Annotated in this window: 99 protein-coding genes and 1 pseudogene (1 of these 100 running past the window's edge); 57 read left to right on the top strand and 43 right to left on the bottom strand. The window is 69.1% G+C overall.

The window, feature by feature from the left end; genetic code table 11:
• Together AB0H49_RS03855 and AB0H49_RS03850 are read left to right on the top strand one after the other, a co-directional pair.
• A protein-coding gene (locus tag AB0H49_RS03855) for a TetR/AcrR family transcriptional regulator (RefSeq protein WP_357246843.1) crosses the window boundary here: on the top strand, positions 1 to 570 show its 3' portion. It extends 72 nt beyond the left edge of the window; the window shows 570 of its 642 coding nt (coding positions 73–642); its start codon lies off the left edge, out of view; the stop codon is at positions 568 to 570.
• Between the two features lie 160 nt (positions 571 to 730).
• Entirely contained in the window at positions 731 to 1,213 is a 483-nt protein-coding gene (locus AB0H49_RS03850; RefSeq protein WP_357247919.1) for an SRPBCC family protein, read from the top strand.
• A gap of 5 nt (positions 1,214 to 1,218) precedes the next feature.
• On the opposite strand, the gene AB0H49_RS03845 is transcribed toward AB0H49_RS03850, so the two are convergent.
• From AB0H49_RS03845 to AB0H49_RS03800, 10 genes are all read right to left on the bottom strand, one after another.
• On the bottom strand, positions 1,219 to 1,695 hold the full coding sequence (locus AB0H49_RS03845; protein WP_357246840.1) for a DUF4442 domain-containing protein: 477 nt from the start codon (positions 1,693 to 1,695) through the stop codon (positions 1,219 to 1,221).
• A gap of 32 nt (positions 1,696 to 1,727) precedes the next feature.
• The gene (locus tag AB0H49_RS03840) at positions 1,728 to 3,218 is read right to left on the bottom strand and encodes a polyketide synthase (protein WP_357246837.1); all 1,491 of its coding nucleotides are present in this window, start codon (positions 3,216 to 3,218) and stop codon (positions 1,728 to 1,730) included.
• Entirely contained in the window at positions 3,215 to 9,457 is a 6,243-nt protein-coding gene (locus tag AB0H49_RS03835; RefSeq protein WP_357246835.1) for a type I polyketide synthase, read from the bottom strand. The genes AB0H49_RS03840 and AB0H49_RS03835 overlap by 4 nt, the downstream gene beginning before the upstream one ends.
• Entirely contained in the window at positions 9,454 to 10,857 is a 1,404-nt protein-coding gene (locus tag AB0H49_RS03830) for an FAD-dependent monooxygenase (protein WP_357246832.1), read from the bottom strand. The genes AB0H49_RS03835 and AB0H49_RS03830 overlap by 4 nt, the downstream gene beginning before the upstream one ends.
• 64 nt (positions 10,858 to 10,921) lie before the next feature.
• Positions 10,922 to 11,782 carry an SAM-dependent methyltransferase gene (locus tag AB0H49_RS03825; RefSeq protein ID WP_357246829.1) on the bottom strand — a complete coding sequence of 287 codons (861 nt, stop codon included), beginning with the start codon at positions 11,780 to 11,782 and terminating at the stop codon, positions 10,922 to 10,924.
• On the bottom strand, positions 11,779 to 13,308 hold the full coding sequence (locus AB0H49_RS03820; RefSeq protein ID WP_357246826.1) for an NAD(P)/FAD-dependent oxidoreductase: 1,530 nt from the start codon (positions 13,306 to 13,308) through the stop codon (positions 11,779 to 11,781). Before AB0H49_RS03820 ends, AB0H49_RS03825 begins: the two co-directional genes overlap by 4 nt.
• Positions 13,305 to 13,883, bottom strand: coding sequence for a hypothetical protein (locus AB0H49_RS03815; protein WP_357246823.1), 579 nt, complete (start codon positions 13,881 to 13,883; stop codon positions 13,305 to 13,307). Before AB0H49_RS03815 ends, AB0H49_RS03820 begins: the two co-directional genes overlap by 4 nt.
• The gene (locus AB0H49_RS03810; protein WP_355003535.1) at positions 13,880 to 14,110 is read right to left on the bottom strand and encodes a hypothetical protein; all 231 of its coding nucleotides are present in this window, start codon (positions 14,108 to 14,110) and stop codon (positions 13,880 to 13,882) included. The genes AB0H49_RS03815 and AB0H49_RS03810 overlap by 4 nt, the downstream gene beginning before the upstream one ends.
• 10 nt (positions 14,111 to 14,120) lie before the next feature.
• The gene (locus tag AB0H49_RS03805) at positions 14,121 to 15,047 is read right to left on the bottom strand and encodes a metallophosphoesterase (RefSeq protein WP_357246819.1); all 927 of its coding nucleotides are present in this window, start codon (positions 15,045 to 15,047) and stop codon (positions 14,121 to 14,123) included.
• Entirely contained in the window at positions 15,044 to 21,442 is a 6,399-nt protein-coding gene (locus AB0H49_RS03800) for an SDR family NAD(P)-dependent oxidoreductase (protein ID WP_357246816.1), read from the bottom strand. Before AB0H49_RS03800 ends, AB0H49_RS03805 begins: the two co-directional genes overlap by 4 nt.
• A 446-nt stretch (positions 21,443 to 21,888) precedes the next feature.
• Between AB0H49_RS03800 and AB0H49_RS03795 the strand changes: the two genes are divergently transcribed.
• The 23 genes from AB0H49_RS03795 (at position 21,889) to AB0H49_RS03685 (ending at position 43,461) form a co-directional block, all read left to right on the top strand.
• Complete coding sequence (locus AB0H49_RS03795; protein WP_355003538.1) at positions 21,889 to 22,332, top strand: SRPBCC family protein; 444 nt, start codon at positions 21,889 to 21,891, stop codon at positions 22,330 to 22,332.
• 34 nt (positions 22,333 to 22,366) lie between these two features.
• On the top strand, positions 22,367 to 23,056 hold the full coding sequence (locus tag AB0H49_RS03790) for an ABC transporter ATP-binding protein (RefSeq protein WP_355003539.1): 690 nt from the start codon (positions 22,367 to 22,369) through the stop codon (positions 23,054 to 23,056).
• Positions 23,053 to 25,548: an FtsX-like permease family protein gene (locus AB0H49_RS03785; RefSeq protein WP_357246811.1), complete on the top strand. Its 2,496-nt coding sequence runs from the start codon at positions 23,053 to 23,055 to the stop codon at positions 25,546 to 25,548. Before AB0H49_RS03790 ends, AB0H49_RS03785 begins: the two co-directional genes overlap by 4 nt.
• Positions 25,549 to 25,566: 18 nt before the next feature.
• Positions 25,567 to 26,064 (top strand): hypothetical protein, encoded by a 498-nt coding sequence (locus AB0H49_RS03780; protein WP_357246808.1) that lies wholly within the window; start codon positions 25,567 to 25,569, stop codon positions 26,062 to 26,064.
• 97 nt (positions 26,065 to 26,161) lie between these two features.
• Complete coding sequence (locus tag AB0H49_RS03775; protein WP_357246805.1) at positions 26,162 to 27,658, top strand: sulfatase-like hydrolase/transferase; 1,497 nt, start codon at positions 26,162 to 26,164, stop codon at positions 27,656 to 27,658.
• 133 nt (positions 27,659 to 27,791) lie between these two features.
• A complete protein-coding gene (locus AB0H49_RS03770) occupies positions 27,792 to 28,163 on the top strand; it encodes a hydrogenase maturation nickel metallochaperone HypA (RefSeq protein ID WP_355003543.1) in 372 nt (123 codons plus the stop codon).
• On the top strand, positions 28,124 to 28,993 hold the full coding sequence (gene hypB, locus AB0H49_RS03765; protein ID WP_357246802.1) for a hydrogenase nickel incorporation protein HypB: 870 nt from the start codon (positions 28,124 to 28,126) through the stop codon (positions 28,991 to 28,993). The genes AB0H49_RS03770 and hypB overlap by 40 nt, the downstream gene beginning before the upstream one ends.
• A gap of 83 nt (positions 28,994 to 29,076) precedes the next feature.
• Positions 29,077 to 30,132 carry a hydrogenase expression protein HypE gene (locus tag AB0H49_RS03760; protein ID WP_355003545.1) on the top strand — a complete coding sequence of 352 codons (1,056 nt, stop codon included), beginning with the start codon at positions 29,077 to 29,079 and terminating at the stop codon, positions 30,130 to 30,132.
• 10 nt (positions 30,133 to 30,142) lie between these two features.
• Positions 30,143 to 31,939, top strand: coding sequence for a nickel-dependent hydrogenase large subunit (locus tag AB0H49_RS03755; protein WP_357246797.1), 1,797 nt, complete (start codon positions 30,143 to 30,145; stop codon positions 31,937 to 31,939).
• 3 nt (positions 31,940 to 31,942) lie between these two features.
• Positions 31,943 to 32,866, top strand: a complete 924-nt coding sequence (locus AB0H49_RS03750; protein WP_357246794.1) for a NifU family protein — start codon at positions 31,943 to 31,945, stop codon at positions 32,864 to 32,866.
• Positions 32,863 to 33,495 carry a DUF5947 family protein gene (locus AB0H49_RS03745; protein ID WP_357246791.1) on the top strand — a complete coding sequence of 211 codons (633 nt, stop codon included), beginning with the start codon at positions 32,863 to 32,865 and terminating at the stop codon, positions 33,493 to 33,495. Before AB0H49_RS03750 ends, AB0H49_RS03745 begins: the two co-directional genes overlap by 4 nt.
• On the top strand, positions 33,492 to 34,139 hold the full coding sequence (locus tag AB0H49_RS03740; RefSeq protein ID WP_355003549.1) for a DUF6084 family protein: 648 nt from the start codon (positions 33,492 to 33,494) through the stop codon (positions 34,137 to 34,139). Before AB0H49_RS03745 ends, AB0H49_RS03740 begins: the two co-directional genes overlap by 4 nt.
• Positions 34,136 to 35,488, top strand: a complete 1,353-nt coding sequence (locus AB0H49_RS03735) for a hypothetical protein (RefSeq protein ID WP_357246787.1) — start codon at positions 34,136 to 34,138, stop codon at positions 35,486 to 35,488. Before AB0H49_RS03740 ends, AB0H49_RS03735 begins: the two co-directional genes overlap by 4 nt.
• Positions 35,485 to 35,622, top strand: a complete 138-nt coding sequence (locus tag AB0H49_RS03730) for a hypothetical protein (RefSeq protein WP_357246784.1) — start codon at positions 35,485 to 35,487, stop codon at positions 35,620 to 35,622. Before AB0H49_RS03735 ends, AB0H49_RS03730 begins: the two co-directional genes overlap by 4 nt.
• Before the next feature lie 18 nt (positions 35,623 to 35,640).
• Positions 35,641 to 35,964 carry a hypothetical protein gene (locus AB0H49_RS03725; RefSeq protein ID WP_355003551.1) on the top strand — a complete coding sequence of 108 codons (324 nt, stop codon included), beginning with the start codon at positions 35,641 to 35,643 and terminating at the stop codon, positions 35,962 to 35,964.
• On the top strand, positions 35,918 to 36,439 hold the full coding sequence (locus AB0H49_RS03720) for a hydrogenase maturation protease (protein ID WP_357246781.1): 522 nt from the start codon (positions 35,918 to 35,920) through the stop codon (positions 36,437 to 36,439). Before AB0H49_RS03725 ends, AB0H49_RS03720 begins: the two co-directional genes overlap by 47 nt.
• Before the next feature lie 3 nt (positions 36,440 to 36,442).
• On the top strand, positions 36,443 to 36,685 hold the full coding sequence (locus tag AB0H49_RS03715) for a HypC/HybG/HupF family hydrogenase formation chaperone (protein WP_355003553.1): 243 nt from the start codon (positions 36,443 to 36,445) through the stop codon (positions 36,683 to 36,685).
• The gene (gene hypF, locus AB0H49_RS03710; RefSeq protein WP_357246777.1) at positions 36,682 to 39,000 is read left to right on the top strand and encodes a carbamoyltransferase HypF; all 2,319 of its coding nucleotides are present in this window, start codon (positions 36,682 to 36,684) and stop codon (positions 38,998 to 39,000) included. The genes AB0H49_RS03715 and hypF overlap by 4 nt, the downstream gene beginning before the upstream one ends.
• An 18-nt stretch (positions 39,001 to 39,018) precedes the next feature.
• Complete coding sequence (locus AB0H49_RS03705; protein WP_141811080.1) at positions 39,019 to 39,345, top strand: HypC/HybG/HupF family hydrogenase formation chaperone; 327 nt, start codon at positions 39,019 to 39,021, stop codon at positions 39,343 to 39,345.
• On the top strand, positions 39,342 to 40,454 hold the full coding sequence (gene hypD, locus AB0H49_RS03700; protein WP_357246773.1) for a hydrogenase formation protein HypD: 1,113 nt from the start codon (positions 39,342 to 39,344) through the stop codon (positions 40,452 to 40,454). The genes AB0H49_RS03705 and hypD overlap by 4 nt, the downstream gene beginning before the upstream one ends.
• On the top strand, positions 40,447 to 41,529 hold the full coding sequence (hypE, locus tag AB0H49_RS03695; protein ID WP_357246770.1) for a hydrogenase expression/formation protein HypE: 1,083 nt from the start codon (positions 40,447 to 40,449) through the stop codon (positions 41,527 to 41,529). Before hypD ends, hypE begins: the two co-directional genes overlap by 8 nt.
• Before the next feature lie 88 nt (positions 41,530 to 41,617).
• On the top strand, positions 41,618 to 42,322 hold the full coding sequence (locus AB0H49_RS03690) for a DUF6390 family protein (RefSeq protein ID WP_357247916.1): 705 nt from the start codon (positions 41,618 to 41,620) through the stop codon (positions 42,320 to 42,322).
• Positions 42,319 to 43,461, top strand: coding sequence for a HoxN/HupN/NixA family nickel/cobalt transporter (locus AB0H49_RS03685; RefSeq protein WP_357246767.1), 1,143 nt, complete (start codon positions 42,319 to 42,321; stop codon positions 43,459 to 43,461). The genes AB0H49_RS03690 and AB0H49_RS03685 overlap by 4 nt, the downstream gene beginning before the upstream one ends.
• Before the next feature lie 154 nt (positions 43,462 to 43,615).
• On the opposite strand, the gene AB0H49_RS03680 is transcribed toward AB0H49_RS03685, so the two are convergent.
• On the bottom strand, positions 43,616 to 44,824 hold the full coding sequence (locus AB0H49_RS03680) for an alpha/beta fold hydrolase (protein ID WP_357246764.1): 1,209 nt from the start codon (positions 44,822 to 44,824) through the stop codon (positions 43,616 to 43,618).
• A gap of 414 nt (positions 44,825 to 45,238) precedes the next feature.
• Between AB0H49_RS03680 and AB0H49_RS03675 the strand changes: the two genes are divergently transcribed.
• Together AB0H49_RS03675 and AB0H49_RS03670 are read left to right on the top strand one after the other, a co-directional pair.
• Entirely contained in the window at positions 45,239 to 45,862 is a 624-nt protein-coding gene (locus AB0H49_RS03675) for a YdcF family protein (RefSeq protein WP_357246761.1), read from the top strand.
• 42 nt (positions 45,863 to 45,904) lie between these two features.
• Positions 45,905 to 46,852: a MaoC family dehydratase N-terminal domain-containing protein gene (locus AB0H49_RS03670; protein WP_357246758.1), complete on the top strand. Its 948-nt coding sequence runs from the start codon at positions 45,905 to 45,907 to the stop codon at positions 46,850 to 46,852.
• Between the two features lie 8 nt (positions 46,853 to 46,860).
• Here the strand turns inward: AB0H49_RS03670 and AB0H49_RS03665 are convergent, their stop codons facing one another.
• From AB0H49_RS03665 to AB0H49_RS03650, 4 genes are read right to left on the bottom strand one after another with little or no spacing between them, the layout of a single operon-like run.
• Complete coding sequence (locus AB0H49_RS03665) at positions 46,861 to 47,883, bottom strand: LLM class flavin-dependent oxidoreductase (protein WP_357246755.1); 1,023 nt, start codon at positions 47,881 to 47,883, stop codon at positions 46,861 to 46,863.
• 44 nt (positions 47,884 to 47,927) lie between these two features.
• A complete protein-coding gene (locus AB0H49_RS03660; RefSeq protein WP_355003562.1) occupies positions 47,928 to 48,977 on the bottom strand; it encodes an alpha/beta hydrolase family protein in 1,050 nt (349 codons plus the stop codon).
• Positions 48,974 to 49,924 carry an acyl-ACP desaturase gene (locus AB0H49_RS03655; protein WP_357246751.1) on the bottom strand — a complete coding sequence of 317 codons (951 nt, stop codon included), beginning with the start codon at positions 49,922 to 49,924 and terminating at the stop codon, positions 48,974 to 48,976. Before AB0H49_RS03655 ends, AB0H49_RS03660 begins: the two co-directional genes overlap by 4 nt.
• 59 nt (positions 49,925 to 49,983) lie before the next feature.
• Positions 49,984 to 50,955, bottom strand: a complete 972-nt coding sequence (locus AB0H49_RS03650; RefSeq protein ID WP_357246748.1) for a transcriptional regulator — start codon at positions 50,953 to 50,955, stop codon at positions 49,984 to 49,986.
• Positions 50,956 to 51,386: 431 nt separating this feature from the next.
• On the opposite strand from AB0H49_RS03650, the gene AB0H49_RS03645 reads away from it, so the two are divergent.
• Complete coding sequence (locus AB0H49_RS03645) at positions 51,387 to 52,937, top strand: acyl-CoA carboxylase subunit beta (protein ID WP_355003565.1); 1,551 nt, start codon at positions 51,387 to 51,389, stop codon at positions 52,935 to 52,937.
• Positions 52,938 to 53,162: 225 nt separating this feature from the next.
• Here the strand turns inward: AB0H49_RS03645 and AB0H49_RS03640 are convergent, their stop codons facing one another.
• Positions 53,163 to 53,765: a hypothetical protein gene (locus tag AB0H49_RS03640; RefSeq protein WP_355003566.1), complete on the bottom strand. Its 603-nt coding sequence runs from the start codon at positions 53,763 to 53,765 to the stop codon at positions 53,163 to 53,165.
• Complete coding sequence (locus AB0H49_RS03635) at positions 53,762 to 54,421, bottom strand: TetR family transcriptional regulator (RefSeq protein ID WP_355003567.1); 660 nt, start codon at positions 54,419 to 54,421, stop codon at positions 53,762 to 53,764. The genes AB0H49_RS03640 and AB0H49_RS03635 overlap by 4 nt, the downstream gene beginning before the upstream one ends.
• A gap of 448 nt (positions 54,422 to 54,869) precedes the next feature.
• Here AB0H49_RS03635 and AB0H49_RS03630 point away from each other — a divergent pair, with 448 nt between their 5' ends.
• Positions 54,870 to 56,975, top strand: coding sequence for an AMP-binding protein (locus AB0H49_RS03630; RefSeq protein ID WP_357246743.1), 2,106 nt, complete (start codon positions 54,870 to 54,872; stop codon positions 56,973 to 56,975).
• A 325-nt stretch (positions 56,976 to 57,300) separates the two neighbouring features.
• On the opposite strand, the gene AB0H49_RS03625 is transcribed toward AB0H49_RS03630, so the two are convergent.
• Positions 57,301 to 58,245, bottom strand: a complete 945-nt coding sequence (locus AB0H49_RS03625; protein ID WP_357246739.1) for a helix-turn-helix transcriptional regulator — start codon at positions 58,243 to 58,245, stop codon at positions 57,301 to 57,303.
• Positions 58,246 to 58,549: 304 nt separating this feature from the next.
• Here AB0H49_RS03625 and AB0H49_RS03620 point away from each other — a divergent pair, with 304 nt between their 5' ends.
• Complete coding sequence (locus tag AB0H49_RS03620) at positions 58,550 to 59,824, top strand: hypothetical protein (RefSeq protein WP_357246737.1); 1,275 nt, start codon at positions 58,550 to 58,552, stop codon at positions 59,822 to 59,824.
• A 5-nt stretch (positions 59,825 to 59,829) separates the two neighbouring features.
• On the opposite strand, the gene AB0H49_RS03615 is transcribed toward AB0H49_RS03620, so the two are convergent.
• The 3 genes from AB0H49_RS03615 to AB0H49_RS03605 form a co-directional block, all read right to left on the bottom strand.
• Positions 59,830 to 60,882, bottom strand: a complete 1,053-nt coding sequence (locus AB0H49_RS03615; RefSeq protein WP_355003570.1) for a fused (3R)-hydroxyacyl-ACP dehydratase subunits HadA/HadB — start codon at positions 60,880 to 60,882, stop codon at positions 59,830 to 59,832.
• A gap of 47 nt (positions 60,883 to 60,929) precedes the next feature.
• Positions 60,930 to 62,366 (bottom strand): lipase family protein, encoded by a 1,437-nt coding sequence (locus AB0H49_RS03610; RefSeq protein ID WP_355003571.1) that lies wholly within the window; start codon positions 62,364 to 62,366, stop codon positions 60,930 to 60,932.
• Between the two features lie 214 nt (positions 62,367 to 62,580).
• Positions 62,581 to 63,738 carry a lipase family protein gene (locus AB0H49_RS03605; RefSeq protein ID WP_357247913.1) on the bottom strand — a complete coding sequence of 386 codons (1,158 nt, stop codon included), beginning with the start codon at positions 63,736 to 63,738 and terminating at the stop codon, positions 62,581 to 62,583.
• Between the two features lie 333 nt (positions 63,739 to 64,071).
• On the opposite strand from AB0H49_RS03605, the gene AB0H49_RS03600 reads away from it, so the two are divergent.
• Complete coding sequence (locus AB0H49_RS03600) at positions 64,072 to 64,314, top strand: hypothetical protein (protein ID WP_355003572.1); 243 nt, start codon at positions 64,072 to 64,074, stop codon at positions 64,312 to 64,314.
• A gap of 4 nt (positions 64,315 to 64,318) precedes the next feature.
• Here AB0H49_RS03600 and AB0H49_RS03595 read toward each other — a convergent pair whose 3' ends face one another.
• Positions 64,319 to 65,443, bottom strand: coding sequence for a lipase family protein (locus AB0H49_RS03595; RefSeq protein WP_357246731.1), 1,125 nt, complete (start codon positions 65,441 to 65,443; stop codon positions 64,319 to 64,321).
• A 236-nt stretch (positions 65,444 to 65,679) separates the two neighbouring features.
• Here AB0H49_RS03595 and AB0H49_RS03590 point away from each other — a divergent pair, with 236 nt between their 5' ends.
• The 3 genes from AB0H49_RS03590 (at position 65,680) to AB0H49_RS03580 (ending at position 67,799) form a co-directional block, all read left to right on the top strand.
• On the top strand, positions 65,680 to 66,231 hold the full coding sequence (locus AB0H49_RS03590) for a DUF2599 domain-containing protein (RefSeq protein ID WP_357246728.1): 552 nt from the start codon (positions 65,680 to 65,682) through the stop codon (positions 66,229 to 66,231).
• A 29-nt stretch (positions 66,232 to 66,260) separates the two neighbouring features.
• A complete protein-coding gene (locus AB0H49_RS03585) occupies positions 66,261 to 66,920 on the top strand; it encodes an NAD(P)H-binding protein (protein WP_357246726.1) in 660 nt (219 codons plus the stop codon).
• A 651-nt stretch (positions 66,921 to 67,571) separates the two neighbouring features.
• Positions 67,572 to 67,799, top strand: coding sequence for a hypothetical protein (locus AB0H49_RS03580; protein WP_067778370.1), 228 nt, complete (start codon positions 67,572 to 67,574; stop codon positions 67,797 to 67,799).
• A gap of 363 nt (positions 67,800 to 68,162) precedes the next feature.
• Here the strand turns inward: AB0H49_RS03580 and AB0H49_RS03575 are convergent, their stop codons facing one another.
• Both AB0H49_RS03575 and AB0H49_RS03570 read right to left on the bottom strand, forming a co-directional pair.
• Positions 68,163 to 69,050 (bottom strand): helix-turn-helix transcriptional regulator, encoded by an 888-nt coding sequence (locus AB0H49_RS03575; protein ID WP_355003576.1) that lies wholly within the window; start codon positions 69,048 to 69,050, stop codon positions 68,163 to 68,165.
• A gap of 89 nt (positions 69,051 to 69,139) precedes the next feature.
• Complete coding sequence (locus AB0H49_RS03570) at positions 69,140 to 69,364, bottom strand: DUF397 domain-containing protein (RefSeq protein ID WP_141811104.1); 225 nt, start codon at positions 69,362 to 69,364, stop codon at positions 69,140 to 69,142.
• Between the two features lie 366 nt (positions 69,365 to 69,730).
• On the opposite strand from AB0H49_RS03570, the gene AB0H49_RS03565 reads away from it, so the two are divergent.
• Positions 69,731 to 70,528 carry an SAM-dependent methyltransferase gene (locus AB0H49_RS03565; protein WP_355003577.1) on the top strand — a complete coding sequence of 266 codons (798 nt, stop codon included), beginning with the start codon at positions 69,731 to 69,733 and terminating at the stop codon, positions 70,526 to 70,528.
• A gap of 426 nt (positions 70,529 to 70,954) precedes the next feature.
• Positions 70,955 to 71,104, top strand: coding sequence for a hypothetical protein (locus tag AB0H49_RS03560; protein WP_245909838.1), 150 nt, complete (start codon positions 70,955 to 70,957; stop codon positions 71,102 to 71,104).
• A gap of 42 nt (positions 71,105 to 71,146) precedes the next feature.
• Here the strand turns inward: AB0H49_RS03560 and AB0H49_RS03555 are convergent, their stop codons facing one another.
• Positions 71,147 to 71,791, bottom strand: coding sequence for a TetR/AcrR family transcriptional regulator (locus AB0H49_RS03555; RefSeq protein ID WP_357246720.1), 645 nt, complete (start codon positions 71,789 to 71,791; stop codon positions 71,147 to 71,149).
• A gap of 162 nt (positions 71,792 to 71,953) precedes the next feature.
• Here AB0H49_RS03555 and AB0H49_RS03550 point away from each other — a divergent pair, with 162 nt between their 5' ends.
• Positions 71,954 to 73,327, top strand: a complete 1,374-nt coding sequence (locus tag AB0H49_RS03550; RefSeq protein WP_357246717.1) for an FAD-dependent monooxygenase — start codon at positions 71,954 to 71,956, stop codon at positions 73,325 to 73,327.
• A complete protein-coding gene (locus AB0H49_RS03545; RefSeq protein WP_357246714.1) occupies positions 73,320 to 75,104 on the top strand; it encodes an FAD-dependent oxidoreductase in 1,785 nt (594 codons plus the stop codon). Before AB0H49_RS03550 ends, AB0H49_RS03545 begins: the two co-directional genes overlap by 8 nt.
• 6 nt (positions 75,105 to 75,110) lie before the next feature.
• Here AB0H49_RS03545 and AB0H49_RS03540 read toward each other — a convergent pair whose 3' ends face one another.
• Positions 75,111 to 76,340, bottom strand: coding sequence for an MCE family protein (locus AB0H49_RS03540; RefSeq protein WP_357246711.1), 1,230 nt, complete (start codon positions 76,338 to 76,340; stop codon positions 75,111 to 75,113).
• Between the two features lie 133 nt (positions 76,341 to 76,473).
• On the opposite strand from AB0H49_RS03540, the gene AB0H49_RS03535 reads away from it, so the two are divergent.
• Positions 76,474 to 77,835 carry a cytochrome P450 gene (locus AB0H49_RS03535; RefSeq protein ID WP_357246708.1) on the top strand — a complete coding sequence of 454 codons (1,362 nt, stop codon included), beginning with the start codon at positions 76,474 to 76,476 and terminating at the stop codon, positions 77,833 to 77,835.
• 85 nt (positions 77,836 to 77,920) lie between these two features.
• Here AB0H49_RS03535 and AB0H49_RS03530 read toward each other — a convergent pair whose 3' ends face one another.
• The 5 genes from AB0H49_RS03530 to AB0H49_RS03510 are packed head-to-tail and all read right to left on the bottom strand — an operon-like array spanning position 77,921 to position 82,894.
• Complete coding sequence (locus AB0H49_RS03530) at positions 77,921 to 79,147, bottom strand: cytochrome P450 (RefSeq protein WP_357246705.1); 1,227 nt, start codon at positions 79,145 to 79,147, stop codon at positions 77,921 to 77,923.
• Between the two features lie 46 nt (positions 79,148 to 79,193).
• Positions 79,194 to 80,837, bottom strand: coding sequence for an acyl-CoA synthetase (locus tag AB0H49_RS03525; protein ID WP_357246702.1), 1,644 nt, complete (start codon positions 80,835 to 80,837; stop codon positions 79,194 to 79,196).
• A 22-nt stretch (positions 80,838 to 80,859) separates the two neighbouring features.
• Positions 80,860 to 82,110 carry a hypothetical protein gene (locus tag AB0H49_RS03520; protein WP_357246700.1) on the bottom strand — a complete coding sequence of 417 codons (1,251 nt, stop codon included), beginning with the start codon at positions 82,108 to 82,110 and terminating at the stop codon, positions 80,860 to 80,862.
• A 5-nt stretch (positions 82,111 to 82,115) separates the two neighbouring features.
• A complete protein-coding gene (locus AB0H49_RS03515) occupies positions 82,116 to 82,667 on the bottom strand; it encodes a nuclear transport factor 2 family protein (RefSeq protein WP_357246697.1) in 552 nt (183 codons plus the stop codon).
• The gene (locus AB0H49_RS03510) at positions 82,667 to 82,894 is read right to left on the bottom strand and encodes a ferredoxin (protein WP_355003588.1); all 228 of its coding nucleotides are present in this window, start codon (positions 82,892 to 82,894) and stop codon (positions 82,667 to 82,669) included. Before AB0H49_RS03510 ends, AB0H49_RS03515 begins: the two co-directional genes overlap by 1 nt.
• A gap of 449 nt (positions 82,895 to 83,343) precedes the next feature.
• Between AB0H49_RS03510 and AB0H49_RS03505 the strand changes: the two genes are divergently transcribed.
• The 3 genes from AB0H49_RS03505 to AB0H49_RS03495 all read left to right on the top strand — a co-directional run bounded on the left by AB0H49_RS03505 (position 83,344) and on the right by AB0H49_RS03495 (position 85,722).
• Positions 83,344 to 83,520, top strand: coding sequence for a hypothetical protein (locus AB0H49_RS03505; protein WP_355003589.1), 177 nt, complete (start codon positions 83,344 to 83,346; stop codon positions 83,518 to 83,520).
• A gap of 417 nt (positions 83,521 to 83,937) precedes the next feature.
• Positions 83,938 to 85,197: a helix-turn-helix domain-containing protein gene (locus AB0H49_RS03500; RefSeq protein ID WP_355003590.1), complete on the top strand. Its 1,260-nt coding sequence runs from the start codon at positions 83,938 to 83,940 to the stop codon at positions 85,195 to 85,197.
• A gap of 90 nt (positions 85,198 to 85,287) precedes the next feature.
• A complete protein-coding gene (locus tag AB0H49_RS03495; protein WP_355003591.1) occupies positions 85,288 to 85,722 on the top strand; it encodes a CBS domain-containing protein in 435 nt (144 codons plus the stop codon).
• A 21-nt stretch (positions 85,723 to 85,743) separates the two neighbouring features.
• Here the strand turns inward: AB0H49_RS03495 and AB0H49_RS03490 are convergent, their stop codons facing one another.
• Positions 85,744 to 86,175: a pyridoxamine 5'-phosphate oxidase family protein gene (locus AB0H49_RS03490; protein ID WP_355003592.1), complete on the bottom strand. Its 432-nt coding sequence runs from the start codon at positions 86,173 to 86,175 to the stop codon at positions 85,744 to 85,746.
• 113 nt (positions 86,176 to 86,288) lie between these two features.
• Here AB0H49_RS03490 and AB0H49_RS03485 point away from each other — a divergent pair, with 113 nt between their 5' ends.
• The 6 genes from AB0H49_RS03485 to AB0H49_RS03460 all read left to right on the top strand — a co-directional run bounded on the left by AB0H49_RS03485 (position 86,289) and on the right by AB0H49_RS03460 (position 94,309).
• Positions 86,289 to 87,620, top strand: a complete 1,332-nt coding sequence (locus AB0H49_RS03485) for an aminotransferase class V-fold PLP-dependent enzyme (RefSeq protein ID WP_357246691.1) — start codon at positions 86,289 to 86,291, stop codon at positions 87,618 to 87,620.
• Entirely contained in the window at positions 87,617 to 88,903 is a 1,287-nt protein-coding gene (locus AB0H49_RS03480; RefSeq protein ID WP_357246688.1) for a heavy-metal-associated domain-containing protein, read from the top strand. The genes AB0H49_RS03485 and AB0H49_RS03480 overlap by 4 nt, the downstream gene beginning before the upstream one ends.
• On the top strand, positions 88,900 to 90,465 hold the full coding sequence (locus AB0H49_RS03475; protein ID WP_357246685.1) for an alanine racemase: 1,566 nt from the start codon (positions 88,900 to 88,902) through the stop codon (positions 90,463 to 90,465). Before AB0H49_RS03480 ends, AB0H49_RS03475 begins: the two co-directional genes overlap by 4 nt.
• Positions 90,465 to 91,793, top strand: a complete 1,329-nt coding sequence (locus AB0H49_RS03470) for a pyridoxal-phosphate dependent enzyme (protein WP_357246682.1) — start codon at positions 90,465 to 90,467, stop codon at positions 91,791 to 91,793. Before AB0H49_RS03475 ends, AB0H49_RS03470 begins: the two co-directional genes overlap by 1 nt.
• Positions 91,794 to 91,827: 34 nt before the next feature.
• Positions 91,828 to 92,454, top strand: coding sequence for a TetR/AcrR family transcriptional regulator (locus AB0H49_RS03465; RefSeq protein ID WP_355003597.1), 627 nt, complete (start codon positions 91,828 to 91,830; stop codon positions 92,452 to 92,454).
• Positions 92,455 to 92,578: 124 nt separating this feature from the next.
• A complete protein-coding gene (locus AB0H49_RS03460; RefSeq protein ID WP_357246679.1) occupies positions 92,579 to 94,309 on the top strand; it encodes an acyl-CoA dehydrogenase family protein in 1,731 nt (576 codons plus the stop codon).
• Between the two features lie 4 nt (positions 94,310 to 94,313).
• Here AB0H49_RS03460 and AB0H49_RS03455 read toward each other — a convergent pair whose 3' ends face one another.
• Positions 94,314 to 95,459 carry a hemerythrin domain-containing protein gene (locus AB0H49_RS03455; RefSeq protein ID WP_357246676.1) on the bottom strand — a complete coding sequence of 382 codons (1,146 nt, stop codon included), beginning with the start codon at positions 95,457 to 95,459 and terminating at the stop codon, positions 94,314 to 94,316.
• 5 nt (positions 95,460 to 95,464) lie between these two features.
• The gene (locus AB0H49_RS03450) at positions 95,465 to 96,091 is read right to left on the bottom strand and encodes a helix-turn-helix domain-containing protein (protein WP_355003600.1); all 627 of its coding nucleotides are present in this window, start codon (positions 96,089 to 96,091) and stop codon (positions 95,465 to 95,467) included.
• A gap of 200 nt (positions 96,092 to 96,291) precedes the next feature.
• On the opposite strand from AB0H49_RS03450, the gene AB0H49_RS03445 reads away from it, so the two are divergent.
• The 3 genes from AB0H49_RS03445 (at position 96,292) to ligD (ending at position 98,926) form a co-directional block, all read left to right on the top strand.
• Entirely contained in the window at positions 96,292 to 96,687 is a 396-nt protein-coding gene (locus tag AB0H49_RS03445; RefSeq protein ID WP_253811062.1) for a cold shock domain-containing protein, read from the top strand.
• A gap of 158 nt (positions 96,688 to 96,845) precedes the next feature.
• Complete coding sequence (locus tag AB0H49_RS03440; RefSeq protein WP_357246672.1) at positions 96,846 to 97,928, top strand: ATP-dependent DNA ligase; 1,083 nt, start codon at positions 96,846 to 96,848, stop codon at positions 97,926 to 97,928.
• Entirely contained in the window at positions 97,925 to 98,926 is a 1,002-nt protein-coding gene (ligD, locus tag AB0H49_RS03435) for a non-homologous end-joining DNA ligase (RefSeq protein WP_357246669.1), read from the top strand. Before AB0H49_RS03440 ends, ligD begins: the two co-directional genes overlap by 4 nt.
• A 5-nt stretch (positions 98,927 to 98,931) precedes the next feature.
• On the opposite strand, the gene AB0H49_RS03430 is transcribed toward ligD, so the two are convergent.
• The 5 genes from AB0H49_RS03430 to AB0H49_RS03410 form a co-directional block, all read right to left on the bottom strand.
• Positions 98,932 to 99,618 carry a hypothetical protein gene (locus tag AB0H49_RS03430; RefSeq protein WP_357246666.1) on the bottom strand — a complete coding sequence of 229 codons (687 nt, stop codon included), beginning with the start codon at positions 99,616 to 99,618 and terminating at the stop codon, positions 98,932 to 98,934.
• 443 nt (positions 99,619 to 100,061) lie between these two features.
• Entirely contained in the window at positions 100,062 to 100,247 is a 186-nt protein-coding gene (locus AB0H49_RS03425; RefSeq protein WP_357246662.1) for a hypothetical protein, read from the bottom strand.
• A gap of 500 nt (positions 100,248 to 100,747) precedes the next feature.
• Positions 100,748 to 101,308: a helix-turn-helix domain-containing protein gene (locus AB0H49_RS03420; protein ID WP_357247910.1), complete on the bottom strand. Its 561-nt coding sequence runs from the start codon at positions 101,306 to 101,308 to the stop codon at positions 100,748 to 100,750.
• A 97-nt stretch (positions 101,309 to 101,405) separates the two neighbouring features.
• Complete coding sequence (locus AB0H49_RS03415; RefSeq protein ID WP_357246659.1) at positions 101,406 to 102,551, bottom strand: acyl-CoA dehydrogenase family protein; 1,146 nt, start codon at positions 102,549 to 102,551, stop codon at positions 101,406 to 101,408.
• A gap of 125 nt (positions 102,552 to 102,676) precedes the next feature.
• Complete coding sequence (locus tag AB0H49_RS03410; protein ID WP_357246656.1) at positions 102,677 to 103,363, bottom strand: TetR/AcrR family transcriptional regulator; 687 nt, start codon at positions 103,361 to 103,363, stop codon at positions 102,677 to 102,679.
• Positions 103,364 to 103,555: 192 nt separating this feature from the next.
• Here AB0H49_RS03410 and AB0H49_RS03405 point away from each other — a divergent pair, with 192 nt between their 5' ends.
• A complete protein-coding gene (locus tag AB0H49_RS03405; protein ID WP_355003607.1) occupies positions 103,556 to 104,494 on the top strand; it encodes an alpha/beta fold hydrolase in 939 nt (312 codons plus the stop codon).
• 7 nt (positions 104,495 to 104,501) lie between these two features.
• Here the strand turns inward: AB0H49_RS03405 and AB0H49_RS03400 are convergent, their stop codons facing one another.
• Both AB0H49_RS03400 and AB0H49_RS03395 read right to left on the bottom strand, forming a co-directional pair.
• A complete protein-coding gene (locus AB0H49_RS03400; protein ID WP_355003608.1) occupies positions 104,502 to 105,005 on the bottom strand; it encodes a flavin reductase family protein in 504 nt (167 codons plus the stop codon).
• Between the two features lie 86 nt (positions 105,006 to 105,091).
• A complete protein-coding gene (locus tag AB0H49_RS03395; RefSeq protein WP_357246652.1) occupies positions 105,092 to 105,883 on the bottom strand; it encodes a PRC and DUF2382 domain-containing protein in 792 nt (263 codons plus the stop codon).
• A 267-nt stretch (positions 105,884 to 106,150) separates the two neighbouring features.
• Between AB0H49_RS03395 and AB0H49_RS03390 the strand changes: the two genes are divergently transcribed.
• Entirely contained in the window at positions 106,151 to 107,581 is a 1,431-nt protein-coding gene (locus AB0H49_RS03390) for an SDR family NAD(P)-dependent oxidoreductase (RefSeq protein ID WP_357246650.1), read from the top strand.
• A 72-nt stretch (positions 107,582 to 107,653) separates the two neighbouring features.
• Positions 107,654 to 108,448 (top strand): class I SAM-dependent methyltransferase, encoded by a 795-nt coding sequence (locus tag AB0H49_RS03385; protein WP_357246647.1) that lies wholly within the window; start codon positions 107,654 to 107,656, stop codon positions 108,446 to 108,448.
• A gap of 84 nt (positions 108,449 to 108,532) precedes the next feature.
• On the opposite strand, the gene AB0H49_RS03380 is transcribed toward AB0H49_RS03385, so the two are convergent.
• Positions 108,533 to 109,306 (bottom strand): alpha/beta fold hydrolase, encoded by a 774-nt coding sequence (locus AB0H49_RS03380; RefSeq protein WP_355003612.1) that lies wholly within the window; start codon positions 109,304 to 109,306, stop codon positions 108,533 to 108,535.
• A 40-nt stretch (positions 109,307 to 109,346) separates the two neighbouring features.
• Here AB0H49_RS03380 and AB0H49_RS03375 point away from each other — a divergent pair, with 40 nt between their 5' ends.
• The 3 genes from AB0H49_RS03375 to AB0H49_RS03365 all read left to right on the top strand — a co-directional run bounded on the left by AB0H49_RS03375 (position 109,347) and on the right by AB0H49_RS03365 (position 113,585).
• Positions 109,347 to 110,693 carry a CoA transferase gene (locus AB0H49_RS03375; RefSeq protein ID WP_357246643.1) on the top strand — a complete coding sequence of 449 codons (1,347 nt, stop codon included), beginning with the start codon at positions 109,347 to 109,349 and terminating at the stop codon, positions 110,691 to 110,693.
• A gap of 412 nt (positions 110,694 to 111,105) precedes the next feature.
• Entirely contained in the window at positions 111,106 to 112,299 is a 1,194-nt protein-coding gene (locus tag AB0H49_RS03370) for a hypothetical protein (protein ID WP_357246640.1), read from the top strand.
• On the top strand, positions 112,296 to 113,585 hold the full coding sequence (locus tag AB0H49_RS03365) for a hypothetical protein (protein WP_357246637.1): 1,290 nt from the start codon (positions 112,296 to 112,298) through the stop codon (positions 113,583 to 113,585). Before AB0H49_RS03370 ends, AB0H49_RS03365 begins: the two co-directional genes overlap by 4 nt.
• Positions 113,586 to 113,659: 74 nt before the next feature.
• On the opposite strand, the pseudogene AB0H49_RS03360 reads toward AB0H49_RS03365, so the two are convergent.
• Positions 113,660 to 114,503, bottom strand: a pseudogene (locus AB0H49_RS03360) (hypothetical protein).
• Between the last annotated feature and the right edge of the window lie 252 nt (positions 114,504 to 114,755).

Genomic DNA, 114,755 nt, shown 5'->3' with positions numbered 1-114,755 from the left:
TGGGAGCAGATCGCCACGGCGGGCGTGTCCGCGCTGTCGCTCAACGCGATCGCCAAGCAGGTCGGCATGAGCGGCCCCGCCCTGTATCGGTACTTCGCCAGTCGCGACGAGTTGATCACCGAGCTGATCCGCGACGCCTACCGAAGCCTCGCCGACGCGATGCGCGCGGCGTTCGGCTCCGGCGCCGACGTCACCGAGCTGGCCTACACCGTGCGGGAATGGGCCTTGGCCGACCCGCAGCGGTACTTCCTCATCTACGGCACACCCGTCCCCGGCTACCACGCCCCCGACGACACCACTCAGATCTCCGCCGAAATCATGTCGGTACTCGTCGAGGCTTTCGCCGGGCTGCCCCAGGACAATCCGACGACGCCGTTCGACGCCCACCTCGACGAGCACCGTCGATGGGCGGAAGGCCGCTCGGCGCCCGCCACCGTCCTCCACCGCGCCGTGTCCTTCTGGACCCGGCTCCACGGCGTCCTCTCCCTCGAACTCGCGGGCCACTTCACCGGCATGGAGTTCGATCCCGCCCTCCTCTACGCCGACGAGCTGAACACCCTCCTGACCTGACCGCGACCTTCCACGAGTGACGACTGCCGCCGACGAGTTCGGCCATGCCGCTACGGCGCGCCCACGACTGTCGCCGGAGTCGGCGCGGCCCGTTCCCGCGGAAGCGAATTCGCGCCGCCTCGAGCGCAAGGGTTGTGCGCTCGAGGCATGGGATGATTCGATACCGCCCGTGACCGAGCAGATCGATGAGATTCGTGTAGTCAGCGCCAGCCGGGAGATCGCGGCGGACTCGGCCGACATCTTCGAGCTCATCGCCGACCCCGCGCAGCAGCCGCGGTGGGACGGCAACGACAATCTCGCCGAGGCGCCGACCGGACAGCGGGTGCGCGGCGTGGGCGAGGTGTTCAGCATGACGCTCACGAACGGCGCTGTGCGCGACAACCATGTCGTCGAGTTCGCCGAGGGCGGCCGCATCGCGTGGCGGCCGTCGGAGCCGGGCAAGGAGCCGCCCGGTCACCTGTGGCGCTGGGAGCTGGCACCGGCGGGCGAGGGTCGCACGCTGGTGACGCACACCTACGACTGGACGGCGCTGACCGACGAGAAGCGTCTGGTGCGCGCCCGCGCCACCACCGCGGACAAGCTGTCCGCGTCCATCGAACGCCTCGCCGAATTGGCGGAGCGGCAAGCGAATTCCGCCGAGTAGTCCTCTCAGCTCAGGCGGCGGACGTGCAGGTCCTGGGTGGCGCGGGCGATCGCAGTGCCGTCGGCGGCGCGGATCTCGGTGACGTGCGTGGTGACGGACCGGCCGGTGTCGTCGACTCGCGCGCGGATCGCCGCCGCCTCGTCGGGCGTCAGCCGCATGGTCGCGGTGACCACGTCGTAGCCCGGGGCGAGGAACTCGATGGCGCCCTTGCTGTTCCAGATGCGATAGCCGCCGCCGAGCTGGCCCGCCGCCATGACCGCGTAGAACGGGTCGGTCATCGCGAAGAGGGTGCCGCCGAAGGCGGAACGGTTGACGTTGCGGTTCCAGGCCCGCACCCGATGCGAGACCCGTACCGAACTCCAGTCTTCGGCGACGTGGCGGACCCGCACCCCCGTGAACAGCAGTGGCGGATACAAGTTCATCAGCAGGTGGAACGCCCTCGGGCTGGACAAGGCACGGGCATGGGCCGAATTTTTCGCCATGGAAACACCTTTCGCTGAAACGCCGGATTCGCTCATCGCGCCGCGGGGACCGGCGCGGGCGGCTCGCCGAGGAAGGCGGGCACGCAGACGACGCGGTGGCGCGCCCGGCGAGCAACCGTCACGCCGGATCTCCCGTTCGGGGCGCCGTCGGCGGGATGCGCGGGCGCCGGTCCCACGATGACATGCGCGTTGGTGCCGATGATGCCGAACGCGCTCACGCCCGCCAGCGGTCCCGAATCGTCCGTCGACCAGCGCGCGGACTGCCCCGACACCCGAATATCGGTGCCATCGAGGGTGATTCGCGGATTCAACGTGCCGAAATGGACCAGCGGCGGGACGACGCGTTCACGCGCGCACAGCAGTGCCTTGACCAGGCCGACGACACCGGCGGCCGCTTCCAGGTGCCCGAGATTCGTCTTCAGCGTCCCCACGTGCAACGCGCGGCCGCCGTTGCGCGCGCCGAGCGCGGCGACGATCCCGCTCATCTCGATCGGATCGCCCAGCGAGGTGCCCGTTCCGTGCGCCTCGACCATGCCGATGTCGGCCGCCGAGCATCCGGCGTCGTCCAGCGCCGACTCGATGACGCGCTGCTGCGCCCGCGCGTTCGGCGCGGTGAAACCCGACGAGCGGCCGTCCTGATTGACCGCGCTGCCGTGGATGACGCCGAGGATCCGGTCGCCGTCGCGTTCGGCGTCCGCCAGACGCTTCAACACCACCGTCGCGCACCCCTCGCCGCGCACATAGCCGTTCGCCCGCGCGTCGAAGGATTTGCACAGCCCGTCCGGCGCGAGGGTGCCGGTCTGATCGATCAGCCGGGTCGAGTTCGGGGCCAGCACCAGATTCACGCCACCCGCGACGGCCACCGCGCACTCCCCGCGGCGCAGCGACTGGACGGCATGGTGGATCGCGACCAGCGACGAGGAGCACGCGGTGTCGAAAGCGATGGCGGGTCCGGTGAATCCGAAGGTGTAGGCGATGCGGCCCGCGGCGAAACTGTGGCCGTTGCCGAGCGCGGCGTGCGCGTCGACGTGCCGCGCGGACCAGTCGGCGTAGTCGAAACGGCCGGTGATCCCGACGAACGTGCCGATCGGTTCCTCATGCGGCCCAGCCGGTTCCAGACCCGCGTGTGCCATGGCGTCCCACGTCGTTTCGAGCAGCAGCCGGTGCTGCGGATCGATCGCCTGCGCCGCGCGCGGGCTGATGCCGAAGAACTCCGGGTCGAAGTGCAGCGCGTCGTCGATGAAGCTGCCCATCGTCGGCAGCCTGCTCCATTCGTCCTCGAACGGCCAGCGGCGGTGGATGGGCATGTCCGCCACCAGGTTTCGCCCCTCCCGCAGCGCCGTCCAGAAACTTTCGAGGTCGGTGATGCCGCCCGCGAGGCGCAGGCCGACGCCGACCACCGCGATGGGTCCGGTCGCCGATCGCCGCGTCAATTCCTCGCGCAGCCTGCGGATCGTCTCGGTCGCGCGGCGCAGCGCGGCGTCGGCGGGCTGCGGCGCGGGCGCGAGATCCGTGTCGTTCATATCGCTTCCTCTCGGGTGGGAATCGCGGCCGCCAGCCGCTCGCCGATCGCGCCGGACAACGCCTGGGTCGTTCCGTAGGTCCACAGCACGGTCGCGGAAAGCTCCAGCCGGAAGGTGAATTCCAGCTTGTTGCGCATCTCCAAACTCATCAGCGAGTCCAAGCCCAGTGTCTTCAGCGGCGTCGCACCGTCCAGCCCGGCCGGTGGCATGCGCAGCACCTGCGCGGCGATCTCGGTGACCTTCGCGTGCACGAGCCGATGCCGTTCGTCGCCGGTCGCGCGCGCGAGCGTGTTCAGGAAATCGTGGGCGGCGGTGTCGCCTCCGCCGACCTCGGCGCTGTCCCGCAAGGCGTGCCAGCTCGATTGGGCCGCGCAGTCCGGGTAGGCGTCGAACCACTGCCGCCGGTTGAGCGACAGGTATCCGACCACCGGGCGGTCCTCGCACAGAAAGTGATCGAGGGCGCCCCAGGCCTCGGCGGCGGCGATGCCCGTGAGGCCGCGTGCCGCCAGGCGGGCGCCCCGGTTGTCCTGCGTCGCCGCCAATCCGATGTCGTCGAACGGACCCCACTGGACGCTCAATCCCGGCCGCCCGTCCCGTCTGCGCGCGGTGGCCAGCGCGTCGAGATAGGCGTTGGCCGCCGCGTAGGCGCTCTGCCCCGGGTTGCCGATCAACGCGGCCGCCGAGGAGAACAGCACGAACGCGTCGAGCGGGTCGTCGGCGGTGAGCGCGTCGAGATGGCGGGCGCCGTCGATCTTCGGCCGCAGCACCCGCTCGATCTGCTCCGCGGACACCGTGGCGACGGTCGCGTCGTCCAGCACGCCCGCCGCGTGGAACACGCCGCGCAACGGCGGCAGCTCCGCGCGGACGGCATCGAGGACGGCGGCGAGTGCGGCACGATCGGCGACGTCGGCCCGATATTCGCGCACCACAACGGAATCGGGATCGCGACCCGAGTCACGGATCGGATCCACCGACCACGTTCCCGGATCGGACGTGCCGCGGCTCACCAGCGCCACCGCTCCCGCGCCGTGCGCGAGCAGATGGGTGGCGAGACTGCGACCGAGCGCACCGTGCCCGCCGGTGATCAGATACGTCCCGCCGCTGCGGAACCGGCCGTCGGGCATCGGCTCGGGAACGACCCGGTCCACGGTGTCGGGACGGGTCAGCACGAGTTTGCCGAGGTGGGTACCGTCGGCCAGCTGCCGCAGCGCCCGCGGTCCTTCGGCGAAGTCGTACACCGTCACCGGCGGCGCGGCGAGCCGTTTCGACACGACCTGGCGCCAGGTCTCGCGCAACACCGTCGCGAACCGTTCGGGCCGTCGGGTCATGAGCCCGGCCAGATCTACCGCGCTCACCGTGATTCCCTTCGCGAAGGCGCCCAATCCGATCCTGCGGTCGGCGTAGATGTCCTTCTTGCCGACCTCGAGGAAGCGGCCGTCCTCGGCGAGTACGTCCAGGCCGCGATCGATGGCCGCGCCCGCGAGCGCGTTGAGCACGACGTCCACGCCGCGTCCGCCGGTCGCCGCGCGCACCTCGTCCGGCCAGTCCGACGAACGCGAGTCGAAGACGTGCTCGACACCGCAGGTATCGCGCAGGTATTCGCGGCGGCGCTCGGTGCCCGCCGTGGCGATCACGGTCGCACCGAGCGAACGGGCGACGCCGATCGCGGCCAACCCCAAACCTCCTGCGGCGGAATGGATCAGGATGACATCGTCGGCGGTCGCCGCCGCCAGCCGGACCAGCGCGTACCAGGCGGTGGCGGTGACGATCGGCAGCGCGGCGGCGGTCGCGGCGGGCATGTCGTCCGGTACTACGGCCGTGTGGTCGGCACGCACGGTCAGATGCGAAGCCAGCGAACCGAATCCGCAGGCGACGACCCGGTCCCCGACCGCGCGATCGCCGACGCCGGGGCCGACGGCGCGCACCACGCCCGCGCATTCCGCGCCGAGCAACTCGCTGCCCGCCGAGGTGTCGGGATAGGCGCCGGTGGCTTTCATGACGTCCATGAAGTTCAGGCTCGCGGCCTCGACCTCCACCAGCACCTCGCCGACACGGGGCGCACGGATGTCCAAGGGCCGGAAGGACAGTCCGTCCCAGAACCGGCCCGGCGTCGGCCAGAGCCGGAAGGGCTGCGCCACCGTTCGCAACGGCGGTGAACTGGTGTCGTCACCGGCTGGCGTCCCTTGTTCGAGCCGACCGACGTAACGGCCGCCCTGGCGCAGCACCACTTGGTCGTCGCCCGGCGCGGCGAGGAGCTCGGCCGCGCACTCCTCGACTCCCGCCCCGCCCACCGGATCGAGATCGATGAGGTCGGCGGACAATTCAGGGTGTTCCCGGCGCAGCACTCGCACGAATCCCCAGAACAGCGCGCCACCCGGGTCCGGCCGATCCGCCGGTTCCGCGGCCTGGGCGTTCGCCGTCACCACGACCAGCCGGGCCGGTGTCGCCGTGGCATCGAGGAAACGGCGCACCAGCGCCGCGAGTTCGGTCAGCCCGTGCCGCTGAGCGTCGAGTCCGTCGCGGGCGGTCGGCGCCAGGAACACGACAGTCTTGCCCGCCCAGCTGGGCACCTCGGCGTCCGGCTCGATCGAGACCGCGGGACCACCGCCGTCGCGCAGCGCCGCGGACAATTCGGCATGCGAGTGCGCGGTTCCGGCCAGCACGAAAGTGCCTGCGGACGTGCGTTGTTCGCGTGGCACGGGCCGGAATTCGAGGCTGAACTCGCGGTCGGAGCGGCGCCCGCCGGTCCGACCGCCGTCGATCGGGTGCAGGCGCAACCCGGTGATCCTGGCCAGCGGTGCGCGATCGTCGGTGAAGAGGTGGAGGTCCACGCGCGTCTCGGATCGGCGCGTCGCGTAGGCCCAAGCGGCATCGACGTATCCCGCCGGTTCGCCGTAGAGCCGCAATTCGTCGATGCCCGAGGGCAGCATCGTCCGCTCGTCGTCGAACAGGGCCAGGGCGGTCTGCAGCACCCCGTCCAGCAGGACGGTGTGCAGTTCCGCGCGGCCGGTCTGCGCGCGGCACTGTTCGCCGAGCGCGACCCGGCTCAGCGCGGCTCGACTCGCACCGTCGCCACGCACCCGCAGCTCGCGGATCACCTGGAACTGCGGACCGTAGTGCAGTCCGCGCCGGTCGCAGTCGCGATAGAAATCGGCAACCGGGACCGGGGCCGCGTCGAGCAGGTCGGCGGGGAACGCGGCGGGTGCGTCCGTCGGCTCGGCGGACCGCTCGGCGTGGCCGCGCGCGTGCACGACCCAGCCGTCGGCGTCGCCGGTCAGGGATGCGACCTCGAAGCTGGTCCGCGCCGCGAGGTCGTCGCGCAGGCCGACTTCCACGCGCACCGGCCGCACCCCGAGCACGAGGGTGTCGACGAACCGCAGACCGCGCAGCGCGACGGGCGTAGCGCCGAAGCGAGCGCGCGCGGCGGCGATCACCAGCGCTGTCATCATCGCGGCGGGCGCCAGCACCGCGTCGCCCACCCGATGGTCGGCCAGCCACCCCAACGCGCCGGACAGGTCCCCCACCCGCGCCAGCCAGGCGCCGGGTTCCAGGGAACTCGGCGCCACCTCGACTCGCAAGGAGGCTGCGGCGCGGCTTTCCGGTGCGGCCGAGGAAGGCAGCCAATGGCTTTCGTGCTGGAACGGATACCGGGGCAGCCGCGCCGCCCCGCGCGCCTCGACATCGGCGAACGGGACGAGACCGGAGACGTAGGCGCGGGCGCGGCTGCGGTTCATCTCGGCGATCGGATCGCTGTCCCGGTACAGCGACGGAAGCACCGCCGGTGGTCGCGGGCGCGTCGCGGCCAGTTGCTCCGCGGCGGGCAGCAGGACGGGATGCGGGCTTATCTCGACGACATGGGTGACGCCGTCGTCGTACAGCGCCGACATCGCCTCGGCGAAACGCACACGCAGACAAAGGTTGTCGATCCAGTAGTCCGCAGTGAGGTCCCGGGGCGTCACCTTGCGCACCGAGACGGTGGACATCATCTCGACGCGGCCGGGACTCGGCGTGACCTCGGCCAGTTCGGACAGCAATCGCGGCCGCAGCACCGACATCCGCGGACTGTGCGAGGCGTAATCCACGTTGACCATCCGACAGTAGGCGCCCTCGGCGGTCAGGATCTCCCGCAGCGCTTCGATGGCGTCGGTGTCGCCGGAGAGCACGCAGGAGCGCGGGCCGTTGTGCACCGCCAGCGCGACAAGGTCCTCGAAACCCACCACAGCCGAGGCGATTTCGTCGATCCCGAGGTCGACCGCCAGCATTCGCCCGGTGCCCGCGACGGTGCGGAGCGCGGCGCTGCGACGGGCGACGATCATCGCCGCGTCCGCCATGCCGAGCAGACCCGCGACGGACGCCGCCGCGATCTCGCCCTGGCTGTGGCCGATCACGACGTCGGGTTCGATGCCAGCTCGTCGCCACATCGCGGCGATACCGCAGGCCAGCGCCCACAGCACGGGCTGAACCTGGTCGACCCGATCGAGCCAGCCCGCACCGCCCGCGCCGGTGACGATCGCCTTGGTGTCCCAGTCGACATGGGGTTCGAGTGCGGCGCAGCACGCGTCGAGCGCGTCGGTGAAGGCCGGGTCCACGCCGTACAACGCGCCCGCCAGCCCGTGCCACTGGCCACCCTGACCGGGAAAGACGAAGGCCACCCTGCCACGATCGGCGGCGCGGCCGGACAGCAGCGAAAACTTTTGCGCCGATGGGTCGTCGGCGTGCGCGCGCAGTGCGGCGGCCAGTTCGACGGGATCGTCGCCGAGCACCGCGCTGCGCAACGGGTGCGCGGTGCTGCGTCGGGCCAGCGCGGCGATCACGGCCTTGGAACGCGCCGGGTCGGTGTCGAGCAGATCCGCGATGTCGTGGCACCGGCGGCGCAGCGCGTCGGGAGTATGCGCCGAGACCGGAAGGAAACCGAGGGCGGGCGCGGCGCAGGCATCCGCGTCCTCGGCCACCGCGTCGGCGGACCGCAGTACGACGTGGGCATTGGTGCCGCCCCAGCCGAAAGAGTTGACGCCGATGTAGCTCGACCTATCCGCCGGGAGCTCGATCGGCTCGCGGACGACACGCAGATTCAGCGCGTCGAAGGGAATCTCGGGATTCAGCGTCTCCGAATGCAGGCTGGGCGGCACGCGCCGGTGCTCGAGACACAGCACGGCCTTCACCAATCCGGCGATGCCGGCGGCCGCCTCCAGGTGGCCGATGTTGGTTTTGATCGACCCGATCGGCAGTGGCCCGCGTTCGACGGGTCGGTCGGCGCCGAGGATCTCACCGAGCGCCCCCGCCTCGATCGGATCGCCTCGGCCCGTTCCCGTCCCGTGCGCCTCGACGTAGGCCAGGTCGCCGAGGTCGAATCCGCTGCTGCGGTAGGCGCGGCGCAGCAGATCGCGCTGGCCCGCCGGATTCGGTGTGACCAGGCTGTCGCCGCCACCGTCGTTGTTCACCACGCTCTCGAAGACGACGGCCCGCACCGGATCGCCGTCGGCGCGGGCGGCGCGCAACGGCTTCAGGTACACGGCCGCCACGCCTTCCCCGCGAACGAACCCGTCGGCGCCGTCCCCGAACGCCGCGCAGCGGCCGGTCCGCGACAGTCCGCCGAAGTGCGTGAGACCGATCGAGACATCCGGCGCCAGAAGCAGATTGACGCCGCCGACGATCGCGGACTCGACATCGCACGATCGGATCGCCCGGACCGCGAGGTCCAGCGCCACCAGCGCCGAGGAGCATCCGGTCTCGACGGTCATGCTCGGTCCCGTGAGCCCGAGGGCATAGGACACCCGCGAGGCGATGACATCGAGTGCCGTACCGACCAAGCTGTGCTGGCTGGCCCCGAGTTCTCGTCGCGTGCGCAGGATCTCGTAATCGTGCCAGGACGCGCCCATGTAGACGCCGACGCGGCGACCACGCACGTCGGCCAGCGGAATGCCGCCGTCTTCCATCGCGCGCCAGACCGTCTCGAGCATGATCCGCTGCTGCGGATCGATGTCGGCGGCTTCGCGGGGCGAGATTCCGAAAAGGGCGGCGTCGAACCGATCGACGCCGTCGAGGAATCCGCCGACGCCCTGGACGCGTTTCGAACCGTCCAACGGTGCGTCGGCGTCCCATCGCTCGGACGGCACCGGACGGATGGCGTCGCCGCGGGCGAGCAGCGACTCCCACAGCTCGTCGATGTCCGCGGCGCCGGGAAACCGGCCCGCCATGCCGACGATCGCGATCGGTTCCGCGGTACGCGCGGCGCTCATCCGACCTGCCTCCCCGCGAGCAGCCCGCGCTCCCCCGGCGCCAGCGGCGGTTCGGTGGGCGGCGCGCACCGCGGGCGGCGCACGACCCCCGACAGCACCGCGGGGTGGGCCAGCAGCAGCGGTGACTGAGCCAGGAACATGACCTCGATCAGCCGGGTCCCGAGCTGCGGGCGTTCCGGTGCGGCACGCAGCAGCCGATCGCCGTACCGCTTGCCCACCCGGTCCACCCAGCGCGGTCGCGCGCCGGTGGTGTTCGGATAATGCAGATCCTGGCCGATCGCGGTCAGCCACGGATAGTTCGCGGCGCCGGTGACGGCCCGCTGCAGCTTGCGCGAATCCGCCGGTCTCGCGGCGCCGCGCGCGACCGCTCGACGGAGCGTGCCCGCGCATCGTGCTGCCGCGGAAAGACCGTGACCGTAGGTCGGATTCAGCGCCGTCGCCGCGTCGCCGATCACCACGAACCCCGAGGGCCATTCCCGCATCCGGTCGAAGCGATGCCGTCGGTTGACGGTGCTGCGGGAGCGCTGGATCGAGGACAGCGGCGCCGCGTCCGCGATCAGCTCGCCGATCAGCGGCGCGCGCACCCACCGGCGGGCCGCTTCGCGGAACTCGTCCTCGTCCGCGGGCAGGCGGCACCCCCGGGTGCCGCCCACGGTGACGAGCCATCGACCGTCCTCGATCGGCAGCAGCAGTGCGTTGTATTCCGGTCTGCCAGAGGCCGGATGGGCCTGCACGATGACCATCGGAAAGTTCGTCTCCGCGCCGGGCAGCGCGCGGAACTCGCGGGTGGTGTAGGTGTGACCGGAGTCCACGATCTCCGGCGGCGCGAGGGTCGTCCCGAGACTCGCCAGCCATTCGACCGTCCGGGACCCCCGACCGGTGGCGTCGATCACCAGGCTCGCGTCGAGCCGTTCGGTCTCGTCGTCCGGCGTGTGCAGCTCCACGCCCGTGACAGCCCGCGCGTCCCCGAGCAGACGCACCGCCGCTGTGGCGGACCGGAACTCGACATTGCGCCACTGCCGCACCATGTCGTAGACGACGTGGTCCAGCAGCTGCCTGCTGCAGGTCAGGCCGAACCGGCTCGTCGGATACCGCGGCATCCACCCGCCCGCACCGGAATAGAGCAGCAGGTCGGCGTTCATGCCCACGCGATGTGCCCCGGCCCGAATCAGGCGCTGGGTCAGACCGGGCAGCAATTCTTCGGCGACAGTAACGCCGCCAGGGACGAACAGGTGCGGGTGGCGGGCCTGGGGCACACCGCGGCGCAGCGCTGGCTGTTCCGGGAACCGGTCGCGCTCGACCACGCTGACGTGCTCGACGTACGGCGCGACGGCCGCCGCCGCCAGCAGTCCGGCGAAACCACCGCCGACGACCACCACGTGCTCTCGAGCCGCGCTCATGCCCGCGCCTCGCTGCCCCTCGGTTCCGACGTGCGTGCGGCACGCTGGAACATGAGTCGCTCACTCATGCGGCGTCCTGCCACCGCGAGTTCGCCAACCGCACCGCACCGCACCAGGAACGGGAGCGTTCGGGCTGTCGACGCAATCCGGTCTCCGGTACCCACCGCCAAGGACGGAACTGCAGCGGCGCCCGCTTCCACCGCGCGGCCGCGCGGAAGGTCGAGCGAGCCACGTCGACCGACCAGCCGTCGTAGAAGTCCAGACTGGACGCGAAACGCCAACGCGCGGAGCCGAGTTGGCGGCCCATCGTCAGATTCACCGCGCGCAGCATCACGGGTGACCAGTGGTCCAGCACCCACCAGCGAATTCCCGTTTCCCGCAACGCGTCCGACAACACGCGGACCTGCCGCGGTTCGAGGTAGGGCAGCAGTCCTTCGGTCAGCACGAGCACCGAGCGAGCGCCCGCGGCGGCCTCGGCGAGGAACTCCGCGCACGCCGTCCGGTCGGTGACGTCGACGGCGCGGGTCAGCAAGCGGCAGTGCGGATCACGGTCCGCCAGCTGGGCCGACTTGTACGCGATCAACTCGGGCAGATCCGCCTCGTGCCAGGTGAGCTCGTCGGGCAGGCGCAGCCGGTAGGGGCGCGTGTCCAGGCCCGCGCCGAGGTTGATCACCCGATCGCACCCGCGAGCGAGCGACTCGACCACGATGTCGTCGACGAGCTTGGTCCGCACGACCGTCGGCCAGTGGTTGCGCGCGCCGGGAGGCAGGATGTTCGACGAGGCCAGGCTCTCCCCTGCCGACCCGGCGAGAGTGGCCGCGAGCGGATCGTCGAACAGGGCGTCCGGCCGCGCCGACTCCATGGCCCGGTATACCGCGACCCACCGTGCTGTCTCGGAAACATCGCGGATCGATGGCGTGGTCATGAAGCCTCCCGCTCGCGGTCGTCGCGGTCACGTTCGGCGACCGAGGTGAAGTCGTAATGGTCGAGCGAGACGCTCCGCACGCGGCGCCGCGCCTCGGCACTGCTCGTCGGACGGAACAGTGGGGTATCGCCGCGCGCGTCGAAGTACCAGGTGTGCACGCCTTCGCAATTGGAGTGGTAGAAGACCGAGGACTGTTGCCGCTCGATCATCTCCCGCACGTAGCGGTCGTAGGGTTCGGGTTTCACCGCCACGCGGGTCGCGCCGCGCCCACGAGCCTCCGTGACGCAGCGGATCGCGTGGTCGACCGAGTCCTCGACGCTGCCGAAGAACGTGCCGGTCTGGGCGTAGAGACCGAGCACGGTGAAACAGTTCGGCCAGCCGGGCAATGTCACGCCCTCGTAGTGGCCTTTGGGATTGGTGTCCAGGAACGTACCGAGATCGGCGCCGCCGGCTCCGGTGATCGGGAATTTCGGTTGGTTGGAGCGCTCCAGCACCTCGAATCCGGTGGCCAGGATCAACGAGTCGATCGCGTGGTGCCGTCCGTCGGCGGTGGTGATTCCGTTCTCGGTCACCGCGACGATGTCGTCCGACACGAGTTCGACGTGATCGCGGGCGAAGGTGCGGTAGTACCTGTTCGACAGCGTCAGGAACTTGCAGCCGAAACCGTAATGGGGCCTGAGCTTTTCCCGCAGCGCGCGGTCGCGAATCTGCACGCGCATCGTGAGCAGCGACATACCCTGCAGCAAGGTCATGAAGGCGGGGAGTTTGAAACGGAAGATACAGGTGTAGATGAGTTCGAGCCAGACGAGCACCGCCCAGCGCACCGGGCGCAGCAGCCAGGGCGCGGCACGGAAGGCGCGCCGGACGATCGTGGGTATGCGGAAATCGGGCTTGGGTATCACCCAGATCGGCGTGCGCTGGAAGATGACGAGCCGCTCGGCGCGATCGGCGAGTTCGGGAATGATCTGAACCGCCGACGACCCGGTGCCGATCAGGCCGATCCTCCTGCCCGCGGGCGAATAGCCGTGATCCCAGCGGGCGCTGTGGATCACCGGGCCCGCGAACGTGTCGAGACCGTCGATCGCCGGGACTTTCGGTCGGCCGAGACCGCCGTAGGCGACGATGAGATACCTGCCGCGCACTACGCCGCGGCTGGTCTCCAGCCGCCACGAGTGCTCGTCCTCGTCGAACGCCGCGGCGAGGACCTCCGTGCCGAGCCGCAAATGCGCTCGGACGCCGTACTTCTCGGCGCAGTGATCGGCGTATGCCTTCATCTCGTGACCTTTGGCGTACACGTACGCCCAGTCCGGATTGGGCTCGAACGAGAAGCTGTAGCCCCAGGTCGGAACGTCCACGCCGACATCGGGATAGGTGTTGTCCCGCCAGACGCCGCCGATGTCGTCGGCCTTGTCGACCACGAGGAAATCGTGGATTCCGGCTTGCCGCAGCTTGATCGCCGCGCACAGGCCCGCGAATCCGGCCCCGATGACGACGACTTCGTAGCTGTCGTGCTGAGCTGTGGTCACGCTGGTCCCCTCCCGCGCAGTATTCGCCACCGTCCGTGCGGCGCCGCGTGGTCGCGCGGCCGCTCGGGAGCGGTGGAGTGCTGGGCGCCCATGAGCAACCCGGTGATCTGATCCGCGAAGAGGTCGGCGGTGTCGAAGTCCTCGCGTGTCATGAGTTCGTTGACGACGCCGCCGACCACCTCTGGCGGCGTGATCTCGAGCAGTGTCGCGATCACCGCGGGATCCAGGTACGGCGCCGCGTCCGCGACCACCTCCGGTCGCACGCCGGTCAGCATCGCGGTCGATTTCGCGCCTCGGCCCGCCAGCACTCCGCCGCTGAGCGACCGGCCGAGCATGCGCGGGGGCAGGACACGGGTCGCGAACGGGACGCCCAACCGCAGCGGCGCGAGTCGGCCGAGCCGGATGATCCGCCGGTAGGACTCCGGGTAGCGGCCGTGCAGGTAGCGGGCGATGTGTTCGCGCAGCGCCGCGACCTCGCGGGCCCCGAGGGGTTCCAGATAGTCGATGCGCTCCACCGGCACGTGCAGCAGGTCGGCCAGCTTTCGCAGCTGGATCGCGGTCGCGCGGGCGCTCATCGCCGCCTCCCCAGCAGCGCCGCGCGCACGACGACGCGGGCGCCCCACGGCATGCGCTGAAGCCGTTCGCGCAGCTCGGTGTCGGCCGCGGCGCGATCCCGCTGCGGCGCGCCCTGGACCAGCATGAGCAGATCGGCGAGCCGAGCGGGGCTCAACTGCCGAAGGGCGGGTTGGTCCACGCCGAGCGCCTGCTCGAATGTGGTTCTGGTATCACTGATCTCGGTCATCGTCGCCTCCTCACTTGCCGACCGAAGTACGGCGGGCCATCGAGCGCGCCAGCCGCAAGGCTCGATCGGCGGAGCGCCGACCGAGACGACCGGCCGGACGCGCGAGATCCGCGGGCTCCGGAACGATCTGGCGCAACAGCGGATCGGGCAGACCACGCGTTCGCCATTCGCGCGGATAGCCGACGGAGACCTCCTCGAACCGCACCCCGTCGAAGTAGTCGGTCCTGCGGATGTGCAGGTGCCCGTACACCACGCACCGCACGTTGTAGCGGCGATGCCATTCAGCGGTGAGCTCGGTGCCGCACCACATCGCGAACTCCGCACGCAGCAGCCGCTCGACCGGCCCGCGGATCAGCGGGAAGTGGTTGATCAGCACCAGCGGCACCGCGGGATCGAGGGCGTCGAGCCGGCGACGTGTGTACTCCACGCGCCGTCGGCACCACTGCTCCCGCGACTCGTGCGGCGCGTGGTCGAGCAGCTGCTCGTCCGTCGCCACCGTGCCTCGTGCCTCGGCCAGCGCCAGGCCTTCGTCCTTGGTCCGCGTCCCTCGGGGCAGGAAGGTGTAGTCGTACAGCAGGAACATCGGCGCGAGCACAGCTGGTCCGCCGGGACCGGCCCATACCGGATACCGATCCTCCGGCGTCACCACGTCGATCTCCCGGCAGATCTCGACGAGGCGCCGATATCGTCCCTCGCCGCGCTGCGATACCGGATCGCGCGCGGTGGTCCACAGGTCGTGATTGCCGGGGACCCATACGACTTTCTCGAATCGTTCGCGCAGCGTGGACAGTGCCCGCCGCTGCGCTTCGGGCTTCTCCGCGACGTCGCCCGCCACGATCAACCAGTCACCGCGCGAGGTGGGCCGGATGCGGTCGAGCAGGTCCCGGTTGCCGGGATGACCGAGGTGCAGGTCGCTGACGGCGAGTACTGCGTTCACAGCACCGCGCCACTGACGGCGCCGATCCGGCCGACCGCGGTGGTGAGGCGGCGCAGCAGATCCTCGGGGACCTCGCGGTCCTCGTGCAGCGCCGCCAGCCGATCGAGCAGCATCTCCACCTCGGCGACGATCGGGTCGCTGAGTTCCGCGTCCTGCGGGGTGACCTGTTCGAGCACATGCCTGGCCAGCAGGTTCACCGTCGGATACTGGAAGATCACCGAATTCGCCAGCTTCACACCGGTCATCGCCCTCAGGTGCGCGCCGAGTTCGATGGAGCTGAGCGAGTCGATGCCCAGCTCGGTGAATTCGCGATCCGGCTGTACGGCGTCGGGTGAGGAGTAGCCGAGCACCATCGAGATCGGGGTCTTGAGCAACTCGACCACCACCTCGTGCTGCTCGGCCGGACTCAGGCCCGACAGCCGCTTGGCCAGCTGCGACGCGTCGCCCATCTGCTGGGTGGCACGCGGCCTCGTGTGCAGCAGCGCCCGGAAGAACGGTGGCAGTTCGGCCACCGAGGCGGCCACCCGCAGCAGCGACAGGTCCATCCCGATCGGCAGCACGTTCGGCCTGCCAGTCTGCAGTGCGGCGTCGAACAGTGCGAGTGCCTGACCGGTCGGGATCGGGGTCACGCCCATCCTGCGCAGCCGGGCTCGATCCTTCTCGTCGAGCTTGCCGGTGTTGGAGGTGTCCTCGGACCACCAGCCCCACGCCATCGACGTGGCGGGCAGCCCGCGGTGGTAGCGGTGCCGGGCCAGGGTGTCCAGGAAGACGTTGGCCGCACCGTAGTTGGCTTGACCGGCGTTGCCGAAAGTGCCCGCGGCCGAGGAGAAGAGCACGAACATCGACAGGTCCGCGCCTTCGGTCAGCTCGTGCAGGTACCACGCGCCGCCGGCCTTGGCGCGCAGGACCTTGTCCAGGTGCTCGTCGGTGAGCGCGTCGAAGGTCGCGTCGGCGAGTGCGGCCGCCAGATGGATCACCGCGCCGAGGGGATGGTTGGCGGGCACAGCGTCGAGCACCGCCCGCAAGGCGTCGCGATCACCGGCGTCGCATTGTGCGACGGTGACCCGGGCCCCCGCTTCGGCGAGCTCGGCGACCAGTTCGGCGACCCCTTCGGCCTGCTCCCCGCTGCGGCTGGTCAGGATCAGATGCCTTGCGCCATACGCCGAGACCAGGTGGCGGGCGATGATGGCGCCGATGGTCCCCGTCCCACCGGTGATCAGCACCGTGTCGTCCGGATCGAAGGGCTTCGGCCAGGTGAGCACCACCTTGCCGATGTGCTCGGCCTCGCTGAGATACCGGACGGCGGTCGCGGCATGGCGAACGTCGAAGCGGGTCAGCGGCAAAGGCGCGAGGTCGCCGCGCTCGAACAGGTCGGCGAGCTCGGCGAGCAGACCGGCCAGCGTGTCCACGGCCAGATCGCCCAGCTCGAAGGAGGCGTAGTCGGTTCCGTGCGCGGCGCGCACCTCGTCGGGATCGCGGACGACGTCCCTGGCGATCTCGACGAATCGGCCGGCACCGCCGAGCAATCCGAGGGAATGCTCGGTGAATGTGTCCGGCAGCAGATCGAGTACGACGTCGAAGCCGCCCGCGGCGGCGAACCGCGCGGCGAACCCGTCGGATCGCGAGTCCGCGATCCGGTCGTCGCCGAAGCCCATCCCCCGCAACGCGTCCCACTTCGGCTCGGCCGCGGTGGCGTAGCTGTCCAAGCCCAGATGCGCGGCGATGTTCAGCGCGGCCATGCCGACGCCGCCGGTGGCCGCGTGGACGAGCACCTTCTCCCCGCGGCGGGCGCCCGCGACATCGCGCAACGCGTGCAGCGCCGTCACATAGCCGACCGGCGCGGCGGCCGCCTGCGCGAACGACCACGCGGCGGGTACCGGCGCGAGCAGTCGCTGATCGACGACCGCTGTCGCGGCGATCTCGCCGAACAAGCCGAAAACCCGTGCGCCGGGCGCGAATCGGGTGACGTCCGGCGCCGTCGCGACAACCACGCCCGCCGCTTCGTGCACCAGGCGAGCGGGCCGTCCGGCGGGTGCGTCGAGGCCGGTCAGCGCGACCGGGAAGGACAACCCGGCCGCCCGGACCGAGACGACGACGGTTCCCGGCGCGAGCGCGGAGCCGTCGGGTTCGGCCGACTCGGACAGCGCAATGTCGTCGAGATTGCCGGAAGCCGGGATCTCGAGCCGCCACGGACCGGCCAGCCGAGTCCCCTGCGCCACCGCGGATTCGAGTCCCGAGCGGATCCGGCGGGCGTAGAAGTCGCCGCGGCGCACGGCCAGCTCGGGTTCGTCGGTGTGCAGCGCCGCGGCGATCTGCCCGAGCGAGATCCCGGCTTCGTCCACGTCGATCTGCACGATGCGGTCCTGATACTCGGACTGGGCGCTGCGCACCAGCGCCCAGACGGTCGCGCCGACCATGTCGGAGATGTCCTCGGCGGCGCCGACCGACTGCACGCCGCGCGCGAGGACGACCAGTTTCGTGTCGGTGAAGCGTTCGTCGGCGAGCCACTCCTGCACCAGTTTCAGCACCGCCGCCAGTTCGGTGCGCACCATCTGGTTCAGGTGCGCGCCCGGCTCACCGCCCACGGACGCCGCCATGCGCGGCAGCAGCACGACCTTCGGCGCCGCGGCGCCCGCCGCCATGTCCGCGCGCAACGCGTCGAGATCGGGATACGACGGAAGTTCCGCCTCGCCCGAGATGCCGAGCGGAGGCTCTCCGACGATCACCCATTCACCCTGGGCCGCGGCGAAGTTCACCCGCTGCACGGGAGTGGCCAGCCACTCGACGCCGAACAACGAGTCCTGCCGTTCCGCCAGCCCGCGGGTGGCCAGCTTGCCGACGGACACCGAGCGAACCTGCAGCGTGCCCGCGGCGACCACCTTGCCGGTCGTGTCGGCGAGCACCCACCGCACCCGATCCGCGCCCGCCGGTGTCAGTTTGCAGCGCAGTGCGCGGGCGCCGACGGCACGCAGCTCCACCCGTTCCCACGCGAACGGCAGGGCCAGGCTGCCCGGTTCGGACGGCAGCAGCGCCGCGGAGGCGGCGACGGACTGCATCGCGGCGTCCAACAGCGCCGGATGCAGGCCGTACTTGTCCGCGTCCGGAACCTGCTCGGGCAGCGCGACTTCGGCGAAAACGTCTTCACCGCGCTTCCAGACCGCCTTCATGCCCTGGAAGACCGGACCGTACTGGTAGCCGAGGGCGGCCAGGGTCTGGTACGCGTTCGCGGGCTCGACCACCGACTGCGCGCCGACCGGCGGCCAGAGTTCCAGGCCGGGCGCCTCGGTGTCGTCGGGCTTGCCCGCCGCGCTGAGCTGGCCGTCGGCGTGCAGGCTCCACTCGACCTGCCCCGGCGCCTCGTCGGTGTTCTCCGGCCGCGAGTAGATCGCGACCTTCCTGCGGCCGGATCGCTCGAGCTCGCCGACGGTCAGCTGGAGCTGCACCGCGCCTTCGGCGGGCAGCGTCACCGGCGTGTACATGGTCAGCTTCGCCACCCGCGGGGTGCCGAGCTTGTCGCCCGCGTGCAGGGCCAGTTCGAGCAGCATCGCGCCGGGAACGAGGACGTTGCCGTGCAGCGCGTGATCGGCCAGCCAGCCGTGCGTCGCCAGCGAAAGGCGGGTGCTGAACAGGAATCGGTCGGCGCCGGGGTTCTCGGCGACCGCGCCCAGCAGGGGATGCCCGGCATCGGCCAGACCCAGCCCGCTCGGCTTGCCGCCGCCGGAACCCGCGACGCTCGACAGCCAGTACTTCTGACGCTGAAAGGCGTAGGTGGGCAGGGGAACCGACCGCGCGGCGCCCGCCGGGTAGAGCCGCGACCAGTCGGGCGAGACACCCTTGACGTGGGCTTCGGCGACCGAGGTGAGGAAGCGCTCCATGCCGGCGTCCTCGCGCTTCAGCGAGCCGACGATCAAGCAGGACTCGGCGAACGGCCCGACATGATCGAGCGACTCGTGCACGGCCGAGGTGAGGACCGGATTGACGCTCATCTCGATGAAGGCGTTGTATCCGGACTGGAAGGCAGCCTGCAGTCCCTCGTCGAATTGGACGGGCTCGCGCAGATTGCGGAACCAGTAATCCGGACCCAGGTTCGCGGTGTCCAGCTCGTCGGCGGTCACGGTCGAGAAGAAGCGGATCGGGGCCGAGCGCGGCGAGACCGAGCGCACGGCGGCCTCGAGCTGCTCGCGCAGCGGGTCCACGTGATCGGTGTGCGCGGCGTAGTCGACCGGAATGATCTTGGCGCGCAGACCGTCCCGCTCCGCCGCCGCGACGACTCGCGCGACCGCCTCGGCCCCACCGGCGATCACCGTGGTGGCGGGCGAGTTGATCGCCGCGATATGGATGTCCTCGACGCCGCTCATGAGCTCGCGCACCCGCGCCGCCGGTGCGTTGATCGATGCCATGCCGCCGGACCCGGGAAGCGCGCGCAACGGCTTGCTGCGCATGGTCACGATCCGCGCGGCATCGGCGAGCGAGAGCGCGCCCGCCACATACGCCGCGGCCACCTCGCCCTGCGAATGGCCCAGTACCGCTTCGGGTTCGATGCCGACCGACCGCCACAGCGCCGCCAGCGCCACCATGGTCGCGAACAGCGCGGGCTGCACCACGTCGACACGGTCGAGCGTCGGCGCGCCGTCGACCTCGTTCAGCACATCGGACAACGACCAGTCGACGAACTCGGCGAACGCTTCTTCGCAGGCGCGAATCTCGGCGGCGAACACCGGGGACTCGCGCATCAGCCGCGCGCCCATTCCCGCGTACTGCGCGCCCTGACCGGGAAACACGAAGCACACCCGGCGATCGGGCAGCGACTGCCCACGAATCGGGCCCACCGGTCGGCTTTCCGCCACCGCGGCGAGTCCGGCGAGCGCGTCGACGCGATTGGCGCCGAGCACGACCGCGCGATGCTCGAACGCGGTCCGGGTCGTGCCGAGTGCGTGACCGAGGTCGTGCAGCCCGAACTCGGGATGGTCCTGGATATGGCGGGCGAGCGCGCCCGCCTGGGCGGCCAGGGCTTCCGGCGTCCGGCCCGAGACCGGCAAGACGGCGGTAGGCAACGCCGCGTCGGCGGGTCGCGCCGGTTCGGCGGGCGCGGGCGGGGCCTGTTCGAGAATGACGTGGGCGTTGGTGCCCGCGATGCCGAACGACGACACGCCCGCCCGGCGCGGCCGGTCACGCTCCGGCCAGGCCACGGTCTCGACCGGGACCTCGATGGCGCCGCTCGACCAGTCGACGGCCGAGGTCGGCTCGGCGAAATTGACGGTGCCCGGCACAGCCGCGCGGCGCATGGACTCGACGACCTTGATGACACCCGCCGCACCCGCGGCGGCCTGGGTATGTCCGAAGTTGCCTTTGATCGAGCCGAGCAGCAGCGGCTTGCCGTCCGGGCGCCGCGGGCCGAAAGTGTCGAACAGCGCGGCCAATTCGATCGGATCGCCCACCGGCGTACCGGTGCCGTGCCCCTCGACCATGTCGATGTCGTCCGGCCCGAGACCAGCGTCGGCCAGTGCCGCGCCGATCAGTTTGCGCTGCGCCTCGGTACTCGGGACGGTGAGCCCCTTCGTCGCTCCGTCCTGGTTGATCGCGCCGCCGCGCAGCACGGCGAGCACTTCGTGACCGTTGCGTCGCGCGTCGGAAAGCCGTTCCAGCACAAGGACCGCCACGCCTTCGGACATGCAGAATCCGTCCGCGTCGGCGGAATAGGGCCTGCTTCGGCCTTCCTTGGAGATGGCGCCGTGCTGGCCGAGCGCGTAGAAGCCGGTGAGCGTGGACATGATCGAGACGCCGCCGGCCAGCGCGAGAGAGCATTCGCCGGACTTCAGCGCCCGCGCGGCCAGGTGCATCGCGACCAGCGAGGACGAGCAGGCCGTGTCCACGCTCATCGTCGGGCCTTGCAGGCCGAGGATGTAGGAAACGCGTCCCGACAGCACGCTCTGGCTGACGCCGAGCGACACATAGCCCGGGTCGAGATCCTTTTGTCCTGGAATGAGGTAGGCGTAGTCGCCGCCCATCGCGCCGATGTAGACGCCGGTGTCGCTGCCGCGCAACCGATCGGCGTCGATCCGCGCGTCTTCGATTGCCTGCCAGGCGGTTTCGAGGACCATCCGCTGCTGCGGATCCATCGCCTTCGCCTCGCGTGGGCTGATTCCGAAGAACTCCGGATCGAATTGCCCCGGCTCGTCGATGAATCCGCCCATCGGCGCCATCGCGGCGGCGACCTCGGGCGACGCCATGTCCGCCAGCTCGGTCATCGCCCGGTCACCGGGGAATTTGCTGGAGGTGTGCTTTCCCGCGACCAGGAACTGCCACAAGGATTCTGGCGAATCGATTCCACCAGGCAACCTGCATGCCATTCCCACGATGCCGACAGAATCGTCCGAAAAAGAATCGCGCGTCATAAACGCCCCCGTATCGATAATCCATGCCCTATCGGCACAAGTGAATGAACATGACCCCATGCGAGAGAAGAATCCCGGAAATCTTTCCCCACCACGTCCGGCGCCGGAAAGGGTACCCCCACAGCGTCGGCAAGATCGACGGTCCACGCGTCGGACCCCGATGTCGCGACGAATCTAACACCAGTTTTCGCCGCCCGCAACGGATCCCGGCGACGCTTTCGGCGATAGCTTCGCGCTATTCCATAACGCCTTCATGCCATTAGTTTCTCGTTACTGTTACCGCCAGTCACTAGCACGCTGCGATCCCATATGTAATCCTCGATTCATTCGCGCCGTGAAGCGCCGAGTCCGGGCATGCCCGACGCGTCACGGAGACCGGCGCGTACTGTCACATTGGGGGGCTTCGTATCCCCGCACGCTCGGCGAAATACCTTTGGGAGGGGTTAATGGCCGGCTTCGAGATAACGCAAGAGCTGGACGTCAGCGCCACGCAGATCTACTCGATCATCGCCGACACCGGCACCTGGGGCGATTGGTTCATGATGCACGACGGCTTTTTGGAAGACCCGCCCGAACACATGACCGTGAACTCCACACTCGTGCAGAGCATCCGCATGCTCGGCATGACGCACCGGCTGGAGCTGACCATCACCGCGTTCAAACCGCCTATGCAGCTGGTGTTCTCGGGAAGCAGCCCCGCCGGGGTGTCGTGCGAGTTCAGCTTCGGGATCCAGCGCATCCCCGGCGGCTGCAGCCTGACCATCGCGGGCGATTTCGCGGGCCCGATGGTGAACGGCCAGCTCGGGCAGGTGATCGAGCGGGACGCCAGGCAACTGCTCACCGACTCGATGCACAAGCTCGAGGCGATGACCGGATCGGCGGGCCGATGACACCGGAAGCTGTCGCGGCGGCCGGGAGGTGCGAGTGCTCGCGTTGAGCGACGTCGTCCGTACCTATCACCTCGGCAGCCAGAGCGTGCGCGCACTCGATGGTGTGAGCATGAAAATGGAAGCGGGACAGTTCGTCTCGATCGTCGGCCCGTCCGGCGCTGGCAAGAGCACCCTGCTGCACCTGCTCGGCGCGCTGGATCGCCCGGACGAGGGCTCCATTCGGTTCCGCGACGAGGAGCTCGCGCACCTCGACGACGACCGGCAGTCCCGATTCCGGCGTCACCACGTGGGATTCGTGTTCCAGTTCTTCAATCTGCTTCCGACGCTGTCCGCGTGGGAGAACGTCGCCGTACCGAGACTGCTGGACGGCACCCGGCTGCGCGCCGCCCGCACCCGAGCACTGGAGCTGTTGGATCTCGTCGGCCTCGGCGACCGCGCCGAGCACCGCCCCGCGGAACTGTCCGGCGGCCAGATGCAGCGGGTGGCCCTGGCGCGGGCGCTGATGATGGATCCGCCGCTGATCCTGGCCGACGAACCGACGGGCAATCTGGACTCCAAGACCGGCGCCGACATCCTGGCCTTGCTCGCCGACATCGCGCACGCCGAGGATCGCGCGGTGGCCATGGTCACCCACAATCCGGACGCGGCGGCCGCCACCGACCGGATCATCGGCTTGGCCGACGGCCGCATCGTCACCGACGAACTCGCGGCGGGTTCGCGATGAGGACGGTCGTCGATCGGTGGCGGCTGTTCGGCTTTCGCGAGTTCGCCGTCCACCGCGGCCGCGCCCTCGCGTCGGCGACGGTGACGGCGGTGTCGGCGGCGTTCCTCGTCGCGGTCTTCGGCATCTTCGGTTCGCTGACCGGATCGGTCGATCGGCTCGTCGGCGGCCTGGCCGGCTCCGCGACCCTGGAGGTGTCCGGCATCACCGACACCGGGTTCCCCGCCGCGGTGCACGCCGCTGTCGCCGGAGTCCCGGGTGTCGGCACCGCCGTGCCGATGGTGCGCGACGTCGTTCCCACCCCCGCGGGGGACGTGCTGCTGATCGGCACCGATATGAGCGCCACCGCGCTGGAAAGCGATCTGCAACGGGCGCTGGAAACGCACCTGAACGCCCTCGCCGCCACTCCCAACGGTGTCATCGTCGGCACAGGAGTCGGTGCGGCAGTGGGTGATTCACTCCTGCTGGCCAGTACCGAGGTCACCGTCGCCGGTGTGGTGCGCGACGGAAGGGCGGCGCGTCTCAACGAGGGCCGCTTCGTGCTGGCGGCCTTGCCCGTCGCCCAGCGGGTGACCGGCCGCGCCGACCGCATCGATTCGGTCCTGATCGTTCCCGCCGCCGGAGCGGACGGCGCCGCCGTGCGCGCGGCGGTCGAAGACGCGGTGGACGGCCGCGCCGTGGTGGCCGCGCCGAGCCTGCGAGCGGTGCAGGCGGGCAACGGAATCCGGATACTGCAGTACATGATGCTGATGGGGGCGGCGCTGGCGTTCATCGTGGCCGCGTTCCTCATCTACACCACGGTGACGATGGCGATCGCCCAACGCCGGGCGACCATCTCGATGCTGCGCGCCGTAGGCGGACGCGGGCGGACGCTGGTGGCCGATCTGCTCGTCGAGGCGTTTTTGGTCGGCGCGATCGGCGGCCTGATCGGGTCGGCGCTCGGAGCCGTACTCGGCCGTCTGGCGGTCGGCACCCTGCCCGCGGCGCTCATGCAGTCGGTGGAGGCGCGGACGGTGTACATCCTTCCGCTGTACGCGATTCCGGTCGCGGTCCTCGCCGCGGCCGGTACCAGCGTGGCCGCCTCGGCGGTCGCCGCGCGGCAGGTGTACAAGGTGTCGCCCGTCGAGGCGCTCGCTCCGGTCGGCGCGTCCACCGCGGACCGTATTCCGGCCTGGCTGCGGTGGGGCGCGGCGGTCTCCGCGATCGGGTCGGTGACGATCGCGGTCGGGCTCGCGGTGCTGCGGCTCGGCGAGTTCTTGTGGTCGGGGATCGCGCTGTCGATGTTCTTCGGCGCGAGCGTCACGCTGTGCTTCGCGCTGTCCGAGCAGCTGGTCCGAGCCGCTACCGCGGTGGCACGGCGTCTCGGCCACGCGGGCGAGCTGGCTGCGGCGACGCTCGAGCGCGCGCCGCGGCGGGTCTGGGCGACCCTCATGACGGTCTTCATGGCGGTCGCGGTCACCGTGACCATCACCGGCTCGAACGGGGATCTGCTCGGGTCGGTGCGCGATTCGGTGACACCCGAGGGCGGTGTCGACGTCTGGGTGGCTTCGCACTCGCCCGACCAGCTGCCCACCGGCCCCACGCTGCCGGACGACCTCGCCCCCACGATCGCCGGACTTCCGGGCGTGGCGCGGGTCAGCGAAGGGCAAGTCGCGTACGCGACGCTGGGCGAACACAAGATCGCGCTACACGGACTCGGCGAGAACGCGGCCAGCCCGCTGTTCGACGACCTCGATCCGCGGACCCGCGCCGACATCGTCGCCGGACGCGGCGTCGTGCTCTCCAGGGATCTGAGTCGCACCCTCGAACTCGAGGTCGGTGACGAGCTCACGCTGCGCACGCCGGGCGGAACACAGCGCACCGCAGTGCTGGCCGTCGTGCCGTACTTCACGACCCTGTCCGGCACGGCCGGCATGGGTTCGGCCCAGATGCGGGACTGGTTCGACCGGCCGGGGGCGACCGTTTTGCAGGTCGAGGGCGCCCCGGGGACCGATGCCGACCGGCTTCGCGAGTCGATCCGCGCGGTCACGCCGGATCGGGTGCACGTGTACTCCAGCGAGGAGTCCACCGCGGGCGTCGAAAGCGCCCTCCGGCAGGGCATGGCGGTGAGCAACGCCCTGTGGGTGATCGTCGCGCTCATCGCCGCGATCGCCCTGCTCACCACGCTGACCCTGTCGGTCCTGGAACGCCGCCGCGAGCTCGGTGTGCTGCGAGCGATGGGCTCGAGCCGCAGGCTCACTCTCGGCATGGTGCTGGCCGAGGCGGCGAGCGTCGGGATCGTCGGCGGCGGCCTCGGGCTGTTGTTCGGCATGGCGAGCCAGTACTTCTTCGACCGGCTCAGCGTGGACATCATGAACATCGACGTGGCCTACCGGCCGAGTGCGGCGGCATTGGTCTTCGCGGTCGGCGCGGTCGCGCTGAGCTTGCTCGGCGCCGTCCCACCGGCGATCCGGGCGGCGCGTCTGGACATCATCAAGGCCGTCAACGTCGACTGACGGCCGGAAGGAACGACCATGCGCAGGCAACCATTCCCACGCGCCCGCGTTCTCCTCGTCGCGGCGGCGATCGTCGTTGCGGGATGTGGAGATTCGGGCGGCGACTCCCCCGCCCAGCCCGCCTCCGTCAGCAGGACGCAGCAGGCGAGCGACAAGCCACCGGTGCCGCTGCCGAGCCCGGCCGAACTCAACGCTGGACTCGGCATCGCCTTGAATCCCGCCACACCGGCGGACCAGAAGCTCACCTTCGTGCAGGGGGCGGAGGACGACCCGGATCTGATCGCCCGAGTGACCGAGGCGGCCACGAAGAACGGCGTCACCATGACGGTGACGCAGGTGGAGTACACCGGCGGCGAGACCATGCAGGCCCGAGCGACGTTGTCCGTCAACGGCACACCCGTCGAGGGCCAGTCCGTGATCCCCTTCGTCGCCGAGAACGGCCGCTGGAAACTGCAGAAGGCATGGGCTTGCCAGATGCTCGCCAACGCTCAGACCACCTCCCCCAGCTGCTCCTAGGAGGGCTCGCCGCTGCACCGGGCGCTTGACTGACCTTTCGTTCGTAAGTGAAGATATCGTCAATTGCGTGTGCAGTCGGCGAAAGGTTGTGTCCCACATGCCCGAACGAACGATGGTCGGCCGCCGCGAGGTGCTCGCCATGATGGCCGCGGCGCCCGTGCTGGCGGCCGCGCCCAACCCCCGCGCGGTGGCCGCGCCCTCGTCGCATCGCCCGAACATCCTGGTCGTCATGACCGACCAGGAACGCGCGGACGTCACGTTGCCGCCGGGATTCACCCTGCCCGCACGTGCCCGAATAGCTTCTACGGGAGTGCGTTTCGCCATGCACCACACCCCGACCGCGCCGTGCTCACCCGCCCGGTCGACGTTCTTCACCGGTCGGCAGGCGCCCGTCACCGGCATGCTCGACAATGTTCGCGGCAGCGAGCCGATGGGGGCGCTGCTCGGCGCGATGGAGGTGTTCAGCCCGAACCTCGACACGACCATCCCCACGCTCGGCACGGTTCTGCGCGACGCCGGGTACCGCACCGCCTACATCGGCAAATGGCATCTGTCCGATCCGGTCGGCACGGAGCTCACGGCACTGTCGCGGTACGGGTTCGACGAGGCGCTCGACATCCTGTCCGGCGGCGGGCCGAACGAGGGAATGCACGAGGATCCCGGGGTCGTCGACCATGCGGTGGACTGGCTGCGGCGACGCGCGGGCACTCCCGAGCCGTGGCTGTGCGTGGTGAGCATGGTCAACCCGCACGACATGATGTTCTGCCCGCGCTTCTACCGGCTCGAAGACGTTCCCGACTACGGCGCGGACGTACCGGCGAACTTCGAATCCGACCTGTCGACCAAACCTCGTGTGCAAACCGCTTGGCGCACAGCGAATTCCATTGTCGGCGGCGTGATGCCGGAGGAAACAGCCTCCCCGCTCGCCCAACGGCAGTGGCGGCAGTGGGGCAACTGGTACCTCGAATTGTTGCGCCGCACCGACGAATTGATCGACCGGGTGCTCGGCGCTCTCGACGACAGCGGCGCGGCCGCCGACACGGTCGTGGTCCGGGTCGCCGACCACGGGGAACTCGGTGGCGCGCACGGACTTCGGCAGAAGGGGGCGATGATCTACCGCGAGAACAACCGGGTGCCGCTGGTCATCGCCGACCCGCGCAGTCCCGGCACCCACGGGACGACCGCCACCGGCCTGACCTCGCACGTGGACCTGGTGCCCACCCTCGCCGCGCTGGCCGGAGCCTCCGCACAGGCGCTCGGCCCGGTCGCGGGCCGCGACCTGACGCCGCTGCTGGCCGATCCCGGTCGAACGGTGCGCGAGGCCCTCCTGCTGACCTCCGACGCCAAGTCCAGCGGCGGTCTGCTGCCCGGCGTCGGCTACTGCCTGCGCGGGGCGATCACCTCGCGCTACAGCTTCGCCCGATACTCCACACCGGAGAACCTGTCCGGACCGCGCGCGGAGTTCGAGTACGAGCTCTACGACCGTCAGGAGGACCCGCTCGAGCTGCGCAACCTCGCCCACGCCAGCGGCGCCGCGAACCTGGTCGCGGAGCTGAACGACCTAGTGGATTCCCTCATCGCCCAGGAGTTGTGAGGGCGGCTCACCTATCGATTCGCCGATCCGCCACCCCACCGCAGGTCGAGCGAACGGATTCTCCGATACGACTCCGCCCCATGTGCCACGGAGTAGCCTCGATAAGGGTCATATCCCAAAAGCCGAGGCCACGATGCACGAAATGGCGATAACTCGAAGTGTCGTCGACGCCGTGTGTGAGCATGCGGCGGGACGACGGGTGCACAGCGTCACCGTAGAGGTCGGCGCGCTGTGCGCGATTGTGCCCGAGGCGATGCGGTTCTGCTTCGAGCTGGCGACCGAGGAGACCGTGGCGGACGGCGCCGAGCTGGTCGTGCAGACCGTGCCCGGCGCTGCGATCTGCCGCTCCTGCGGCGCCGAGTTCGCCCTCGTCGACCTGATTCTGCTGTGTCCGTGCGGTAGCGCCGACGTCGAGATCAGGTCCGGGCGGGAGCTTCGAATCCGAACGATGGAAGTGAGCGAACCATGTGCGCGACCTGCGGATGCGGCGACTCGACAGCCATGATCACGGTCCTGCGTGACCACCCGCACGAGCACGACCCCGACCACCGGCACGACCCCGACCACCAGCACGCGCACGGCCACCACCACGGCCACGAGCACGACGACGCGCACGGCCACGAGCACGCGGATCACGTGCACGTGCCGATCACCGAAACGGTGACGTTGGAGCAGAAGGTGCTGGCCAAGAACGACCGGCTGGCCCAGCACAACAGAGAACGGCTGCGGCGCGGCGGCATCGTGGCGCTCAATGTCACCAGCTCGCCGGGAGCCGGTAAGACGACACTGCTCGAGCGGACCATCCGCGATCTCAGCGATCGCCCGGTCGCGGTCGTCGAGGGCGATCAGGAGACGCTGCTCGACGCCCAGCGAATCAAGGCGACGGGGTGCCGGGTCGTGCAGGTCAATACCGGAGCCGGTTGCCATCTCGATGCCGAAATGATGCGGCATGCCCTGGACGAGCTCGATCCCGCGCCGGGCACGCTGCTGTTCATCGAGAATGTCGGCAATTTGGTCTGCCCCGCGCTGTTCGATTTGGGCGAGCTCGCCAAGGTCGTGGTGTTCTCGGTGACCGAGGGCACGGACAAACCGCTGAAATATCCGCACATGTTCGCCGCGGCCGGATTGGTGTTGGTCAACAAAATCGACCTGATTCCCTACGTCGATTTCGATCTGGACCGGTGCGCCGAATACGCGCACTCGATCAATCCCGGCGTGCCGATCATGCCGGTCTCCGCGATCACCGGCGAGGGCTTGCCGAGCTGGTACACATGGCTTTCCGGACAGATGTCGCCGCCGTCGGCGTCCCTTGAGGAAGCCTCCAGCCCCGCCTAGACTGACGTGACGAGTGTCACATTCCGGACGGTTTTCTGAGTCAGAAGCCTGTGCGGCGCTCCAGCTTCGAAAGGTGGCATCTCATGCCGACTAAGGAAGCAGTCAAAGCCGAAGAAACGCTGATCCACGTTCTCTGGATCAACGCCGGCCTCAGTTGTGACGGTGACTCGGTGGCGCTGACTGCCGCCTCCCAGCCCAGCATCGAGGAGATCGCCCTGGGTTCGCTCCCCGGTCTCCCCAAGGTTGCCGTCCATTGGCCGCTGATCGATTTCGAATGCGGTCCCAACGGTGGGGCCGACGATTTCCTGGAATGGTTCTTCCGCGCCGACCGCGGCGAACTCGAACCGTTCGTCCTCGTGGTCGAGGGATCGATCCCCAACGAGCAACTCAAAACCGAGGGTTACTGGTGCGGGTTCGGCAACAACCCCGAGACCGGCCAGCCGATGACGACCAGCGAGTGGCTGGATCGCCTCGCCCCGAAAGCCACCGCCATCGTGGCCGCCGGTACCTGCGCCACCTACGGCGGCATCCACGCCATGGCGGGCAACCCGACCGGGGCGATGGGCGTGCCGGACTACCTCGGCTGGGAGTGGCGGAGCAAGGCCGACATTCCCATCGTCTGTGTGCCGGGGTGCCCGATCCACCCGGACAACCTCTCCGAGACCCTGACCTACTTGCTCTACATGGCCACCGGCCAGGCGCCGATGATCCCGCTCGACGACGCGCTGCGGCCCAAGTGGCTGTTCGCCGCGACCGTCCACGAGGGATGCGATCGCGCCGGGTACTACGAGCAGGGCGACTTCGCCACCGAGTACGGATCGCCGAAGTGCATCGTGAAGCTCGGCTGCTGGGGTCCGGTCGTGAAATGCAATGTGCCCAAGCGCGGTTGGATCAACGGCGTCGGCGGCTGCCCCAACGTCGGCGGTATTTGCATCGGCTGCACCATGCCCGGTTTCCCGGACAAGTTCATGCCGTTCATGGACGAACCGCCCGGCGGCAAATTCTCCTCGGCGGCCTCTGGACTGTACGGGTCGGTGATCCGCAGCCTGCGCTCGGTCACCGGCCGCACCGTGGACAAGGAGCCGCGCTGGCGGCACCGAGGCGAGAAGCTGGAAACCGGCGCGACGCGCACCTGGTAGGAGGACTTCGATGACTCAGATCATTCCGGAGCCGTCACACCGCACGATCGACCCGAACGCCCTCGTGGAGATGGCGTGGGATCCGATCACCCGGATCGTCGGCAGCTTGGGTATCTACACCAAGATCGATTTCGAGAATCAGCAGGTCGTGGAGTGTCACAGCACCTCGTCGATCTTCCGCGGCTACTCGATCTTCATGAAGGGCAAGGATCCGCGCGACGCGCACTTCATCACCAGTCGCATCTGCGGCATCTGCGGCGACAACCACGCCACCTGTTCGTGTTACTGCCAGAACATGGCCTACGGCGTGCAGCCGCCGCACTTGGGCGAGTGGCTGGTCAACCTCGGCGAAGCGGCCGAGTACATGTTCGACCACAACATCTTCCAGGAGAACCTGGTCGGCGTGGACTTCTGCGAGAAGATGGTCTCCGAGACCAATCCCGGCGTACTCGCCCGCGCCGAGCGCACCGAGGCGCCGCACGCGGAAAGCCACGGATACCGGACGATCGCCGACATCATGCGGGCGCTGAACCCGTTCAGCGGCGAGTTCTACCGCGAGGCGCTGCAAGTCAGCCGGTACACCCGCGAGATGTTCTGCCTCATGGAGGGCAGGCACGTGCATCCGTCGACGCTGTATCCGGGCGGTGTCGGCACCGTCGCCACCATCCAGCTGATGACCGACTACATGACGCGTCTGATGCGGTACGTGGAGTTCATGAAGAAGGCCGTGCCGATGCACGACGATCTGTTCGACTTCTTCTACGAGGCACTGCCCGGCTACGACAAGGTCGGTCTGCGCCGCACGTTGCTCGGCTGCTGGGGTTCGTTCCAGGATCCCGAGTTCTGCAACTTCTCCTACAAGGACATGGAGGACTGGGGTCGCAAGATGTTCGTGACTCCCGGTGTGGTGGTGGACGGGAAACTGCTCACGACCAGCCTGGTCGACATCAACCTCGGCATCCGAATCCTGCTGGGCAGTTCGTATTACGACGACTGGACCGACCAGGAGACATTCGTGAAGACCGATCCGCTGGGCAATCCGGTGGATCGGCGCCACCCGTGGAACCAGCACACCAACCCCAAGCCGCAGAAGCGCGACTTGGAGGACAAGTACAGCTGGGTGATGTCGCCGCGCTGGTTCGACGGCACCGACCACTTGGCGCTGGACACCGGCGGCGGACCGCTGGCACGGCTGTGGTCCACGGCGCTGGCCGGCCTGGTCGACATCGGCTACGTGAAGTCGACCGGGCACAGTGTGCAGATCAACCTGCCCAAGACCGCACTGAAGGGGCCGGTCGAACTCGAATGGAAGATTCCGTCCGTCGGTAGCAACACCATCGAACGCGACCGCGCCCGCACCTACTTCCAGGCTTACGCGGCGGCCTGCGCCCTGCACTTCGCCGAGAAGGCCATCGAGGAGATCCGGGCCGGGCACACCAAGACCTGGGAGCCATTCGAGGTGCCCGAGGAGAGCATCGGGTGCGGTTTCACCGAAGCCGTACGCGGCGTCCTCTCCCATCACATGGTGATCAGGGACGGCAAGATCGCCAACTACCACCCGTATCCGCCGACGCCGTGGAACGCCAGCCCGCGCGACAGCTTCGGCACACCGGGCCCCTACGAGGACGCGGTGCAGGGCCAGGCGATCTTCGAGGAGAACAACCGCGAGAATTTCAAGGGCATCGACATCATGCGCACCGTGCGCAGTTTCGATCCGTGCCTGCCGTGCGGCGTGCACATGTATCTCGGCAAGGGAAAGACGCTGGAGAAAGTGCACTCCCCCGCCCAGACGCTGACCCCGGAGTAGCGGATGGCGCGCCCGCAGCGGGAGATGGGAAACGGACACGGCGAGGCAGCAGTCGACGACGATCGCTGGCGCGGTGCGGGCGAACGCATCGAAACGCTGCTCGAATCGAGTTCGGTGGGCGGCGTCGCGGCCAGGGAGCGGGCCGAGGAATTGGTCCGCGAGGTCGCCGATCTCTACGGCGCGGGCCTCGAGCGCATCGTCGGCATGCTCGACGACGCGGCGCTCGAACGTCTGGCCGGCGACGACCTGATCGCGAGTCTGCTGCTCGTGCACGGGCTGCACCCGCACGACGTGGCGACGCGGGTGCGCACCGCGCTCGACAGCGTGCGGCCCTACCTCGGTTCGCACGGCGGCGACGTCTCGCTGATCGAGATCGAGGACGGGATCGTGCGGCTCGAGCTGGCGGGCAGTTGCCGCACCTGCCCGTCGTCGTCGGTGACGCTGGAATTGGCCGTGGAGGACGCGGTGCGCGCCGCCGCGCCCGAGATCGAGGCGATCGAGGTGGTCGCGGCGGCCGCGGAGACGGGCTCGGGGGTGATCGCGGCAGAGTCGTTGTTCGCGCGCGTGCACGGCCCGCAGTCCGGCAGCTGGATCGCCGTCCCCGAACTGGCGGCGATCGGGCCGGGTGAAGTCGGCGGGTTCGCGGTGGCCGGTGTCCCGGTGCTGGCCTGCCGGGTCGGCGACGAACTGTTCGTCTACCGCGACCGGTGCGGCGCCTGCGGTCGTTCGATGGCGGGCGCGGTCCTGCACCGGCGCCTGGGCTTCCCCGTGGGCGACGCCGTGCTGCGTTGCCCGGCGTGCGGCGCGCATTTCGACGCGGTGCACGCCGGTGCGCGGGTCGACGGCGACGGGCACCTCGAACCGCTGCCGGTGCTGGTGCGCTCCGGTGAGCTGTCGGTGGCGGTGCCCGCGGAGGTGCCCGGATGACCTCGGCGTTCGGCGTGTTGCGCCGCCTGACCGCGCCGCGACCGCCCGCACCGGCGGGCGAGCGCTGCGAGATGTGCGCGGACCCGATCGGCGAAGCCCACCAGCACGTGGTGAATATCGAAGGCAGACAGCTGATGTGCGTCTGCCGCGGCTGCTATCTGCTGTTCACCGACCAGACCGCCGCATTGCGGTACCGCGCGGTGCCGGACCGCTACCTGTCGTTCCCGGACGTGGTCATCGACCAGGACGAGTGGGACTCGCTCGAGATCCCGGTCGGTCTGGCCTTCTTCTTCCGCAATTCGACGCTCGAGCGCACCGTCGCGTTCTATCCGAGCCCCGCGGGCGCGACCGAGTCCGAACTGCCCTTGCCGCGCTGGCGCGCGATTCTGGACCGGCACCCGGAGATCGATATCGCGGCCGACGATGTCGAGGCTTTGCTGATCCGCATGCCGCACCGCGGCCGCCCCAGGGCCTGCCTGTTGTTGCCCATCGACGCCTGCTACGAGTTCGTCGGCCGGATGCGGTTGCTGTGGCGCGGGTTCGACGGCGGCCAGGAGGCGCACCACTACATCGAGGAGTTCTTCACCACGATGTCGGCGCGGGCGCGAACCGAGAGGGGCGCGCGATGAGCCCGGCCTACTCGATCACCTTCGGCGTCCTGGACATCCGGCCCGAACCGTACTCGGCGACGCCGACGCTGTCGGCGCGCGTCGGCATCGCGGCGCTGCACGAGGAGCCCGTGCACGCCATCGCGCTGCGCGCGCAGGTCAGGATCGAACCGCGCCGCCGTTCCTACACCGACGAGGAGGCGGCGGGGCTCACCGACCTCTTCGGCGCACGGGAACGGTGGCACGACACGCAGCGATCGTTCCTCTGGATGCACTGCGCGACAACGATTCCCGGGTTCACCGGCGGCGCGGAGGTGGATCTGCCGTTGCCGTGCACCTACGACTTCGAGGTCGCGGGATCGAAGTACCTGCACGCGCTGCGCGAGGGCACGGTGCCGTTGCTGTTCCTGTTCAGCGGCACCGTGTTCATCAGGGGCGCGGGCGGTTTCGCGGTGCAGCAGGTGCCGTGGGATCGCGAGGACAAGTTCGACATGCCGGTCTCGGTGTGGCACGACCTGATGGCCGCGCACTTCCCCAACTCCGGCTGGATCCGGCTGTCCCGCGAGACGCTCGACGCCCTGTCGGCCTACAAGCACGAGCGCGGGCTCCTCGGCTACGACGACGCGGTGACCAAGCTGCTCGCCTCGGCCCAGGAGTCGACGTGAGCACCCCTCGCTCGGTCCGGTCCGCGCGCGCCAGGGCGCGGGCGGTCGCCGACGCGGTCCTGTACGAGGGCTATCTGCTGTACCCGTACCGGGCGAACGCGCGAAAGAACCAGTGCCGCTGGCAATTCGGCGTCCTCGGTCCCGAGGGCGCGGCGCACGCCGGTCTCGGTGAGGATTCGATGCTGCGCGCACAGTTCCCGGTCATCGCCGACGGTGACTCCACGCTCGTCCTGACCGTCCGGTTCCTGCAATTACAGCGGCGCACCGTCGAAGATCGCCACCGAACTCCGGTGGCCGAACTCGACGTCGGCGGGCGCATGCTGATCAGCTGGGACGAGGCGGTCGAGCACGAGATCGAGCGCGGGCCGATCCCGCTGGCGGACACCGTGTTCGATGTGTCCGTCCCGGGCGGCGTCGACGCCGAGGACGTGCACGACGCCGCGGGCGCTGTCGCGGGACGGCTGGTGCGCACCCGGCGGCCGCTCGACGGCCGGGTCGAGGTATCGGTCGACGAGCTGCCCGGTTGTCACCGCGTCACGATCACGGTGCGCAATGTCGCCGCTGCCCAGCCGAACTCCGACGATGCCCTCGCGCACTCGCTGCTGGGCACGCATGTGATCGCCGAACTCGACGGCGGCGAGTTCGTATCGCTGCTGGAGCCGCCGCCCGAAGCGGCCGCGGCGGTCGAACAGTGCGACAGGCACCGCTGCTTCCCGGTCCTCGCCGGGCCGCCCGGCGACCACGGTCTGCTGCTGATCTCACCGATCATCCTCTACGACCACCCGGAGATCGCCGAACAGAGCGAGGGCCCGTTGTTCGACGCGACCGAGATCGACGAGATCCTGACCCTGCGCGTGATGGGCATGACCGACGAGGAGAAAGAGCAGGCCCGCGCCACGGATCCGCTCGCGGCGCGGATCGTCGACCGCTGCGACGCCACCACGGCCGACCAGCTGAACCGGCTGCACGGCGTGCTGCGCGAACCGCCGAACCCGCCGCGCGTGCTGCCCGAGGTGCCGGACGGGGTCGACTGGTGGGACCCGTTGGCCGACAACGCCGTTCGACCCGATGCCGACGCGGTCGCCGTCGCGGGCGTGCTGGTCAGCCGAGGCAGCCGGGTACGTCTGCGCCCGGCGCGGCGCGCCGACGCCCACGATCTGTTCTACGACGGCGAGCTCGCGCGGGTGGTGTCGGTGCACGAGGACGTCGACGGCGACGTGCACGTCGGAGTCGTCGTCGAGAACGACCCGGCCGCCGACCTGCACGAGTGGTACGGCCGCTACCTCTACTTCGCGCCCGACGAGATCGAGCCGATCGACGGGCCTTCCGAGGAAGGACGAGACGAATGAAAGGAGAGTCGGCCATGGACACGGTGGGAGTAGTCGCGATCGCACTCGCCGCAGTGATCGGAGGTGTTCTCACGGTCGTCGGGGTGCGGTCGATACCGGACATCCGGCGCTATTTCCGGATCCGCAACATGTAGCGAAGGTGAGGACAAGCCATGGGTGAGAGGAAAGAAGAGCCGCAGTCGGCACGCGGAGCGCCTGGCTCGCGCGACACCGGTTCGGACACGGTCGCCGGCGGTCCGACGGACCGCGAACCCGGCGACATCGGGCACGAGGAGCTGACCTCGGCCGAAGGCGAGCGCCCCGAGCGCAAGACCGAATTCACCACGACGCCGGGCAGCGACGCCGAGCCAGCCGTCCCGCCCTACGACGACCGCAAGGACACCGCGAACCGGCCGGGTGAGACGGCCGCGGGCGAGGTGGAGGGCGCCGATGTCGGCGGCGCGACGACGCCGACGCCGACCGACGAACAGGGGTGAGACGACGACGAAGGTACTGGTCGCCGGGATCGGGAACATCTTCCTCGGCGACGACGGATTCGGCCCGGCGGTGGTGCGGCGGCTGCCCGCCCCCACCGCGGCGGACATGCGCGTCGCCGACTACGGCATCCGAGGCATGCACCTCGCCTACGACCTGCTGAACGACTGGGACGCGCTGGTGCTCGTCGACGCGCTGCCCGATCGGGGCGCGCCGGGCCGGGTCGAAGTGTTCCGCGCCGAGCACGCGGAGCACTCCGGCGCCCGGCTCGACGCCCACGCCATGGATCCCGAGGCCGTGTTCTCGATGGTGCGGACGCTGGGCGGCACGGTGCCGCCGACGGTGATCGTCGGCTGTCAGGTCGGCTCGGTCGCCGAGGGGATCGGCCTCACCGAGCCGGTCGAGGCGGCCGTCGCGCCCGCCGCGGCCGCGGTCGGTTCGGTATTGGCGGACCTGCTCAGCCGACAGGAGGTGTGAACGATGTGCCTCGGGATTCCGGGCCGGGTCGTGCAGATGGCCGAGGGCTACCACGATCAGGTCGCCCTGGTGGACGTCTCGGGTCAGACGCGCAAAGTGAACATCGGCATGCTCGACGACGGCCCGGTCCGCCCCGGCGAGTGGGTCATCATCCACATGGGTTTCGCGGTCGAGCGGACCGACGAAGCGGGCGCCGCCGAGGCGCTCGCGGGGCTGCGACTGCTGGGGCGCGGGGAGGAACCGTGACCGCGGCGCGAACCCGGCGGCGGATCCTGGTCCGCGGCGTGGTGCAGGGTGTCGGATTCCGGCCGTTCGTCTACACCACCGCCGCCGAACTGTCGCTGGCCGGTCGCGTGTCCAACGACAGCTCCGGCGTGATCGTCGAGATCGAGGGCGCCGCGCGGGATCTGGACGAGTTCGAGCGCCGCGTCCGCCACCGGCCGCCACCGCTGGCCGTCGTCGAATCCGTTGAGACGACCGAGATACCGGTGCGCGGCGGCACCGGGTTCCACATCGCCGACACCACGCGCGACGGCGCGGGCCGCACGCTGGCCTCGCCCGACGTGGCGATCTGCGCCGAGTGCGCCGCCGAACTGCGCGATCCGGCCGATCGCCGCTACCGGCATCCCTTCGTGAACTGCACCAACTGCGGCCCGCGATTCACCATCATCGCGAGTCTGCCCTACGACCGGGACCGGACGTCGATGGCCGAGTTCCCCATGTGCGCGGCGTGCGCGCGCGAGTACGCCGACCCCGCCGATCGCCGCTTCCACGCGCAGCCGATCGCCTGTCCCGCCTGCGGCCCCACGCTCGGCTACACCGGCCCCGGCGCGGGAGACCCGATCGCGGCCTCCCGAGAGTTGTTGCGGCACGGTGGAATTCTCGCGGTCAAGGGCATCGGCGGTTACCACCTGGCCTGCGACGCGGCGAACGAGGCCGCCGTCGCCGAGCTGCGTCGCCGGAAACGGCGCGGCGACAAGCCGTTCGCGCTGATGGTGCCGGACCTGACGACCGCACGGGCGATCGTCGAGGTCGACGCCGCCGCCGCCGAGCTGCTGACCGGCCCCGCCCGGCCGATCGTCTTGCTGCCGCGGCGTGCGGAGCCCGAATCCGCTGCCGCCGAGGCATTCCCGGCTCCGGCCCGATCGGTGGCCCCGCGCAATCCCGATCTCGGCGTGATGATCGCCTACTCGCCGTTGCATCTGCTGCTGTTCGGGCTGCCCGGGGACCCGCCCGGACCGCGGGCATTGGTGATGACCTCGGGCAACCTCGGCGGCGAGCCGATCTGCTACGACGACGCCGACGCGCGCGAGCGCCTCGCGGGCCTCGCCGACGCGTGGCTCACGCACAACCGGCGCATCGTGGTGCCCTGCGACGATTCGGTGGTGCGGCTGGTCGACGGCGTCGAACTGCCGGTACGCCGCTCGCGCGGGTACGCGCCGATGCCTTTGGCCCTGCCGACGCCGATGCCGCCGACACTGGCGGTCGGCGCGGATCTGAAGAACACCTGCGCGGTGGCCGACGGCCGCTACGCGTGGCTGAGCCAGCACATCGGCGACATGGACGACCTGGCGACGCTGCGCGCGTTCACCGAGGCCGAGCGCCATCTCGAAGAGCTCACCGCCGTGCGGCCGATCCAGTTGGCCGCGGACGCGCACCCGCGCTACCGGTCCACCGCGTGGGCCGAACAACACGCCGACGGGCGCCCACTACGGACGGTGCAGCACCACCACGCCCATATCGCGGCGGTGATGGGCGAGCACGGCCTGGACCCCGCCGCGACGGTGCTCGGAATCGCCTTCGACGGAACGGGTTTCGGGCCGGACGCGGCGATCTGGGGCGCCGAGGTGCTCGCCGCGGGATACAAGGGCTACCGGCGGCTCGCGCATCTGCGCTACGTGCCCCTCGCCGGCGGCGACCTGAGCGTGCGACGGCCGTACCGCATGGCGCTGGCGCATCTGCGCGCCGCCGGAATCGACTGGACCGAGGACATCCCCGCGGTGCGGGCGTGCCCGGCCGAGGAGCGCACAGTGCTGGCACACCAACTGGATACCGGCTTCGGCTGCGTCCCGACCTCGAGCATGGGCAGGCTCTTCGACGCGGTCTCGTCGCTGGCCGGAGTGCGCCACGAGGTCGACTACGAGGCCCAGGCGGCGATCGAACTGGAGGGACTCGCTCGCGGCGCGGATCCCGGTGCGCGCGGCTACGAGTTCGTCATCCCGGCGAACGACGACCCGCGCGGTCGCGGCGCCACCGCGATCGAACCTGGCGCGGTGATCGCCGCGGTCGTCGCCGATGTGCGGGCCGGGGTCTCGCCCGAGGTCGTCGGTGCGCGCTTCCACGCGGCGGTCGCGCGCCTGATCCTCGACCTCGCCGTCGGATACGGAGCCGCGTCCACACCCGTCGCCCTGTCCGGCGGGGTGTTCCAGAATGCCCTGCTGCTCTCGACGACTCGAAAACTGTTACAGAAGAAGGGCTTCGAAGTCCTCTGCCATCGCAGGCTGCCACCGAACGACGGCGGCCTCGCGTTCGGCCAGCTACTCGCCATCGGAGCGGGATGAGCGGAAGGAGAAGCGACGATGTGCCTGGCAGTCCCAGGAAAGGTGCTCAGCCTGCACGAGCGGGACGGCACGCTGATGTCGACCGTCGATTTCGGCGGCGTGCACAAAGATGTGTGTCTGCAATACATCCCCGACGCGGCGGTCGGCGACTACGTCGTCGTCCACGTCGGATTCGCGATTCAGCGCCTGGACGAGCAGTCCGCGCTACAGACCCTGGCCGAGTTCGAACGCCTCGGGGTGCTCAACGAAGAGTTCGGCGACGGTTTCGCCATCGCCGCGAAACAGGCGGGAGTCGAGAACCCCGAAACGACCGAGCAGCGAGACGATCCGGAGGTGACGTCGTGAAGTACCTCGATGAATTCAGCGATCCAGAACTGGCCAAGGTCCTGCTCGACCGGATCCGCGGCGCGACGAACAGACGGTGGTCGATCATGGAAGTCTGTGGCGGACAGACTCATTCGATCATCCGGCACGGTATCGATCAGCTGCTGCCCGACCAGATCGAGATGATCCACGGCCCGGGTTGCCCGGTCTGTGTCACCCCGCTCGAGGTGATCGACAAGGCGCTCGAGATCGCCGCCCGGCCCGGAGTGATCTTCTGTTCGTTCGGCGACATGCTGCGGGTACCCGGCAGTTCCAAAGATCTGTTCCGCGTCAAGAGCGAAGGCGGCGACGTGCGCGTGGTCTACTCACCGCTCGACGCGCTCGAGCTGGCGCGCGCGAATCCGGACCGGCAGGTGGTGTTCTTCGGCATCGGCTTCGAGACCACCGCGCCCGCCAACGCGATGACCGTGTACCAGGCCAAGCGGCTCGGCGTGCGGAACTTCTCCCTGCTCGTCTCGCACGTGCTGGTGCCGCCCGCCATCGCCGCGATCATGGAGTCGCCCGATTGCCGGGTCCAGGGGTTCCTCGCCGCCGGTCACGTGTGCACCGTCATGGGCACCGGCGAGTACCCACCGCTGGCCGAGAAGTACCGGGTTCCGGTGGTGGTCACCGGCTTCGAGCCGCTCGACATCCTGGAGGGCATCCGCCGCACGGTGATCCAGCTCGAGGCCGGACGGCACGAGGTGGAGAACGCCTACCCGCGCGCGGTGGCCGCGGCGGGCAATCCGGCCGCCAAGGCGATGCTCGAGGACGTCTTCGAGATCACCGACCGGGCCTGGCGCGGCATCGGCGTCATTCCGCGCAGCGGCTGGCGACTGTCGGAGCGGTACCGCGACTACGACGCCGAGCAGCGGTTCGCCGTCGACGCGCTGCACACCGAGGAGTCCTCGATCTGCCGGTCCGGCGAGGTGCTGCAGGGCCTGATCAAGCCGCACGAGTGCGCGGCCTTCGGCAAGGAGTGCACGCCACGAAATCCTCTGGGCGCCACCATGGTCTCGTCCGAGGGCGCGTGCGCCGCCTACTACCTCTACCGGCGGCTCGACCTACCCGCGGAGGTCGCTCATGCTTGACGAGACCGGGTCGCCCACGCCCGCGCGCGTCGACATGGGCAGCTGGGTCTGCCCGATGCCGCTGCGGGATTCGCCGAACATCGTGATGGGGCACGGCGGCGGCGGTGCGATGTCGGGCGAGCTGATCGAGCATCTGTTCCTGCCCGCCTTCGGATCGGCCGCCGAAGCGGGGTTCGGCGATTCGGCGGTGGTCACCCTCGGCGGCGCCCGGCTGGCGTTCACCACCGATTCGTTCGTGGTGAAGCCGATGGAGTTCCCCGGCGGTTCGATCGGCGACCTCGCCGTCAACGGCACCGTCAACGATCTCGCGATGTCCGGCGCCCGCCCCATGGTGCTGTCGACCGCCTTCATCCTGGAGGAGGGCACCGCGCTCGCCGATATCGCGCGCATCGCCGCCGCCATGGGCACCGCGGCCCTCGGGGCGGAGGTCAAGCTGGTCACCGGCGACACCAAAGTCGTCGACGCCGGTCACGGCGACGGCGTGTACGTCAACACCGCGGGCATCGGCCTGATCGACGACGGCGTCGACATCCGCCCGCAGCGCGCGCGACCCGGCGACGTGGTCTTGGTCAGTGGGGAGATCGGCCTGCACGGTGTGGCGGTGCTGAGCTGTCGCGAGGGCTTGGAATTCGGCACCACAGTGTGCAGCGACACCGCGCCGCTGCACGGACTGGTCGCGGCGATGCTGGCCACCGGCGCCGACGTGCACGTCCTGCGGGATCCGACGCGCGGCGGTGTGGCCGCGACGCTCAACGAGATCGCGGGAGTGGCGAAAGTCGGTGTGTCGCTAGATGAACGGAAGATCCCGGTGTCCTCGCAGGTTCGCGATGCCTGCGGATTGCTCGGTCTGGACCCGCTGTACGTCGCGAACGAGGGCAAGCTGATCGCCTTCGTCGCGCCGGAGGACGCCGACCGAGTCCTCGCCGCCATGGGCGAGCATCCGCTGGGCGGGCGCGCCGAGGCGATCGGCGTCTGCGTCGAAGAACACCCCGGCATGGTGGTCGCCCGCACGGCGCTGGGCGGAAACCGGGTGGTCGACCTGCCCGCGGGCGAACAACTGCCGCGAATCTGTTGACATGGGCGGTGATTCGGCTTCCGCCGGGGCGGCGAGAGGAGGTGGCGCGATCACCGGACTGGACGTGGCGGGCCTCGACGGAACCGAGATGTTCGCCCGATACGCCCACGCGCCCAATACACTCGGCTACTGCGGACCCGCCGCTAGCGGGTCGATGGTCGACTTGCCGACGGCGGAGGTCAGGGCGATGGCGCGCCGGTTCTCCGGCGCGTGGCCCTACCTGCGGGTCATGGCACGGCTGACCGGCATCGCCGACCCGCTGGACCGGCGGCTCGTCGAATCGTATTGGCTCGGAGGGGGAATCGGCGCGCGGCTGGACCCGGCGGAGTTCATGGCGGAACTCCTGGCGGTGATCGGTCCGGTCGCCGGTCAGTACTGGGCGCATCTGACCACGGAACTGGTTCCCGAGGCCGCCGCCAACCACTGCTTCCACGTCTTCGGCGTCTACCCGTGGACCAGGCTGCTGGGACGGGGCGAGCACCCGCTGTTCGTGCTCGACAGCTGCCGCATCACCTGGGGAACGGTTCTGGCTCGCACGGACGACCAGATCACGGTGTCGACCCGCCGCCTGTCGTGGGACGGGGGCCGACTCGCGTTGTCCCACCCCGAGGATCGACAGGTAGCGGTATGGATCGACGGCTACTCCCCCGCGCCGGACGTGCGCGAGCACGATCTCGTCGCGCTGCACTGGGATCGGCTGTGCGGACTGCTGGAGCCGGAGCAGGTTCGCGACCTCGCCGACAGCACGACCCGTCAGTTGCGCGTCACGAACGACAGGCTGAAGCGGACGTGACCGTCACCTCCGGCACCGGACGATCCCGCCTCGACGTCGTTCGACACTCGCTGACCCGCTCCGAATGGCTCGGCGTGGCAGGCATGTTCGCGGTGATCGCGGCCCTGCACCTCGTCGGCTGGATCACCCTGATCGCCTTCGTCGTGCCGCGGAACCTGGACATCGGCGCGCAGACGCTCGGGGTCGGCGTCGGCCTGACCGCCTACACGCTCGGTTTGCGGCACGCCTTCGACGCCGACCACATCGCCGCGATCGACAACACCACCCGCAAGCTGATGAGCGACGGGCAGCGCCCGCTCTCGGTCGGATTCTTCTTCTCCCTCGGGCATTCGACGATCGTCTTCGGACTGGCCTTCCTGCTGTCGATCGGAATCAGGTCAATCGCCGGACCCGTCGAAAACGACTCGTCCAGCCTGCAGCACTACACCGGACTGTTCGGCACCACGGTCTCGGGCGCGTTCCTCTACCTCATCGCCTTCGTCAACATCGTCGTGCTGATCGGCATCCTGCGCGTCTTCCGGCGCGTGCGCGCCGGGGACTACGACGAGACCGCGCTCGAAGATCAGCTCACCAAAAGGGGACTGCTGAATCGTCTCCTCGGACCGGTGATGAAGGCGGTCACCAAGCCGTGGCAGATGTACCCGGTGGGTCTGCTCTTCGGCGTCGGCTTCGACACGGCGACCGAGGTCGCGTTGCTCGTGCTCGCCGGGACCAGCGCCGCCGCCGGACTGCCGTGGTACGCGATCCTGTGCCTGCCGATCCTGTTCGCCGCGGGTATGAGCCTGCTGGACACCATCGACGGGACGTTCATGAACTTCGCCTACGGGTGGGCTTTCGCCGAGCCCGTCCGCAAGGTCTACTACAACATCACCGTCACGGCGCTGTCGGTCGCGGTGGCCCTGCTCATCGGCACCGTGGAGCTGCTCGGCCTGCTCGCCGAGCAGCTCGGCTGGTCCGGTGGTTTCTGGGACTGGCTCACCGGTATCGACCTGAACATCATGGGCTACGTCGTCGTCGGCCTGTTCGTCGTCACCTGGGCCCTCGCGCTGTTGGTGTGGCGCTACGGCCGCATCCAGCAGCGGTGGGCTCGGCAGCCTTCGGTCCCGCGTCGGCCGACATCGCCTCCGCCGATGCGATGACGCCCAGGAGACCGATTTCCACGCCGAAAGCCCACCGGGCGGCAGTGCGTGCGTTACTCCGCTCGGTGGGCTCGGCGCCGGGGGCCGGGTCGCGCCTGCACAGGAGGGTTCGAGGTTCCCGCCCGACATCCCGACCGCCCGATCGGTCAATAGATCACAGGGCGCCACCACCTCCGATCAGCCAGGGGTTGAAGGTGCAGTCGAGCTGCGGGTGACCCACCGGGTCCAGGGCACGCAGCGCGATCGACAGGGCCCGCGGCGAGTACATCATCGTGAGATGGTCGGAGACGTCCTGCTCGCAGCCGTCTTGCAGGGTGATGTTGTCCACCTGCACACCGGGACCGGCCTGCAGGAAGGTCAGGTCGTAGGGGTTGGTGATCTCGTCGTAGCGGGTGCCGACGATGGTGTAGTCCACGCCGGGCACGGTGTCGCCGTTGGCGTTGAGCCTCTGCACGAACTCCGAGCCGATCGTCTGCTGGATGCCCGCGTGGCCGACGAAGATCTCGACGAAGCCGAGGATGTCGATGCCGAAGTTGTTGATGGCCCGGCCCAGCGCGCCGATTCCGATCAAGCTGGTGCCGTGGTGGGTCGCGCCGTAGGTGACGAGGTTCTGCACCTTGGCCGCCCCGCCCTCGAACTTGGTGTACCAGTTGGCCATCGCACCGCCCTGCGAGTGGGCGATGATGTCGACCTCGTCGGCTCCGGTGGCCGCGAGCACCCGGTCGACGAAGGTGGCCAGCTGCTTGGCCGAGTCCCAGATGTAGCCGGTGCCCATGACGCCGGGCAGCACCGAACCGAGGCCGCCGCCCTCGAGCAGGTTGGCGCGGCCGTAGTTGAAGGTGAAGGTGCAGAAGCCGGCGTCCTTGATCGGCTGGCCCATGAAGGCGTAGCCGTTGTAGGCGTTCATCCAGGTACCGTGCAGCATCACCACCGGACGGGGGTGTTCGGCGGTGGGCTTGCAGTTCCAGTCGTTGGCGCCGGGTGGGGCGACATCGGGATTCAGCAGACCATGGCCGAACGCGGCCAGCCACGACGTCATCGGCGGGCCGTAACCGACTGTGTCACTGGCGAATCCGCCCGAGGACCCGGAACTGCTTCCGGATCCCCCGTAGCAGCCCCCCGAGCCGTTGCCCGAACCCGCGCCGCTGCCGGAGGTGCAGGCCGAGCCGGAGCTGCCCGCGCTGCCGGAGCCGGCGACCGGCGCCGCCTTGCGACCCGCGGCGATGAGGTCCGCCAGGGCCTGTTCGGTCGCCGCCGGCTCGGGTGCCGCCTGGGCCGCGACACCGGTGAAGCTCATGGCGAGCACCGATACGATCGACACCGCCGCGGCGCCGAGCGTTCGGCCGCAGGTACTTCGTTTCATCAGATGCCTTTCGGTCGGAACGACGTCGTTCCCTCGTTCTCGGTTCTTGCGGTTCACAGCCCCGCCGTGCTGGTCGGCGGGTCTGAAACTGCGCCAACGCTAGGACCGGCGAAACGGCGAAACCCACACCGCGAGCGGGTATCTGGACACTTCACGAAGCGTTTGCCGCGACAGTAGGGAACGTGCACAGTCACCGCCGAGCGGGCGTGCGCTGGTTCGGGTGACAGGCGCGTCGAAAAGATTTCGGGTAGCGTGCACAACCTCGAGTGCAACCCTCCAATTACGCGGTCACCGAACGATGACATCTCCAAATATTCCGGCCGGCACTATGTGCCGGGCCGATTACGGCGCAATCATGGAGCGAGGTTTCCCAGCCGTCGAAGGCCACTCGATGGCTAATCGATGGAGATGCTCATGTTGCACACGATGTTTCCGAGAGGGCGGTCCCGCCGCGGCACGATGCGCGGTCTGCTCGGCGCGGCGACGGTGGTTACCGCGCTGCTTCACGCGCCGTGCGCGATGGCCGACGGCGGCACCGGTTCGGCCGCGGCGTCCCCGCCGCTGCCCCGCTTCGCCTCGGCGCTGCCCGCACTGGGTTTCCGCGGCCCCGGCACCGCGATCGTGGTGCTCGGCTACGGCCTGCTCCCCGACGGCGAGATGCGCCCGGAACTGCTCGCACGCCTGCACGCCGGATTCGTGCAGGCGTTGCTCGCTCCCGCCTCGCCGGTCATCGTGACCGGCGGAAACCCGCGCAACGGCGTCACGGAGGCGCGGGCGATGGCGGATTGGCTGATCGCACGCGGCATTCCGGCCGAGCGGGTGATCGTCGAGTCGGACGCCGCGTCGACGGTACAGAACGCCGAGCACTCGGCCAGGATCATGCGCGACATCGGCGCCAGGGACGCGGTGGTCGTCACCTCGGCCGATCACATCGACCGCGCGCTCGGCGATTTCCTCGGCGCCGGGGTGGACGTCGTCGCCACCGTGACACCGGATCAGGTGCCCGCGCTCGCCGCCCCTTTCGGTCCGCGCGCCTGATCGGCGAGAGCATTCCCCCGCACGGCAATTCTGGAGCAAAATATGACCGATCTCGTCACACCTGTGTCTCGCACCGAATCACCGTCGTATCACGACGTCCCGGCGTCGTGGCGCGGGGTGGTGCGCGACGAGACAATTCGCGAATTCGCCCGCGTGGTTCGCAATTTCCATCCGGCGCACCTGCGCGAAGACGCCGCGCACCGGCTCGGGTATTCCGGCCTCGTCGCCCCGCCGACGTTCGCCACCGTGTTCCTCGGACACCTTTACCGAGATCTACTGCACTCCCCGCGCACCGGCGCCGCCGCGCCGCACACCGCACCGCGCGTCTTGCACGCCGACCACGTGCTCGATCTGGCCAGGCCACTGCTGGCGGGCGATCGGCTGGACTGCCGGGTGCACGTCGAATCCTCCTGCTATTTCTCGGACTACGAGGTGCTCACGATCAGGAGCGCGCTGGTCGACGGCGCCGGTCGCGCGGTGCACACCGGTACGACGACGGTGCTCGGGCGGGTGCGGGCCGTCACCGCGCCGGGAGTCGCGGAGGCCTACGCCGACCGGCGCAGCGCCGAAACCGCGCTCGCCCACTCCTACGACCGAACACCTTGCACCACAGTTGATTTCGATTCTCTCTCGGTCGGCGATCAACTGCCGGTCCAGCTGCTCGAGGTGTCCGGGGCGGATCTGGCCGAGTACTCGTACGTGACCGGCCTGCCGAGCGCCGAGCCGCCGGGCATCTACGAAACCGGCCTCGCCACGGGCTATCTCACCGACTGGCTCGGCGATCCCGCCGCCATCACCAGGCTCCGCACCCAGGTCGCCCCCGGCGTCCACGGCCTGCGCGTCCGAGCCGCGCAGCGGGTCCGTCTCGCCCTCCGCGGCCGGATCACCGCGCTGGATCGACGCCATCGCGCCGCCACCCTCGCGGTGGACCTGCGTTGCGAAGGCCGTCGGCTGTTCGGGTACGCCGCGGTCGAGGCGCGATTTCGCTGAGGCGGTTCCTACGCCGCCCGCCGCGCCGCGGCCGGGAGCAACCCGGTGAGCCGCGCCAGTCGTCGATGCGACTCGAGCCGCGCGGCGCGATCGAAAGTGCTGGTGTGCACCAGGATCTCGTCCGCTCCGGTCCGGGTGATCAGCCGCTCCAGCGCCTCGGCCACCTCGTCCTCGGTGCCGTGGATCTGATCCCGCATCGATTCCGCCACCAGGCGGCGTTCGCGTTCGGTCATCGGCGCCGACTCGATCTCCTCCGGCGGCAGCAACACCGGGAACTCGCCGTGGGTGCGCGAGTACGCGCTCGACCAGGCCTCCGGCAGGAGCATCCTGCGCGCTTCCTCGGCGCTGTCCGCGATCAGGACGGTGCCCGAGACGACGACATACGGCGCACTCCCCCAGGCGGTTTCGCGAAATTCCGCGCGGTAGCGTTCGATCGCCTGGACCATCCGATCGTTGCCCGCCACCGCCGCGACGACCAGTGGCAGCCCGAAGCGCGCGGCGCGTTCCGCGCCGGAGCCGGTGGCCAGCAGGAACGCGGGCACCCGCAAGCCCTCCGCAGGCCAGGCGTGCACACCGTGCCTGCCGTGCGCGAAGTAGTCGAGCACCGCGGCGAGTCCGTCGTCGAAATCGTCGGCGTCGGCCTTGTCGTGCCCGAGCGCGCGGCGCACCCCGTCGGTGAAGCCGACCGACCGGCCGAGACCCATGTCGATCCGTCCCGGGTAGAGCGATTCCAGCACACCGAACTGTTCGGCGACGACCAGCGGCTGATGGTTGGGCAGCATCACCCCGCCGGTGCCGATACGGATGCGCGAGGTCGCGGACGCCGCGGCGGCGGCGAGCACGGTGGGCGCCGACCCGGCGACGCCCGGCACGCTGTGGTGCTCGGACACCCAGAACCGGTGGTAACCCCACTCCTCGGCCAGCCGCGCGAATTCGACCGTCTCGCGCAGCGCCGCCGGATGCGACTGCCCGCGCCGCACCCGCGAGCGGTCGAGGATGGAGAAGCGAACGGAAGGCAGTGCCGCGGTCATACCTGTTGTCAACGCGCCCGCCGCTCGCCCATTCCACCGCGAGGTCAGGTCGCGGGCACCCCCAGCGCCCCGGCCAGCACCCGCCAAGCGCGCGGCAGCTGCGCCTCGAAGTCCGGCCAGGTGTGCATGCCCGCGTCCGAGTACTCGACCTCGGCCGGAATCCCCAGTTCGGCGAGCCTGCCCGCGAACCGTTCGGTGCACGCGCGGGCCCCGGCCTCGAGCGCTGCGCCTCCCCCGGCGAGGCGCAGCGCGTCGACGACCGACGGCGCCGCCGCCACCGCGGCCAGATCGGCGGCGGTGGGGGCGCCCGAGGCGGCGGACAGGTAGATGGCGGTGCCGCGCAGCTTGTCCGCGCCGAGCAGGCTGTCGTGGGCCGCCCACTCGGGGGAATTCGGTGGGCCCCAGAGGTTTTCCACGTTCCCGCCGCGCGAGGCCACCGTGATCGTGGTGACGGCGTGACCGAGCGGATCGGCAGTGGAATAGCAGCCGCTCATTCCCGCGACCGCCAGATAGCGGCCGGGATGGCGCTGCGCGAGCATCATCGCCGCCTGCGCGCCCATGGAGACGCCCGCGATGGCCCGACGGCCGTCGGACTTCAGCAGCGATTCCACGATCGGCGGCAGTTCGTCGGTGAGGAAGGTCTCCCAGCGGTTGAGCCCCAGCGCGGCGTCGTGGCGCTGCCAGTCGCTGTACATGCTGCCGGTGCCGCCGGTGGTGAGCACCACATCGACCGGTTTGTCCGCGAAGAACTGCTCCGCGCCGCCCTTGGTGAGCCAACCCGAGGTCGGTTCGCCGTCGACGCCGTCGAGCAGGTACAGCGTCGGGCGCGGGCCCGACCCCGAGCCGCGCAGGACGTCGACCTCGATGACCCGGCGCATCGCGGCGGAGGCGATGTGCAGGCGGTCGCGGCGCGGACCCAGGCTCTCGATGGTCAGCAGACCGGTCCTGGTCATCTTCGGATCGACCGCGGGCGCCTGGGTCGGCGCGGCCGCCGGGCTCGCGGGCGCGGCGAGCACTTCGGCAAGCACGGGCGCGGTGGTCGCGGCGGCGAGCACGGCCAACGCGGCCGCGGCGATCGAGACTCGGCTGCTCATGAACTCGCGGCGGCCCGCTCCGCCTGCCGGGCCGCGGCCCGTTCCCGCTGTTCCTCGAAGCGCCGCGCCCGCTGCTCCAAGTCGTCCAGGAAGGCGTGCAGCTCGTCGCGGGCGCGCTCCCCTTCGCCGGACAGGTCCGTGCGCTCGAAGACGTTCCACGCGCGGAGTACGGGCCGCACCACGACGTCCAGATGCTGGCGCAGATCGTAGATGCCGTGCTTGGCCAGCAGTACTGCGTTGCGGCGGAAGCCGGGCTGGGTCAAACCGGGCATCTGGAACTGGGTGACGATGTCGGTGATCGCGCGCAGCATCGCGTTGGGCGTGAGGTCGAGGGCCGCGGCGCTCAGATTCCGATAGAAGATCATATGCAAGTTCTCGTCGGCTGCGATTCGTTGCAGCATACGCTCCGCGAGGGGGTCGGCGCACGCGGCCCCGGTATTTCGATGACTGATTCTGGTCGCCAATTCCTGCAACGTCACATAGGCCACCGAACGCAGGAACTGTGGCCCCTTGACAGGTTTCGCGATTCCGGTCGTCATGTGCCGCATGCGCGCCGCCTCCAATGCGACGGGATCCACCGCGCGGGTCACCACCAGATAATCGCGCATCACTATGGCGTGCCGATTCTCCTCGGCGGTCCAGCGGCCGACCCAGGTGCCCCAAGCACCGTCCAGCGAAAAGGATTCCGAGATCTCCCGGTGATAGGACGGCAGATTGTCCTCGGTGAGCAGATTCGTGATCATCGCGACCTGAGCGACTTCGGACAGCCGGGATTGTCCCGGCTCCCAATCGATTCCGCCGAGGGCGGCGAAATTGCGGCCGTCGTCCCACGGCACGTAGTCGTGCGGCTGCCAGGCCTTCGCCTTGCGGAGATGGTCGTCGAGGAGACGCTCCGCGACCGGTTCCAGTTCGCGCAGCAGGTCCAGATCGGTCGACGCGGTGGTCACTGGTCGAACTCCTTGCCCGCCTCGAACATCGAGGCTTATCCGACGATAAGGCCGAAAACTCAGGCCGAACGCCCCATTCGCGGTTTGTTGGGCGAGGTGACTACCGCCCCTCTGGCCTGCTGGGGCCCGTCACAACCGATCGATTCCCCCAGGTCCGCCACCGGATACAAGCCGGGAGGACGGTTCGCCGCCCGGATCCTGCCGAGCAGATCGTGCGCGCGTCCGGCGAGTTCCGGTATGCGGCAACGAGCTCCGGCCGTGACCGTCGCCGTCAGCGGGACTTCCGCGGCCTCGCTCACCACGTCGAGCACCTCGGCGGTCATGGCCAACGGCGTGAGCGCGGAGGCCTCATCGATCGGCACCAGCACGGTGCCGCCCTCGGTGGACAGCAGCGACAGCGCACGCGAGCCGAGCGGATTGGCCAAGGCGGCCTGCACCCTGCGCAGCTTCCGGCGCCCCGCCGTCGCGCCGCCGCCGGGACGCAACTCGTCGCTGTGCTGCGGGATCGACACCGCGACCACCTGGTACGACGGCGCGATGCTGATGCCGGTCTGCGTGGCCAGCTGGGCCACGCCGTGCCCGCTGAGCAAGGCCGAGACGAGGGTCTGCGCCGCCGTCTGATGCTCCTTGGCGACCAGCCGGTGTTCCTCGACGTAGGCCGTCGACGCCCCCACCGTCACCATCTCCAGCGCGCGCACGATCAACCGGGCGCCCGCCACCAGCTGATCGGAGTCGCCGCCGCTCGCCGCGAGGAATTCCAATCCGGAACGAATCCCGTCGTGATACGCCCCGAGCACCGTTTCCAGCGCGACGCCTTCGCGCGCCCAGCGCATCGCGCTGCCCGCGATCTCCGCCGGTTCCGGAGCGGCCGGAAAAGAGCCGGTTTCCAGCACTTTCACCGCCTCGGCCAGACAGTTCCGCGTTATCGTCGCGAGATCACCGGGCGGCACTCCGCGCGGCCGATATCGCAGATGTTCCACGAGTTTCGAGTGCAGAGTCGTGATGCCCGAACCGGCCTGTGTGCCCGCCATGACTGTCGAACAGTAGCGGCGATCGGGGCGAAATCCCGAGCCGTTACCGAGTTCCGGGCATTTCATCAGGCCGTACCCAAGCCGTTGGGCGAAATCACAAGCAGATCACGGCTTTTCGCGCGGCGGACGGTGCCGATGGCGGCGCGGCCGACAGCTCGGGATCGTACCGGTTGGAATTGTCGAGCGTCCGACCGCCCGGCCCACCGAATATTTTCCGGGCCGCTCGGTGAATTCTGTCGAGCACCCGTAACTCGGAGCGGCCGGGAAGCGATAGGACATCCGACCGAGAGCGCGGTATCGCCCGCTCGGAGTTGTCGCATGAGTAGGGTGGCCCGTGGTGTGCCGCACGTCTCATCAGCGATAGCATCGAGCGCCGCGCCTCCGTACCGCGGACCGGGCGCCACGTCGAGTGCGAAGGACTACACGGACATATGACCGGTACGCGAGAGAAGCTGGAGCAGCTCCGGGGCATCCTGGAGCTCGCCGAGGAGCCCGCAGGCGAGGCGGGGATCGCCAAACGCAAGGCCAAGGAGATCCCCAGCGCCCGCGAGCGGGTCCGCATGCTGCTCGACCCCGGTACTTTCGTGGAGATGGGCGCGCTGATGCGCCAGCCGGGCGCGAACAACGCCATGTACGGCGACGGCGTGGTCACCGGCCGCGGGTACATCGACGGCCGGCCCGTCGTGGTGATCGCGCACGATCAGACCGTGCACGGCGGCTCGGTCGGCGAGATGTTCGGCCGCAAGGTGGCCGCGGCCATGGAGTTCGCCTACGAGAACGCCTGTCCCGTGATCGCGATCAACGACTCCGGCGGCGCGCGCATCCAGGACGCGGTCGCTTCGCTGGCCTGGTACGCGTTGATGTGCCGTCGCCAGGAGGATCTGTCCGGCTTCGTGCCGCAGGTGGCGATCATGCTCGGCAAGTGCGCGGCCGGTTCGGTGTACGGCCCGGTCAACATGGACGTGCTGGTCGCGACCGACAAGTCCTACATGTTCGTCACCGGCCCCGAGGTCATCAAGGCCGTCACCGGCGAGAGCGTGAGCGCGGACGAACTCGGCGGCGCGGCCGTGCAGGCGCGCACCGGCACCGTGCACCACGTCGCGGACAGCGAGCGCGCCGCGTTCGACTGGGTGCGCGAGTACCTCGGCTATCTGCCCTCCAGCTGTCTGGAACAGCCGCCGATCGTCAACCCGGGGCTCGAGCCGGAGATGACGAAGCACGACCTCGAGCTGGACTCGATCATCCCGGACGCGGACAAGGTCGGCTACGACATGCACGACATCCTCGTGCGCATCTTCGACGACGGCGCCTTCCACGAGGTCAGCGCGGGTACCGCGCAAAACCTGATCACCGGCTTCGCGCGCGTGGACGGGCGCAGCATCGGCGTGATCGCCAACCAGCCGATGGTGCTCGGCGGCGCGCTCGACGCGCAGTGCTCGGACAAGGCCACCCACTTCATCCGCCTGTGCAACGCCTTCGGCCTGCCGCTGGTGTTCGTGGTGGACACGCCCGGTGTGCTTCCCGGCATCGAGGAGGAGCGCAGCGGCGTCATCAAGCGCGGCGGGCGGTTCTTCCGCGCGGTGATCGAGGCGACCGTGCCGATCGTCACCGTGGTGACGCGCAAGGCCTACGGCGGCGGTTACGCGGTCATGGGCTGCAAGCAGCTCGGCGCCGACATCAGCCTGGCCTGGCCGACGGCCCGGATCGCGGTGATGGGCGCCGAGAGCATGGTCGGCATCATCGGGCGCAGGCAGCTGGAGGCGACGCCCGCCGACCAGCGCGCCGAGGTGCGCCAGCAGATGATCGACTTCTACAACGCCACCATGGCGACGCCGTGGATCGCCGCCGAGCGCGGCTACATCGACGCGGTCATCGAGCCGTCGCAGACCCGCTTGGAGATCCGCAAGGCGCTGCGGCTGTTGCGCGACAAGGATCCCAAGCCGAAGCACAACCCGCGCAAGCACAGCCTCTTCCCCGTATAACCGAAAAGCACCGGTTGTGCTGTCTCACAACACATCCGACGAGCGGTCGTAGGATCGCCGGATGTTCCGTGAGGTGGCGACACGGGGCTGTCCCATCGCCTAATCTCGGATCCGTGTCCGGCCCTCGTTCGCCGCGCAGTGGCCGGACACGGTGGCGTGCCTGCCGTGGTTTGTTCCCTACCCTTACCCGGCGGGCACGCCGCACTTCATCGTGCGACGCGCCAGTCAGACCGCGCCGCGGCCGCCCCAGGTGAGACCCGCTGTCGCCCATTCGGTTTCCCACAGTCGCGCACGCCTGCGGTCCAGGCTCGCGCGCAGCAGGTAGTAGCCGGTCGCGAAGCACACCAGCACCGCGCCGGCCACCGCGCTCGACATCAGCACCGCGCGGCTCAGCGCTCGCGTCTCCGACGGCGGCTCCACGACCCGGCCGTCCCGATCGAGCCAGATGCTCACGGCGGCACCGGGATTCACCATGGTGCTGGAACGGTAGTCCTCGACACGAGTGACGCCCGCGCCGTCGACCCAGGACACCCGCGCGGGCGTGATCGGCGCGTACAGCGGCGCCTTGCCGACTTCGACCACGGTGGCGTCGACGCGGTGCAGTTCGGCGAGACGACTCTCGACCACCCGGGATTCCGTCTCGTAGACCCGGCCGCCGATCCCGATCGCCACCAGCGGGACGATGGCGAGGAACAGCAGGGTCAGCAGCATGCCGACCCCGGATTGCAGCCGATCCTCTCTGCGCCGCATGGGATTTCGGTCCAGACCCATCCGTCGGCAGGTCCGGCGCACGATGCCCGCCGATCCGACCGCGCGTTCCTCGGTCATGACGCCGACTCCTCGTACTCGATGTCGCACTGGATGTCGTTCGCCACCCCGGCGAGGGTGTCGAAGAAGCTTTCGATGAGGTCGGGCAGGCCGTTCGGGTCCGCCCCGGCCGCCCAGGTCTGCAAGGCCGCGACGATGAGCCCGGAACACGCCGCGACGACGGTCGCCGGGCGCAGATCCCGCGCCGGGTCCACGCCGAGGCGGGCGGCCAGAATGCGCACCGATTCGCGTTGCCCCTCGTTGCGGATGCGCTGGTAACCGGCGAGCAGAGCCGGTTCGTCGTCGAAGCGCTGGAACAGCGCCCAGCGCCGGGCGAGCAGGCCTGCTCGTTCCCCGGTGTACTCGGCGGTCAGCCAGTCGTGCACCGCGTTGCGGTAGGCCCGCAGCGGCGGCTCGTGGGCCGGGCGGCAGGCCAGCGCCTCGTTCAGCAGGTGCATGTCCTGGTCGATGTCGCCGAGGATCGCCGCCTCGATGGACGGGAAGTGGCGGCTGAAGGTGCGCCGGGTGACGCCCGCGCGCTCGGCGATGTCCTCCACGCCCACCGCGGCCAGTCCCCGCTCGGTCAGCAGATCGAACGCGGCGCGCGACAGCGCCTCGCGGCTGCGACGGGTGCGCAGCCTGCGGCCATCCAGGTCGACGGCGTCGTCGGTGCCCATGCCCTCATCCTACCAATATTGTCCCGACGGGACATTAGTTTCCGCTCGCACTCTCCTCAGGGCAGTACCCGCTACGAGCACACGGAACCGCGCGACCGGCGACAGCGGGTGCCCGGCGTTCGCTTCGCCGGTGACGACGACCAGTCCCCGAACCGAGGCGATCGGCGGAACGACAGTTCGCGGCGCCACCCGATCATGACTTCTCACAAAGCTGTCCGAAATAGCCCGGAAATCGTCTCCGTGTGCATCTCCGAAATCTCTGTCCGAGAAACCCGGCGACCCGAGCCGCGTTGTGCTCGAACACAGCCGAATTCGCCTCCGGATAGGTCCGAAAACAGTTTCCTACCAGGTGAAATACCGGACTCTTGACCAGAATTGCGGCGGGAGCTACAAATGAAATCTCCGCCGACCCGAGCTGTTCGAACCGGCCGACGAGAATTGCAAGCCAGTGGTTACCGACGTCATCGATGTGACCGTGGAATTCGCGATCCCCCGCCAGTCGGTGTGGGACCTGCTCCGCGAGCCGCAGACCTACCCCCGCGTCTTTCCCGGTATCGGCGCGTGCGAACCGCTAAAAGCCGCGGGTGGACATCAGATGCTGCGCTTCCGCGTCGGCACCGCCGAACTCGGGGTCCGCACCCAGGTGATCCAGCTGCGGATCGGCCGCTGGTACGAAAGCCTCGAGCTGGTCAGCCCGACGCTGGGCAGCTTCGCCTCGATCCGGCTGCGCGGCACCGAGGAACGCACCCGCGTCTCGGTCACCTTCTTCGGACCGGGCCGCATCCATCCAGCCGTCGCGAAGCTCGGCAACGGCGCGATCATCGCCTGGACCGAGCGCGGCCTGCGCCGCATCGCCGACCTGGTGCGCGGCGCGACCACCTCGGTCGTGGTCAACGGCGAGAACTCACCGGTCCGCCGCCGCGCGGAGGTGGCCAGGCAGATGATGGCCACCGGCGTGGTGCGCGCCCACCGTCCCGACCTCGGCTTCAAACAGCTGCGCAGACTCTCCGAGTGGGGGTTCAACCTCGCGGGCGGTTACGCGGCGGCGGCCGCGTTCGCACCGGAGCGCACCGCGCTGATCGACGCGCGCGGCGCACGCACCTTCGCGGAGATACACGCTCGCACCAACGCCATCGCGGGCGCCATGTCGATGCTCGGGCTCGCGGCGGGCGATGCCATCGGCCTGCTCGCGCGCAACCACGGCGGAATGGTCGAGACCATGGTCGCCGCGGGCAAGCTCGGCATCGACGTGGCGCTGCTGAACACCGGCCTGCCCGCACGGCGCATCGAGGAGGTGGTGCAGCGCGACAAGCTCACCGCGCTATTCGTGGACGGCGAATTCGACCATCTCGTGCAGTATCTGCACGCCGATCTTCAGCGCTACGCCACCGACCGGGCCAAGCCGGTGCCGGGTCGAACCACCCTCGACGATCTCGCGGGTATGGGGCACAACGACTTTCGCAAGCCCGCGCACCCGGGCAAGCTGATCGTGCTGACCTCGGGCACCTCCGGCACCCCGAAGGGCGCGCGCCGTCCGCACGCCAAGGGATTCAGCACCATCGCGGCGCTGCTGTCCCGTATTCCGCTGCGGATGGACGAGACCATGCTCATCCCCGCGCCGCTGTTCCACACCTGGGGCTTGGCCGCGCTGCAATTGAGCACCGCGCTGCGTTCCACCGTGGTGCTTCCCGAGCAGTTCGACGCCGAGGACTGCCTGCGCCTGATCGCCGAACACCGGGTGAGCACGTTCATCGCGGTGCCGATCATGGTGCACCGCATTCTGGAGCTGCCCGCGCACGTGCGGGCCCGCTACGACACCTCCAGCCTGCGGGTGGTGGCCAGCTGCGGCGCGCCGCTCGCCGCGAGCACCGTGCTCGACTTCATGGACGCCTACGGCGACGTCCTCTACAACGTCTACGGCTCCACCGAGGTGTCCTGGGCGACCATCGCCGACCCCACCGACCTGCGCGCCGCGCCGACCACCGCGGGCCGCCCGCCGCTCGGCACCAAGGTCGCGGTGCTCGGCCCGGACCGCAAGCCGCTGCCCGTCGGCGCGACCGGGCACATCTACGTGAGCAATCACATGCTCTTCGACGGCTACGTCAACGCCGCGCCGCCGGACGAGGCCGACGGCATGCTCGACACCGGCGATCTCGGCTTCCTCGACGCCACGGGCAAGCTGTTCATCGCGGGCCGGGACGACGAGATGATCATCTCCGGCGGCGAGAACGTCTTCCCGCGACCGGTCGAGGAGGCGCTGGCCTATCTGCCGCAGGTCCGCGAGGTCGCGGTGGTCGGCGTCCCCGATCGCGAATACGGCCAGCGTCTCGCCGCCTTCGTGGTGAAACGCGAAGGGTCGGGCCTTGATTCGGATATGGTCCGCAACTACATCCGCAATCGGCTGAGCCGATTCTCGGTGCCGCGCGACGTCACCTTCCTCCACTCGCTGCCCCGCGGCGAGACGGGCAAGATCCTCAAGCGCCTGCTCACCGGCGGCGCCGAGGACGCCGCCCAGCATCCGATCATCGGGACGATCGCCCCCGGCTCGTACTGACCGCTCGGCTCGACCGCTCGGCGAAACCGCGCTTCGCCGGACACCCGGCGGGCCGACACGCGCCGCGTCGTTGTGAGAAACCAACGCCCGGCTCGCGTCCGGCTGGACATGCCCCAGTGTCCGCTCGCCGACCTGTCCGCGCACCGTGTCCGCGCCTATGCTCGCCGGGACGGCTCCGGCGGCAGGCCGACCCGCAGCGGCCCGCCGCGCGACGAGTTCCGGAGCCGCTGAGGCAGGCCGTCCCGGTCGGTGCGACACCGCTCCCAACACCGTCGCGTCCGCCGGGGCGGTCTGTCCGTCTGTCGTCTCGGCTGGCCTGTTCGACTCAGCCCTGCCCGGTCGGCTCGTCCACGGTGGGCGGCTGACGATCACGCAGCGCTTCCAGCAGCCCGCGCGTGTACTGGGGCGGTGCGGCGTGCACGGAGAGCATGTTGGCGACGGCCCGGTAGGCGGCGATGTCGGACTGCTTGTCCAGATACAGCGCGCTGGTCAGTTGCTGGAGATAGACGATGTCGGGCAGATCGGACTCGGTGAAGCGCAGCATCGTGAAGGCGCCGTCGGCCAGGGCCGGGCCACCGACGTGGTCGGCGAGCACCTGCAGCGTGATGCTGGGCTGATCGGCCGCCTCGAGCAGCCTGTCGAGTTGTTCGAGCCAGACCGCCGAACCACCGATGCGCCTGCGCAACGCGGCCTCTTCCACGATCACCCAGATCCGGGGCGGTTCCGGCCGGGTGAGGATGTGCTGGCGGCGCATCCGCAACGCCACCCGGCGCTCGATCGCCGCGAACGACTCGTTGGGATGCGCGAGGGACAGCAGGGCCCGCGCGTAGTCGGCGGTCTGCAGCAGCTCGGGCACCGCTCTCGGCTCGTAGCAGCGGATCAATCGGGCCGCCTGCTCCAGGCCGAGGTAGGTGTCGAACCACTTCGGCAGCCAGTCGTTGTCGCGGTGCCACCAGCCCGAGGCGTTGGCCTGGCGGGCGAGTTCGAGGAACTCCGCGCACTCGGTCGGATCCGTCACGCCGTAGAGCGCGAGCAGGTCCACCAGGTCGCGTTCGCGGAACCCGGTACGGCCGAGTTCCAAGCGGCTGATCTTGGAGTGCGATCCGCGGATCGACTCGCCCGCGTCCTCGCGCGAGATGCCCGCGGCCTCGCGTAATCGCCGCAATCGACCGCCGAGCAGCATCCGCAACACGGTCGGACCGCCGTCCGGGCCGGGAAGCTTTCTGGGAAAAGGGGTTTCGCCCGAGAGTCGCACTTCCGGAGCACGCATCCACCGATGATGCCATGAATCGAGGGCGACGCTCCAGGGCACACGGCGGTATCGTTCTGAATGCATGCACAGGCGCACGGGCACGTTGGGGCCGAGCACCAGCCATGAGCCGGAACCACTCCCCGATAGGACGCACAACTCGGTCACGCGCACGCCGCCCAGGACCGGCCCTGGCAATCGTCGCGCTAACGTTTCCGCGCATTCCGCCGCTATATCGAGTGTGTGGCAGACAGGTCTCGGGCCCATCGGCACACCGGCCCGCGACGAATCGAGTAGGAGAATCGTGTAGGCAGAGGTGATTCGTATGGCGACCGTGGGTGTCACGGCGGACCGAACGACGGTTCGCGCGGTACTGCTCTCCAATCCGGTGGCGGACGAACCGCCATCGGCCCCGCTCGAGGAGGTGGAGTGGGAGATCGGCGAGGCCACGGCGGCCGAGTCGATCGCGGCGGCCCTCGAGAATTTGGCCGACCGGACCCTCTCGCTCATCGAGAACACCGCGCTGACCTACCGCACGGTGGAGGAACGGCGCGACATCGTCACCCATCTGGCCACCGGCCGATGGCGGACGTCCTCGCTCGTTTCGGTGCGCGCGGCACTGCTCGCCTATGTGCGGGAAGTCGCCGACCTCGACCGATTCGAGACCATTCTGGCGCTGGAGATCGCCGATCGTGACCTGACCTTCATCCTCACCGACGCGGCGCGCTCGCGGATCCTCGCCTCGGCCGCGTGGCGGGCCGGACCCGATCCCGCGGCCGAAGCGCTCGATCGCGTGCGCCCCGCGCTGCTGGCCAAGGGCCTGACGCTGGACGGCGTCGTGCTCTGCGGCGCGCAACCCGTGGCTCCCGAGCTGCTCGGCGATTTCGAGCGCGTTTTCCAGATTCCCGCCGTCACCGTGGACGACCAGTACCCCGCCGCCGCGGTCGGCGCCGCCCGCATCGCGGCCGCTCAGCTGCCGCAAGATCCCAGCGGCGAACCCGCCGCCCCGATCGCCACCGGCGAGCGGCGGCGCGCGGGTGTGGCGCTTCCGCTCGGCGCGGCGGCGGTCGCGGTGCTCGCCGCGTCGGGCATCGCGCTCTCGCGCGGTACCGACGACGCGACGTGGACCCGCGAGGCGTACCGGACGACCCCGCCCGCCGTCGCGCCCGCCACCCCCGATACCGCACGGCCCGACGCGGCGCCGCCGATCCTGATCGAGGGCGCCCACCAGCCGATCGCACCCGCAGCCGACGCACCGGCGAATCCGGTCCGGCCGGCGCCGGGGTCGGCGCAGGCGAGGCCCCTCGACCCCGGCGACCCGGCCGATCCATTCGACCCCAACGAACCGACCAGGGAGCAGCGTCCGCAGATTCCGACGACCACGCGTTTTCCTGCGCAGGCGGCACCGATCGGAGAACCGGCTCCTGGCGCGGAGCCGCCCAGCAGGCCGGCGGCGACGGCGCTCGGCGCGCCGAACGACAACGGCCTGTACCCCGGCGAAGCACCGCCTCCGCCTGCTGGTTCCGATCCCGCCGTCATCTCGGCATGGTCGGCGAACCACCTGCGGCTCAGCCAACAGTGGCTGCTGCAGGGCGGGTGAGCCGATCAGGAGAGCCGCACTCGCGCGATGCCCTTGCCGAACAACTTGCGAGCACCGCACGTGGCGCCGACTTGCACGGTCGCGGCGCGGAGCGCCGGATCCAATTCCTTGACGCGGCCGCTGAATTCGATCGTGCTCTTCCGGTCCGCGGGCACCGGCGCGAAACCGCCGAAGCGCACGCCGTAGTCGACCACCGCGCCGGGATCGCCCAGCCACGAGGTCAGATATCCCGCGCCGAGGCCCATGGTCAGCAGCCCGTGCGAGACGACATCGGGCAATCCGACCGCCCTGGCGACCTCGTCGCTGAAGTGGATCGGATTGGTGTCGCCGGAGACGCCCGCGTAGTTGACCAGGTCGCCGCGTGAGAGCGCCACCTCGTGCGCGGGCAGTTCGTCGCCGACGCGTAGATCCTCGAAGCGGATCAGCCCGCGTCGATCGCTGTCGTCGAGCGCGTCCGGCGGGCCCGCCGCGCGCTCGGTGAGCCGAGCCGCCGAGGGATGCGGGCTGGCGCTGTCGGGCGCCGCGGGCCTCTGGCCGCTCATCATCACGCCCGCCACGGCGGCGGCGAGATCGCCCGCCATCTCGACGCCGGTCTGCGCGATGACGGTGCTGTGCGTCGTCTGCAGCGGCCGCCCCGCGCCGTCGCTGAGCAGATTCCGGATGACGAGCAGATCCCTCGCGCCGAACTGGCGGAACGATTCGAACGTGCACTCCGAGACCAACTCGTCGCCCGCGACGATCGGGCGGTGCACCCGCACCCGCTGCTCGGTGTGCAGCACCTGGCTGACGTCGTAGCCCGTCAGTTCGGTCTCGAACATCGTTCGCTGCATCTGCAGCCACACGATCGCCGGGAAGGTCAGCGGCGCGACGAGTCCGCCGTAGCCGAGCGACGCCGCGGCGTCCTTGCTCCAGTGCGCCGGGTGATAGTCCTGCACGGCCTTGGCGAACTCGCGAACCTTCTCCCGGCTGACCTCGTAGCGGTCGGCGAGCCGGAAGTGGCGCCCGACCAGCGCCGCGGCTTGCTGGGCGGCGGAGGGTACGTCGAAGTGCGGCGTCATACTGTTGAATCGCGCCGCGGCGGGTCAGCGCAACGTTCGCCGGGACATCAGCATTCGTTCGGGGCGGGCACACCGCGCAACCGCTCGTCCAGCCACAGCACCACCTCCGGGTAACCGGTGGCCGCCCCGATCACATGTTCGCCGAGCACCCCGCGATAGACCGCGGTGACACCGAGCCCGCACTGTTCGCGGTAGAGATTGCGCGCGCCTTCGGCCGGGATCCAGAACTCCTGGTCACCGTTGTAGATGTAGAGCGGCACCGCGGAGGGCATGTCCTCCATGCGTGTCACGCGGTAGATCTCGGCGGCGAACTCCGAGCCGAGCGGGTCGGGAAAGTTCGCGGCGATGTCGATGGGCAGCATCAGCACACCGACCGCACCGAAGGTGCTGCCGCACAGGTCCTTCGCCGGTGAGGTCGCGATCCATTTGGCCAGATTGTTCATTCGCGCCAGGATTTCCGGACGCTCCCTTCCGATGGCGAACACCGCGGCCATGAAGACCGCTGAGGCCAGATTGCCGTTCATGCTGCGCGCCAGGATCTCGTAGTCGGCGGGTACGCCGCCCAGCGCGGCGCCGACCACGACCTCGGACAGTTCCGGCGCGTAGCCGCCGATCAGTTTGACCGCGCCGTGCGTGGCGATGGCCCCGCCGGAGTAGCCGAACATGCCGAAAGCGCTGGCGCCGAACTCCTCGGGCAGCAGATTTCGCACGGCGCGGATGCTGTCGAGCACCGCGTGGCCCGCGACATACGGTTCGGCGTAAGCCATCCACGGGCCCTCGTGATCGGGGATCAGCACCGCGTACCCGCGCAAGATCGCCAATTGCGTTGTGGGCGGGATGAAGTCGGTAACGCTGGTGTTGTCGGTCCAGCCGTTGGCGAGGCTGTAGCCGGGGGTGCAGTCGCGACCGAGCGCGTCGATCGGCAGGTTGTTGACCACCACCGGGCGATCGCCGTCACCGGTCCACGCGCCGGCGGGGACGACCAGGGTCGCGGTGGCGAAGGACGGTCTGCCGTGCGCATCGGTGGTGCGGTACTTCATCAGCAGCGCCTGACGGAACGGCACGAGTACGAGCAAACCCGCCGTCGCGGTGACATCACGGACCTCGATGATCTCGCCCGGCGCGTAGTCGGCGAGGTCGGGCGGCCAGAAATCGAAGATCGGATCGCCCACTCCCGAGGGCAGCGCGGCCTCGTGCAGCGCGGCCAGTGTCGGCGAGACGCCCGCGGTCTCCAGTACCGCGCCGTCCTGGCGCGGTGTCGGAACGATCGGAGGCGGCGGAATCACCCGGTCGATCCATTCCTGCACGCCGGGCAGCAGCGATCCCGAAACGGTGGGCAGCGCGGGCAGTCCGGACAGATCGGGAAGGACGGGCGGCGGCCCGGGGGGCGGTGCGGGTACAGCGGGCGGATCGGCCGCGGCGTGGCCCATCCCCGCCGAAGCGACCAGCAGGGCTGTCAGGAGCAGGGCACGCAAAGATCTCATGGCACACGCCTCTGGGTGCGACGTCGGGTTCGCCTGGCGCCCAGAGAGATCGGGCCGTCGACCCCCGAAATGCCCCTTGGGGGCCAGGGACTCAGGCTAACCGGACGCGCCGAAGCGGCAGCCGGTCCGTGCTCGAGTTGTGTGTGTCATGACGCCGAATCGCAACAACCGAGCCGAATCCGCCTGCCTCGAGGCGGATTCGGCTCGGTCGGCGTCAGCAGTTGCTCGGCGCGGGCTCGCCGCGGAAGCGGGCGTCGAGCCAGCTCAGCGCGGTGGGGATGCCGAGAACGGCCGCGGTCAGGTGATCGGGCACCGGAATCTGCTCGGCCTGCACCGGCACGCCCGCCGCGCACCACCTGCGGTCGGTGTTGACGATCGCGTCGACCGGAACCAATCCGTCGATCGGAGAATGCCATTCGAACACCGGTGTGCGCGGCACGCCGTCGTAGAGCTCGAGGCTGTTCTCCTCCACCACCGCGCGCGCGTCGCGGTCGTCGATCATCGAGGTCGTCTTCGCGAAGTCCATCGCGCCGCGCCCCGCGCCCGTCGCGATGATGTCGTTGGTGCAGCTGTTGGCGATGGCGTCGCGCGCGGCCAGCCCGCGATCGTTGAGCTGCTCACTCAGCGGGAACCGCTCCGGATACTCGCGTTCCAAGCCGAGGCCCGCGGCCAGCGCGAGACCGAACACCGGATGCGAACCGAGGCCGAGACCCTCGAGCATCTTGACCAGGTTCATCGGCACCCCGCCCATCGCGGCGCCCGCGAGCTGGAGTTCCGGCGCGTACTCCGGCGCGAGCGCGGCGGCCCACGCGGTGGCCATTCCGCCGCCGGAATAGCCGACCATCGCGGTCGGGCTCTGCGCCAGTCGCAATTCCGACACCTGCTTGACCGCGCGGATGCCGTCCAGGGTGATCTGACCGCCCAGCTTCGCCGCGCCGTAGGCGAACTGCGGGCCGAGGTGATCGGGCAGCGCCACGGTCCAGCCGCGCTGCAACAGCACGTTCCAGCCGGGCGCCTCGCGCACGATCAGATTGGGATCGCCGGTGTAGAGCACCCGGGAGACCGAGCACTCGGCGCCGAGCCCGTTGATGATGTGTTGGAAGGACAGCAGCGGGCCGTCCGCGCGGTGAGCCTTCGGGGTGAGCACCGTCGTGGTGGCCGCGATCGGTTTGCCCGTGGAGTTGGTCGAGCGGAAACGCACCAGGGTGACGGTGGTGTCCGGGAAGACCAGCAGCGGCGGCATCTGGCGCACCGCGATCACGTCGCCGGGTTTCTTGTCGGCCAGGTCCGGGGGCGCGGCATAGAACGGATCCGGGTCCGGCGCCGGGTAGAGCGGTTCGCTGTGGCTCGCTCCGGCCACCGCCACCACCATCAGCACGCCGAGCGCCGCGGCTCCGAGCGCGCGCACCGAACGTAGGGCCTTTCTCATGGACTGTGCCTCCCCAGTGGGTCCAACGTTGGAGATCATCCTGATCAATGCCCGGTCGGCATGGCAAAAAAGACAGGCAACGTGTGGACTTCTCACAAGTTTGGTCATGACACGCTGTGACCGGCGCGCACACACACTCGTGAGAATCCCCACCGAGGCCCGCGAAGCCCTGTGACTTGTCCAGCCAGTGGGATGGAACATGTTCTTCGCTATGGTCCGGGATCTACCGTCGAGTAACCGGCGCGAGGCCGCGCCGGCCCGGAAGGAGACCGTGACATGGACGGCACGCAGCACATCGCAGAACATCGGCGGGGTGTCGCGGACGCGCCGACTCGGCGCGTGACCGTCTACTTCGACGGCCCGACGCCCGAGGACGAGATCGTCCTCGAGTACGCGGCGACGAGCACCGAGGCGTGGGAGTTCACCACCGCGGCGCTGCACGCGGGGCTGACCGTCACGGTGGACGGCAAGATCCGGCCCGAGCTGCGCAGGTTGCCCTGCCGTTCGCTGTGGCGCTGAGCTTTCACGGGTTGTCCAGCACGCGGTGCAGGAAGGCCAGCGTGTCCGGCAGCGAATCGCGCGCGGTCGCCAGGTGGTCGCCGGGGTAGACCACGACTTGCAGATCCGCACCGGCCAGCGTCAGTTCGGTGACCAGTCCAGCGCTCAACGGCGCGGGCACGTCGCGATCGGTCAGTCCTTGGCCGATGAACAGCGGCACCGTGTGCCCCTCGGTCGGTATCCGCAGCATCGCGCGCGCCGCGGCGAGCAGCGCCGGATCCCACAGCGGCTCGGCCAGCATCTCGCCGATCGAGATGTCGCGCACGAGGGCGTCTGCCTCGGTGACGCATTCCCGTTCGACCACGTCCAGCACTTCCCTGCCCGCCGGGGTCAGGTAGCCGTCCACATCCAGTTCGGGCGCGGTCGCGCGCAGCCCCGCCATGATCGAGGCGAAATACGCGGTCGTCATCCGCAGCGGTAGGCGCGGCACCCAGGGGCCCATCAGCGGGGCGAGATGCTCGAGATTCGACGGCGGACCGGTGGCGGCCGCGCCACGTAGCCGCAGCTCCGGGGCGTCTTCCGGGGCGATACGCGCGGTGAACAAGGCGGTCTGCCCGCCCTGGGACTGCCCGAGCACGGCCCACCGATCGCTCAATTCCGGCACCACCGCACGTGCGGCGCGCACGGCGTCGATCATGCTGCGCGCCTGCGAGGGGCCGTCGAGATACGGGTGGGTGCCGGGGGTGCCGAGGCCGACGTAGTCCGTCAGCACCACGGCATAGCCCGCGCGGAGCAACTCCGGGTAGACGGTGTCCAGGTACAAACGGCGCGGCTGCAGCGTGAACGCGCAGTGGTCGGCGATCCCGACCGTGCCGTGCGCGTAGGCGACGATCGGCCAGCCGCCCGGCGGCGGCGCGCCTTGCGGCAGATAGATCGCGCCGCCGCTGCGCATCGGCCCGCGCGGACCGCGCGACCAATAGACCAGCCGCAGCGCGGCGCCCGCGTTCGCGACGACGACCACGTCCGGTAGCGGAGACACCTCCGTGACGGTCCCCGGCCGCTCGGCAGGGTTCGCCGAGCCGGTGCCGTCGGGCGCCGACACCGAGATGACGACCCCGAGCACGCCCGCCATGATCAGTGCACGCTTCATCGGCCGATGATTGCCGGATCGATGCCCGCGCGGCAAGACACCACATTCGGTGTCCCGGCCGACGTAGTCGGACGCGGTCCCCAGCAGACCCGCGTGCGGCCGCGGCGAAGGCGGAGGTACGCCCTCCTTCCCGGCTGGCGCGAGTTGTCGGCGAAGGCCGTCCCGCCGCGCGCGATTACGCTCGACGGAGACGTCCGCGCCGCGCGGACGCGACAGCGCCTCGGGAGGGATCGATAGTGAGACAGCGGACGCGGAAAGCACACGACCGGCGACCACGCTCGGCGCGGGGTGCGGGGTTCGCGTTGCTGGTGTCCGTCGCGGTCGCCGGATGCGGGGCCGAGGAGGCGTCCACCGCGTCGCCGTCCAGCACCGGCTCGCGGGCGCTGTCCGCCACCTCCGCGACGCTGACGCGTCCGCCGAGCACGAGTTCCGATCGCGCGACGCCCCTCGCGGCGCAGCCGACGGTCGATCCGTACGAGGGCATTCCGCTGGTCGACCACGTCGAGTGGACCGAGAACGTAGACGGCCCACGCCTGCTCGTCTTCCCCTCGGAGGCGGGCCGCCGCACCACCTATCCCGGTTCGGACGAGCGGGCCTGGCAGGAGGTGCTCGTCCAGTCCCCCGCCGCCGACGCTCCCGGCATGCGCGACCAGTTCGTCTGTCACTGGGACTGGGCGCGGCTGGTGCAGCCGAACAAGCCGAGCTGGAATCTCGAACCGTGGCGGCCCGCCGTCGGCTATCCCGAAACCGTGCAGGCCTCGTGCAACCCGGGCGGACCCGAACGCTGACGGTTCGCCCGCTACCGGAAAGGACACCCATGCGCATCGTGATCGCCGGTGGACACGGCAAGATCGCCCTGCTGCTCGCCGAAACGCTCGCCGCCGCAGGTCACTCCGTGTGGAGCCTGATCCGCAACCCCGACCACGCCGACGACGTCGCCGCCGCCGGAGCGCGCCCGGTCGTGCTCGATCTGGAACGGACCGACCTGCCCGCGCTCGTCGACGCGCTCGCCGGAGCCGATGCCGTCGTCTTCGCGGCGGGCGCGGGGGCCGGTAGCGGCGCGGCCCGCAAGTACACCGTCGACAAGGGCGGCTCGGTGCTGCTCGCCGACGCCGCCGAGCAGGCGGGTGTGCGCCGTTTCGTGCAGATCTCCACCATGGGGGCTGGTCAGCCGCCCGCGCCGGGCACCGACGAGGTGTGGGCCGCCTATATAGCCGCCAAAACCCAAGCCGAGGACGATCTTCGGGCCCGCGATCTGGACTGGACCATCCTCCGCCCCGGTAGGTTGCTCGATTCCGAGCCCACCGGCCTGGTCACTCTCAGCCAGTATCCGATCGGTCGCGACACTATTGCCCGCGCCGATGTCGCCGCCGTTCTGGCCGCCCTGCTGTCCGCTCCGAACACCGTGCGCACCACACTCGCGCTCGTCGCGGGGGATACGCCACTGGCGGACGCGGTCTCCGCAATTGGTAGCTGATTGATTGCTGAATGTTCTGCGTCGCAGCGGATTCGATCGGCGTGATCCCAAAGTCGGTTCCGTCGGCCGAGTTATCCGCGCCACCCGAGCGCTTGTTTTCCGCCGCGATTCCGGAACGATTTTCGATGTCACCGATTCGAGACTCGTCGCGGCTACGCCCGTCGGCGGAATGACGACACTTCACTCCGCCCGAAGATCGCACGCCGTCCGGTCCGCCCCGCCGCGCCGCGCCGTCCGCACCGGAACGGCGACATCACCCCGGCGAGCAGCCTCCGACCTGGCCAAGTGCCCACCCGGCAGTGCGCAGCGGACCGTGCGGGCGAGCGGAAACCTGGACGCCGATACGCCGATCCGATGAACCGTCCGGTCGGAACGGTCGGCGACTCGAGCGGGAAGGGTGAAAAACCTTTTGTGCGAATACAATCGATCGTGCAGATGTACTTGCATCTGAAAGGCACGCGGACATAAACTCAGTTCCGCATAGCTATATAGGGGACAACCAGGGGAGGCCGCGTGGGCGAACCGATGGCAAAGTCGCCGGAAGTTTGCTGCCGCCTACATCAGGGACGTCTTATGGACCAACCACTAGTCGGCGGCCGGCTCGGGTTCGCCGAGGCCGCACTGGCCGACCAGCCAGCGAACGGTAGAACTATGAGCACATCGCCGGCCCGCAGCGGCCACCGAAATACCACGTACTCGCGAGAAACGGCGGTCGCGTTCGTCATCGATGCCGTCGAGTCCACCGGCGCGGCCACCCGGAACGATTTCGACATCGATCGGATCGTATCGACGGCGCACGCCATGGCCGACGACTGGGACCTGAAGGCGCTCCAACCGGCGACCTTCTGGCGCATCGCGTCCACCTTCATCAAGCAGTAGCCGGTTCACCTCGCGGCGCCGCAGCCGAACAACGCTGCGCGCCAATGGGTCTCGCCTGCGACAGCCTCGGCCGGACACCACCTCCGTCCGCGAGGTCTCGGCGCGCGACGCACATCGCGACCTACTTCCCTCGCGTCATCCGGACGCTCACCCAGGCGGCCATCTCCGCCTTCGCGCTGTTCTCTACGGTTCACGGCGGTTCGCACTCCTGCGAACTGTATGAATGGTCCGTGCGGTCCCCCGCTCGGCGAGTGCGCACGGCGACCCGGATGTCTACGCGATCAATCGCTTTCGGTCCGCACGCGCCGCCGCGCGGGAAGCGAAAAGAGACCGCTCGTAATCTTCAGTGCCGACGCGTGATCGTCACAGTCCGGCCGCGATCGACGACAACATCTCGATCGACTTCTGCGGCGGCAAGGCTTGGACGCTCAGGCGGTCCATCACCGAGAGGTACAGCGCCAGATCCTGCCTGCGGTCCAGGTACAGGGCGCTGGTCAGGTGCTCGAGGTACACGATGTCGGGTAGCTCGGGCTCGGCGAAGCGCAGGATGCTGAAGGAGCTGCCCGCGGCCGCGTGCTCGCCCGCCGAGTACGGCAGGACCTGAAGGGTGACGTTCGGCAGAGCGGCGAGCGCGATGAGGTGTTCCATCTGCTCGCGCAGCACCTGCGGCCCGCCCACCGGACGGTGCAGCGCGGCCTCGTCGATCACCGCCCAGACGATCGGCGGATCGGTGCGGTGCAGGATCTCCTGCCTGCGCTGACGCACGGCCACGCGCCGATCGGTGTCGGCGTCGTCGTAGCCGAGAGCCAGTACGGCCCTTGCGTATTCGGGTGTCTGTAGCAGGCCGGGCACGAGATGCGCTTCGTAGGTGCGGATCTTGTTGGCCGCCTGCTCCAGGCCTAGGTAAGTGCCGAACCAGGACGGCAGCAGATCGCTGTAACGATGCCACCAGCCAGGCTCGTTGGCCTGCCTGGCCAGCGTCAGGAACTGTTCGCGTTCCATGGGATCGCTGACGCCGTAGAGGGTCAGCAGATCGCGGATGTCGCGTTCTTTGAAACCGGTGCGGCCCAACTCGAGACGACTGATCTTGGCGTGCGAACCACGGATCGCGTCACCCGCGGCCTCGCGGGTGATGTTGCAACTCTCGCGTAGCTTGCGCAACTGCCCACCCAGGGCGATCCGGAGCACGGTCGGACCACGCTCCGCGACAACCGATTGCACGATGCCGTCGTCGTTGGGTTCTGCGATCATGGAGTTCGTCTCCGATACTCTTGGTTGCCCACCAGTGTGTCACATACTTGTCGTTTCGAGACACACCGCACCGATCGCAATGTTACCTTTCAGCTAGTCAAATCGTCGAATTCTCCGGCTTTCGCTCCACGGACGAACGCGTCGATCTCCGGACGGGTGTAGAACAGGACAGCGCCCTCGGGGTCGCGCGAGTTGCGTACTGCGACCAGGCCATTGGACACCTCCGCCACTTCGACGCAGTTGCCCCCGCTGGGTCCGCTGAACGAACTCTTGCGCCAGGCGCTGGTGATCTTGTGCGTGGTTGTACCCGACATTTCCCACTCCTCGGTTACTGCCAGTGTGAGGGACTTACGGCTTGAGTGCTTGCAGATGCACGCTCAAACGTTCTTGCATTTGCACCTACGTTCGGACGATAGCACGAAGTTCACCATGCGGCGCAGAATAATTCGGACCTACCGGCCGGTTTTGATGCCGGTGATTCGCGGAGTCGTGTAAAGCCCCCGTTCACCTCGCGCATCCGGACCGCTCGCGGCAACCGAATCTTGTACTGTCACAGAGCACATCGGATGACCGCCCATTCGCGACAACCACGGAGTCAGACGCGCGCGGCGCGCCCCGCACATCGGTCAAGGGCGGCGGACATCCGGCCACGCACATATGTTCCAGAGGAGTCCCACGCGATGCCCGAAGACCACAGCCCACTCATCCGGACCGACATTCCCCATTCCGCGCGAATCTGGAACTACTGGATGGGCGGCAAGGACTACTACGAAATCGACAGGATCGCCGGCGACGCGGGCATCGAGGTCGACCCCGACATCACCACCATGGCCGTGCAGTCGCGGCAGTTCCTGATCCGCGCGGTCCGCTACCTGGCCAGCGAGGTCGGTATTCGTCAGTTCCTCGACATCGGCACCGGCCTGCCGACCATGCAGAACACCCACGAGGTCGCGCAGAGCGTGGCGCCGGACTCGAAAATCGTTTACGTGGACAACGATCCGCTGGTGCTGACGCACGCGCGGGCGCTGCTGACCAGCACGACGCCGGAGGGCGTCACCACCTACGTGGACTGCGATTTCCACGACACCGATCAGATCGTCGCCGACGCGCGCAACGTGCTCAACTTCAACAAGCCGATCGCCGTCATGTTCATGGGCGTGCTCGGCCACGCCAAGAGTTACGAAAAGCTGCTGGAGATCGTGGGCACTGTGCTCGACGCCGTGCCGTCGGGCAGCTACCTGGTGATGTGGGACGGCACCGACGACAGCAAGGAGTACGTGACCCTCTGCGAGAACTACACCGGCACCGGTGGCGTTCCGTATGTGCCACGGACACAGGCCCAGATCAAGGCGGTCTTCGACGGATTGGAGATGGTGGAGCCCGGGTTCACCTCCATCACCCAGTGGCGCGCCCAGAATGCCGAGGTGGGCGAGATCCGGCCTATTTCCGCGTACGGCGCCGTTGCGCGCAAACCCTGACACGGAACCGAATACCCGACGCGTCGGCGAAAAGCCGTGCGGCACCGAAAATAGCGTGACGCGTCATCGAGAACGTGGTCCGCACCGATGAATTCCTGACACGTCAGGAAATGGCCGGGTGCCACGTTGGGAAAGACGCTGTGCCACAACGGCGGCCACCGAATCGTTCAGTGGCCGCCGTTTTACATACCTGTTGGTCGTTCGTGCAAATGTACTTGCATCTGTAAGGTACGCGGCTCTAAACTCGGGCGGTAGATAGCGGGGAGACGTGCTAGGGAGTTCGCGCCGGCGTCGCCAGACAATTCGCCTCCCCATCGCCAGACGCGAGGGGCGGTCGACATGAGCCAGCCATTTCGAACTCCCCACCGGGACTTCCTTCTCGGAGGCACCGGTGTCGAGACCTTGCGGCCACGCGCCGTGAGCGAAGTGTCCACCGCCGATTGCGGCGCCGAACCCGGCGGCCTCACCTACCGCAGAGCGCGTGAGATCTTGCACGTCCACGAGGTGCACGGACCGCAGTGCAGGCAATGGCTCGCGGCGGCGGCGTACCTGTCCGCCGGTCTCGATGACGAGTAGTCACGCCGATACCGTTCCGGCGCGGCCTTTTTCGTGCGCCGCTCACGGGCAGGGCGCGTCACCGTAGACGACCAGCCAGATGGCTCGCCCCAAGGACTCGGCCAGCGCGGCATCCGTGACGACCGAATTCGCAGCGAAGGCGGCGGTGATCGATCGCTCGACCATGGCGGTCAGCACCAACGCCGTGGCGGTCGAATCGACGGCCGAATCGATCCGCCCCGCGGCGCGATCCGCCTCGAGCCGAGTCCGCACCACGTCCACGAAGGCCGCGACCCGACCGCTCCAATAGCGCCCCACGTCCCGGTCGTAGCCGGCGACTTCGCTGAGTGCCAGCAGCAGATAGCGATGGTCGCGGAACCCCTCGATCATGCTGCCGATCGCGCGCACCACCCCGGCTCGGTGGTCGCCGTGGTCGGCGCGCCACCACGTCTCCGCCGCGTCGAACAGGTCCGCGGTGGCCAGTTCGGCCATTCTGATCAGTAGCTGGCTCTTGTCCGGAAAGTAGCGGTAGAAGGTCGATCTCGCCGCGCCCGAGGCGGCGGCGATCTTGTGCACCGCGATCTCGGTGTAGGGCGTCCCGTCGGCGAGCAGTTCTTCGACGGCGCGCAGGACGCGCCGCTCGAACTCCGTCCGCCGGTCGTCGACCGGCTTGCGCGCGTTCTTCGGGGCTCTCGTCAGCGAAGGCATCCGCCACCCGCACGCAGGCCGACGGCCAGGTGCCGCCGCGATCGTTCGCCGGAGGGATTCACGAGTTCCATTCTGCCGTGCGGGCGTTGACACCGGGGCGCGACGAGTCGCACCATCGATCGGACACTGTGTCCGAGACGTTGTGACCGAGGTGGTTCGAAAATGCCTGGCGCTCCTGCCATTCCGGTCGAGGACACCGAGGTCGTCGTGGTGGGCGCTCGCTGCGCGGGTTCGGCGACGGCCGCCGCGTTCGCACGGGCGGGCGTGCGGGTCGTGTTGTTGGAGGCGACCCGATTTCCCTCGGACACGCTCTCCACACACCTGTTGTGGCCCGGCGGTGTCGCGGAATTGGCGCGTCTCGGCGCGCTCGATCGCGTCACCGCGTTGGGAGCGCCGCCGCTGCGGACCGCCTTCGCGGCGGGCGCGGGCTACACCATCCGCTCGCCGTTCGCGCCGGTGGACGGCGTCGACTACGCGCTGTGCGTGCGCCGCACTGGCCTGGACGCCGCGCTCGCGGCCACCGCGGTCGACGCGGGCGCCGACTTGCGCGAGGGTGCCCGTGTCGGCGAATTGCTGTGGCGCGGAGAACGATGCGCGGGTGTCAGGTACTCCGACGCCTCCGGTACCCGTGAGCTGCGCGCTGCCCTCGTGGTCGGCGCCGACGGACGGCGCAGCACGGTGGCCCGGCTGGCCGGGACGTCCGGTCCCCGGCTGTCCGCACCGAGCGGACGGGACTGCTACTTCGCCTATTGGCGCGACACCGCGGCCGGATGGCGCGAGGTGGCCGCGCAGTGGCGCGACGGTCCCGATCTGGGCACCGCCTTTCCCTGCGACGACGGACTTCTGCTCGCCCTGGTGCAACCTCCGGCGAGCGCGGACCGTCCCGGTCACGGCGGCGCCGACCGACGCTATCGCGAAGCGATCGAACGGATTCCCGGGCTGGCGACCAGGCTCGCGGGGTGTGAGCGAGTCGGTCGCGTCCGCTCCGCGACGGGGCTGCTCTCCTACTTCCGCCGATCCAGCGGCCCGGGTTGGGCCCTGCCCGGCGACGCGGGGCATTTCAAGGATCCGGTGACCGCCCAGGGCATTCGGGACGCGCTGCACTACGGCCGACGTCTCGGCGAACTCGCCGCCCCGGTGCTGCACGAGCCGCAGCGGCTGGACGCGGCACTGCGCGCCTGGGAGTCCCAGCGCCTCGCCGACTGCCTCGGCATCTACCAGTGGACCAACCGGCTGGCCCGCGGGACCGCCATGAGCCCCTTGGATATTCAGCTCTATCGCCGCGCGACGAGCGACCCGGAGCTGGCGCAGGCGGTCACCGCGATCTTCTCGCGCACGAGGGATCCGAAGGACGTCTTCACTCCTGCGCTCGCGGCGGCGCTGGCCGTCGGCGCGCTGCGCGAGGCCTGGCCATCGGTCGGTCCGGTGCTGACCCATCTCCTGCACGAGGCCCGCGACACCGCCGCCGACTGGTGGCAGTCGCGCGCCCACCACGCTCTCGCACCCGCCACCTGCTCAGGAGAACGACATGCGTGACAAGCGACCGCCTTCCGGCCTTTCTCTCACCCGCCGCGAGGTTCTGCGCGGCGCCGTGGCCGCGGGTGTCGGCCTAGCCGCGACCGCTTCGACAGCCACCGCCACAGCGGGAGCGCGGCGGACGCCCGCGCCCGGACGATCGGTGGCGATCTTCGGCGGCGGCGTCGCGGGACTTTCCGCGACGCACGAGCTCGCCGAACGCGGATACCAGGTCACCGTGTACGAGCCCGCGTTTCTCGGCGGCAAGGCGCGCAGCATGGGTGTGCCGGGCACCGGCGTCGGCGGACGCTTGGATCTGCCCGGCGAGCACGGCTTTCGTTTCTTTCCCGGCTGCTACCAGAACATCCCGGATACGATGCGGCGCATTCCGTTTCCCGGGAACCGTGACGGTGTCGCGGGAAACCTGGTCCGGGTGGAGGGCACGGTCGCCGGGTTCCGTGGGCGCCCACCGATTTTCGTGCCCGTCGAGCTCGGGGCGATCGATCAGTTGACACCGCAACGCTTGCAGAACACCATCGTCGGCGCGTTCGGCTTCGTCCCCGAGCTACCGCCGTGGGAACTGGCGTTCTTCGCCAAACAGATGACGGTGTGGTTCACCTCCTCCGCGGAGCGGCGCTACGGGCAGTGGGAGTACGTCACCTGGGAACAGATCCTGCACGCCCAGGGCAAGTCGCCCGCCTATCGCGACTACCTGGTCAACGCGCTCACCCGGATCACCGTCGCCGCCAAACCGCACGTCAGCTCGGCGCGCACCATCGGAACGATCGGCGAGGCGCTGGTGCTGGCCGCGACCGGGGCGATTCCGCAATACACCGCGGGCATCGACCGCATCCTGAACCGGCCGACCAACGAGGCGTGGATCGATCCGTGGGTCGGCTACTTGCGTTCGCTCGGCGTCCGTTTCGTCATGAACAGGGGCGCGAGCGCACTGGAACTGCGTGGCGGGCGCATTGTGTCGGCGACTGTCCGCGGGGCGAACGGCACGGTCGAGAATGTCACCGCGGACTGGTACGTCTGCGCCATGCCGGTGGAGCGGACCCTCCCGCTGCTCAGCGACCGGATCCTCGACGCCGATCCGCGGCTGGCGGGCATGCACCGGCTCCACACCGACTGGATGGTCGGCATCCAGTACTACCTCACCCGCCCGACCGAGCTGCCGGAAGGCCATATCGCCGCGCTCGGTTCGCCGTGGGCGCTCACCGCGCTGCGCCAAGCGCCCATGTGGGTGGGCGATTTCGCCGCACGCTACGGCGACGGCGCGGTGCGCGAATGTCTTTCGGTGGACATCTCCGACTGGGACTCCCCCGGCGTGCTCTACGGCCGACCGGCCAAGGAATGCGGCCGCGAGGAGATCGCCGCGGAAGTGTGGGCGCAACTGAAGGAATGGCTCAACACCGCGACGGGCTGGCTGCGCGACGAGGACGTGCGCTCCTGGCACCTCGATCCCGGAATCACCTGGCGCGGTGGCGCGATCGACAACGCGACACCCTTGCTGGTCAACACCGTCGGCTCCTACGATCACCGGCCGGAGGCGCACTGCGCCGTCCCCAATCTGTTCTTCGGCGGCGACCACGTGCGCAGCAACATCGATCTCGCGACCATGGAGGGCGCCAACGAATCCGGCCGCGCGGTGGCCAACGCGATCATGGACGCCGCCGACGACCCCGGCCCGCGCGCGCCGATCTTCCCGCTGGTCTCGCTGCCGATCTTCGATCAGGCCAAACGCGTCGACGCCGAGCGCTATCGCGCGGGCCTGCCCCACCTGCTGGACGGCTGAGGCTCCTCACCGGCGGGCGACGCCGGGCAGCCCACCGAAGAAGATCTCGAACACCGTCGGCGGATCCGCGTGCAGCCGGGCGCTGGTCGACGGGACGAACAACGCGCCCTCGCTGGTGTCGGTCACGACGTAGTCCGCGTGCGCGCCCGGTGCGCGCTGTTCGATACCGGAACAGTCCGGACCGCCGGTCGCGTTGACCTTCGGCAGGTCCTCCGGATATTTGTACGGTTCCGAGGCCAGCATGAAGTTGGTGTTGAACACCGCTCCCGGCACCATGCCGCCGAATATCGTCTCCGCCAACGGCATCATCGCGGCGACGCCGTTGACCACGCAGCGCAGCGCAGGCCGGTACTCGTTCAGCAGCGCGCTCCCCGGGCGCAGCAGCCGCAGCGCCGTCGCCATCGGCTGCTCGGTCTCGGTGAGGACCGCGCGGGTGGTCTCGGCCAAACCCACCACGTTGAGCAGCATTTCGTCCAGATCCGCGGCCCGGTCCGCGACCGTCGCGCCGGTCACGGTCGCGTTGTCGACCGTGCGCAGCAACTCCCCCGCCGTGTCGGCGTAGAGTTCGGTGACCTCGGCGGTGGCCGTCATGTCGTGGGCCAGCTGGGGCAGGCTCGGATTCAGCTGGCGCAGTGTGACATCCGCGCGCTCCAGCAGATCGCCGAGCCGCTCACCGCGACCCTGCAACGCGGCGCTCACTGCGGCCAGTGTCGAATTCAATTGTCCCGGTTCTACTTTCGCGAGCACGGTGGAGAGCCGCTGGAACAAGGTGTTGAACTCGACGGTCACCGATTCCGCCCGGACCACCGCCCCCGGCGCCAGCGGGCGCGGTGACGGCGCGGCAGGCGGCACGAAGTGCACGAATTTGGCGCCGAAGACCGTCGTCGAGCGGATGTCGACGCGGGCGTTATCCGGGACCATCCGCAGCGACTCCGGATCCAGCTCCAGCCGCAGCCGCACCCGGTCGGCGTGCGGTTCCACGGCGGCGACGCGGCCGATCTCCACGCCGCGCATCCGCACCGCGGCGTCCGGATCGAGCACCAGACCCGAGCGCGGCGCGTCGACGAGCACCGTCGCCGTCGACTCGAACCGGCCCGCGTACATCGACATGGCGAGCAGCACCACCGCCGCGATCATCGAAACGAACGCCAGCCCGGCGAATTTGAGCCGCACCGTCGCCCAGGTGGCCCACAGGATCGGGAAGCGCCCCCGCGAGGACTGTTGCCGTGCGTCCACTCTTCACCCCTTCGAGAGGGCCCTGCGCGCGATCACGCGACCGCGAATCCCTTGCTCGCGTCCGGTCGACAGTAGTACTGTCCAGACACGTGTCCAGCATATGTCTGGACAGGTATCTGTGGAAGGATTTCCGATGACTCTGGTGAAACCACAGCGCGTCTCCGGCGGCGAGCACGAGCACGGACATCTCGAGGAGTTCCGCTCCGACCCGATCGCGCTGATGCGCCGGGTGCGCGCCGAGTGCGGCGATATCGGCGCCTTCGAACTCGCGGGCAAGCGGGTCGTCCTGCTCTCCGGGGCGGAAGCCAACGAATTCTTCTTCCGATCCGGCGACGAGGATCTCGACCAGGGCGCGGCCTATCCGTTCATGAAGCCGATCTTCGGCGAGGGGGTGGTCTTCGACGCCAGCCCGGAACGCCGCAAGGAGATGCTGCACAACCAGGCGCTGCGCGCCGAGCACATGCGCGGGCACGCGGGCACGATCGCCACCGAGGTCGAGCGGATGCTCGCGCGCTGGGGCGACGAGGGCGAGATCGACCTGCTCGACTTCTTCGCCGAGCTGACCATCTACACGTCCTCGGCCTGCCTGATCGGCGTGAAATTCCGCGACGAACTCGATGGCAGGTTCGCGCATCTCTATCACGAACTCGAGCGCGGCACCGACGCCTTGGCCTATGTGGACCCCTACGCGCCGATCGAAAGCTTCCGCCGCAGGGACGAGGCCCGCGCCGCGCTCGTCGAGCTCGTCCAGGGAATCATGGACAAGCGGTCTGCCCGTCCCGCCGACCGCGGCGACCGCGACATGCTCGACGTGCTGGTCTCGGTGCCCGGCGAGAACGGCGAACCGCGCTTCAGCGCCAGCGAGATCACCGGCATCTTCATCTCGATGATGTTCGCCGGTCACCACACCACCTCCGGCACGGCGGCGTGGACGGTCATCGAGCTGCTCCGCCACCCCGAGCTGCTTGGCAACGTCGTCGCTGAGCTGGACGAGCTGTACGCGGACGGTTCGCCGGTGAGTTTCGGTGCGCTGCGCCAGATTCCGCGCTTGGAGGCGGTGCTGAAGGAGACGCTGCGACTGCATCCGCCGCTGATCATCCTGATGCGGGTGGCCAGGGGCGATTTCGAGGTGTGCGGTCACCACATCGCCGAGGGCGACCACGTGGCCGCCACGCCCGCCATCTCCAACCGGCTGCCCGAGGACTTCCCCGATCCGGACGCCTTCGATCCGGGCCGCTATATCGACCCGAACCAGGAGGACATCGTCAACCGCTGGACGTGGATCCCGTTCGGCGCGGGCAAGCACCGCTGCGTCGGAGCCGCGTTCGCGCTCATGCAGCTCAAGGCGATCTTCTCGATCCTGTTGCGGGACTGGGAGTTCGAGATGGCCCAGCCCTCGGACAGTTACCGCAACGACCACTCGAAGATGGTGGTGCAGCTGCAGCAGCCCTGCCGGGTGCGCTACCGCAGGCGCGGTCTCCGGCAGAACGGGTGAATGCCGGGGCGGTTCGGATCGGAGCTCCGACGGACACGCTCGAACGGCCGCGGCGGCGAGTCGCGGCCGTTCGAGTGTCGCCGTCTCAGTCGTAGCGGACCTGCCAGCTCTTGACGCCGTTGATCCAGCCCGACCGCAGCCGCACCGGATCCGAGGCCTGGCGCAGGTTCGGCATGGCGTCGGCGAGAGCGTTGAACATCAGGTCGATCTCCAGCCGGGCCAGGTTCGCGCCGACGCAATAGTGCGTGCCCGTTCCGCCGAAGCCGACATGCGGATTGGGATCGCGCAGGATATCGAAGGCGAACGGGTCGGTGAACCCGTCTTCGTCGAAATTGGCCGAGCTGTAGAACAATCCGAGCCGCTGCCCGGCGCGGATGCGCTGCCCGCCGAGCACCACGTCCTCGGTGGCGGTGCGCTGGAAGGCCGTCACCGGAGTGGCCCACCGGACGATTTCGTCGGGCGCGGTGCGCGGACGGCTCGCGCGGTAGATCTCCCACTGCTCCGGGTTGTCCACGAAGGCCTTCATGCCGTGCGTGATCGCGTTGCGCGTGGTCTCGTTGCCCGCGACCGCGAGCAGGATCACGAAGAAGCCGAACTCGTCGGAGGCCAGCGCCTCGCCGTCGACGTCGGCGTGCACCAGCTCGGAGACGATGTCGTGCACCGGGCACGCGCGGCGCTGCTCGGCCATGTTCCACGCGTAGCCGAGGATTTCGGCGGAGGCGACGGTCGGATCGCCGTATTCGGGATCGTCGTAGTTGAGCATCTGGTTCGACCAGTCGAAGACCTTGCGCCGATCCTCCTGCGGCACACCGAGAAGTTCGGCGATCGCCTGCAGCGGCAGCTCGCAAGCCACCTGCTGGACGAAATCGCCTCCGCCCGTTCGCTTCGCGGCGTGCACGATGCGTTCGGCGCGCTCGGTCAGCGCGGCGCGCAGGCTCTCGACCGCGCGCGGGGTGAATCCTTTGGCGACGATCCGGCGAATCTTGGAATGTTTGGGCGGATCCATGTTGACCAGCAACGCGCCGGTGAGTTCCATCTGCTCCGGGGTTATGTCACCCGGCAGCCGGATGATGGCGCCTTTGCGCTGCGAGGAGTACAGCTCCGGATGGCGCGAGATCTCCTTGACGTCCGCGAGCTTGCTCACCACCCAGTATCCGCCGTCGCGAAATCCGCCCGAGGTGTCGTCGGGCTGGGCGTTCCACCACACCGGCGCGGTGCGGCGCAGCAGCGCGAACTCCTCGACGGGGCTGCGGTTCTGCCAGAGCGCGGGGTCGGTGAAGTCGAAACCCGCGGGCAACGACGCTGCGGTCATGTCTACCTCCTGGGATGGAATGCCCTGCGGCGCAGAGCGACCCGTTTCACGTGGATCGGTGATCGGGCGCGCGGCCCGCGACGTAGTCGGTAGCCCAGCGGTAGTCGGGCTTGCCACTCGGTGAGCGCACGATCACCTCGGTCACCCAGATCTGTTTGGGCACCTTGTAACCGGCCAGATGGTCGCGGACGTGGTGTTCCAGCGCACCGAAATCGATCCGGCCGGGTTCGGTGCCCGCGACGACCGCTGCTACCTGGTGGCCCCAGCGCTCGTGCGGCACCCCGACCACCACCGCGTCGTAGACCTGCGCGTGCGCCTTCAGCACGCCCTCGACCTCTTCGACGAATACCTTCTCGCCGCCGGTGTTGACCACCATGTTGCCGCGCCCGATCAGGGTCACCGTGCCGTCGTCCTCGACGCGGGCCCGGTCGTCGGTCACCACGATGCGCGCGCCGTCCACCGACTGGAGCAGCCGTTCGGACTTGCCGGGATCCTTGTAGTACCCGAGCGGCACCGCGCCGGTCTTCGCCAGCCAGCCTTCCGCGCCGAGCGGCACCGGATGTCCGTCGTCGTCGACCACCACCGCGCCACGACCGGTGCGCACCCTGGGGCCGCGCGCGGGATCGTCGTCCTTCTGCGCGAAACCTATTCCGCCGAAGCCCGTTTCGGACGATCCGATGGAGTCGGACACCACGGCGGAAGGGAACGTCTCCAGCAGGGTGTTCTTCATCGCCTGCGAGAGCAGGGCGGCGCCCGAGGCGATGGCCAGCAGCGAGGACGCGTCGACCGGTCGCCGCCGGTAGGCGTCGATCAGCGGACGGGCCATGGCGTCGCCGGTGATCACCAGCACCTGCGGCCGATGCCTGGCCACCCCCGCCCAGACGGCGTCGGGGTCGAAGCGGCGCTGGAAGATCACCGCGTTGCCCGACCACAGCGCCGTGAAGGTCGGCATCATCGCCGCGGCGTGGATCAGCGGCGGCAGCACGAACCAGGTGCTCGGGTCGCCCGCGGCGCCGGTGCGCGACTGCTGATACTCGTCGGCCACGGGTTCGCCGGTGTAGAAGTCGATGCCGCCGCCGAGCACCCGCCACATGTCCTCTTGCCGCCACATGACGCCCTTCGGCAGGCCGGTGGTGCCGCCGGTGTACATCATGAACAGGTCGTCGGGTCCGCGCGGGACGGAGGACCGCGCCGACGGACGATTCGCCAACGCGCTCTCGTACGGCACGGCGCTCTCGGACGGCACGGCGCTCTCGGACAGCACAGCGCCGTCGTCGGCCGGGTGGACCGTGTCGTCCTCGACGCGCAGCGCGTGCCGCACGCGCGGAACCCGAGATCTGGCCTCCCGCACCGCCTCCGAGTAGCACGCGTGGTACACCAGCGCGTCCAGGTCGGCGTTGTCGTAGACGTAGGCGAGTTCCGCGGGGCCGTAGCGGTAGTTGATGTTGATCGGCACGGCGGCGAGTTTGAAGCAGGCGATCAACGTCTCCATGGTCTCGACGCTGTTGTGCATCTGGAATCCGATGTGCGCGCCCGCCCCGAGGCCGGAGGCTGCCAGGTGGTGGGCCAACTGATTGGCCCTGGCGTCGAGTTCCGCGAAGCGCACGCGACGCTCGCCCTGTAGTACCGCGGTCCGGTCCGGCATGGCGTCGACGGCGTGCTCGAAGAGGTCGGCGAAGTTGTTGGCCATCTGGTGTCTCGCTCGTCGGCCGTCACACCACGGTGAGCGGCAAGGGTTTTCCGCGATCGGTGAACGCGAAGTCCGCGCCGGTGCTGAATCGGGTGATGGCGACTTCGGCGGCCTCGCGGAACGGTTGGTCGGCGAGTTCGAAATCGACGGTCAGCACACCGTCGTCGCCGTCGACGGCCGTGGCGAACCAGCGCGGGTTCACCGCCCGAGCCAGCGCGTCCAGCGGCGCGAGGTGCTCGGGATCGAGCAGCGCGGGCCACGCGCCGTCGGCGCCCGCGCCGCTGTCGCGCGGAATACGCAGGCGCACAGTGTCGTCCGTGCCGTAGATGGTGATGCCGGTATAGGGCAACGGGTTCAGCGCCGGATGCGCCGCCAGCACAGTGGCGAGGGCGTCCGCGTCGTCGCCGAGCCGCAGGCAGCGCCGGATGCGGTCGGCGGTGAGTCCGGCGATGCCGGTGAACTGTTTGCGCACGATCTCCGTCGCGGCCGGCGCGTCGGCCTTGGCCCGCACGGCCACCAGGAAACCGAGGGTCAGCAGATGATGCTGGAGACACACCTCCTCGGCCATGCGCACCAGCGCCGAATGCGAGAAGTCCGCGAAACGCAGGTCGCTCAGCAGCGGTCCGGCGTAGTCGCACCGGCCGTCGTCGGCGGGATCGATGGGCGCCAATACGGTTCGCGCGGCGGCGGACTCGGCCACCACGGCCGCGTCGCGCGGCACCGGCGGCGGTTCGTTGGCCGCGTCGATGGTGACCCGCCAGGCGCAGACCGGTCGGCGGTCGGCGGGCCGCCGTGGCGGGCGGTGAATGGGGCGGACCTGCGCGTGCGGGTTCGTCGCCAGCGCGGTCGCGTCGAAGGTCGGGTCCTCGATGTCGTGGCACATCGACACCACGAAGTCCTCACCCATCGGCTCGACGTCGGCCAGCGCGCCGCAGTGGTCGAGCCAGAATTCGCCGTGCTCGTGGTCGTCCACCCGGAAGCGGAAGTCCATGAACTGCGGCGGCGCGCCGATGTCGAGCTGCAACCCCTTGAAGATGGTCGCCACGCCGTCGCCCGCGAAGCCGAGCGCCCGCTGCATCCTGCGGGTGTACACGGGACTGGCCAGCCGCCACTCCTCGATGGCCACCTCCGCCATGCCGGTTCTGCCGAACGCGGCGATGGAGTGCGCCATGCCGGAACGGTCGATGAGGTGCCCGCACAACAGCAGTTCGGGTACCAACGCGGCCAACGTCTGCCGAGAGAACCGCGCGTAGCGGCTCGGTATCGCGCTCATCGCCGTCACCACAGCGAGGCGGGCGCTTCGCCGACGCGGTACCAGCCGGGCAGCGGCGTGCCGGAGGTCGAGCGGGCGATGCGCTGCTGCATGCCGGGGGTCAGCGCGTTGTTCGTGATCATCTCCAGGAACAACGCCGAGACGTTGCCGAAGTCGAAGAAGTCGCGCTGCCAGGACCATTGGAAATCGCCCCCGTACCGGAACCAGCTGCCGCCGATGCCCTCCGGACTGTACGGACGACCGTCGGGGCGCTGCGCGTCGGCGACCTGCTTCCAGAAACCGATCACGGTCCCGCTGCGGTCGTCGACGACGAACTCCTGGTACGGGTAGGTCCAGCCCTCGAGGCCCGACATCTCCTGTCCCAGCGCGATATCGCGGATCTCGTCGCGTCCGACCGCCATGAATTCCTGGGCCGGACCGTAGTTCCAGCCGTAGGTCGCGTCCACGGTGTACATCTCGGCGAGCGGCTTCCAGTCGCCCTTCTCCTCGCAGCGCTGGTTCTCGACGATCCAGCGGCGGATCATCTCGTCGAGCTCGGCGCGGTCGTAAGCGGCCATCAGTGTGCACCTTTCGCGGCGTCGTCGGTCTCGCCGTCGTCGGCGAGGGAGAGGGCCCTGGTCGGGCAGTAGCGGATCGCGCTCGCGACCGCTTCGCGCAGTTCCGGGTCCGGGCTCGGCTCGAGGATCTCCACCTGGCCGCGTTTGGGCACGGCGAAGACGTCGGGCGCCTCGGACTGGCAGACGGCGTGGCCCTGGCACAGGTCGAGGTCGACGGAGATCTTCACGGCGCCCTCCCCTCGCCGGGCGCGGACACCCTGGCTGTCATCACACACCTCGATTTCGAGAACGGGTTCGCCCAGACCGTTCCGACGGATACAACCGTTGAGACAGATACCTGGACACGTGTCTGGACGGTACCACCGCGATCCGCGGCCAACAACGGTTTCGAGACAAGAGGGCGCGGCGGTCGAGGCGGCGCATCCACGCCACTGTCGACGAGAAGGTTCACTCCCGGATCACACGCCATGCGCTACGAGGGCCGCTGGCCGAGACAGTTGGCCGTCCAAGATCACGGCGCGTTGTCAAAACCGTTATCGCACAGCGATGTTCGCGCATCTGTACTTGCATCTGTATCGAACACGCACCTACACTCGGCCCGAAAACAGAGGAGATTCACCGAGCCCGTGCCAGCGTTGCCACGAGGACTCCTCGCTACCGCCCGAAGGTCTTTCCCATGGATCAGTCGCTACATCGTTCCCGCCGACTCGGCGTCGCCGATATCGCCGCCGTCTACGGCACCGAGGCAGTGCACCGTCGCATCGCCCAGCTGCGTGCCTGCGGACAGCACTATGCGGCGGTGGCGATAGAACGCGAAATCCACAGCGCCGCAATGGAAGACGGAGGGGGATAGAGCCCGGCTCGGGAGCGAGCCATCCCCGGCGCCGACGACTCGGCCGCCGCACGGGAGCCTGTCGGCGCCGCGCACCAGCGAGGCGTCGACCGGACATCCCCGCGGGAGAGCCAGAGAACCGAAACGCGCCCGCTTCATAGGTCCGCCGCGCTCGGCGGCAGGGCGCGGCGACTCCGAGGGCTCACACATCGGCGCGATCGACTGCGGCCGTCTGATACGCCGACGCCGATGCAACCGATCCGAGCGCCGATTCGCCGGTCACCGCGATTTCGAAGCTTGCATTCGGAACTATGCACAACGGTGGTGCGATGCAACGTATCTCACCGAACCCTCCCCCTGCCCATAACCGTTTCGTATAGTGATGCAACGATTCGGGCGCAGTTCTATTTCGTCCGATGTGGCACTGGAGCACTACGTATGACCTTCACCGCGCTGGATCTGTCCGCCGACACGTCCGCAACGGCGCTCGAAATAGGCGGACAGCCGGCATCGGTGCCCCTGCAGAACACCGACGGGGTCGCCTCGCGCATGGTGGGGTACTTCGCGACCTGCGTCGCGCCGTGCCGCACGCTGCCCGGGGAGCAGATGCGCGGCGACGTCACCAAGGTGACGCGCTTCTGCCTCGCGCTGGCGGCCGAGATGTTCGATCGCCGGACGGTGCCCGACGACGCCCAGCTCGGCGAGGTCAGGGAGGTCGCGGCGCAGTGGGCGCGCGAGGCCGTCCCGCTCGGCACCATCCTGCGCGCCTACCACGAGGGCCTGCGCATCGCCTTCGGTTTGGTCACCGAGGGCGCCAAGGCCGACGACGTGGACGAGCTGATCGTCGCGACCGATCTGATGCTGGAACTGCTCGAGGTCATCACGGCCGCGGTCTCCGACGCCTACGTCGACGAGCAGCACCTGGTCGCCCGCGAGCACCAGACCGCGGCGCAGACGCTGGCCTCCGCCCTGCTCAGCGGTCGCGGCAGTTCCGCGCTCGCGAGGCAGGCGGGCATCCCGATCGCGGAGGCGTACCAAGTGGTGGCGCTCTCGGTGCCGGAGCATCCGGACGAGCGCGACCCGCGAGTCGACGCGCAGGTCGCCGCCCGCCGCAAGCTACGCCGACTACAGTCCGCGCTGGCAACGGTCTTCCGCTCGCGCGCGCTCGCCCTGCTCTCCACCAAGGGCGGCACGCTGCTCATTCCGCTCGGCGAGGACACCCCCGCGCTCACCGCGGAATTGCTCGACACCCTCTCCGCGGGCGCCGAGGTGCCGCTCACCGCCACCGTCGTCGTCGGCGACACCGATCGGATCCCGGATTCCGCCGAGCAGGCCCACGAACTGCTGAACCTGGTCCGCGTCGGCGGCCGCGCCGCCGGGCTGTATCAGATGTCCGACCTGGCCGTGGAATACCAGCTCACCCGCGGCGGGCCCGCCGCCCGGCGGATCGCGACCATCCTCGACCCGCTCGACGCGCACCCCGAACTGTTCGACACCATGCGTGCGTACCTGGGCAACGACATGAACCGCCAGCTCACTGCGCGCCAGCTGTACGTCCATCCCAACACCGTCGACTACCGGCTGCGCCGCATCGCACAGCTGACCACCATCGACCTCGCCACCTCGGCGGGCATCTCACAGGCGGCCATCGCCCTGCTGGCCAGGGACCTCGACCGCAGCGTGGCGCGGCGTTTGTAGATATCGCCCGCGCAACGATGCGGATTCGTGCTGGTCACCCGCTGCCGAACTTGCGAGACTGGAACCCCGTGAGTCTGGATGGTGAAAAGTATGCGAATCGCGGAGATCTTGCGCAGGAAAGGTAGCGACGTCGCCACGGTTCCGCCCGACACGACGGTGCGGAGCCTGCTGGCCGCTTTGGCCGAGCACAACATCGGCGCGGTGGTCGTGTCCCCCGACGGCATGCGGATCGCGGGCATCGTCTCCGAGCGCGATGTGGTGCGCCGCCTGCACGAACTCGGCGCGGACCTGCTGGACACGCCCGTCGCGGACATCATGACCGTCGAGGTCCGCACCTGCGCGCCCGACGACCACGTCGACAGTTTGCGCCGAATCATGACGGACCACCGGATCCGGCATCTGCCTGTGGTCGTGGACGACCGACTGATCGGCATCGTCAGCATCGGCGACGTGGTCAAGAGCGCGATCTCCGAACTCGCGACCGAACGCCAGCACCTGGTCGACTATCTCCAGGGCCGGTACTGAACTCGCGCGCCCAGGCCCTGTCTAGAGCGCGGACAGGTCGCCCAGGTCGGCGGACAGCCACCGCTCGGGTCGCATGTACACCGCGACCTGCTCGCCGTACGCCTCGGCGGCCTTCAGGTAGGCGTCGACCTTGTCCGGCGGCAGGTAACGGGCGACCATCTCGCGGTGCAGTTCGTCGGTCATCGGCGTGATCCGGGTGACCGGCCCCTCCACGCTGACGTAACGCACCGTGGGCTCGAGCCGCTGCACCATCAGGCTGAAGCGGCCCGCCTGCCTGATATGCCGCATCTTCGCCGACTCCGGGCCGGTCAGCACCCACACCTCGGCGCCGGGTGCGTACTGATACCAGATCGGCACGTTCAGCGGGCCGCGATCCTGGCCCGCCGCGACGGCCAACGCCGCGATGTGCGGCTCTGCGAGAAATCGCTGACGCTCGTCCTGGCTCAATGGCATGCGGTCCAGGCTAGCGCGTGAAAGACGTTGTCCACCTGAATTCTTCGATCACCTCGGGAAAAGTGCGTATCGTTGGTGGGTGTCCAGGGCATCGGCGTGAAGGGAGCGTCACGTTGCGGTCACCCGCGCCAGGCTCGCACTTCACCCGCTCCCCGACCGTGCGCCACTCCCCCGGTCACCGGTTCCCCGCTTCGCCACCACCCCGCACCGATACTGTCCGTGCCGACGCCGTGCGCGCGCTGTTTCCGGCGCTGGCGGAATCGCCCGAGGTCTATCTGGACAGCGCGGCGACCACGCAGAAGCCGCTGCCGGTCATCGAGACGATCCACCGCTACCACTCCTCCCGCACCGCCAACGCCGGGCGCGGTACCTACGCTTGGTCGACCGAGCTGACCGCGCGGGTGGCGGACGTGCGCGCCCGCGCCGCGGTGTTCCTCGGCGCCGAACATCCCGACGAGGTGGTCTTCACCGCGGGCGCCACCGCGGCGCTCAACGCGGTCGCGCTGTCGTGGGGACTGGCCGAGCTCGCCGACGGCGACGAAATCCTCTACAACCCGCGCGATCACGCCTCCGCCGTGCATCCCTGGCACCACCTACGCCAGTTGCTCACCCGGTTCGGCCGCCACATCGAGCTGGTCCCCTACCGGACCACCGAACTCGGCGAGGCCGACACCGCCGACATCCTCGGAAAGCTGACCCCGCGCACCAGGCTGATCGTCACCAGCCACCTGCACCACGTCTACGGCGCGGTGACCACGCTGGAAGAACTGCGCGGACGGATTGATCCGTCGGTACTGCTGTGCTTCGACTGCAGCCAGAGCGGCGGGCACCTGCCGGTCGACGTCACCGAGCTCGGCGCCGATTTCGCGGTATTCGCCGCGCACAAGATGTTCGGTGCGCCCGGAGTCGGGCTCCTCTACTGCCACCGGCGGATTCACGATCGGCTGCTGCCCTTCCTGCCCGGCGGGAATTCGGGGGTGCGGCTCACCGAGTCGGGGCTGGTCGGCACGGCGATGCCCGACCTGCTCGAGGGCGGCACCCACAACATCCCCGGCATCCTGGCACTGGGCAGCGCGCTGGACGTGCTCGAGTCCTTCGGCATCGAGGCCATCGCCGCGCACAACCGCGCGCTCTCCCTGCGGCTGATCGAGCGACTGCGCGCGGCGCCCGGGCTGGAGTTCCTGCCCGGGCCCGCCTACGCGCCGTGCGCGACGGGCTACGGCATCGTCTCGTTCCGCATCGCCGGAATCAGTGCCGCCGACCTGGGTTTCGTGCTCGGCGAGATGGGTTTCCTGGTGCGCACCGGACTGCACTGCACGCCCGCGGCGGGCCCCGGCGCCGACGACCTGGACTCGGTGCGGGTCAGCACGCACATCTACAACACCCTCGACGAGATCGACCGGTTCACCGCCTGCGTCACGACGATTGCCGAGGAGGTCACGTGAACACCGACACCCCGCGCTACGACCGCAGGGCGGCGTCCCGGGTTCTCGCCGGGCTCGCCCAGCCAGGGCTGTTCGGCGACGTCCCGGTGCCGCCCGATCCGCGACGCGTCGAATTCGCCTGTGCCGCATTGCGTCCGGAAGCGAACAGCCATCTCACGTATTCGCAGCGGCTGTACATGGAGCGGTTCATGCGGCCCTGCCGCCCGAATCAGGTGACCACCGCCACCCACCGCATCGCGTGGACCGACAGCGACGGCATCCCCAACACCGGGCACTACCGCGCCGACGGCCTCGGCCCGCTCGTGCCGATCGCAATGCGCGAGACAGTCCTCGCGCTGTGGCACGCGCTGCGGGCCGATACCGCGCTGGTGCGCCGCGCCGAGGAACTCGGCAGCCGGGAGCGCGCCGTGCTGGTGGGCACCACCACCGATCACGAACCGCTCGAGATCTTCCGCGTCGGTATCGAGGCAACCGGCCGCGCGCTCGCCCAGCACGCGCTGCTCGCGCGGCAGACGCCCTACCGCGACGCGATCGAATTCGCCACGGGCATGCGGGATTCGGGCCTGTTCGCGGCAGTCGCGACGCGCTGGTTCTGGGAGTTGCAGGCCTCCACCTACCGGCGCGGGATGATCCCGGTGACCCTGGCCGCCCAGCCCGACGGCACCGTGCGCTACACCGCCGAATCGGTGGCCACGCTGCGCGCCATGAAGGACGCCACCATCGCCGACGCGCACACTGTCATGCGGCGCGCGACCACGGTCGAGGGCCTGAGCGTCGAAGACGCGATCGCCAAGTACCACGAGGATCTCGACGTCATTTCCCGTCAGTACGCGCTGCTGCCGCCCGGTACCCGGCCGGCCTGCCTCGCCGCGATGCCGCATCAGCTCGACGGCGCGCACTACAGCCTGCTGCCCATCGTGGTCGACCGGTTCGTCGCGGTGTTCACCGAGATCGTGGCGAGCTGCCGCCCGGTGGAGGTCGCCGCGGCGCTGGACGAACGCACCGCCGACGATCCGGTGACGGCCGAGGATCGCGCCTTCTACGTACCGGATATGACCTGCAAGCACTGTGTCCGCACGATCACCGGTGTGCTGGAGTCGATGGGGCTCGTGGTGGCAGAGGTGGACCTGATCAGCAAGCGGGTGGTCGCCGAGTTCCGCAGCCCGCGCAACCGGGCGCGCGCCTTCGAGGCGCTGCGCGACGGCGGGTACAACCCGGTCGCCGACAAGCCCGATCCGGCCGACGCCGAAATCAGTGCGCAGCCTTCGGAATCCGCGGTATGACGGCGCCGCTACCGGCGCTACCAGCGAAGGTCCATCCGCTGGTTCGTGCCTTTCTCGACGCCCGCGACGCGTTGGACGAGACGCTGATCCGATTCGGGTCTCCGGTGCACCTCGTCTTCCCCCAGGTCTTCGCGGACAACCTGGAACACTTGCGCGCCGTGCTGGACCGAGAGCTGCCCCGCTATCGAATCTGCTACGCGCACAAGGCCAATCAGTCCCGCGCCTTCGTCCGCACCGCCGAGGACGCCGGCATCGCCATCGACGTGGCCTCGCCGCAGGAGCTGGCCAGCGCGATCGGCGCCGGATTCGGGCCGATGCGCATCGAGGTGACCGGCCCGAAAGGTGAGGCGTTCCTGCGCGATCTGATCGACCGCGGCGCGACGATCAACGTGGACAATCTGTGGGAGCTGCGCCGGATCGCCGAACTGGCCGGTGATCGCGCCGAAGTGCCGGTGCTGCTTCGTGTCTCCGGCTTCCCCGGGTCGCCGCTGAGTCGCTTCGGGGTGCCCCTGAGCCATGTCGACAACGCCCTGGATCTGCTCAGCGCCCATCGCGGGCGAATCTCGTTCCTCGGCTTCGCCTTTCACCTCGACACCGGCGAGAACGCCGAACGGGTGCGTGCCGTCGACGCCTGCTTGGCGCTGGTAGAGCAAGCCTACGCGCACGGCTTGTCCCCCAGCGTGCTCGACCTCGGCGGCGGTCTGCGCCAAGTCTTCACCGCCGACGCCGACCGGTTCGACGGCTACGTCCGCGCGCTGCGCGAGTCGCTTCTCGGTCGCGGCGAGCCGATGAGCTGGGGGGACAACACCTTCGGCTACCACGTCGACGGCGGGGCGGTGCACGGCACGCCGGTGTTCCACAAGTACGCCAACACGATTCCGGCCACCAGGATGCTCGCCGACTTGCTGACCTCGCCCCTCGAACGGCACGGCGGACGCACGGTCGCCCAGGTCGCCGCGGACAATCTGCTCGATCTCTGGCTCGAGCCCGGCAAGGCCCTCGTCGACCACGCCGGGCTGACGCTGGCGCGGGTCGTGTTCGTCAAGGAACTCGGGGACGGCACGCTGCTGGTGAACGTCGACCTCAGCCGCGACGCGGTGACACCCGCCGATCAGGAGGTGATGGTCGATCCGATCGTGCTGCCCGGCTCCGCGCACGGCAGTGTCCCGCGCGAGTGGTCCGGCGACGGCGCGATCACCGCGCCGTGCTCGGCGGCCGACACCGCCCCCGCTCCGCGACCGGTGCGCGAAACCGAGCCGGTGGGAGTGTTCTTCGCCGGACGACTGTGCCTCGAGCGCGACCTGATCACCAACCACAAGGTCTGGCTGGCGAATCGTCCGAGGTCGGGGGATCTGGTCGTCTTCCCCAACACCGCCGCCTACCATATGGACCTCTCGGCGGCCTCGGCCTCGATGCAGCCACCGCCGCCGAAATTGGCCGTGGCCCACCGGGCGGGCGGTTTCCGAGTCTGCCGGGACGCCGACTACGAACCGCACGTCGCGGCGGACCCGCTGTCGGCGCGACGGCCCGCCCCGGTGTCGCGGGAAGCCGAGGCGCCCTGATGCGCTACGACCACATCACCGAGCTGATCGGGAACACGCCGCTGCTGCGCCTCGACCCCGCGGTCCACGGGCTCGAGCACGTCGAGCTGTACGCGAAACTGGAGTCCTACAACCCGTTCGGCTCGGTCAAGGACCGGGTCGCCTGGGGCATGATCCGGGACGACCTGGACGCGATCACCGCCGCGGGCCAGACCCTGATCGAGGCGTCCAGCGGCAACACCGCCAAGGCGCTGCGGGTGCTCGGGGGGCTCTCCGGCGTCGGGTTGCGCGCGGTGACCAATCGGATCAAGGTCACCGAGGTGCGCGATCTGCTGCGACTGCTCGGCACCGATATCGTCGAGCTGCCCGGGCTTTCCGAGTGTCCGGACCCGACCACGCCGAACGACGTGTATTCGGTGATCGAGTCGACCATGGCGAAAGAGCCCGGCGCGTACCATCATCCGTCGCAGTACACCAACGAGAAGAACGTCGAGGCGCACTGTCTGGGGACCGGGCGGGAGATCCACGAAGACCTCGCGGCCGACGGCATCGCCAGGGTGGACTATCTCGTCGGCGGGCTCGGCACCACCGGGTCCACTCGGGGCGCGGCGACCTATCTGCGCAAGCACAATCCCGAATTGCGCACGATCGCCGTGGTTTCCGAGCGCTCGGATTTCATCCCTGGCATTCGCTCGGAGACGGAGATGTGGGACGTCGGGCTGTTCCAGCCGGACTTCTACGACCGCATCGTCACCGTGACGTCCGGCGACGCCGTCGACGCGACGCTGCGGCTGGCCACCGGATACGGCGTGCTGGCCGGGCCGACGAGCGGCGCGGCCTACGCGGCGGCCCTGGAAGCCCTTGCCGGGCTGGACCTCTCGGCACGCGACGCGAGCGATCCGGTGGTCGCGGTGATCATCGTCTGCGATCGGCTCGAGCCCTACCTCTCCTACCTCAAGAAGCGCAGGCCGGACCTGTTCGACCGGCCGGACCGGCGCAGGGAACCGACGGCCGCCGAACTCGCGGCCACGCCACGGCTCTCGCCCGCCGAACTCGCGGAACTGGACCGCACCGGACGTCCCACCATCGTCGACACCCGGGGCGCGATGGCCTATCGCATCGGGCACGTCCCCGGCGCGGTGAACATCCGCGACGATCAGCTCGACGACATGCTGGGCCAAGGCGTCCCGTTCCCGCGCTCGCGGCCGGTGGTGTTCGTCTGTCCGGTCGGCGAGGTCTCGCTGCGCTTCGCCGCGCTCGCCCGGCACGCCGGATATGACGCGGCGAGCCTGGAGGGCGGCATCGTGAGCTGGCGCGACGCCGGAATGGCGCTGGAAAGCGGGGCCTGAACGGCCGATGTCCGGTAGGCATTACTGTGAATCGGTGCAGACAGGCCAGGAATCAGAGGACGCCGGTCCCCGCATCTGGGGTGGGACGACGCTCACCGAGCGCAGGGAGGCGCGGCGCGCCGCGCTGCTCGAGGCCGCGCTGGATCTGATCGGCGAGGCGGGAGCCGCGGGCGTCACGATGCGCGCGGTGTGCCGCCGCGCCAACCTCACCGACCGCTATTTCTACGAGAGTTTCAGCAGCCGCGACGAACTGCTCGATGTGCTGTACCGGCAGATCGCCGAGGAGTTCCTGGAGCCGATGACCGCGTTCGCCTCGGCCGACGACCCGTCCAGGGATCGGGCGCTGTCGGAAGTCCTCGTGGACAAGGTGCTGGAGGATCCGCGCAAGTCGCGACTGTTCCTCGTCGAGCCGTATTCGAGCACCGGCCTCGGCCAGACCACCATCGCCGTGATGCCCGCCTTCACCCGTCTGATCCAGGACCACCTGTTCGTCCACATCGCGGACCCGGTCCGGCGCAGGCTGGCCGCGGTGAGCATGGCCAGCGGCAATGCCGGAATGTTCTCCGCGTGGCTGAACGGTTCGCTGCGCGCGACCCGCGAACAGATCGTGGACCACTGCGTCGCCACCCTCACGGCCTATCGCTCGATCTACCGCTCCTGACCCGAGAGATCCCACGGCCCGCCGCCTCGCCCGAGGCGGCGGGCCGTTGTCGTTGCCGGGAAAACCGCGACAGACAATTGACGGCAGGTGCCATCACTTCTAAATTGATGGCACACGCCCTCAGATGAAAGGCAACGCGGCCATGCCCCTGTTCAATCCGAAGACCGACACCTTCGCGGAATTCGACCCGACGACCCGGCGGCTGCTGGCTTCGCTCGTCGACTTCTTCGAGAGCAAGGGCAAGCAGGCGCTCACCGCCGATGCGCACCGCGGCGAGTGGTACGACGACTGGATGGCGTACCTGGCCGACTCCCGGATCCTCGCCTACATGGCCACCCCCAAGGCGCACGCGGGCGGCGATCCGGACAAGCGCTGGGACACCGCGTTCATCTCGAAGTTCAACGAGATCACCGGGTTCTACGGCGCGCAGTACTGGTACGCGTGGGGCGTGTCGACCCTCGGCCTCGCCACCATCTGGCAGAGCGCCAACGGCAAGGCGCACGCGCGCGCCGCCGAGGAGCTGGACCGTGGCGGCATCGTCGCGTTCGGCCTGTCCGAGAAGGACCACGGCGCCGACATCTACTCCACCGACATGCTGCTCACCCCCGACGGCGCGGGCGGATTCATCGCGAACGGCAGCAAGTACTACATCGGCAACGGCAATGTCGCGCGACTGGTGCCGACCATCGGCCGCCGCACCGACGTCGAGGGCCCGGACGCCTACGTCTGGTTCCTCGCCGACAGCGGTCACCCCAGTTACACCCTGGTGAAAAACGTCATTCACGGCCAGAACTACGTCAGCGCCTACGATCTGGCGGACTACCCGGTCACCGCCGACGACGTGCTGCACACCGGCCGCAAGGCCTTCGACGTCGCACTGGCCGCGGTGAACTGCGGCAAGTTCAACATCGGCATGGTCACCCTCGGCATCGTGCAGCACTGCTTCTACGAGACCGTCGATCAGGCGGCGAACAAGATCCTGTTCGGGCATCCGGTCACCGACTTCGGCCAGGTGCGACAGATCCTGTCCGACAACTACATTCGTATCACCGCCATGAAGCTCTACCACGAGCGAGCCATCGACTACATGCGCGAATCGTCCCCGGCGGACCGGCGTTTCGTCATGTTCAACTCGATCGGCAAGATGAAGGTGACGCGCGAGGGCGAGCGCGCCTTCCGCGAGCTCTCGGATGTCATCTCCGCCAAGGGTTTCGAGAAGGACACCTACTTCGCGATGGCGCGCGGCCTGATCGACTCCATGCCGCGGCTGGAGGGCACCGCGCACGTGAACATGGCGCTCACCCTGAAATTCATGCCGAGCTTCCTCTACAACGCCGCCGACCTGCCGCCGGTGCCGGTGCGCCGGGACGCGGGCGACGACGAGGCGCTGTTCCGCCAGCCCGGCGCCGCGGGTCTGGGCAAGGTGCGCTTCGCCGACTGGCGGCCCGCGTTCGCCGACTACCGTCACCTGCCGAACGTCGCGCTGTTCCTGGAGCAGGCGGAGCGGTTCGTCCAATTCCCGGTGCAGGCGCCCGCCACCGACGAACAGCTGACCGATCTGGACTACCAGCTGGCCGTCGGCGAGTTGTTCACGCTGCTGCCCTACGGCCAGCTGATCCTGGAGCAGGCGAAGATCGCGGGCACGCCCGACGATCATGTGGACGCCATCTTCGAATTGTTCGTCCGCGACTTCTCGGCCTACGCGCTCGGGGTGTTCGGCAAGGCGTCTTCCACTGCCGCGCAACAGGAATGGGCGCTCAGCGTGCTGCGCAAGCCGATCTCAGACGCCGCGCGGGCCGATCGCGTCTACGCGGAGGTGCTCGGTCATGCGGGCGCGTACCGGATGAACCCGTAGTGTTTCAGGACGATTCGCGCTCGACCAGCTGGGCGAGCCGATCGAGATCGCCGTGCAGCGCGCGGGAACGATCGCGGTGCGCGGGAAGGAATCGGTAGATCACCCAGTCGAGCCAGACCGGAAGGGCCAGCACCCGGAAGGTCTGCTCGATGCGGGTCCCGTCGGGTGTGGGCCGCAGCCGGAAGCGCCATTCGGAGTTGTCGCCGAAGACGCCGCCGTCGGTCACCCAGACCAGTTCTCGTGGTTTGTCGACGACCGTACAAGTGCAGACGCGCCGCCAGCGCCAGATGCCCGATTTGTTGCTGCCGCGGAAGCGGGCGCCGACCTCCGCGCGGGTGCTGTCGCCGAGCCAGTGGGCCTCGCGGCATTCGTGGCTCCACTCGCCGACGCGGGTGACATCGGCGAGCACCGCCCACACCGCCTCCGGCGGCTCAGAGCAGAACACCTCGTCGCTGCCGCCCAGCGGGACGTGCAGCGGGGAGAATTCCGCGGTGTGCCAGCGCCGGAACGCGGCCTTGCGGTATCGCTTGATCAAGACGTGCAGCATCAGCCAACGCGGGACGGCGGGGACCATCTCGCCGATCGCGGCGGCATCTGCGGGCGAGGCGTCGTCCACGAGGAACAACCCCTCGTCGAAAAGCTCGATCGGGCCGAGGGGTTTGATGTTGTACACGTCGGCCCAACGCCGCCACTCCCGTTCGGTGACGACGGCGGAGACCACCGGCATCATTTCGTGCTCTTCGCGTTCCAAGTGCGGATACAGCACGGTCTCCAGATGATCGAGCGCCGCGAGCACATCGGCGCGGGTCTCGGCGCTCACCCGATAGACCGCCGCCGCGCGGATCAGCCGGTCGATGGCGATTTCGATGGCGCGGTGGTCGGCGTGCATCCGGTCGAGCAGGTGCGCCGCGGCCGGGTCGCGCTCGCGGACCAGCGGATAGAGGTACTCGTCTTCGGACTCGTGGTGATGGTGCAAGAAGCGCATGATCCAGAGCAGATGTTCCGCGATCGCGACGCGCTGCTCGTCGAACGGATAGGGCCAAGCGCTCAACGCGTTCCTGGCTCTGCGCAGATCACGGCGCATCGCCGAATGCACGATTCCTATCACGCGGGTGTCGGCGGGCCGTTCCAGGTCTGCGGAGGAAGTCATGTCGATTACTCCTCGGCGAGGTCGAGCAGCCGAATCACGGTGTCGGCCGCCCAGTTTCGATACTTGTCCGGCGTCCACGCCGATTCCTCGGTGAGCGCGAGGTAGACCTCGCCACCGAGAACAGCGCGCAGCGAGTCGGCTTCGGCGTCGGTGACGGGTCGACCCGTCACCGCCTCGAGCCCCGCCCGCATCGACGTCCAGCGATTCGCGCGGTCGCGGGCCGCGAGGACGGCCAGTTCCGCATCGGCGGCCGCGGCTTGCGCCAGCACCCGGTGCAACGCCGCCGATCTCCGGTTCACGGTCTCGAGCAGGCCCGCCAGCTTGGCGGCGCGCTCGCGGACGACGCCCGCCGCGATGGCGTGGAATTCCGGCCGCTCGAGCAGGGGCACCGGCTCGTCGTCCCCGACCACGGCCACGTCGAGCACCATTTTGAGGATCTCGCGTTTGTTGCCGACGCTGCTGTACACCGTCTCCACCGCGCAGCCCGCGCGGCCCGCGATGTCGCGCATCGAGGTGCCCGCCCACCCGCGGGCGACGAACAGCTCGGCGGCAGCGGCCAGCACCGCCGCCCTCGTCTCGTCGGCCTTCGCCTGGCGCAGGGTGGAACGGTATCGCCGAGTGCTCGTGGCCATACTCCATTGTCGAACAGGCCTGTATTCAACACAAGACTGTTCCAGCGAATTCTCGATCGAGAATGCCCGCGGCGCTTCCTTTCCCGGCGGAAAAGAGATCGCGATACGCACGGGGTGAACTCTCCACAAAAGGCGCTTTCGAACGACGAAGCGGATAATGCGAGCTAAAGTGGCCGGGTAGCGACGGCGGCGAGGAGCGGGTGTTGGTGTCCATCGGGAAATTGGTGTCGTTCGACAGCTCTCGGGGGTTCGGGTTCATTCGACCGGAAGACGGTGGACCGGATGTGTTCGTGCACGTGAACGACATCGGACTGGACGAGGACGAACTGCGCCAGGGGCGGGTCTTCGAATTCGACGTCACCGAGGGCGACCGGGGCCCCAAGGCGATCAATCTCAGCGCGGTCGGCGGTGCGGCCGCCGCGCCGTCCCGCCACAAGAAGGACCGGTCGTCGACCGGCCAGCTCACCGCCGCCGAGCACAAGCGCCTGATCACCGAACTGCTGCTCGACGCGAGCCCCGCGCTCACCGCGGGCGAGATACTCACCATCCGCGACCGCCTCACCGCCTTCGCCGATCAACACGGCTGGTTGGATTAGGCGGGTTTACCGTTGGGATCGGGACGGTCTCTCATTGCCGGGCTGATTCAACGTCGCTGCGCAACCTGTCCCACGACCGGGACGACTCGGTCAGCACCGATGAATTCGCGTCGGCCACGACGTCGGCATGGGTGAGGACCAGACCCGAGGAGGAACGTGTGGACCTACCGGTGATGCCACCCGTCCGGCCGATGCTCGCCAAGACCGCGCCGTCGGTGCCGCGCGAGCCGGGCCTGAGCTTCGAACCCAAATGGGACGGATTCCGGTGCGTGGTGTTCCGCGACGGCGACGACGTCGAACTCGGTTCCCGCAACGACCGCCCGCTCACCCGGTATTTTCCCGAGGTCGCGGAACTGCTGAAACAGGCGCTGCCCGACAAATGCGTCGTGGACGGCGAGATCGTGGTGGTCACCGAGCACGGCCTGGATTTCGACACCCTGCAGAATCGGCTGCATCCGGCCGCGTCGCGAGTGAACAAGCTCGCGGTGGAGACACCCGCGAGTTTCGTCGCCTTCGATCTGCTCGCGCTCGGCGACAAGGACCTCACCGACGAACCGTTCGCCGAGCGCAGGCGAATGCTGGAGACGATTCTGGACACCGCGCTGGCTCGCGTCCACCTGACGCCGCTGACCCGCGACCCGGACGTGGCCGAGGACTGGTTCACCCGGTTCGAGGGCGCGGGTTTCGACGGGGTCATGGTCAAGGCCGATGCTCAGCCGTACCAGCAGGACAAGCGGGTGATGCTGAAGGTCAAGCACGAGCGGACGGCCGACTGCGTGGTGGCGGGGTTCCGCTGGCACAAGGACGGTCGGGGCGTCGGCTCGCTGCTGCTCGGATTGTTCGACGACGAGGGTCGGCTGCATCACGTCGGGGTGGCGAGCAGTTTCACCGCGGCCAAGCGCGAGTCGCTCGTCGAGGAGCTGAAACCGTTGCGGGAGAACGCTTTGGCGAACCATCCGTGGCGGGACTGGGCCGACGCCGCCGCGCAGGCGAAGGCGGAGGGCAAGATGCCGGGGGGCGTGAGCCGCTGGACCGGCGGCAAGGACCTGTCCTGGGAGGCGCTGCGGCCCGAGCTGGTGGCCGAGGTTCGCTACGAGCACGTGCAGTCCGGTCGGCTGCGCCACGGCGGCAGGCTGGTGCGCTTCCGGTCCGATCGCACGCCGGAATCGTGTACCTACGCCCAGCTGGACGAGGTAGCGCCCGCCGAGCTGAGCGCCATCTTCACCGAGGCGTCGCGATGACGGCGTCGGTGGACATCGAGGTCGACGGTAGAACCGTCACCATCAGCAATCCCGACAAGGTGTACTTCACCAAGCGCGGCGAGACCAAGCTCGATCTGGTGCATTACTACCAGGCGGTGGCCGAGCCGTTCCTCGGTGTGGTGCGCGACCGGCCGCTGCTGCTGGAGCGGTATCCCGATGGGGCGTCGGGCAAGTCGTGGTTCCAGAAGCGGGTGCCCAAGTCGGCGCCCGACTGGCTGCACACCGTGGAGGTGTCGACGCCGAACGGCACCACCAGCGACGCGCTCGTCGCACACGACCTCGCGCACATTCTGTGGGCGGTGAACCAGGGGTGCCTCGGTTTCCACGTCTGGCCCAACCATGTCGCCGATCTGCGCATCACCGACGAATTGCGGATCGATCTCGACCCCTCCCCCGGCATCGGTTTCGACGATCTCAGGCACGCCGCCGTGCTCACCAGGGACCTGTTCGCCGAACTCGGCATCGAATGCCGGGTCAAGACCTCCGGCTCGCGCGGACTGCACATCTACGTCGCGCTGCAGGAGAAATGGGACGGCTACCAGGTGCGCGCGGCCGCAGTCGCGCTGGCCAGGGAGCTCGAGCGCAGACACCCGGACCTGATCACCGCGCAATGGTGGAAAGAGGAACGCGGCCAACGGGTATTCATCGACTTCAACCAGAACGCCCCCCACAAAACGGTATTCGGCGCGTGGTGCGTGCGCCCGAAGGTCGGCGCCCAGGTCTCGACCCCGATCTCCTGGGACGACCTGGGCACCGTCGCCCCCGACGAACTCACCATCGCGACCGTCCCCGCCCGCCTCGCCGAACACGGCGACCCCTGGTCCGACCGCCAACCGCAATCCATCGCCCCCCTCCTCGAAATGTCCGACCGCGACATGGCCGCCGGCCTCATGGACGCCCCCTGGCCCCCGCAATACCCGAAAATGCCCAACGAGCCACCCCGGGTCCAACCCAGCCGCGCGAAGAAAGCGGAGTAGGAGACCTATTCCGTCCAGAGGACCCAAGCGGAAGTGCGGGATTGGGTTTCGCAGACGAGGGCGTGGTTGTCGGAGGTGCGGCCGGTTTTGGCGACGGAGGAGTCGCATTTGGTGCCCGCCTCGTAGATGCCGGTGCCGACGTTGTACGGGCCGGACCACTGGTAGCCGTCGTCGGAAGCGGCGTTGGCGAGGCACAGCAGCGTTCCGCCGTCGGATGCGGCGCCGATCAGCCCGGCTTGGGTTTCGGTGCAGGCCTCACCCTTGCGCACCGTCGGCGGGGTGGCGGTCGGGGACGCGGTGGTCGGCGGCGGGGCCACCGGAGTCGGCGCCGAGGTGGTGGCGACCGTCGTGACCTGGGCGGTCGTGGACGCGGTCGCCTGGTTGGCGCGGGAAACGGTGTCGGGCAACATGTTCCCGGACAGTACGAAGAACCCCGCCACCGCCGCGACCTCGGCCGCGCCGAGCAGCAGCGCGAAGCAAGCCATCACCCGTCCGCGCGGATGACTGAAAGCGATGAACCCGAAGACGATCGCGACGGGAAACAACGCGAGCAACGCGGCCACCAGCGCGACGATCGCATAGGGATTGACGATCGGCCGCGGCTCGAAGGGGAACGGATCCTCCGGTTCCCGCTCGTCCGGCCAAGCCTCGGGCCAGCGCTCGCGCTCCTGCCACTGTTGCGTGCGTGCCATCCAGGTCCCTCTCGCATTCACTCATCGCGCGGAAACCCGGGCTGTCCGGTCCCGCCCGATACGCAGACAGAATACGGACGAATTGCCGCAATAAGACCGAATTGTCCGATCGATAACGAAATAGGGAACTCGGCACAACGCTCGGCCCCCGGAACATGAGGTTCGTGCCGAGCTTGCGGTGACATCGCTGGCTATGCGCTGGCGCACGCGGGAGGGACCAATGCACGGAGCACCGGTTCACCGGGCCAGGACAATCGGTCCTGACGTGCGCAAGCGCGCGCGATCCGCTCGGCGATAACTACGAATTGACCGGAATAGTGCCAGGTGTCGCAACCGTGGCGAAAAGCGCTACGGCGCAACGCCGCCCCGCGCGCCGAAGCCGACCGCGTGAACGGCCGGCTCGGACGCCACGCCGCGCGGTACGCGCGGCGAGTGCGGCGTACTCAGATACAGAAGACGACACTGCCGAGAGGCAGGCAGAGGATCACGGAACCTCCGGCGGGCGTGACGGACGCGGAGACCGGAGCCGCTTCCGCGGGAGCCGGGGTCGCCGAGGCGGGCGCTGCGAGGAAGCACAGTGGCAGGGCCAGGGCGGTCGCGGCGGCGGTCTTGATCATTTTGCTGGACATTGTGTAATCCCTTGATTCGATCGAGTAATTCACAAAGGCCCGCGTCGGCCGCTCATGGGTTTTCAGCCAGTTGGGCGCTGGATTGGACAGCCCGGCTGCGCCGATGATGCGGTCGCAGGCTGCCGTGCCGCGGCCAGGTGGGCGGGCGCCTGGACGCCGACCATCCGTCCGCCACCGGGAGTGTCGACTCGACGGCCACGCGACCAGATCAGCGCCCCGACAGGCAACGGGCCGGCGCCGGATCATCAGGCATCCGCCCTCCGCGGCACCCAGCGGACGAGTCGAACGTCGCGGATGTCGGCCGCGACGCGAGCGCTCCTTCGATAGTGCGGGAAGGCGTCCAGATCAGCTTACTCCCGGCTACCAAGCCCTTCCGCAGGAATCTCGGAAAGTTTCGAGCGATTTTCTCCTGCCAAATGCCGGATCCAGGACCGAGATTCATGCGGATGGACCCGTATCCGCTGGTTACCGCGCGGAGCCGTGCCGAACCGGCGGGCGGATCAGCGCCGCCGGTCGAACTTGGGCATCGTCTCGGTGACCAGCGTCAGCAGCAGATCGGCGAGCAGTTCGTGCACCTGTTCCCGAGTGAGGTTGCCGCGGGTGATCCACTCCCGGCCCGCGACTTTGACCAGCCCGCCGTACGCCCGCACCATGGCCCGCAGTTCGGCACTGTGCGCCGAACCGGCCAAACCGATCATCACCAGCGTGCGCTCGGCGGCGGCGTCGTCGGCCTCGTCGAGGATCTGCTGCACCTCGGGGTCGTCGCCGACGCCCTCGTGGCTGGTGACCTTCACCCAGGTGCTGCCGTGCTCGCCGATGGTGTCCAGCAGCCAGTGCACGCTGGCGTCGACACGCTCGCGATCGGTCCCCGCGGGCACCGTCATGGCGTCGAGCTTGGGCAGGGTCACCATCCGGCGCACCACCGCCAGATACAGATCCCGCTTGTTGCCGAAGTAGTGGTTGATCAGCCCGCGGGCCACTCCGGCGCGCTGCGCGAGTTCCGCGGTGGACACCGCCGCGTACGGACGTTCGCCGAACATGTCGATCGCGCACGCGAGGATCTGCGCGCGCCGCTCGTCGGGTTCGAGCCTGCGGCGGCGCGGCGACTCGTCGGCGGCGCTCTTCGGCCCCGTCGACGCCGCTCCGCCGCTTCGGGTTTCAGAGAGACCGCGCAATGAGATCCTTCATCACTTCGTTGCTACCCGCCAGGATGCGCAGGACGCGGGCGCCGGTGTAGAGCTGGGAAATCGGATACTCCGTCATATAGCCGTAGCCGCCGAACAGTTGCAGGCAGCGATCGACCACGATACCGAGTTGATCGGTGATCCAGTATTTCGACATGGCAGCGGTCGGGATGTCGAGGTCGCCGCGCAGATGCTTGACGATCGCGTCGTCGAGGAAGGTGCGGCACACCCTGGCCAGCGTCGCGCATTCGGCCAGTTCGAACTTGGTGTTCTGCATCGCGAACAGCGGCTTGCCGAATGCCTCGCGACCCTTGGTGTAGTCGACGGTCAACTCGACCGCCTTCTCCATCATGGCGGTGGCGAGAATGGCGGTGACGAGTCGCTCCTGGGCAAGCAGCCGCATCATCTGGTAAAAGCCCTGACCTTCGGCTTCGCCGAGCAGGTTCGCGGCGGGCACCCGGAGTCCGTCGAAGAACAGCTCGGCCGTGTCCTGGGCCTTGCCGCCGATCTTGTTCAGGATGCGGCCGCGGGTGAAGCCGGGGGTGTCGTCGCCGACCTCGGCGAAGATCAGCGAGACACCCGCCGCGCCCTTCGCGGGGTCCGTCTTCGCGGCGATGATGATGCCGTCGCAGAGCCAGCCGTTGGTGATGAAGATCTTCGAGCCGGTGATGACGTATTCGTCGCCTTCGCGCACCGCGCGCGTCTTGATGTTCTGCAGGTCCGAGCCGGTGCTGGGTTCGGTCATGCCGATGGAGAGCACCATCTCGCCGCTGGCCGCCTTGGGCAGCACCCGCCGCTTGAGTTCCTCGGAACCGAACTCGATGAGGTACGGCGCGATGATCGAGCTGTGCACCGCCATGCCGAGCGAGCCGTCGCCCGCGAAGGCCTGCTCCTCGATGATCGCCGCCTCGTGCGCGAAAGTGCCGCCCCCGCCGCCGTATTCGGTCGGGATGGCGGTGCACAGCAGGCCGAGTTCGCCCGCGCGGTTGTACAGGTTGCGGTCGGGGTGGCCCTGCGCGACGAACTTCTCCTCGTGCGGGACGACTTCCTTCTCGAAGAACGTCCGTGCGAGGTCGCGTACGGCTTCTACCTCGTCGTCACTCCACGCGGCGCGTGCCATGGTTCGATCCTTTGCTCGCCTCGGACCGGCCTCGGCGCCGGTCCGTCGTCATCAGGTTCCAGCACTATTGGCGGCTTGTCAACAAGTGCGGTCACAGGTGCGCTCCGACAGACCGATGGAGGGGTTCAGCGCGCGGACTCCAGCGCGGCGAGCGTGGTGAAGATCGGCGAATCGGGGTCGGCGACGATGCCCTGCCCACGCAGGAATCCGTCGATCAGTCCCCAGACCAATCCGCCGGCCCGGTCGACGAATTCGGCCGTGCTCTCCGGATCGGGGCGGCCGGAATCACCCAGCCACAGATCCGTCACGGCGACGACCGAACCGACGACGGCGCGGGCGAGATAGTCGATTCCGGCGGGATCGATCGGCAGGGACTCGGCGATCTCGCGCGCCTGTCGCGTGAACCGCTCGGCCGCGGCGCGACCGAGATCGAACTGCAGCACCGAGCCGTCGCCGCGCTGGCTCATCTGCGCTCGACCGAGGAATCGGAACACGTTGGGGTGCTCGAGAATACGGTCGGCGTATCCGGTGAGCACGCGGCGCAGTGCGATGCGCGGCGGTTGCAGCACCAGGGTCAGGTCGGTGCCCGCCGCGGCCGCGACGGACTTGCCCATCCGGTCACCGATCTCGGCATAGAGATCGGCCTTGTCGGCGAATCGCCGGTACAGGCGCGGCTTGGTGATGCCCGCCGCCCTGGCGATGGCGTCCATGCTCGGCCGTGGTCCGTCCCGATCGATGACCCGCACGGCGGCGTCGACGATCTCCTCGCGCGTGATCGTCGGCCTCGCGGATCTGTCGTGCGTGCGTCCCACGGCCGCAGCCTACCCGTACCGGCGGTACGCCCACCGGTCGACAGACACGGCGGACCACGAGTCCGTGATCCAGCTCATAGCGTCGACGGCATTGCTTCGACGGCCGCCGTACTGGCAATATCGTGGAACGTACCGCCAGTACGTTCGGGTGCCGCGCGCCCGGCAGTGACGGACAGCGACCGAGGCGAGCCTATGACCGAATCGTTCGACAGGACCGGATCGGGCGGAACCCACCGCCCGCGACGCGAGCGCAGGGTCCGCGGCGCCGACGGCGAGCTCGCGGTCTTCGAGTGGGGTGATCCGCGCGGCGTTCCGCTGATACTGATGCACGGACTCACCGACACCCATCGGGTCTGGCGCGAGGTCGCCGCGCTGCTCGCCGACGACTTCCGGGTCGTCGCCTACGACGCCCGCGGGCACGGCCGGTCCGAAACGCCCTCCGGCCCTGGCGTTTTCCGGCTCGACAAGCTGGCCGACGATCTCTTCGCGGTGCTCGACGCGGTGAGCCCGAACCTGCCCGCGCACGTCTGCGGACACGGGTGGGGTGCGATCCAGGGCTGGGAGGCGATCTGTGATCCGCGCGCCACCACCAGGATCGCCTCGTTCACCGCCATCTCCGGACCCAATCTCGATCACCTCGGCGTCCAGTTGCGCGAGCTGGCTCTCCGGCCGCACCGGATCCAGCGACTGCTGGCCGACCGCAAATTCTGGCGGCACGGCGCGGGCTCGGCGCGCACCGCGGCCGTCCGCGTCACCTATCCGCCACGGATGCGCACCTGGTTGATCGAGCTGCTCGGCGGCATTCCCGCCGCGTACGCGCCGATCGCGCCGACGTGGCGGGCGGATCTGGTCGCGGGCGCGCGCATCGTGCACGCCAACCTGGCGCCCCGCCTGCTGCGGCCGCGTCCCCGGCCGACCCCGGTGCCCGTGCAACTGGTGGTCGACACCACCGACGTGCTGGTGCCGCCGTTCCTCTACTACGGCAGCGCCCGCTGGGTGGACCGACTGTGGCGCTGCTCGATCCCCGCCGACCACTGGCTACCGACCACCGAACCGCTGCTGGTCGCCGAGGCGCTCGGCAATTTCGTCGAAGACCTGACCGCCGCGGACACGAGCCTGCCCCGCGGCTGAGCTCGGCTCAGGCCTCGTGTCCCGGGGAGAGATCGAGGACGGCGGCGAGGCGCAGCGCGGGACGTGCCGAATCGGCGGCGTGTCCCGCGGTCGGTTCCAGGACGACGCCGACGTGATCGCCGAAGTCGTACCTCGCCACGATCCGGCCCGTGAACCAGTGCGTCGCCGCGCTCAGGATCGGCAGCCCGTGCGGACCCTCGGTCCACGCGCAGCGCGCGAATTTGTCCGTGCTGTCTCCTGTTTCGGCGCCGAACAACCGCGCGAGCTCCCGGTCCTGCTCGGTCAGCAGGTGCACCGCGAGGTGTTCGGCGTCCGCGGCGACACGGAAGGTGTGGTTGTTCTCGGACAGCCCGACCACGAATCGCGGCGGGTCGATGCTCAGCTGCGTGCCGAAGCCGACCAGACATCCCGCGCGGGTTCCGCACGCGACCGTGGTGACCACCCAGATCGGATAGTCCGCCGCGGCGAGTACCGCGTCGAAAGCGTCGCGAACCTCCGAGTCGTTCGGCACAGCTGACCTCTCCTTCGATCACGAATCGGCCGCCGGCGCCGCCGAGGGATGTGCTCCGGTCCTCGACGACACCGTAGCGCGGCCGGTCACCACCTATCGGTATCGCGCGGCTCGTCGATGCCTTCGGTCTGGATGCGTTCCCTGCGCACCGTGTCGGACACGGTCCGTTCGTCGTCGACCTCGTGCCGCACCCGTTCCACTGGTACCGAGTCCCTGCGCACGGTGACCTCGTCGCCGAACAGGGTCATCTCGCGCTCGTCGTCGCCGATCTCGCCGCGCGCCGAGGACGGGTCGGCGATGGGCTCGCGCACCAGACGCGCTTCGTCGTGCTTGGTGGGCACAGCTACGGTCTGCTCGTCTTCGACCACGTACTTGCGCACGCGCGCGGTGCCCGCTGCCTCGCGCTCGGTGCCGATGTCCAGCCGCTCCTCGGAACGGATCAGCTCGCCGTCGGTCCGCTCCATGCCGGTGCGCCCGTCGCCGTCGATCGCCCGGTCCGCGGCGGTGGGCTGGTTGCCCATCTGGTTCTCGCCGTAGGGCCTGCCGTAGGTCTTCCACGCCGAGAGAGCCGGGTCGAGGTGGTAGTGGTCGAACAGTTCTCGCTCGCTGCGCTGGCTGATGTTGCCGTCCTCGTCCAGGTACGGCGCGGACTTGACCTCGTCCTTGCCGACCCGCACCTGCAGCGCCGAGCGGTCGCGCCGGTGTTCGGCGCCCGCCAGCGGCACGAGCGAGTCGTGGCCGAACAAGCCCGTGGAGACGGCGATCCAGGTCGGGAAGCCGCTCGCGTTGTCGACGTAGATTTTCTTGACCCTGCCGACCTTGTCGCCGTCACGGTCGTAGACGGTGCTGCCGAGTACTGAATCCAGCAAATGACTCATGGTCTCCTCCTCGATCTTTCCTCCGGACGATCGCGGCGACCAGCCGAGCGAGCGATTAGCAGGACACCGCGGACCTGCATGATCATCAGTTACACAGCGGCAACTACCCGCTCCCTTCCTGCACAAACAGCGGCCGGTCGCGCGTCGGAATCCCGCTCTGCCAGGAGAGACGTGCGCGCTCCGCACGGCCGGACCGCGACCCGACATCGGGGTTTGCGACAATGGTGACTTCGATTGCCCAGCTCACGAAGGACCTCCGCAGACCCGATGGCCGACAGCAGTATCGATCCCGACGAGCTCGCCACCTGTCTTCGGGTACTCGACCAGGCCGGACAGCTGGACAAGGAACACCCCGACTCGATCGCGGTGCAGCGTGCGGTCGGGCACATGTTCAAGAAGCTCAAGCAGCGCCGCCGCGTCGAGGCGCGCGACAAGGTCGCGACCGCGGATCGCGCGGTGGTCGCCGCCACCGCCACCGGCTCGCCGAATCGCATCGATGACGAGACCGCGGGCATCCCGCTGACCTCCACGGCCAAGGGCGCGAGTGCGGGCACCTTGATGCGCGCGCGACCCTGCTACATCTGCAAGCAGCGCTACACCCGCGTCGACGCCTTCTACCACCAGCTGTGCCCGGAGTGCGCCGAGAGCAGTCACGCCAAGCGCGACGCGCGCACCGATCTGTCCGGCCGGCGCGCGCTGCTCACCGGCGGCCGCGCCAAGATCGGCATGTACATCGCGCTGCGGCTGCTGCGCGACGGCGCGCACACCACCATCACCACCCGTTTCCCCAACGACGCCATCCGCCGCTTCGCCGCGATGGACGACAGCGCCGACTGGCTGCACCGGCTGCGCATCGTCGGCATCGACCTGCGCGATCCGGCGCAGGTGGTGGCACTCGCCGACGACGTCGCCGCGCAGGGCCCGCTCGACATCCTGATCAACAACGCGGCACAGACCGTGCGCCGCTCCCCCGGCGCCTACAGCGCGCTGGTGGAGGCCGAGTCCGGTCCGCTGCCCGCTGGCGCGCTGCCCGACGTGGTGAGCTTCGGCAAGACCATGCAGGCGCACCCGACCGCGCTCACCGCCTCGCTGGCGCCCACGCTCACCGCCGCGGACGTCGCCGAACTCGCCTTGGTCGCGGGATCCGCCACCCCGGAACGGATTTCGCGCGGCGTGGCGATCGACGCCGGCGGGCTGGTGCCCGATCTGGCGCACACCAACAGCTGGGTGCAGACCGTCGGCGAGGTCGATCCCACCGAGCTGCTCGAAGTGCAGCTGTGCAATTCGGTGGCGCCGTTCATCCTGGTGTCGCGCCTGCGCCCGGCCATGGCGGCCGCGCCGGCGCGCCGCAAGTACATCGTGAACGTCTCCGCCATGGAGGGTCAGTTCAGCCGCGGGTACAAGGGCCCGGGACATCCGCACACCAACATGGCCAAGGCGGCGCTGAACATGCTGACCCGCACCAGCGCCAAGGAGATGTTCGAATCGGACTCGATCCTGATGACCGCCGTGGACACCGGCTGGATCACCGACGAGCGCCCGCACTACACCAAGATCCGCCTGGCCGAGGAGGGCTTCCACGCCCCGCTCGACCTGGTCGACGGCGCCGCCCGCGTCTACGATCCGATCGTGCGGGGCGAGGACGGCGACGACCTCTACGGCTGCTTCCTCAAGGACTATCAGCCCTCACCGTGGTGAGCCTCCACCGCCGGGCCGGGTCGGGCGCGCAGAATCGCGGGTGACACCGGCTACCACGATCGGAGGGCGCGCATGGCGGATCACGGTGGGTCGCGGCGAGCCGGACTCGGCGCGCTGCTGCGCGACAAGGCGCCGTTCCTACGCTGGTCGACGATCCGTTTCGCGCTCGGCGGACGATCCGTCCTGCGCACCGGGCAGGTCGGCGACGGCCGCGAGGAGGCCGTTCGGCAGCATGTGCTGCACACCGCGACGGCGGGCGACCCGGACAGCGTGCTCGCCGCTTTCGACGACTTCGCGCGCAACCGCAGCATCCTGATGAACGTCGGCGACGAGAAGGGCCTGCTGCTGGACGCCGCGGTCCGGCGGGCGAAGCCGCTGCTCGCGCTCGAGCTCGGCGCCTACTGCGGATACAGCGCGGTGCGGACGGGACGACTGCTGCCACGGAAAGGGCGGCTGGTCTCGGTGGAGGCCAGTGCCGCCAACGCGACGATCGCGACCGAGGTGATCGCGCACGCCGGACTCGACGATCGAGTCGAGGTCGTGGTCGGCAAGATCGCCGACGGCGGCACGACCCTGCGCAGACTCGCCGTCGATCACGGATTCGCTTCGGGGGCGCTCGATTTCGTCTTCCTCGACCACCTGAAGACCGCGTACCTGCCCGACCTGCTCGCGCTGCTCGAGGTGCACTGGTTGCATCCGGGCAGCCTCGTCGTCGCCGACAATGTGAAGATCCCCGGCGCGCCGGACTATCTGCGCTACATGCGCGAGCACGAGGGGCTTTCCTGGCGCACCGTGGAGCATCGCACGCACGTCGAATACCAGTCGCTGCTGCACGATCTCGTCCTCGAGTCGGAATACCTCGGCTGATCGGTTTCCGCTCGGCCCACGCTGGATATCCGTGGCGAAAGCCGAGGTTCTTTCGTTCGCGTAATGCGTTTCAGGACAGACGGTTCAGCGACGGCGTGCGGGATCGTGCAGGTGCCGAGTGACGAATTCCGCCAGCGCGCCGACATGTTGGTCGAAGTAGAAGTGGCCGCCGGGGAAGTTCGCGCGCTCGAACCCGCCCGAGGTGAAGGCTCGCCACTCGTCGACTTGGTCCGGTGTGGTGGTCGGGTCCTCGGTGCTGACCAGTGCGGCGAGATCGCAGGCCAGCGGCGAGCTCTGCCGGTGCGCGTAGGTCTCCACGGCTTGGTAGTCGCTGCGCATCGCGGGCAGCACCAGGTCGGCGAGGCCGCGTTCGGTGCGCAGCAGCGCGATCGGCGCGGGATCGGCCGCGAGACGCTCCAATTCCGCGATGAGCGCCTCGTCGGATTCCAGGTGCAGGCGGCCGGATTCGGCGAAAGACGGTGCGGGGCGGCCCGAGACGAACAGCGCGGTGAGTTCCTGCCCGCCGTCCTCGAGCCTGCGGGCCGTCTCGTAGGCGAGGGTGGCGCCCATACTGTGCCCGAACAGCGCGAGTCCGGACCGCGGACCGTGCGCCAGCAACTCTCCGGCGATCAGATCGGCGAGCGCGTGCAGATCCGGGACCGCCGGCTCGGCGATCCGATCTTGCCGACCCGGATATTGCACGGCCAGTACCGCCACGCCGGAACCGAGTTCGCGGGCCAGGTCACGGTAGGCGGTCGCCGAACCGCCGCCCGGCGGGAAACACACCAGGTAATGGCGCGGCGCCGGGTCGGTGCGCAGGACGCGCAGCCAGTCGGTGGCGGTGATCGTCTCGTCCACGTCGGTCTCCTTCTCCTCCGGTACGGCTAGTCTCGATCTGGTGAACGCGCACGCACGGCTGGTCCACGACTACGAAGCCGGAATCGGAGTCCCCGCTTCCGAGATTACGCACTCCCCCGATCCTGGCAGCAATCTTGCTGCGACACTGCCGGTATGGTCACTGGCCGCGGGATCGGTGGCCGCCGTGGCTGCCGCGGCCAACCGGTTGCGCGACGCGCACGGGCTGGCTCCGATGCCGCACCGGATCGATCCGGAACGGATCACCGCGGCGTTCTCCAGCGACAGCCTGCTGCGCGCGAACGGCCGCCAGGTATCGATGTTCGCCGATCTGTCCGGATTCTTCCCCACCTTCGACGGATGGGTGCGCACCCACGCCAACTACCCGCACCACCGAACCCGCCTGCTCGCCGCCCTCGGCCTACCGGAGGACGCGCCCCTCGATCTCGCGGTCGCCCACATCGCCATGAGCCGCGCCTCCGACATCGAGGACAACGCCGCGGCGGCGGGCGCGATCGCGGTTCAGGTGCGCACCGAGGACGAGTGGGCCGCGAGTCCGCAGGCGCACGCCGCCGCGTCCGGCCCGGTGGTCGCCGTGGAACCGCGGCAGGACCGCGCGGGCGCGCAATTCCGTTCCGACGCCACGCCGTTCCAGCCCTTGCGCGGCGTGCGCGTGCTCGACATGACCCGGGTGATCGCGGGGCCGGTCGCCACCAGGACGCTGGCGCTGCTCGGGGCGGAGGTGCTGCGGGTGGATCCGCCGTGGCTGCCCGAGATCCCGTGGCAGTACGCCGACACCTGCCAGGGCAAGCACTCCGCGCTCGTCGACCTGCGCGCCCAGTCGGCGGTGTTCCACGATCTGCTCGCCTCGGCTGACGTGCTCGTCAGCGGGTATCGTCCGGGCGCGCTCGACTACGCGGGACTCACCACCGCCGTGCGCCCCGGCCTGGTGCACGGCCGGGTCAGCGCGTGGGGCGAGTCCGGTCCCTGGGGCGCGCGCCGCGGCTTCGACAGCATCGTGCAAGCCGCCACCGGCATCTCCATCCTGGAGGGCGCGCCCTCGGTGCCGGGCGCTCTACCCGCGCAGGCCCTCGACCACGCCTCCGGCTACCTGCTCGCCGCGGGCGTGATCGACGCGCTGGCCGCCCGCACCTACGACGGCATCGGCCGCGACGTGCGTGTCTCTTTGGCGCGCACGGCCTCTTGGTTGCTCACCCACCCGGCCCGCACCCTCCAGCACGGCCCGGCCACGGCCCCCAACCCCGACCTGACCGTGCGCCACGGCGGTCTCGTAACGGCCGCTCCCGCCCTGGCGGAGTACCCCGACTACGCCTGGCCCGCACCGCAATTCGGAGCCGGAGCCCCCGCTTGGCCGGTGCGCACCCGGTAGGGGCGCTGCGTCCTTCGCGCGGAGGGTGCCAGGAACGGATTTCGACCGAATGCGGAGAGCACGATGGCCACCGCCTGGGCTCCGATGGCAGACGGGTCACGGCGGCCTCGTCGGGCGCGGCGATCATCGCACCGCTGAGGCTTTCGTATGCGAAGGCCCCGCGGCGGGATAACAAGACGAACAGCGGGTAGTGGCGATACTGCGAGCGACGACCGTCGCGAGTTCGGGTCGTCGCGACCGCTGTTCGACGTCTCAGCCAAACGCCGCAGGCTCCTTTGCAGCCGTCAGATCCTCGACCGTGGTACCCGCCCGGTGGTGCACTCGAGGTGGGTCGCAACACCATTCAGGCCGACCTGATGTGTTCGCTCGGAACCGCCATTTCCTGTCGGGGATTGTCGCTAGTGTCATGCGCATGGACGCGGTGCAGGTGCAGAAGAAGCTCGAGCTCTCACCCGATGAGGATTTCATCCTCACGGCATGGCAGTACCGAATGATGCAGCGCGACATCGCCGCATCGAAGGGCAAGCACCTTGCCTCCAAGCGCGAAATCCGCAACTCCTTTCGCGACAACGCGGTTGCGGCTATCGTGCAGCGCAACCTGGACGACTGGTCCCCCGCTATTGCTGGGGCTGTTCACCAGATCGCTGCGGATGGCGAGTCTCCGAATCTCGAGGCACTCGAATCCGCTGGGCCAGAGATCTCCTCGGTCGTGGCGAGAAGGTCACGAGCTCTGCTTCTGCTCATCGACCTCTACGGCTTCGAGCCGTGGGTAGAGGGCAAGTGGGAGAAGGCCGTCCGCGCCGAGGTTCTCACCGCCGTTCATGGGTCGATGGATCAACTACATCCCGAAGACCTCCATGCTGTGGAAACCGCATACAAGGACGCGATCAAGAAGCTGTCGAAGGCGAGCAACTGGAGCAAGTACGCGCTCCTCGCCGGGGCTGGCCTCGGACTCGGCGTCCTGACCGGCGGCCTTGCCGCACCAGCAATTGCCGGAGCGTACGGAGCGCTTGTTCTCGGTTATTCGGGCGCGGTTGCTACTTCTGCAGGCCTGGCCGCGATCGGCGGCGGTTCCATCGCTGCCGGTGGACTCGGCATGGCCGGTGGTGCTGCCCTCATCACCGGCTTCAGCGGCGCAGTAGGAGCCGGGGCGGCCACGCTTGCGGGCAAGGCTGCCGGGCTCACGGCAGCTCGCATCGCAGCCGACGCCATCCGACTCCACGTCGTGACTCAGCTTGTGCTCCGCGATGTCGACGGCAACGAAGAGGCAGCAAAGGCCGTCATTGTGAGCCTCCGCGAGCGTGTCACCAACCTTGGCAAGACCGTCGCGACTCTCGCCGAGCGAATCGAAAACCTTCGTGCGCAGCTCGAGACCAAGCAGGCAGAGCTGAACGCGGAGCGGGATCAACGCCTGGCGGCCGAAGATCGCGTCGCACGCTTCCGGGTCGTGGCCGACCGGCTCAAGGAGCGTGTCACGGGACCCGAGAATGACGAACTTCAAGCCTTGCTTACTGAACTCGAGGTACTCGAGGGCGAGAAGAAGACCGTCGAGACCCTTGCCCAGGGGGTCTCCGTCCTCGCAGACGACCTCGAGGACGCAGCGTGAGCACCGCCGGGGGCAACTCCAGCGACTGGATCTCGCCGATCGATGACGACTACGTTGGCAACTTGGACGCACTCGCACGCGACCTCGACGACATCGAAATGATCGCCGCATCAGCGCTTTCGGATAAGCCGATCGACCGTGCGGTGACCAAGCGCATCGCGAGCACTCCGACAGACCTCACCTATTCCGTACTCACAGCCCATCATCAGGAGCGTCGGGAAGTCGAGGGATGGGGCGAGCCCGAAATAGCCGATATCCTCGACCCGATCGCGCTCGAGCAGCTCGATGGATGGCGGGCAGCCCAACGGCTTCCCTGGGAATGTAGCGACCTGGTGGTCGTCGGCCTCTCTGGGCTCATCGGCGCACTCGGAAACCTGTACGACGACCACGTCGACGCTGCAGTGCTCAGTGGCCTGTCCTTGTTGAAGAAGACCGATCTACTGCGCCGGTGGGAGAGACAAACCGCCCGACTCCCCATCGATTACACCGGCCCGAAATTCGGCGGCCCGGCACATCGCGTCCGGTCCGCCGGCCACGACATCGGCCGGTTCTTCGCCGCCCTCAATCAGATCCGTACCGGAACCTTCGAAGGCACATGGTGGGACGACGGACAGCGGATGGTCGAACAAGTTGCAACAACTCGCTCCGGTCTGCCCTTCGCGCAAGCGCCCGAGCGGCATCTCGCAGTCGCGCTTCTGTTGAAGCACTGGGCCGCCGACTTCGTCACCCCGATGAACCTTCCACTGCCGGGATGGACACTTCTCTGCGAGATGCCGAACCCCGTCCTGCGGAAATTCGCCAATGACGCTTACGCCGGCGCGAACTCCGGCGACGGGCTGAATCTCCGCTCCGGAATGCTGACACCTGGTCTAGGAATGCTCGCGACCGAAGTCGTCATCCGAACCCACACCTACCTCGGGGCCTACCGTTCCACGGGCACTTCAAGCCTGGCGACCTCGACAGCGGCCAAACACACAGAGATGCTGCTCGCCGCGCACGCCGCAGCCGGCGCGATCAGCTTGTCGAAGACCGCCGCCGCGGCAATTGCTGGTGAAACCGCAGTCGCTGCTCGACATCTCAACATTCCTGTTCTCATGCGGATCGGCATGCTCGCGCTGAAAGTCCGCTCCGATGCCGCGGCCCGTGCAGAAGCCGGAGCACCATCGTGGCAACAGCTCCTTGCTGACGAAGCGGCGACTTGGACCCTGCCCGACGCGGTCACCATCGCGGACCTGTTGACGAACTCGGTTGGCCCATCATCCGCCGACGAAGCGGTAGGTGGATGACACGGCCCGATTCCGGCAATATCTTGATCATCGCAGAGATACTGGGTACCTACCCTCTCGCTCCGTTGCGCTGCTCACCGGGTGATGGCCGACGTATCGGCATCTCTCGATGACGACCGCAACACCCTGGCCTCGCGCAAGAACCTCCGCAGCGCCAGGACCTGGGATAGCACACAGGCACGATCGAACTGGCTCGAACAAACCCTCGCCGATCGGTTGCAGTGAATCATCGACCTATCTGGCGAGCGGCGGTTTCGTAGCCGGCGGACCCACAATCGGGCCCAGTCAGCCGCACCGCACCCGATGGCAACGCCGACTCGGCCAATCGACCCCGATCGAGTTCGAGGCAAGTAATTAGCCCGCGCTCGCGGCCTGAAACACCCACACCCGCGAGTCGTTCGCGGACGTTGTGGTCGGCCCACCAGCGCCGGAATTGCGGGTTCTTGACCCAGTTCGCCGACGAGTTCGGCCAGCAGCGGGTCGTCCGGGTGGCGGCCGGCGTCCAAGCGCAGGACCGAGACGTTGTCCCCAGCGACCTCTTCCCAATCGAGGTGCAGCGCGGTCGGACTCGTCGAGGAAGGTGTAGCGCAGCAGGTTTCGGTCCCGAGGCGGGAGCGCCTCGAAGTCGGTGATCAGCGCCCGGGCGAGACGGTTTGCGGCAAGGATGTCCATGCGGCGGCCGAAGACGAAGGCAGGCATCACGTCGTCGAGCGTCTCGAGGATGCGGCGGATCCCGGGACGGACCCGCTGCACTCGCGTTGGAGTCCGGCGCCGGGCGCGCCGCGGATTCGCCCGGGCGATCTGGAACAGATAGGAGCGCTCGACCTCATCCAGGCGCAGGGCGCGGGCCACGGCGTCGAGGACCTCGTCGGAGACGTTGATATTGTGTCCTCGCTCGAGGCGGCTGTAATAGTCCACGCTGACCCCGGCCAGGTGTGCGCACTACATACTCCATGTCGCCTGAGCAGCGCGAACAACAGCTCAGAATTCCTCTCTCAGTTCCACCACCAACCGGGTCGGCCGATTCAGTCAGCGCCCAGGAGGCATTTCGAGTGCCAGACAGGCTGTCCGATTGGGGACTGTCGGAACAACGGCGGATCTTGATCTCGGTCCGATCGGCCGAACCTGATGGTTCGGCAGGAAGGACCGACGAATGTCGGAGACACTGGC

Source organism: Nocardia sp. NPDC050713 (genome assembly GCF_040654315.1).
Lineage (GTDB): Bacteria > Actinomycetota > Actinomycetes > Mycobacteriales > Mycobacteriaceae > Nocardia.
Note: the sequence above shows the minus strand (reverse complement) of the source record. Positions and strands in the feature narration are given on the sequence as shown.

What these genes read in the sequence shown, in the direction of transcription:
- AB0H49_RS03845 (WP_357246840.1), bottom strand. Translation starts at nt 1,695, where the DNA reads ATGGCGAAAAATTCGGCCCATGCCCGTGCCTTGTCCAGCCCGAGGGCG.
- AB0H49_RS03840 (WP_357246837.1), bottom strand. Translation starts at nt 3,218, where the DNA reads ATGAACGACACGGATCTCGCGCCCGCGCCGCAGCCCGCCGACGCCGCG.
- AB0H49_RS03835 (WP_357246835.1), bottom strand. Translation starts at nt 9,457, where the DNA reads ATGAGCGCCGCGCGTACCGCGGAACCGATCGCGATCGTCGGCATGGCG.
- AB0H49_RS03830 (WP_357246832.1), bottom strand. Translation starts at nt 10,857, where the DNA reads ATGAGCGCGGCTCGAGAGCACGTGGTGGTCGTCGGCGGTGGTTTCGCC.
- AB0H49_RS03825 (WP_357246829.1), bottom strand. Translation starts at nt 11,782, where the DNA reads ATGACCACGCCATCGATCCGCGATGTTTCCGAGACAGCACGGTGGGTC.
- AB0H49_RS03815 (WP_357246823.1), bottom strand. Translation starts at nt 13,883, where the DNA reads ATGAGCGCCCGCGCGACCGCGATCCAGCTGCGAAAGCTGGCCGACCTG.
- AB0H49_RS03810 (WP_355003535.1), bottom strand. Translation starts at nt 14,110, where the DNA reads ATGACCGAGATCAGTGATACCAGAACCACATTCGAGCAGGCGCTCGGC.
- AB0H49_RS03800 (WP_357246816.1), bottom strand. Translation starts at nt 21,442, where the DNA reads ATGACGCGCGATTCTTTTTCGGACGATTCTGTCGGCATCGTGGGAATG.
- AB0H49_RS03795 (WP_355003538.1), top strand. Translation starts at nt 21,889, where the DNA reads ATGGCCGGCTTCGAGATAACGCAAGAGCTGGACGTCAGCGCCACGCAG.
- AB0H49_RS03785 (WP_357246811.1), top strand. Translation starts at nt 23,053, where the DNA reads ATGAGGACGGTCGTCGATCGGTGGCGGCTGTTCGGCTTTCGCGAGTTC.
- AB0H49_RS03780 (WP_357246808.1), top strand. Translation starts at nt 25,567, where the DNA reads ATGCGCAGGCAACCATTCCCACGCGCCCGCGTTCTCCTCGTCGCGGCG.
- AB0H49_RS03775 (WP_357246805.1), top strand. Translation starts at nt 26,162, where the DNA reads ATGCCCGAACGAACGATGGTCGGCCGCCGCGAGGTGCTCGCCATGATG.
- AB0H49_RS03770 (WP_355003543.1), top strand. Translation starts at nt 27,792, where the DNA reads ATGCACGAAATGGCGATAACTCGAAGTGTCGTCGACGCCGTGTGTGAG.
- hypB (WP_357246802.1), top strand. Translation starts at nt 28,124, where the DNA reads ATGTGCGCGACCTGCGGATGCGGCGACTCGACAGCCATGATCACGGTC.
- AB0H49_RS03760 (WP_355003545.1), top strand. Translation starts at nt 29,077, where the DNA reads ATGCCGACTAAGGAAGCAGTCAAAGCCGAAGAAACGCTGATCCACGTT.
- AB0H49_RS03755 (WP_357246797.1), top strand. Translation starts at nt 30,143, where the DNA reads ATGACTCAGATCATTCCGGAGCCGTCACACCGCACGATCGACCCGAAC.
- AB0H49_RS03750 (WP_357246794.1), top strand. Translation starts at nt 31,943, where the DNA reads ATGGCGCGCCCGCAGCGGGAGATGGGAAACGGACACGGCGAGGCAGCA.
- AB0H49_RS03745 (WP_357246791.1), top strand. Translation starts at nt 32,863, where the DNA reads ATGACCTCGGCGTTCGGCGTGTTGCGCCGCCTGACCGCGCCGCGACCG.
- AB0H49_RS03740 (WP_355003549.1), top strand. Translation starts at nt 33,492, where the DNA reads ATGAGCCCGGCCTACTCGATCACCTTCGGCGTCCTGGACATCCGGCCC.
- AB0H49_RS03730 (WP_357246784.1), top strand. Translation starts at nt 35,485, where the DNA reads ATGAAAGGAGAGTCGGCCATGGACACGGTGGGAGTAGTCGCGATCGCA.
- AB0H49_RS03725 (WP_355003551.1), top strand. Translation starts at nt 35,641, where the DNA reads ATGGGTGAGAGGAAAGAAGAGCCGCAGTCGGCACGCGGAGCGCCTGGC.
- AB0H49_RS03720 (WP_357246781.1), top strand. Translation starts at nt 35,918, where the DNA reads ATGTCGGCGGCGCGACGACGCCGACGCCGACCGACGAACAGGGGTGAG.
- AB0H49_RS03715 (WP_355003553.1), top strand. Translation starts at nt 36,443, where the DNA reads ATGTGCCTCGGGATTCCGGGCCGGGTCGTGCAGATGGCCGAGGGCTAC.
- AB0H49_RS03705 (WP_141811080.1), top strand. Translation starts at nt 39,019, where the DNA reads ATGTGCCTGGCAGTCCCAGGAAAGGTGCTCAGCCTGCACGAGCGGGAC.
- hypE (WP_357246770.1), top strand. Translation starts at nt 40,447, where the DNA reads ATGCTTGACGAGACCGGGTCGCCCACGCCCGCGCGCGTCGACATGGGC.
- AB0H49_RS03690 (WP_357247916.1), top strand. Translation starts at nt 41,618, where the DNA reads ATGTTCGCCCGATACGCCCACGCGCCCAATACACTCGGCTACTGCGGA.
- AB0H49_RS03680 (WP_357246764.1), bottom strand. Translation starts at nt 44,824, where the DNA reads ATGAAACGAAGTACCTGCGGCCGAACGCTCGGCGCCGCGGCGGTGTCG.
- AB0H49_RS03675 (WP_357246761.1), top strand. Translation starts at nt 45,239, where the DNA reads ATGTTGCACACGATGTTTCCGAGAGGGCGGTCCCGCCGCGGCACGATG.
- AB0H49_RS03670 (WP_357246758.1), top strand. Translation starts at nt 45,905, where the DNA reads ATGACCGATCTCGTCACACCTGTGTCTCGCACCGAATCACCGTCGTAT.
- AB0H49_RS03665 (WP_357246755.1), bottom strand. Translation starts at nt 47,883, where the DNA reads ATGACCGCGGCACTGCCTTCCGTTCGCTTCTCCATCCTCGACCGCTCG.
- AB0H49_RS03660 (WP_355003562.1), bottom strand. Translation starts at nt 48,977, where the DNA reads ATGAGCAGCCGAGTCTCGATCGCCGCGGCCGCGTTGGCCGTGCTCGCC.
- AB0H49_RS03650 (WP_357246748.1), bottom strand. Translation starts at nt 50,955, where the DNA reads ATGGCGGGCACACAGGCCGGTTCGGGCATCACGACTCTGCACTCGAAA.
- AB0H49_RS03645 (WP_355003565.1), top strand. Translation starts at nt 51,387, where the DNA reads ATGACCGGTACGCGAGAGAAGCTGGAGCAGCTCCGGGGCATCCTGGAG.
- AB0H49_RS03640 (WP_355003566.1), bottom strand. Translation starts at nt 53,765, where the DNA reads ATGACCGAGGAACGCGCGGTCGGATCGGCGGGCATCGTGCGCCGGACC.
- AB0H49_RS03635 (WP_355003567.1), bottom strand. Translation starts at nt 54,421, where the DNA reads ATGGGCACCGACGACGCCGTCGACCTGGATGGCCGCAGGCTGCGCACC.
- AB0H49_RS03625 (WP_357246739.1), bottom strand. Translation starts at nt 58,245, where the DNA reads ATGCGTGCTCCGGAAGTGCGACTCTCGGGCGAAACCCCTTTTCCCAGA.
- AB0H49_RS03620 (WP_357246737.1), top strand. Translation starts at nt 58,550, where the DNA reads ATGGCGACCGTGGGTGTCACGGCGGACCGAACGACGGTTCGCGCGGTA.
- AB0H49_RS03615 (WP_355003570.1), bottom strand. Translation starts at nt 60,882, where the DNA reads ATGACGCCGCACTTCGACGTACCCTCCGCCGCCCAGCAAGCCGCGGCG.
- AB0H49_RS03610 (WP_355003571.1), bottom strand. Translation starts at nt 62,366, where the DNA reads ATGAGATCTTTGCGTGCCCTGCTCCTGACAGCCCTGCTGGTCGCTTCG.
- AB0H49_RS03605 (WP_357247913.1), bottom strand. Translation starts at nt 63,738, where the DNA reads ATGGTGGTGGCGGTGGCCGGAGCGAGCCACAGCGAACCGCTCTACCCG.
- AB0H49_RS03600 (WP_355003572.1), top strand. Translation starts at nt 64,072, where the DNA reads ATGGACGGCACGCAGCACATCGCAGAACATCGGCGGGGTGTCGCGGAC.
- AB0H49_RS03595 (WP_357246731.1), bottom strand. Translation starts at nt 65,443, where the DNA reads ATGAAGCGTGCACTGATCATGGCGGGCGTGCTCGGGGTCGTCATCTCG.
- AB0H49_RS03585 (WP_357246726.1), top strand. Translation starts at nt 66,261, where the DNA reads ATGCGCATCGTGATCGCCGGTGGACACGGCAAGATCGCCCTGCTGCTC.
- AB0H49_RS03580 (WP_067778370.1), top strand. Translation starts at nt 67,572, where the DNA reads ATGAGCACATCGCCGGCCCGCAGCGGCCACCGAAATACCACGTACTCG.
- AB0H49_RS03575 (WP_355003576.1), bottom strand. Translation starts at nt 69,050, where the DNA reads ATGATCGCAGAACCCAACGACGACGGCATCGTGCAATCGGTTGTCGCG.
- AB0H49_RS03570 (WP_141811104.1), bottom strand. Translation starts at nt 69,364, where the DNA reads ATGTCGGGTACAACCACGCACAAGATCACCAGCGCCTGGCGCAAGAGT.
- AB0H49_RS03565 (WP_355003577.1), top strand. Translation starts at nt 69,731, where the DNA reads ATGCCCGAAGACCACAGCCCACTCATCCGGACCGACATTCCCCATTCC.
- AB0H49_RS03555 (WP_357246720.1), bottom strand. Translation starts at nt 71,791, where the DNA reads ATGCCTTCGCTGACGAGAGCCCCGAAGAACGCGCGCAAGCCGGTCGAC.
- AB0H49_RS03550 (WP_357246717.1), top strand. Translation starts at nt 71,954, where the DNA reads ATGCCTGGCGCTCCTGCCATTCCGGTCGAGGACACCGAGGTCGTCGTG.
- AB0H49_RS03545 (WP_357246714.1), top strand. Translation starts at nt 73,320, where the DNA reads ATGCGTGACAAGCGACCGCCTTCCGGCCTTTCTCTCACCCGCCGCGAG.
- AB0H49_RS03535 (WP_357246708.1), top strand. Translation starts at nt 76,474, where the DNA reads ATGACTCTGGTGAAACCACAGCGCGTCTCCGGCGGCGAGCACGAGCAC.
- AB0H49_RS03530 (WP_357246705.1), bottom strand. Translation starts at nt 79,147, where the DNA reads ATGACCGCAGCGTCGTTGCCCGCGGGTTTCGACTTCACCGACCCCGCG.
- AB0H49_RS03525 (WP_357246702.1), bottom strand. Translation starts at nt 80,837, where the DNA reads ATGGCCAACAACTTCGCCGACCTCTTCGAGCACGCCGTCGACGCCATG.
- AB0H49_RS03520 (WP_357246700.1), bottom strand. Translation starts at nt 82,110, where the DNA reads ATGAGCGCGATACCGAGCCGCTACGCGCGGTTCTCTCGGCAGACGTTG.
- AB0H49_RS03515 (WP_357246697.1), bottom strand. Translation starts at nt 82,667, where the DNA reads ATGGCCGCTTACGACCGCGCCGAGCTCGACGAGATGATCCGCCGCTGG.
- AB0H49_RS03505 (WP_355003589.1), top strand. Translation starts at nt 83,344, where the DNA reads ATGGATCAGTCGCTACATCGTTCCCGCCGACTCGGCGTCGCCGATATC.
- AB0H49_RS03500 (WP_355003590.1), top strand. Translation starts at nt 83,938, where the DNA reads ATGACCTTCACCGCGCTGGATCTGTCCGCCGACACGTCCGCAACGGCG.
- AB0H49_RS03495 (WP_355003591.1), top strand. Translation starts at nt 85,288, where the DNA reads ATGCGAATCGCGGAGATCTTGCGCAGGAAAGGTAGCGACGTCGCCACG.
- AB0H49_RS03490 (WP_355003592.1), bottom strand. Translation starts at nt 86,175, where the DNA reads ATGCCATTGAGCCAGGACGAGCGTCAGCGATTTCTCGCAGAGCCGCAC.
- AB0H49_RS03475 (WP_357246685.1), top strand. Translation starts at nt 88,900, where the DNA reads ATGACGGCGCCGCTACCGGCGCTACCAGCGAAGGTCCATCCGCTGGTT.
- AB0H49_RS03470 (WP_357246682.1), top strand. Translation starts at nt 90,465, where the DNA reads ATGCGCTACGACCACATCACCGAGCTGATCGGGAACACGCCGCTGCTG.
- AB0H49_RS03460 (WP_357246679.1), top strand. Translation starts at nt 92,579, where the DNA reads ATGAAAGGCAACGCGGCCATGCCCCTGTTCAATCCGAAGACCGACACC.
- AB0H49_RS03455 (WP_357246676.1), bottom strand. Translation starts at nt 95,459, where the DNA reads ATGACTTCCTCCGCAGACCTGGAACGGCCCGCCGACACCCGCGTGATA.
- AB0H49_RS03450 (WP_355003600.1), bottom strand. Translation starts at nt 96,091, where the DNA reads ATGGCCACGAGCACTCGGCGATACCGTTCCACCCTGCGCCAGGCGAAG.
- ligD (WP_357246669.1), top strand. Translation starts at nt 97,925, where the DNA reads ATGACGGCGTCGGTGGACATCGAGGTCGACGGTAGAACCGTCACCATC.
- AB0H49_RS03430 (WP_357246666.1), bottom strand. Translation starts at nt 99,618, where the DNA reads ATGGCACGCACGCAACAGTGGCAGGAGCGCGAGCGCTGGCCCGAGGCT.
- AB0H49_RS03425 (WP_357246662.1), bottom strand. Translation starts at nt 100,247, where the DNA reads ATGTCCAGCAAAATGATCAAGACCGCCGCCGCGACCGCCCTGGCCCTG.
- AB0H49_RS03415 (WP_357246659.1), bottom strand. Translation starts at nt 102,551, where the DNA reads ATGGCACGCGCCGCGTGGAGTGACGACGAGGTAGAAGCCGTACGCGAC.
- AB0H49_RS03405 (WP_355003607.1), top strand. Translation starts at nt 103,556, where the DNA reads ATGACCGAATCGTTCGACAGGACCGGATCGGGCGGAACCCACCGCCCG.
- AB0H49_RS03395 (WP_357246652.1), bottom strand. Translation starts at nt 105,883, where the DNA reads ATGAGTCATTTGCTGGATTCAGTACTCGGCAGCACCGTCTACGACCGT.
- AB0H49_RS03390 (WP_357246650.1), top strand. Translation starts at nt 106,151, where the DNA reads ATGGCCGACAGCAGTATCGATCCCGACGAGCTCGCCACCTGTCTTCGG.
- AB0H49_RS03385 (WP_357246647.1), top strand. Translation starts at nt 107,654, where the DNA reads ATGGCGGATCACGGTGGGTCGCGGCGAGCCGGACTCGGCGCGCTGCTG.
- AB0H49_RS03370 (WP_357246640.1), top strand. Translation starts at nt 111,106, where the DNA reads ATGGACGCGGTGCAGGTGCAGAAGAAGCTCGAGCTCTCACCCGATGAG.